Source organism: Pseudoxanthomonas sp. 68-E7 (genome assembly GCF_057773145.1).
On sequence record NZ_JBYMTI010000004.1, the window covers coordinates 356,347 to 438,906 of the forward strand.

Sequence of the window (82,560 nt, forward strand, 5' to 3'; positions counted from 1 at the left end):
CGTTGGGGCCGATGATGCCGACGATGGCGCCGGCCGGCACCAGGAAGCTCAGGTCGTCGATCAGCAGGCGGTCGCCGAACTTCTTGGAGACGTTCTTGAACTCGATGACGCTGTTGCCCAGGCGTTCGCCCGGCGGGATGAAGATTTCGTTGGTCTCGTTGCGCTTCTGGTAATCGACCGACTGCAGTTCCTCCAAGCGGGCCAGGCGCGCCTTGCCCTTGGAGCGGCCGCCCTTGGCGTTCTGGCGCGACCATTCCAGTTCCTTGGCGATCGCCTTCTGGCGCGCCTTTTCCTGGTTCTCTTCCTGCTTCAGGCGCTCTTCCTTCTGCACCAGCCAGTCGGTGTAGTTGCCCTTCCACGGAATGCCGCGGCCGCGGTCGAGTTCGAGAATCCATTCGGCGGCGTTGTCGAGGAAGTAGCGATCGTGGGTGACCGCCACCACGGTGCCGGTATAGCGGGCCAGGAACTGTTCCAGCCACTCCACCGATTCGGCGTCGAGGTGGTTGGTCGGTTCGTCGAGCAGCAGCATGTCCGGCTTCTGCAGCAGCAGGCGGCACAGCGCGACGCGGCGCTTCTCGCCGCCGGACAGCTTGCCGACGACGGCGTCCCACGGCGGCAGGCGCAGCGCGTCGGCGGCCACTTCCAGCTGCTGTTCCAGCATGTGCGCGTCACCGGCGGCCAGGATGGCCTCCAGGCGCTGCTGCTCGGCGGCCAGCTTGTCGAAGTCCGCGCCTTCCTCGGCGTAGGCGGCATACACCGCGTCCAGCGCGGCCTGGGCCTGCAGCACTTCGCCGACGCCTTCCTCGACCGCTTCGCGCACGGTCTTGTTCGGATCCAGCTCCGGCTCCTGCGCCAGGTAGCCGACCTTGATGCCCGGCTGCGGGCGCGCTTCGCCCTGGAAGTCGGTGTCCACGCCGGCCATGATCTTGAGCACGGTGGACTTGCCGGCGCCATTGAGGCCCAGCAGGCCGATCTTGGCGCCGGGGAAGAACGACAGCGAGATGTCCTTGATGATCTGGCGCTTGGGCGGGACGATCTTGCTTACACCGTTCATGGTGTAGATGTATTGCGACATGGGGCTCTCCGGAACCGGGACGCGCCGAGCCCGGCCGGATGGCCTGGGACAGGGCGGGAAGATGGGGATTATCCCGCAGGGTGGGGGCGCGTTGCCAGCGTGAAAGGGCCGGAACGGCCCATTCGCGTCCACCGTTCAGGCCGAACCCGGCCGGATCCGCGGCCGGCGCCCGGCCGGGCCCGCTCCGGCGCGGGGCCGGGGCTCAGATCCAGATGATCAGCGCCACCACCAGCGCCACGCCCAGATATTTGAGCGTGTAGTACAGCCCCTTGCTGCGTTCGCGCAGGGCCTTGCTCTTCAGGCGCAGGGCGTAGAAGTACTTGAACGCCCGGTTGAAACCGCCGGTCTTGTCGCCTTCCTGGTTCGGCGAGGCGCCGGCGGCGATCAGGTTGCGGGCGACGAAGCGGTTGAGCGCGGCCGCCCAGCGGTACTTCATCGGCCGTTCGATGTCGCAGAACAGGATGATCCGGTTCTGCTGGCTGTCGTTGCGTGCGCTGTGGATGTAGGTCTCGTCGAACATCGTCCACTGCCCGTCGCGCCAGCTGTAGCGCTGGCCGTCCACGGTGATGAAGCAGGCGTCGTCGTTGGGGGTTTCCAGGCCCAGGTGCAGGCGCAGCGAGCCGGCATAGGGGTCGCGGTGCGGCCGCAGCTCGCTGCCCGGCGGCAGTTCGGTGAACATGGCCGCCTTCACCCCCGGCAGCTCGCGCAGCAGCGCCGTGGTCGTGGGGCAGAGTTCGGCCGCGGAGGGGTGGGCGTCGTCGTACCACTTCAGGTAGAAGCGCTTCCAGCCACGGCGGAAGAACGAATTGAAACCGACATCGGTATAGCCGTCGGCGGCCTTGATCTGCTGCATTTCGCGCAGGTGCCGCGCCTCGGCGCGGATGTCCTGCCAGCGGGCCCGCAGTGGCGCCAGTTCGGGAAAATGCCGTTCCGGGTCCAGGAACGGGGTGGTCGGCACCCGCGAGCAGGCGTACATCAGCACGTTGATCGGCGCCATGAAGGTCGAGTGGTCCAGCAGCTGCCGGCCAATCCGGTGACGCACGCGTCCGCGGAAGTGCACGTAGACGGCACTGGCGACGAACAGGAAGACAAAAACCCATTTCACGGTAGGGGCATCCAGGTGGGGAGACCGGCCGGCCCGGGGGCTGGCGGGTCGGGCAAGCGGGTCAAACTGGCCCATTGTCGGGCAGAACGGGCCCGGAGGCACCTTTCGAGGTTGGCCGCCATACGCCCGTGGGCTAATATTTCAAGTCTTGTCCCGACCGCCTGAATGCCGGTCCGCCGGCGCCGCCGGGTCTCATCTTTTCTTCAGCTTCCCATCCGAGGCCGCGAATGTTCCCCAGCACCACCCGTATTGCCGGATTCGATGACGAACTCGCCCAGGCCATCGCCGCCGAGGCCCGCCGCCAGGAGGACCACGTCGAGCTGATTGCCAGCGAGAACTACGCCAGCCCGCGGGTGATGGAAGCCCAGGGCAGCGTGCTCACCAACAAGTACGCCGAAGGTTATCCGGGCAAGCGCTACTACGGCGGCTGCGAGTACGTCGACATCGCCGAGCAGCTGGCCATCGATCGGGTCAAGCAGCTGTTCGGCGCCGACTACGCCAACGTGCAGCCGCATTCGGGCTCGCAGGCCAACCAGGCGGTGTATTTCGCCCTGCTGCAGCCGGGCGACACCATCCTGGGCATGTCGCTGGCGCACGGCGGCCACCTGACCCACGGCGCCAAGGTCAACGCCTCGGGCAAGCTGTTCAACGCCGTGCAGTACGGCGTCAACGACCAGGGCCTGATCGACTACGACGAAGTCGAGAAGCTGGCGCTGGAGCACAAGCCGAAGATGGTCGTGGCCGGTTTCTCCGCCTATTCGCAGGTCATCGACTGGGCGCGCTTCCGCGCGATCGCCGACAAGATCGGCGCCTACCTGTTCGTGGACATGGCGCACGTGGCCGGCCTGGTTGCCGCCGGCGTATACCCGAATCCGCTGCCGCACGCCCACGTGGTCACCTCGACCACCCACAAGACCCTGCGCGGCCCGCGCGGCGGCATCATCCTGGCCAAGGGCGCCGGCGAGGAGATCGAAAAGAAGCTGCAGAGCATCGTGTTCCCGGGCATCCAGGGCGGCCCGCTGATGCACGTCATCGCCGCCAAGGCGGTGGCCTTCAAGGAAGCGCTGGAGCCGGAGTTCACCACCTACCAGCAACAGGTGGTGAAGAACGCGCAGGCGATGGCCGCGACCATCATCCAGCGCGGCTACAAGATCGTGTCCGGCGGCACCCAGAACCACCTGATGCTGGTCGACATGATCGGCAAGGGGATCACCGGCAAGGCGGCCGAGGAGGCGCTGGGCAAGGCCCACATCACGGTCAACAAGAACGCCGTGCCGAACGACCCGCAGAAGCCCTTCATCACCTCCGGCCTGCGCATCGGCACCCCCGCGGTGACCACCCGCGGCTACAAGGAAGCCGACTGCGTGGCCCTGGCCAACTGGATCTGCGACGTGCTGGACGCGCCCAACGACGACAAGGTCATCGCCGGCGTGCGCGAGAACGTCACCCTGCAGTGTCGCCAGTTCCCGGTCTACGGCTGACCGCCTGACCGGTCCGGAACCGCCGCCGTCGCGACGATGGCGGCGGTCCTCCCGGCGGCGCCGTTTTTCCGCGGTCCCGGCGGTTTCCCGTCGTTCCGCCGCGTCCGCCACCCTGATCACAGGCGGATCGTGACCGCAGGCGGCGCCGGCAGTACACTCAGGCGCTCGGACGGGGATTCCCGTCCATGCCCGCCGCGTCCTGCGGCGGAAAGCCCCAGAGCCGATGCACTGCCCCTTCTGCCAGCACACCGATACCCGCGTCATCGATTCACGCGTCTCCGAAGACGGCGCGACGATCCGTCGGCGGCGTGAGTGCGAGGCCTGCGGCGAGCGCTTCAGCACGCTGGAGAACATCGAAATCAAGCTGCCCGCGGTCATCAAGAGCGATGGGCGCCGGGATGCCTTCGACGCGCGCAAGCTGCGCGCCGGTTTCGATCGCGCCCTGCAGAAGCGCCCGGTCTCGGAAGAACAGATCGAGGCGGCGGTGCGCGCGGTGGTGCACAGCATCCGCATGAGCGGCGAGCGCGAAATCCCGTCGCGCCGGATCGGCGAGTTCGTGATGAACGAGCTGCGCAAGCTGGATCACGTCGGCTATGTCCGCTTCGCCTCGGTCTACCGCAGCTTCGAGGACGTGGCGGACTTCCGCGAGGAAATCGAGAAGCTGGAGCGCGATCTGCCCGCCGGCGCCGGCCAGCTGTCGCTGCTGGGCGGTGAAGTCGTGCCCTTCGACAAGAACCTCGACAAGCACAAGAAGCGCTGAGCCATGCGCATCGACTGGATCGGGCGCCACCCGCAGCACGTGGTCGCGCTGGCGCGCTGGCACCATGCCGAATGGGGTGAGTTGTATGACGACTGGACCCTGCCGGCGGCCACCGCCGAACTGGAGGACCACACGCGCCGCGACTCCCTGCCCACCACGCTGGTGCTGATGGACGGCGACACCCTGCTGGGTTCGGTCAGCCTGCTGCTGGAAGACGCGCCGGAATTGCAGGATCGCGGCGGCCCATGGCTGGCCAGCCTGTTCGTGTCGCCGGACGCGCGCGGACGCGGCGGCGGCAAGCACCTGGTGGAGGCGGCGGTGGCGCATGCGGCCGCGCAAGGGGTGGAACGGCTGCGTCTGTTCACCCTCTGGCACGAGGATTTCTATGCGACTCTGGGCTGGGAACTGGAGGAGCGCGCGGATCTGCACGGCGTGCCGATCAGCATCATGGGCATCGCGCCCGCCCATTGCGCCGCGGGAGCGTTGCCGACACCCCCCGCGACTCTCCTTCGAACGACGGAAAACCCGGCATGACCGATACCGCCACCTTCACCGCCACCGATCACGCGCTGATGGCGCAGGCCCTGCGCCTGGCCGAACGCGGCGCCTACACCACGCGCCCCAACCCGATGGTGGGTTGCGTCATCGCCCACGGCGATGAGGTGGTCGGGGAAGGCTGGCACCAGCGTGCCGGGGAGCCGCATGCCGAGGTGTTCGCCCTGCAGGCCGCCGGTAAGCGCGCCAAGGGGGCTACCGCCTACGTCACCCTGGAACCCTGCGCGCATAGCGGTCGCACCGGGCCTTGCGCCGATGCGCTGATCGCTGCGGGCGTGAGCCGGGTGGTCGCGGCGATGCGGGACCCGTTCCCGCAGGTCGACGGCGCAGGTTTCGACAGGCTGCGCGCCGCCGGCGTCACGGTGCAGTCCGGTCTGCTGGAAGCGCAGGCGCGCCAGCTCAATCGTGGTTTTCTTTCGCGCATCGAGCGGGGCCGGCCGTTCGTGCGGGTCAAGCTGGCGACCAGCCTGGACGGGCGCACGGCGATGGCCAACGGCGATTCCAAGTGGATCAGCGGCGATGCCTCGCGCCTGGACGTGCAGCGCTGGCGCGCCCGCGCCGGCGCGATCCTGACCGGCGCCGGCACCGTGCTGGCCGACGATCCCTCGCTCACCGTGCGGCTGGAGGACGACACGCCGTTCGTGCCGCCGCTGCGGGTGGTGCTGGATCCGGGACTGGCGACGATCGCGCGCGGCCGGGTCCGCGAAGGCGATGCGCCCACCCTGTACATCCATACCGCCGATGCCAAGCCGCCGCGCGAAATCGCCGCGCAGCGCGCGGTGGCGCCGGCCGACGGCAGCAACTTCGACCTGCGTGCGGTGCTGGAACTGCTGGGTGCGCGCGGCATCAACGAAGTCCAGGTGGAGGCGGGCGCCACCCTCGCCGGCGCCTTCATCGCCGCCGGCCTGGCCGATGAAGTCCTGCTCTACGTCGCCCCGGTGCTGCTGGGCGATCAGGCGCGACCGCTGTTTGCCGGGCTGGGCATCCACAGCATGGCCGAGCGCGCCCACCTGAAGATTGTCGATGCGCGCGCGATTGGCCAGGATCAGCGCATCCTCCTGCAACCCGCGCCCGCCGCCTGAGCCGGCTCCGATCATGGCTGCCTTCAAGGATCATTTCTCCGCGCTCGCCGACACCTACGCCCGTTCGCGCCCAACCTATCCGGACGCGTTGTACGACGCCATCGCGGCGGTGGTGCCGGCCGCCGCGCGGGTCTGGGAACCGGGCTGTGGCAGCGGCCAGGCGACCCGCGGCCTGGCCGGTCGCTTCGCCCACGTCCATGCCACCGATCCGAGCGCCGCGCAGATCGCGCGCCATTGGGCGCAGCGGGAACCCGTCGGCAACGTGACGGTGGCGGTGGAGCTGGCCGAGACCCCCTCACTGGCCGATGTCAGCGTCGAACTGATCGCGGTGGCGCAGGCGCTGCACTGGTTCGATCGGCGCGCCTTCTTCGCCAGTTGCGAGCGCGTGCTCGCCCCCGGCGGCGTGCTGGCCGCGTGGACCTACCAGGACATCGTCTTCTCCGACGATCTGTCCGATGTCGCCGAAGCCGTGCGCGATGACATCGACCCGTACTGGCCGCCGGAGCGCAACGACGTGGACGTCGGCTACACCGGCTACGACTGGCCGTTCGACGCCATGCCGGCGCCGGATGATCTGTGGCTGACCGCCGACTGGACCCTGCCGCAACTGCTGGGCTACTTCGCCAGCCTGTCCGCGACGGCGTGTTTCCTGGCCGCCACCGGCCGCGACGCCATTGAAATCCACGGCCCCGAACTGGCCGCCGCCTGGGGCGATCCCATGCGCGTGCGGCGGATGCGCTGGCCGCTGGTACTGCATCTGCGGCGCAAGCCGGCCTGACCGGGAGCATCCTGACCAGGAACATCCGGAAAGACCGCAGCTTCCGCGGTTGATCCGCGCCGCCGCGCGCGACGCTGTGTTCAGCCGGAGCCCGCGGAGCGGGGTGCTACAATGCGCGCGCCGGTTCGCCGGCAAACCAACGACGTCTTCAGGGCGGGGCGAAACTCCCCACCGGCGGTAGGTGCGCAAGCACGAGCCCGCGAGCGCCTCCGGCCACGCCGGAGGGTCAGCAGACCCGGTCCAATGCCGGGGCCGACGGTTACAGTCCGGATGAAAGAAGACGGCAAACGCGGGGCGTCGCGCGAGCGATGGCCTGCGCCTGCCTCATGCCTTGGGGCGTTTTTCGCTTTTCCATTTCCGCGAGAAACGTTTCATGTCCCGATATTCCGCTGCTTCCTCATGCGCCGTGCGTCCGTCCGCGCGCCGCGATTTCCTTTCCGCGCCTGTCCCGGGCCTGCGTCTGCCGGAGGTGCCCTGATGTTCACCGGCATCATCGAAGGCCTGGGCACACTGGCCACAACCGAAAGCCGGGGCGGCGACGTCCGCCTGAGCGTGCGGGTCGGCACGCTGCCGTTCGAACAGGTGCAATTGGGCGAAAGCATCGCGGTCAATGGCGTCTGCCTGACCGTGATCGATTTCGACGCCGGCTCGTTCCAGGCCGATGCTTCGAATGAAACCCTCGCCCTGACCACCCTGGGCGGACTGGCGCCGGGCGCGCCGGTCAACCTGGAGCGGGCGATGCGACCCACCGATCGCCTGGGCGGCCATCTGGTCAGCGGCCATGTCGATGGCCTGGGCCGGGTGCTGGACATCCGCGAGGACGCGCGCGCGCAGCGCTGGCGCTTCTCCGCGCCCGCCGCCCTGCTGCGCTACATCGCCAAGAAGGGCTCGATCTGCGTCGACGGCGTCAGCCTGACCGTCAACGAAGTGGATGATGTTGGCTTCGAGGTCGCGCTGATTCCACACACGGTCTCGCACACCGCGTTTGCGCAGACCCGCGTGGGCGATGCGGTGAACCTGGAAATCGATCTGGTCGCGCGCTATGTCGAGCGCCTGCTCGGCGCCCGCGACGCGGAGGTGTCGGCATGAGCTTCGCCACCATTCCAGAACTGCTGGAAGAAATCCGCAACGGCCGCATGGTCGTGATCGTCGATGACGAGGATCGCGAGAACGAGGGCGATCTGATCATGGCCGCCGAACTGGTCAAGCCGTCGGACATCAATTTCATGGTCACCCACGCGCGCGGCCTGGTCTGCCTGTCGCTGACCCGCGAACGCTGCCGCCAGCTCGGCCTGCCGCCGATGGTCCAGGACAACACCTCGCCGCACCACACCAACTTCACCGTCAGCATCGAGGCGGCCGAGGGCGTGACCACCGGCATCTCCGCCTACGATCGCGCGCACACCGTGCGCACCGCGGTCCGCCCGGACGCCAAGCCGCGGGATCTGGCCCAGCCGGGTCACATCTTCCCGCTCGCATCGCAGCCCGGCGGCGTGCTCAATCGCGCCGGCCACACCGAGGCGGCCAGCGATCTGGCGCTGATGGCCGGGCTGGAACCGGCCGGCGTGTTGGTGGAAGTGCTCAATGCGGACGGCAGCATGGCGCGGCGTCCGCAACTGGAAGCCTTCGCCCGCGAGCACGGCCTGAAGATGGGTTCGATCGAGGATCTGATCCGCTATCGCCTGAGCACCGAGCACACGGTCGAGCGGGTCGACGAGCGCGACATCCAGACCGAGCATGGCCCGTTCCGCCTGTTCACCTACCGCGACCGGCTCAGCCACGGCCTGCATTTCGCCCTCCTGCGCGGGACCGCCGACGCCGAAACACCCACCTTGGTGCGGGTGCACATGCAGAACCCGCTGGCCGACGCGCTGCATTGGCGCCGCGCCGATTTCGGGCCGGCCATCGGCGACGTGCTCCGCCGCATCGCCGCCGAGGAACGCGGCGCGCTGATACTGCTGGGTGACAGCGCCAGTCCGGACGCCCTGCTCGACCGCATCCGCGAGTGCCCCGAGCCGCCGGCCAGCCGGGCCGGCGTTCTGGCCGAATGGCGCCGCAACGGTGCCGGCAGCCAGATACTCGCGGATCTGGGCCTGGGCCGCCTGCGCGTGCTGGGCACGCCGCGTCGCCAGATCGGCCTGGCCGGCTTCGGCCTGGACGTGGTCGAGTACGTCGATCCCTGACGCCCGGCACCCGGCCGGCCCAGGTGTCCGGGGCCGGCCCTGTTAAACTTGCCACCCCCCAAGGAACCCTGCCCATGGCCCACTACGAAGGCGACCTGCGCGCCCCCGAAGGCGCCCGCTTCGCGATCATCGCCAGTCGCTGGAACGCCCGCATCACCGATGTGCTGGTGGCCGGCGCCCGCCAGAGCCTGGCCGGCAACGGGGTGGGCGAGGACGCCATCGACGTCATCCGCGTGCCCGGCGCATGGGAGATTCCGGTCGCCGCCGCGCGCGTGGCCGCGGGCAGCGCGCATGCCGGCATCATCGCGCTGGGCTGCGTCATCCGCGGCGACACCCGCCATTACGAACACGTCGCCGACCGCTGCGCGGAAGGCCTGATGCGGGTGCAGCTGGATTTCGGCGTGCCGGTGCTCAACGGCGTGCTGGCGGTCGAGCGCATCGAGGATGCCGAGGCGCGTGCTGGCGGCAGCCATGGCAACAAGGGCGAGGAGGTCGCGCTGGCGGCCGTCGAGATGGCGCAGTTGCTGGAACAGCTGCCGTAACCCAATTCAGGCTGGAGAACCCGTGAGCCGACAGTACCGAAAAGATGGCGTCGATCCCGTGACCCGCGCGCGTGCGCGGCGTCGCGCCCTGCAGGCGCTGTACGCGTGGCAGCTGTCGGGTGGCGAGGTCGGGCAGGTGATCGCCCAGTTCGCCCATGAGCAGGCGCACGAGATCGCCGATCTCGAATACTTCGAGGATCTGGTGCGCGGCGTGGTGAAGCACCGCGCGCAGCTGGACGAGGCGCTGGCGCCGTACCTGGACCGCACGGTGGAAGAAGTCGATCCCATCGAGCGCGCGGTACTGCGCATCGCCGCCTACGAACTGCTGCATCGCCTCGACGTGCCCTACCGGGTGGTGCTCAACGAAGCCATCGAAACCGCCAAGCGTTTCGGCGCCGAACACGGTCACACCTACGTCAATGGCGTGCTGGACCACGCCGCGGTGGCGTGGCGTCCGGCCGAAACCTCCGCCAAGGCGCGCTGAGAGCGGACGGTGCGCGTATCGCCGCTTCCACGAGGCGGCCTGCCGGTTTGATGGCCTGACGCGCGGGACGACATGAACACTGGCGAATTCGATCTGATTGCCCATATCCGCGCGCGGGTCGGCCTGCGCGACGACGTGATACTGGGCATCGGCGACGACGCCGCGCTGCTGCAGCCGCCCGCGGGTCGCCAATTGGTCGTCACCACCGACACGCTCAACGCCGGCGTGCATTTTCCGGAATCCACGACGGCCAGCGACATCGGCTGGAAGTCGCTGGCCGTCAACCTGTCCGACCTGGCGGCGATGGGTGCCGAACCCGCCTGGTGCACGCTGTCCCTGTCGCTGCCCGCCAGCGATCCGGGCTGGCTGGATGGCTTCCTCGACGGCTTCCTCGGGTTGGCGCGGGCGCACGGCGTCGCGCTGGTCGGTGGCGACACCACCCGTGGTCCACTGGCAATCGCGGTCACCGCGATCGGCCTCGTCGCGACCGGGCGCGCGCTGCGCCGTGAGGGTGCCCGGGTGGGCGATGACGTCTGGGTCAGCGGTACGCTGGGTGACGCGGCGGCGGCGCTGCACGCGTGGCCGGACCCGCCCTCGGCATTGCGCGCGCGCCTGGACCGGCCCACGCCGCGGGTGCAACTCGGCCAACGCCTCGCGGGCATCGCGCACGCCGCGCTGGATGTTTCCGATGGCCTGCTGGCCGATCTCGGCCATCTCTGCCGGGCCAGCGGCGTCGGCGCGGAGATCGAACTGGCGCGACTGCCGGTCTCGGATGCGCTGGGCGTTCATCCGCTGTCGGCGCGCATCGCCTGGCAAGCCAGTGGCGGCGATGATTACGAACTGTGCTTTACCGCGTCGCCGGATCATCGGGATGGGCTGGCGATGCTCGCCACCGAACTCGATCTGCCGCTGACCCGCATCGGCCGCATCGTCGATGGCGACGGCGAAGGCGTGCGCGCGCTGGATGAAGCGGGGCACCCCTGGCGTCCCGGGCGGACCGGATACACCCATTTCTAGCACCGCCGCTCCTGCATTTGAGGATTGGATGCAGGCGAAACGATGACCCTTCCCGCAGCGTGATCAGTGCGCCGGCTGGGCGGCTTCCAGCAGCGGCGGCAGTTCGCCCGCGCCCAAGGTGACCGGCCTGACCAGCGCGTTGAGCGCCTCGTTGCGCTCCAGCGGCAGGTTGTCGCCCATGCGGGTGCCCGGCGGCAACAGCGGAAAATCCAGGCGTAAATTTGCCGCCTTCGCCGACGCGCCGGTGATTTCCCGATACAGCACCGCCGCCACGATCAGCGACGCGGGCAGGGAAGGATGCAGGCTGTCATCGGTGAACAGCGACTTGGGCTTGCCGCCGGATGTTGCCTCGTAGGCACGCAGACGGGTGCCGGCCATCACCGGCGTCGCGCCGGTCTCGCGCGCGACCTGGCGCAGGCCGCGATCCAGGTTGTCCTGCCAGTTGGTGTCTGGTCCCCAGGTCCCCAGCAACAGCACGCGCGCGCCGCGCTGCTCCGCAAGCCCGGCGAAGCGGCGATGCGCACGCAGGCTGTTGCGGCAGGTGTCCTGCTCCTTCTGCGCGGGACTGGCGGCGCAGGCAAGCAGGCCGCCGCGTTCCTGCAGGATCACGAAGTCCCACTGCCCGCGCCCAAGCGCCTTCGCCGCCGTACCGCTCTTCCAATGCTGGGCCAGTTCCGCGCCCGGCATCACGTAGGTTTCGGTTTCGATCAGCGGGCCCGCGTCCTGCGCGCGCGCCAGGCTGCGCAGCAGACCGGGCAGATTGTTGGTATAGACCAGGCTGTTGCCGATCAGCAGGACCCGCAGGGTGGGGCGTCCCGTCGGCGCGTTTCCGGGAGATTGCGCGGCGGCGTGGGCGATGCATGCGCCCAGCAACAGGAGCAGCCATCCCAGCCGCTTCACGGCGGCAGGACCTTGCCCGGGTTGAGGATGCCATCGGGATCGAGCGCCTGCTTGATCGCGCGCATCGCCGCGAGCGTCGCCGGCGTGAACGCCTGCGGCATGAAATCGCGCTTGGCCACGCCGATGCCATGCTCGCCGGAAAGCGTTCCGCCGAGCGACAGCGTCAGTTCGAACAGGCGCGGCAATGCGGTCCGCGCGCGCGCTGTCTGATCGGCATCCTGTGGGTCATACAGGATGTTGACGTGCAGGTTGCCGTTGCCGGCGTGGCCGAACGCGACGATCGGTAGATCGAACCCGGCGGCCATCTTCTCGACCCCGCCGACCAGATCCGGGATGCGGCTGACCGGCACCACCACGTCCTCGTTGATCTTGCCGGCGGCGATCGTGCGCAGGGCCGGCGACAGCGATTTGCGTGCGGACCACAGGCGTTCGCGCGCGGCTTCGTCCGGCGCCTCGTCCAGCGCTATCAGGCCCTCGCCGGCGGCGGCCGCCGCCACCGCTTCCAGCGCATGCGGCAGGGTTTCGTGTTCGCCGTCGACCTCGATCATCAGCAGCGCGCCGGCGTCGGGAATGTCCGCGCCGCCCACCTCGCGCGCCAGCCGGATGCAGGCGCGGTCCATGAATTCCAGCATCGCCGGCGCCACCGGTTGCGCCATCACCCGCGACACCGCGGCGGCGGCCTGGGTGACGTCGCCGTACAGCGCGCGCAGGCTGGCGCGGCGCGGCGGCTTCGGCAGCAGGCGCAGGGTCGCTTCCACGATCAGGCCAAGCGTGCCCTCGCTGCCGATCAGCAGATGGGTGAGGTCGTAGCCGGTCGCGTCCTTGGTGGTGACACTGCCGCAGGCGATCAGATCGCCGGTGCCGGTGACCGCCTGCAGGCCCAGCACGTTGTCGCGGGTGGCGCCGTACTTCACCGCGTGTGGTCCACCGGCATTGCAGGCCAGGTTGCCGCCAATGGTGGCGACGTCGGCGCTGGCCGGATCCGGCGCCCAGAACAGGCCGTGCGCGGCGATCGCCGCCTGCAGCTCGCTGTTGAGCACGCCGGGCTCGACCACCGCGTAGCGATCGCCGGCTTCGATGCGCAGGATCCGGTTCATCCGCTCGAACGAGACCGCCACACCGCCCGCGTAGGGAATCGCCGCGCCGGTGCTGCTGGTGCCGCTGCCGCGGGCGACGATCGGCACCCGATGCTCCCGGCACAGGCGGACGATGGCCTGGACCTGTTCGCGGGTGCGGGGCAACGCCACCGCATCGGCGAGGGCGTAGCGGCGTGAATTGTCCTCGCCATAGCGTCGGCGGGCATCGGCGTCGGTGAGCCAGCCGTCGCCGAGCAGGTCGCTCAGCGCGGCATCGAGGGCGGTGGGCAAGGGCGTGGTCACCGCGCCATTCTAAGGGAGGCGCGGCGCCCGGACCCTACGCGTCGTCGGCGCGGAACGCGTCCGCAATCCAGTTCAGCCGCGGCGCTTTCGGGTCGCCCTGCGCGTCGACGACGTCGAAACGACAAGGCAGGTCGGCGTAGCGGGGATGGGCGGCCAGGAAGCGCAGCGCCGCCCCGATCAGGCGGCGCCGCTTGCCGGCGTCCACCGAGGCCGCACCGCCGCCGAAGGCATCCGAGCGGCGATGCCGGACCTCGACGAACACCAGCGTGGTTTCACCGGTGCGCTCGTCCCGCATCACCAGATCCAGTTCGCCGCCGCGGTAGTTCACGTTCGCGGCGACCGGACGAAGGCCGGCGCGGATCAGGAAATCACGCGCGGCCTGTTCCACCAACGCCCCCTGGGCGCGGCGATCAACCGCCATCGGCGATGGGCACCACCGCGCCGCTGCGGAAGGTCGACCAGGCCGGCGAACGCAGGATGTTGCCGAAACCATCCAGGCGCAGCACGCCGGTGGCACCGCGCAGGCCTTCGTTGGTGTCGGTCGCCAGCTTCTCCAGATAGGCGGTCAGCAGCCAGGCGTCGTAACCGAACGCGAACAGGCGCGCGGCGGGACCGCGCGCGGTCGCCAGGCGCTCGCCGGTCATGCCGGCCGGCGGCAGCCCGGGCACGCCGCGGGTGGTCCAGGCTTCGGTCGGGAACACGATGCCGTCCAGCGCCACGTCGTCCAGCGTCTTGCCGGTGCCGGACAGCAGTTGCGAGGTCGCCACCCGGCTCTTGCCGCCCAGCCCGGCCAGCGCCAGCTGCGGGGCGAGCACGCGCGCGGTCGCGCCCTTCACCGCCAGGAACACCGCATCGACGTTCGCCTGCGCGGCGGATGCCAGCGCGGCCGACAGATCGCCGGGCGTATCGCCGACGCTGAGGTTGGCCGCGACCTTGCCGCCGCGCTCGCTGAAGCGCTCGGCGAATGCCTGCGCCGCGCGCCGGCCGTTGTCGTCGGCGCCACCGATCACCAGCACGTTGCGGCGCTCGCGTTCGAGCAGGTATTCGGCGGCCATGATGCCGTCGTCTTCCGGGGTCAGCGAGAAGCCAGCCATGCCGGTCGGCGGCGGCACGTTGCCGCGGTTGAGCACCAGGGTGGGCACCTTCAGCGCCGGCTCGTGGAACAGCGCGCTGACCTCGTCGCGGCCCAGCGGGCCGATCACGAAATCGGCGCCGGCGGCGACCGCGCGGCCATAGGCGGCGATCGCGCCGCCGGCGGTGCCGCTGGTGTCGAAGAACTGCACTTCCGGCCGGCGCCGGCTTTCGCCGTAGTAGCCGGCCATCAGGCCGTCGCGGACCGGTTGCGCGGCGGTGGCCAGATCACCGGACAGCGGCAGCAGCACGGCCAGCTTCACCGGCGGCCGGTAGCCGTCGCGCTCGGCCGGCGGCCGGTTGCCGAACTGCCATTGATCGCGATCGAACGGCCGCGGCAGCGCCAGCCCGCGTCGCAGCAGCGCGCGGCCGGCGAACTTGTACAGCGGATCGCCGGCCGGCAGGGCGGCGGCGTCCTTCGACAGGGTGGCGTCGTCCAGCCCGGACAACAGGCGGTCGATCTCGCGGGCATTGTCGGCGCGGGCCTGTCCGGTGAGGACGGCATCCTGCCGCGCCAGTTCCGCCGCACGGGCGATCGCGGCGGACGCTTGGCCTTTCGGCGTGGCCGGACCGCTGACCTGGGTGGTGGCGCAACCGGCGAACAGCACGGCCAGCAGCAGCGGGGCGAGAATCCTTGCGAAGCGCATTTCCATAGGCATCGGCGACGGCGGGGCGGAGGAACCGGCTACGATTCTACCCCTGCCGAAGGATCCCCACTGAATGCCCGCCGGAACCCTGTTCATCGTCGCCACGCCCATCGGCAACCTCGCCGACCTATCGCCCCGGGCGCTGGACACCTTCCGCCAGGTCGCCGCCATCTGCGCCGAAGACACCCGCCGCAGCGGGCAGTTGCTGGCCCATTTCGGCATCGAGCGGCCCCTGATCGCCCTGCACGAGCACAACGAGGACGCGCTCGCGCAGCGCATCGTCGCGCGCCTGCAGGCGGGAGAGTCGCTGGCGCTGGTCAGCGACGCCGGCACGCCGTTGGTCAGCGATCCCGGCTACCGGGTGGTGCGGGCCGCGCGCGCGGCCGGCATCCCGGTCAGTCCGGTGCCGGGCGCCTGTGCCGCGATCGCCGCGCTGAGCGTGGCGGGTCTGCCCAGCGACCGGTTCGTGTTCGAGGGATTCCTGCCGGCCAAGGCCTCGGCGCGTCGCGATCAACTCGCCGCGCTGGCGGGCGAATCGCGCACGCTGGTCTTCTACGAGTCGTCTCATCGCATCGCCGAATCCCTGGCCGACATGCGTACCGCTTTCGGTGATGCGCGCCCGGCGGTGCTCGCGCGCGAACTGACCAAACTGTTCGAGACCGTGCTGGACGGCAACCTGGCCGATCTGCACCGGCGGGTGGAAACCGACGACAACCAGCGCAAGGGCGAGTTCGTGGTGATCGTGCAGGGCGCCGGCGAGGATGCCGATGCCCAGATCGCCGAAGGCCGTCGCGTCTACACGCTGCTCAACGCACACCTGCCGCCCTCGGCGGCCGCCAAGCTGGCGGCGGAGATCACCGGCGCGCCGCGCAAGGCGTTGTACGGACAGAAGGACTGAGGCGCACGTTCGACACCGCCTGGTTCAGCACCGTGCGCGCGCGCCGTGAGACAATGGCCGCGGCGGAGCCGGCCAGACAGTCGCGTCATGCGCAAGCATGCCGAGGAAAGTCCGGGCTCCACAGGGCACGGTGCCAGGTAACGCCTGGGCGGCGCGAGCCGACGGAAAGTGCAACAGAAAGATACCGCCGAACGGCTCTCCGGAGCGCGTGGCAAGGGTGAAATGGTGCGGTAAGAGCGCACCGCGAGTCCGGCAACGGACCGGCACGGCAAACCCCACCGGGAGCAAGACCAAATAGGGAGGCAATGCCGCGGCCCGCGGTGCTTCCGGGTAGGTTGCTTGAGCGTAGCGGTGACGCTGCGCCTAGAGGAATGACTGTCCACGACAGAACCCGGCTTATCGGCCGGCTCCGCCCTCATGTTTACTGGGCTTGTGCCCAGTAAACCCCAAAGTTCGCCGCGCGAACTTCGGGCCCCGATGCGCACTTCCATACCCCGTCATTCGCGCCGCTGGCGCGAATTCGCCCCCTGACTCAGGGGGCTTTGTGTTTCTGGATAGATCGCTCTGAGAGGCGCTGGGCCTTCCCGTCATTCGCGCCGTCGGCGCGAATTCGCTCCTTGACTCAGGGGACTTCGGGCAGAACCCGGCTCATCGTCCGGCAATCACTATCCCGTCCGCCGCCGCGCTGACGCTTGCATCAACAGAAGCCCCACGATGCATCCGCATCGCGGGCACCAGGCTCGTATCTCCGGACTCCCGTTCGCGCCGCTGGCGCGAATCCGCTCCCTGACTCAGTGGGCATTGGTGGAGTCTCGCCCATTGGCTGGCAATCCACGCATTGCATCGCTGAGGTCTGGATCAACCGCAGAAGGCCGGCGATGCGTTCGCATCGTGGTGAGGCCGGTTGCTACCTACGGAGGGAGCCGGTTGCTGAGGGTGGTTTCGCCCAGCACGGTGCCGTCGGGGGCGAAGCGGCGCTCGCTGATCCAGCCGTGGCCCTGGTGGTCGAGGGCGATGATGGTGCTGGCGCGGGTGCCGTAGACGGGATTGCGGATGAAGGCGGCCGAGAGCAGGCGTTCGCGTTCCAGGCCCACGCCGGTATCGGGCAGGTCGCCGTCGGCGGCCAAGTGCTCGTCGGCCAGGCCGCGCCAGAGCATGTCCACCTCGTCCTGGCGGCTGGACACCCAGTCGGACATGACCCGCATCAGCCGCAAGGTCTTCGGCCAGGGTTCGTCGAGGTCGCCGTTGGACAGGCCGTGGATGCCGTCGGCCAGCGGCATTCGGCGGGGATTCGGGTAATTGCTGACGTATTCGCAGACGTTGGTGTCCGCAACCAGCAGGTTGAAGGGAGCATAGGCCCCGGCTCCGGCTTCGACCGCGCCGGCGTAATCGCCCGCGGATTGGCCGCCGCCGAGGAAATCCGCGGCCAGCGCGCCGCGGGAGGGCGCCTGGGGCACGACGATGCGCGGGTCGCGGACATTGGTGACCACGGTCATGTGCCCGCAGGCATCGACGCCCGCCCAGGTGCCTCCCGAGCGCAGATCGCGGCCGGCCAGGACGCCGGGCCGATCGGGCCAGTGGGCCAGGGCGGCGGTGGGTCGCTCATGGGCCTCGTCGCGGTTGCCGGCCATGACCAGGCGCCAGCGGGGGTGGGTATTCCAGGCGACGGCGAGCAGGCACATGCGGACATTCTGGACCGGCCGGCCGTCCTTCGTCAGTCGTCGCAGGATTGCGTGAGATCAGGATCACGCCGCGCTCACCTCGGTGAATCCTCACCGAATCTCAAAATCTGAGACGAAACAGCAACTTGTGGATAAGGCTTGAACAAGTCTCTGAAGTTCGCTGCAAGCCCTTGATACATCAAGCGATTTTTTCTCGATCTGCCTGTTGACAACCTTGTGCGCGATGCTAATGTGGGCAGCAGAGGGAAAACCGGGTTTTTCGTGGTTTTTCGTGGTTCAATTACCGCCTTCGTGCGGACGGCAAGGGCAGGATCTGTGTTTCAGGGTGAGACCGCCATCACGGTTGACGACAAGGGACGGCTAGCGGTGCCCACCGCTTACCGCGACCAGGTCGCGCGTGAGTGCGGCAACCGGCTGGTCATCACCTACAACCCGTTCGAGGCGGGCAGCCTGTACCTGTACCCCGAAAAGGAATGGCAGCGGGTCCGGGACGAGGTCAGCAAGCTGCCGAGCACCCAGCGTGCCCATCGCAGCCTGCAGCTCAAGCTGATTGGCGCCGCCACGATGGTGGAACTGGACGGCAACGGTCGCATCAGCATCCCGGCCAGCCACCGCAGCGCGGTCGGCATCGAGAAGAAGGCCGTGCTGCTGGGCATGGGCGACAAGTTCGAACTGTGGAGCGAGCAGGCACACCACGCACAGATCCGCCAGACCATCGGCGACGAGGATCTCAGCGCGCACATGCTCGAGTTGCGCTTGTGAGGACCGGTGACGGCACGCGGCAGTCCGCGCAGGCCGGTCACCTTTCAGCGCTGCACTTGCCGGTGTTGTACACGCAGGTCATGGAAGGGCTGCAGGTGAAACGGGATGGGACGTATCTGGACGGCACGTTCGGGCGTGGAGGACACGCGCGCGGCGTGCTCGAACGACTGGGGCCGGGAGGTCGGCTGCTGCTGATGGACAAGGATCCCGAAGCGATCGCGCATGCCGAACGGACGTTCGCGGGCGATGCGCGCGTCGCGATCCGCCGCGGCAGCTTCGCCGGGATGGCGGAATGGGACGCCACCGCCCAAGGTCTCGACGGCGTGCTGCTGGACCTGGGCGTCTCCTCGCCGCAGTTGGACGTGGCCGAGCGTGGTTTCAGTTTCGGCAAGGACGGCCCGCTGGACATGCGCATGGATCCCGACGCTGGCGAGAGCGCCGCGCAGTGGCTGGCGCATGCCGACGAGCGCGACATCGCCGACGTGCTGTGGACCTATGGCGAAGAGCGCATGAGCCGCCGCATCGCCCGCGCGATCGTCGCGCGCCGCGCCGTGCAGCCGTTCGTGCGCACCGCCGACCTGGCCGACCTGATCGCCTCGGTGATGCCGCGCGGCAAGCACGACATCCACCCGGCCACGCGCAGCTTCCAGGCCATCCGCATCCACATCAACCGCGAACTGGCCGATCTGGAAGCCGGGCTCGACGCCGCGCTGGCGCGCCTGAAGACCGGCGGCAGGTTGGCGGTCATCAGCTTCCATTCGCTGGAAGATCGCATCGTCAAGCGGTTCATCGCCGCGCACGCCAAGGCGCCGCCGGCCAACCGCCGCCTGCCGGTGCAGGACGATTTCGTGCCGACCCTGCGGACCATCGGCGACGCCCAGAAGGGCACGTCCGAGGAAATCGCCGGCAATCCGCGCGCCCGCAGCGCGGTGCTGCGCGTGGCCGAGAAACTGGAGGCGGCGGCATGATGCGCTTCCTCGTCGCGGTGCTGCTGCTGGCGAACGTGGCTTCGGCCATCGGCGTCATCTACGCGCGCCACCGCCATCGCCAGCTGTTCGTCGAGCTGTCGCGGCTGGAGCGCTCGCGCGATGAACTGAACATCGAATTCGGCCGGCTCCAGCTGGAGCAGGCCACCGTGGCCGAGAGCAACCGCATCGATCAGATCGCGCGGGTGCGCCTGGGCATGAAGTTCCCGGAGACCAACGACGTGGTGGTGGTGCGCCCATGAACTCGCGCAGCACGCCGCCGCTGAAGAACCGCAACCGCGCCCGCTTCAACCTGCGTGGACGGCTGGCGCTGGTCATCGGCGCGCTCGGCCTGTGCTCGGTCAGCCTGATCGGCCGCGCCGCCTACGTACAGCTGATCAACCACGATTTCTACCAGCGCCAGGGCGACTCGCGCTTCCTGCGCGAAATCCCGATCCCGACCTCGCGGGGCATGATCACCGATCGCAACGGCGAACCGGTGGCGGTGTCCTCGCCGGTGGAATCCGTGTGGGCCAATCCGCGCGAACTGCTGAAGACGCCCGAACGCCTGCCCGAACTGGCGCAGGCGCTGGGCGTGCCGGTGGAGCACCTGACCAACCGCCTGTCGCAGCGCGCAGACAAGGAGTTCGTCTACCTCAAGCGCCGGATCAACCCGGACGAGGCGCACCGGATCCTCGCGCACAAGGTGCCGGGCGTGTTCTCGCAGCGCGAGTTCCGCCGCTTCTACCCGCAGGGCGAGGCGATGGCGCACGTGCTGGGCTTCACCAACATCGACGACCGCGGCCAGGAAGGCCTGGAACTGGCGTTCGACGAATGGCTGCGCGGCAAGGCCGGCGCCAAGAAGGTGATCCGCGACAACCGCGGCCGCATCGTCGAGAACGTCGATCTGGTGCGTTCGGCGCAGCCGGGCAAGGACCTGACCCTCAGCATCGATCGCCGCATCCAGTACCTGGCGTTCCGCGAATTGCGCAACGCGCTGATCGAACACCAGGCCAGCAGCGGCTCGATGGTGATCCTGGACGTGACGACCGGCGAAGTGATGGCGATGGTCAGCCTGCCGACCTACAACCCGAACGCGATCGGCCAGGTCGGCGCGGAGACCCGCCGCAACCGCGCGGTAACCGACGTGGTGGAGCCGGGTTCGACGATGAAGCCGATCACGGTGTCGGCTGCGCTCAAGGCCGGTGTGGTGACCCCGGCGACCCTGATCAACACCTCGCCGGGCTACATGTCGCTGGGCCGCTACACGATCCGCGACGTGCCCCGGAACAACGGCGTGCTGACCGTCACCGGCATCATCACCAAGAGTTCCAACATCGGTTCGGTGAAGCTGGCCGAGAAGCTGCCCAACGACTACTTCTATTCGGTGGTGCGCAGCTTCGGCTATGGCAGCGCGCCCGGCAGTGGTTTCCCGGGCGAGGCGGTCGGCATCCTGGCGCCGCCGGCGCGCTGGAACGGCCTGCAGAAGGCCACCATGTCCTACGGTTATGGCCTGTCGGTCACGCCGCTGCAGCTCGCGCGCGCCTATGCCGCGCTCGGCAACGGCGGACGGCTGGTGACGCCGACCTTCGTCAAGGGCGAGCATCACGACGCGCCGCAGGTGCTTGATCCGGCGATCGCCCGCGAAGTCGTCGGCATGATGGAAACGGTGGTCACCCAGGGCGGCGCCAAGCGCGCCGGCGTGCTGGGCTACCGCGTCGCCGGCAAGACCGGCACTGCGCGCATGGCATCCGGTGGCGGCTACGCGCGCGGGCGTTACGCGTCGCTGTTCGCCGGGCTGGTGCCGGCCAGCAATCCGCGCTTCGCCGCGGTGGTGGTGATCAGCGATTCGCAGGAAGGCGGCTACTACGGTGGCCTGGTCGCCGCGCCGGTGTTCCACAACGTCATGGACGGCGCGCTGCGCTTGATGGACGTGCCGCCGGACGATATCGAGACCTGGCTGGCCGTGCAGGCCAAGGCCGACGCCAAGCTGGCCGGCAACAAGCCGGCCGCGGCCGTGCAGGCGATGCCCGCGAGCCTGGACGATGCCGCCGACATCACCGATTCGCCGACCTTCGACGCGCCGCCGCCGGTGGCCGCGCAGGGCACGGGAGGCGTGCGATGAGGCGCATGATGGCCCTCGCCGAGCTGCTGCCCGACGTGGACGTGCCGCGCGACATCGTCGTGCGCGGACTGGTCCAGGACAGTCGCGCGATCGAGCCGGGCGACGCCTTCGTGGCGATCGCCGGTTTCGGCGCGCATGGCCTGAACTTCGTCGATCAGGCGAAGCAGAAGGGCGCCAGCGCGATCCTGTTCGAACCGCCGGCGCCCACGGGCATGGAAGTACCCCGCGACGCCATCGCGGTCCCCGGCCTGCGCGCGCGGATGGGCGCGATGGCCGACCGTTTCCACGCCTATCCTTCGCGCGACATGAAGGTCGTGGGTGTCACCGGCACCAACGGCAAGACCTCCACGGTGCAGTTGCTGGCGCAGGCCTGGCACATCCGCGGCACCCGCTGCGGCAGCGTCGGCACGCTGGGCGCGGGCATGTACGGCGAAGTCGTGCCGACCGGATTCACCACTCCGCTGGTCCTGCAGATGCATGCGCTGCTGGCGCAGCTGCGCGACGCCGGTGCCAAGGCGGTGGCGATGGAAGTCAGTTCGCACGCGCTGGATCAGGGCCGCGTGGATGGCGTCCATTTCGACGTCGGCGTGTTCACCAACCTCACCCGCGATCATCTCGACTACCACGGCGACATGGCCACCTACGGCGCCGCCAAGGCGCGCCTGTTCGCCTGGCCGGAACTGAAGTCCGCGGTGATCAACCTGGACGACGAGTACGGTCGCGTGCTGCATCCGCACCTGCCCGCCGCGGTGCAGGGCGTGGGCGTGAGTTCGCGCGGGCAGGAAGCGGCGACCCTGCGCGCGGAGGGACTGCGGCTGGACGCGGGTGGCATCGCTTTCGATCTGGCCACGGCCGAGGAGTCCCATCCGGTGCAGTCGCGCCTGCTGGGCCGCTTCAACGTCGACAACCTGTTGGCGGTGGCCGGCGTGCTGTACGCGCTGGGCGAAACGCCGCTGGAAATCTCGCGCACCCTGTCGCGCCTGCAGCCGATCCATGGGCGCATGAACCGGCTGGGCGGCAATGCCGACGAACAGGGGCGCCGGCTGCCGTTGATCGTGATCGACTACGCGCACACGCCCGACGCGCTGGAACAGGCACTGTCCAGCCTGCGCGACCACGTGGCCGGCAGGCTGATCTGCGTGTTCGGCTGCGGCGGCGAGCGCGACACCGGCAAGCGCCCGCAGATGGCCGCGGTCGCCGAGCGATTGGCCGACCGGGTCATCGTCACCGACGACAATCCGCGTGGCGAGGACGGCGATCGCATCGTCGCCGACATCATCGCCGGCTTCGCCAGGCCGGACGCCGCCACGGTGCTGCGTGACCGCCGCCAGGCGATCGAGCGCGCGGTGGGCGAGGCCGGCGAGGACGACATCGTCCTGATCGCCGGCAAGGGCCATGAGCCGTACCAGGAAATCAACGGCGTGAAGCATCCGTTCGACGACACCGCGGTGGCGCGCAACGCGCTGGAGGCACGCGCATGAAGCGTCTGCCGCTCTCGCTGCTCGCCCACTGGGCCGGAGGCGAACTCCAGGGCGACGACGCCGTGGTGGACGCGATGACCCAGGACACCCGCGCGCTGCAGCCGGGCAGCCTGTACGTGGCGCTGCGCGGCGAGCGCTTCGACGGCCACGACTTCGCCTACGACGCCGCCATGCGCGGCGCCAGCGCCGTGCTGGTCGAACATGCGGTGAAGGTCGAGTTGCCGCAGATCGTGGTCGCCGACAGCCAACTGGCACTGGCCCGGATCGCCGCCGGCATCCACCAGGACCAGGCGGGCAAGATGGTCGCCATCACCGGCAGCAACGGAAAGACCTCGGTGAAGACGCTGGTGGTGGCGATCCTGCAGCGCGCCGGCGTGACCTACTTCAATCCCGGCAACCGCAACAATGAAATCGGCCTGCCGCTGGCGGTCATCGATGCGCCGGACGACGCCGACTTCGCCGTCTACGAAATGGGCGCCGGCCAGCCGGGCGACATCGCCTACCTGACCGACATCGTGGCGCCGGACGTGGCGCTGGTGAACAACGTCGCCGCCGCCCATCTGGAGCGGATGGGTTCGCTGCTGGGCGTGGCCGAGACCAAGGGCGCGATCTATGACGCGCTGCCGGCGTCGGGCACGGCGGTCATCAATGCCGACGACGCCTTTGCCGAGTACTTCGCCGAGCGGGTCGCCGACCGCCGCATCCTGCGCTTCGGCCTGGAGGCCAGCGCCGATGTGACCGCGCGCGACATCCACGCCGGTGCCGGTGGTTCGAGCTTCGTGCTGGTGGCGCCGCAAGGCGAAGTGCGGGTCGAACTGCGCCTGCCGGGCCGCCACAACGTGCTCAACGCGCTGGCCGCGGCATCGTTGGCGCTGGCCTGCGACGTTTCGCTGGCGACGATCGCCGAAGGCCTGGCCGCGGCGCAGCCGGTGGCCGGCCGCCAGATCGCGTACGCGCTGGGCAACGGCGCGGTGTTGATCGACGACAGCTACAACGCCAATCCGGGCTCGCTGGCCGCGGCCATCGATGCCTTGGCCGGCGCGGGGGACGAAGCGTGGCTGGTGCTGGGCGACATGCGCGAACTCGGCGCCGACGCCGAAGCGCTGCATGCCGACGCCGGCCGCCGCGCCCGTACCGCCGGCATCCGCCGGCTCTACACGCTGGGCCCGCTCAGCCAGCACGCCGCGCAGGCGTTTGGCGACGGCGCCCGCCATTTCGACACACACAAGACCCTGGCCGAAGCGCTGCGCGCCGATCTGCATGCCGGCGTGCGCTGCCTGGTGAAGGGTTCGCGCGGCAGCGCCATGGACAAGATCGTCACGGCGCTGCTGGCCGAAGGGGAGGGGAAACCGCATGTTGCTTGAACTCGCGCGTTGGCTGCAGAGCCTGGAGAATTTCTTCGGGCTGTTCGGCTATCTGACCTTCCGCGGCATCCTGGCCGCGTTGACCGCGCTGTTCCTGTCGCTGTGGTGGGGACCGGCGGTGATTCGCCGGCTGGCCCAGTTCAAGGGAGGCCAGCCGATCCGCCAGGATGGCCCGCAGACCCATTTCTCCAAGGCCGGCACGCCGACCATGGGCGGTGGCCTGATCCTGATGACCGTGCTCGCCGCCGTGCTGCTGTGGGGCGACCTGCGCAACAAATACGTGTGGACCGTGGTGCTGGTGATGCTGGCCTTCGGCGCCATCGGCTGGTACGACGACTGGATCAAGATCGTCAAGCGTGATCCCAACGGCCTGAAGTCGCGCTGGAAGTACCTGCTGCAGTCGATCTTCGGCCTGGCCGCCGGCCTGTACCTGTACCTGTACGCGGACGTGCCCGCGGCGACGACGTTCTACGTGCCGTTCTTCAAGTCGATCGCGCTGCCGCTGGCGGGCATCGGCTTCGTCGCCATCGCCTACTTCTGGATCGTCGGCTTCTCCAACGCGGTCAACCTGACCGATGGCCTGGACGGCCTGGCGATCATGCCGACCGTGCTGGTCGCCTGCGCGCTGGGCATCTTCGCCTACGCCTCGGGCAACGCGGTGTTCTCCAACTACCTGCAGATCCCGCAGGTGCCGGGCGCGGGCGAACTGGTGATCATCTGCGCCGCCATCGCCGGCGCCGGACTGGGTTTCCTCTGGTTCAACACCTATCCGGCGATGGTGTTCATGGGCGACATCGGCGCGCTGGCGCTGGGCGCGGTGCTCGGCACCATCGCGGTGATCGTCCGCCAGGAACTGGTGCTGGTGATCATGGGCGGCATCTTCGTCATCGAGACGCTCTCGGTGATGATCCAGGTCGCCTCGTTCAAGCTGACCGGCAAGCGCGTGTTCCGGATGGCGCCGATCCACCACCACTTCGAACTGAAGGGGTGGCCGGAGCCGCGCGTGATCGTGCGCTTCTGGATCATCTCGGTGGTGCTGGTCCTGGTCGGACTGGCCACGTTGAAGGTGCGCTGATGAACGAGCGCGCGCGCCAGGCGACACGACTGGAGGCCATCGGCGGCCGCTTCGACCCGTGGCTGCTGGGCGCGGCGCTGGCGCTCGCCTCGCTGGGCGTGGTGATGGTGGCATCCAGTTCGATTTCGCAGACGGCCACGCCGTTCTATTACCTGATCCGCCACCTGATGTTCCTCGCCGGCGGCATGGGCCTGGCGATCTGGGCGATGCGCACCGAACTGAAGACGGTCGAGCACTACAACCAGCTGCTGCTGCTGGGCTGCGTCGGCCTGCTGCTGCTGGTGTTCGTGCCGGGCCTGGGCGTGAGCGTGAAGGGTGCGCACCGCTGGATCAACCTGGGCGTGTCCAACTTCCAGGTGGTCGAGGCGGTCAAGGTGTTCTTCATCGTCTGGCTGGCCAGCTACCTGGTGCGCTTTCGCGACGAGGTCAACGCGACCTGGATCGCCATGCTCAAGCCGCTGGGCGTGGTGGTGGTGCTGGTGGCGCTGCTGCTGATGCAACCCGACTTCGGCTCGTCCTCCCTCCTGCTGGCGATCACCGCCGGCATGCTGGTGCTGGGCGGCGTCAACATGCCGCGCATGTTCGGCCCGGTGCTGGTCGGCCTGCCGGTACTGGCGGTGATCGCCATCGCCGAGCCCTATCGCATGCGCCGCCTGACCTCGTTCGCCGATCCGTGGGCGGATCCGTTCGGCTCCGGCTACCAGCTGACCAACGCGCTGATGGCGATCGGTCGCGGTGAATGGGCCGGGATCGGCCTTGGTGGTTCGGTGCTCAAGCTCAACTACCTGCCGGAAGTGCATACCGACTTCATCTTCTCGGTGATTGGCGAGGAACTCGGCTTCGCCGGCATCTGCCTGGTCATCGGTCTGTACGCGCTGCTGGTCGGCCGCGCATTCTGGGTGGGCCTGCGCTGTGTGGAGATGCGTCGCCACTTCGCCGGTTACTGCGCCTTCGGCATCGCGCTGTGGATTGGCCTGCAGAGTTTCGTCTCGATGGGCGTGAACCTCGGTCTGCTGCCGACCAAGGGCCTGACCCTGCCGCTGATTTCCTCCGGTGGTTCCAGCGTGCTGATGACCTGCGCGGCGATGGGTCTGCTGCTGCGGGTGTCCTACGAACTGGAGCGCGCGCAGCGCCAGGTCGCGCTGCGCGGCGAACTGCAGGCCGGCGGGGAAGCGGCCGCGGTGCCGACGGACGTGGCCGCCGACATGCCGGCGCCTGCGGCAGCACCTTCCGTGGCGCCGGCTCCCGCCGCACCCGTGCGCGGCACCAGTCGCCTGCGGCAGCGGATCGAACCGATCTTCGGCGGGAGGACCGCATGAGCGCGGCGCAGCCCGTGATGATCCTGGCCGGCGGTACCGGTGGCCACATCTTCCCCGCGCTGGCGGTGGCCAAGGTGCTGCGCGCGCGCGGCGTGCCGGTGACCTGGCTGGGCGCGGATGGCGCGATGGAAACCCGCCTGGTGCCGCCGCACGGCATCCCGCTGGACACGCTGCCGATCGCGGCGCTGCGCGGCAAGGGCAAGCTGGCGCTGCTCGGCGCGCCGCTGCGGGTCGGCCGCGCCATCGCCGGCGCGATGGGGCTGTTGCGCGCCCGGCGTCCGCGCGCGGTGGTCAGCTTCGGCGGTTTCGCGGCCGGTCCCGGCGGCATGGCCGCCCGCCTGCTGGGCAAGCCGTTGCTGGTGCACGAGCAGAATCGCGCGCCGGGTTTCACCAATCGCGTGCTGGCGCGTTTCGCTCGCCGCATCCTGAGCGGCTTCCCAGGCAGCTTCGCCTCCGGCGAGGAGTACGTCGGCAATCCGGTGCGCGAGGAAATCGCCGCGGTCGCGCCACCGGTCCAACGCATGGCGGGCCGTGAAGGTCCGCTGCACGTGCTGGTGCTCGGCGGCAGCCAGGGCGCGCGCGCGCTCAACCAGGCCGTGCCGCGGGCGGTGTCGATGCTGGGTTCGGAGATGCCGGTGTCCATCCGCCACCAGTGCGGCGAAAAGATGCGCGAGGAAGCGGTGAAGGCGTACGCCGAAACCGGCGTTCCCGCCAGCGTGGAAGCCTTCATCACCGACATGGCCGGCGCTTACGCCTGGGCCGATCTGGTGGTCTGCCGCGCGGGTGCCTCCACCCTGGCCGAGCTTTGCGCGGTGGGCATCGGCAGCGTGCTGGTGCCTTTCCCGCAGGCGGTGGACGACCACCAGACCCGCAACGCCGAATTCCTGGTCGAACGCGAGGCCGCCGTCCTGCTGAAGCAGGACGACTACCTGGCCGAACGCCTGCATGGCGTGCTGAGCGATCTCGCCCAGCATCCGGACAAACGACTGGCCATGGCCGAAGCCGCGCGCGGCCTGGCCAGGACCGATGCGGCCGACCGCATCGCCGACATCATTCTGGAGGAAAGCCGTGATTCGTGATTGGAGATTGGAGATTCGCAATAGCAACGCCACCGGCGAAGGCCGGAGGCGCGCGCACGCACGCACGAATCCCCAATCCCGATTCCCGACTCCCGGCACCGGAGGTGCCGCATGATGATGGCCGCCGCCCGTGAACGCCGCCTGCAGCACACGGGCAACCTGGCGCGCGAATTCCGTCGTGTCCACTTCGTGGGCATCGGCGGATCCGGCATGAGCGGCATCGCCGAAGTGCTGTGCACGCTGGGCTATGAAGTATCCGGTTCGGACAACGCCGACAACGCGGCGACCCGCCGGCTGGCCTCGCTGGGTGCGCGGGTGATGCGCGGCCACAATGCCTCCAACGTGCTGGGCACCGACTGCGTGGTCGTCTCCAGCGCGATCAAGCACGACAACCCGGAACTGATGGAAGCGCGCTCGCAGCGCATCCCGATCGTCCCGCGCGCGGCGATGCTGGCCGAGCTGATGCGCTTCCGCCGCGGCATCGCGGTGGCGGGCACGCATGGCAAGACCACCACCACCAGCCTGACCGCGGCGGTGCTGAGCGAGGGCGGCCTGGATCCGACCTTCGTGATCGGCGGCCAGCTGCTCGCCGCCGGCGCCAACGCCAAGCTCGGCGATGGCCAGTGGCTGGTGGCCGAAGCCGATGAAAGCGACGGCAGTTTCCTGCGCCTGAATCCGCTGATCTCGATCGTCACCAACATCGACGCGGATCACCTGGAGAACTACGGCAACGATTTCGAGCGGGTCAAGGCGGCATTTGCCGAGTTCCTGCAGCGCCTGCCGTTCTACGGCCTGGCGGTGCTGTGCATCGATGATCCCGAAGTCGCCGCGCTGGCAACGGAAACCCCGCGCCACGTGATGACCTATGGCATCGCCGACAACGCCGACGTGCGCGCCGAGGACGTGGTGCAGGAAGCCGGCCGGATGCGTTTCACCCTGCGGCTGCCGGAGGACGCCAGCATCCCGGTGACGCTGGCGCTGCCCGGTCGCCACAACGTGCTGAACGCGCTGGCCGCCGCCGCGGTGGGTTGGCAGCTCGGCGTTTCGCCGGAGAACATCGCCGCGGCGCTGGAGAAGTTCGCCGGCATCGGTCGCCGTTTCAACGACCTGGGCGAAGTCGCCACCGCCAGCGGTGCGCGGGTGCGCCTGGTCGACGACTACGGCCATCACCCGAAGGAGCTGGCCGCGGTGTTCGCGGCCGCGCGCGGCGGCTGGCCGGACAAGCGCCTGGTGGTGGCGTTCCAGCCGCACCGCTACAGCCGCACGCGGGATCAGTTCGATGCATTCGCCGCGGTGCTCTCGGAAGCCGACGCGCTGGTGCTGAGCGAGGTGTATCCCGCCGGCGAAGCGCCCATCGCGGGTGCGGACGCCCGCTCGCTGGCGCGCGCCATCCGCGCGCGCGGCCGCAACGAGCCGGTGGTGGTCAGCCAGGTCGCCGAACTGGTCGAGGTGCTGCCGGACGTGCTGCGTGACGGCGACCTGCTGCTGCTGATGGGAGCTGGCGACATCGGCCACATCGCCCAGCAGATCGCGGCGCACGGTTTCGTGGATCCCAACGGCGCGAAGGCGCAACAACACTCATGAGCAAGTTCCCGTTCCCGTCGCCACGCGTCACCGATCCGGCCCGTTTCGGCCGTGTCGCCGTGCTGCTGGGCGGCACCTCCAGCGAAGCCGAGGTTTCCCGTGATTCCGGCCGCAACGTGCTGGATGCGCTGCGCTCGCGCGGCATCGACGCCACCGCCGTCGACGGCATCCCGGCGTTGGCCGAGGCGCTGGTGCAGCGCCGCTTCGACCGCGTCTTCAACATCCTGCACGGCCACAAGGGTGGCGGCGAGGATGGCGTGGTGCAGGGGCTGATGGAAGCCTTCGGCATGCCGTACACCGGTTCGCCGGTGCTGGGCTCGGCGCTGAGCATGGACAAGGTGCGCACCAAGCAGGTCTGGTTGTCGCTGGGCCTGCCCACGCCGCGCTACGTGCGCCTGCTGAAGGGCGACGACGTGCATGCGGGCGCCCGCGAGCTGGGCCTGCCGGTGATCGTCAAGCCGGCCAACGAAGGTTCCAGCGTTGGCGTGACCCGGGTGTTCCAGGACAGCGATCTCGACAACGCGGTGGAACTGGCCGCCCGCTACGACGGCGAGTTGCTGATGGAACAGCTGATCGAAGGCGACGAGCTGACGGTGGGCGTCCTGGGCGACGTCGCATTGCCGTCGATCCGGATCGTGCCCAAGGGGCAGTGGTACGACTACCACGCCAAGTACGTGGCCGAGGACACCCAGTACCTGTGTCCCGGCCTGGAAGGCGACGACGAAGCCGAGATCCGGCGCATCGCGCTGGCCGCGTTCCGCGCCGCCGGATGCCGGGGCTGGGGCCGCGTCGACGTCATGCGCGATCGCGCGAGCGGACGTTTCTACCTGCTGGAAGTGAACACCGCGCCGGGCATGACCAGCCATTCGCTGGTGCCGAAGGCCGCGGGCCAGGCCGGCCTGGATTTCGCCGAGCTGTGCTGGCGCATCCTGGAACAGACGCTGCCGGAGGTGGACGGCTGATGAACGCCGTGCTGCGCATCCTCGCCTGGCTGCTGGCCGTCGCGCTTGTCGCGCTGCCGGTGGTGGCGGTGGTCAACGGCTGGATCGGCGCCGATCGCTGGCCGCTGACCCGGCTGCGCGTGCATGGCGAATTCGAGCGCGTGGATCCGGCGCAGCTGCGCGCGGTCGTGCTGCCCTATGCGCAGCGCGGCTTCTTCGCGGTCCGCCTGCAGGATGCGCAGGACGCGGTGGAAAAGCTGCCCTGGGTCGAACGCGCCGAAGTGCGCAAGCGCTGGCCCGACGTGATGGAGATCAGCATCGTCGAGCACCGGCCGTTCGCCCGCTGGGGCAAGGACCGCCTGCTTTCCGAACACGGTCGCCTGTTCCCGACCCCCAAGGCGCTGCAGGCGCTGAAGCTGCCGCAGCTGGGCGGTCCGGATTCGCAGGTGCAGGAAGTGATCGCGCTCTATAACGAGGCGCGCCAGCTGTTCGCGCCGCTCGGCCTGAGCGTGGAAGCACTGGTAATGGATCGCCGCGGCAGCTGGACGCTGATGCTGGGCAATGGCACCGAGGTGGTGATCGGCCGCGCCGATGCGCGTCCGCGCCTGAGCCGCTTCGTGCGCATGCTCCCGCAGATCCTCGCCCGCCAGGGACAGCCGCTGCTGCGCGCCGACCTGCGCTACACCAACGGCTTCGCGCTCAGTTGGGGCGCGGTGAAGCCGGGAGTGGAGATTGGTGATTCGGGATCACGCGTAGCCAATCCACCCTTGGCGGTGCATCGACGCGCCGAACCGCTCCCCGCTTTCCCCAATCCCCAATCCCCAATATCAAATCTCGGTTTTCCAACATGAATCGCAAGGGCGACAAATCGCTGATCGTCGGTCTCGACATCGGCACCTCCAAGGTCACCGCACTGGTGGGCGAATACGCCCCCGGCAATCCGATCGAGGTGATCGGCATCGGCTCGCATGAATCGCGCGGGCTGAAGCGGGGCGTGGTGGTCGACATCGAATCGACCGTGCAGTCGATCCAGCGCGCGGTCGAGGAAGCCGAGCTGATGGCCGGCTGCGAAATCCGTTCGGTCTACGCCTCGATCTCCGGCAACCACGTGCAGTGCCGCAACTCGCCCGGCATCGTGCCGATCCGGGACGGCGAAGTGACCTGGGGCGACCTGGACCGCGTGCTGGAGGCGGCCAAGGCCGTGGCCATTCCCGCCGACCAGAAAATCCTCCACGCCATTCCGCGCGAGTACAAGCTCGACAACTCGCAGGAAGGCATCCGCAACCCGGTCGGCATGACCGGCGTGCGCCTGGAAGTGGACGCGCACCTGGTGTTCTGCGCCCAGTCGGCCGCCGCCAACATCAGCAAGTGCGTGCAGCGCTGCGGCCTGCAGATCGATGACCTGATCTTCTCCTCGCTGGCGTCCAGCGTCGCGGTGCTGACCAGCGACGAGCGCGAACTCGGCGTGGTCCTGGTCGACTTGGGCGCGGGCACCACCGACCTGGCAGTGTTCATGCAGGGCGCGATCTGCCACACCGCCTCGCTGCCGATCGCCGGTGACCAGGTCACCAACGACATCGCGCACATGCTGCGCACGCCGACCCCGGAAGCCGAGCAGATCAAGGTGCGCTACGCCTGCGCGCTGGCCCAGCTGGCCACCGCCGAGGAAAGCATCCAGGTACCGAGCGTGGGCGATCGTCCGCCGCGCCGCCTGCCGCGCCATTCGCTCGCGCAGGCGGTGCAGCAGCGCTACGAGGAAATCTTCGAGATGGTCCAGGCCGAACTGCGTCGCTCCGGTTTCGAGGAGCGGGTGCGTGCGGGCATGGTCCTGACCGGTGGCGCTTCCAAGATGGAAGGCGTCGTCGAACTGGCCGAGGAAATGCTGCAGATGCCGGTGCGCGTGGGCATCCCGCAGCACGTCACCGGCCTGGGCGAAGTGGTCGGCAACCCGGTCCACGCCACCGGCGTGGGCCTGCTGCTGATGGGTAGCCAGATCGAACACCCGCGGCGGCCTTCACTGCCGACGGGCAAGGCCGGCAGCTGGTTCAAGAAGATCCAGAACTGGTATCGCGGGGAATTCTGAAGACCGGGATTCCGGAATAGGGATTCGGGATTCGCAAAAGCGACCAAGAGCAAAGAGCGGAGAGGCGGAAAGAAAGCGGCAGGTGCGGACGGTTTGCAGTAGCGATACGAACAAGCGCAAGGGCGCAAGTGTTCGCGGGTCTGGGCAGGGCGAAGGGAAACGGAAGGCACGCTTTTCCGAATCCCCAATCCCGAATCCCCAATCCCGGCAACAAGCGGCAGGTAGAGACGAATTGCAGTAGTGCGGCACGCAACAACCACTAAAACACAACAACTCGCTGGCAGAGGGCGAGGGCTGGAGGAACCGGAAGGCAGTTTTTCCGAATCCCCCATCCCGAATCCCCAATCCCGGCTCAAAGAGGACAACGGACATGGCACATTTTGAACTGGTTGAAAAGATGGCTCCGAATGCGGTGATCAAGGTCATCGGCGTGGGCGGCGGCGGCGGCAACGCCGTGGCGCACATGGTCAATGGCAGCGTGGATGGCGTTGAGTTCATCACCGCCAACACCGATTCGCAGGCCATCAAGAACTGCGGCGCCAAGCTGCAGCTGCAACTCGGCGGCAACGTCACCAAGGGCCTGGGCGCGGGCGCGAATCCGGAAGTCGGCCGCCAGGCCGCGCTGGAGGATCGCGAGCGCATCATCGAGGCGCTGGACGGCGCCGACATGGTGTTCATCACCGCCGGCATGGGCGGTGGCACCGGTACCGGCGCCGCGCCGGTGGTGGCGCAGCTGGCCAAGGAGATGGGCATCCTGACCGTGGCCGTGGTCACCAAGCCGTTCCCGTTCGAAGGCCGTCGCCGCATGCAGGTCGCGCTGAAGGGCATCGAGGAACTGAGCCATCACTGCGACTCGCTGATCACTATCCCGAACGAGAAGCTGATCACCGTGCTGGGCCGCAACGCGACCATGATCCAGGCCTTCCGCGCCGCCAACGACGTGCTGCTGGGCGCCGTGCAGGGCATCGCCGATCTGATCGTGCGTCCGGGCCTGATCAACGTCGACTTCGCCGACGTGCGCACCGTGATGAGCGAGATGGGCCTGGCGATGATGGGCACCGGCCACGCACGTGGTGACGATCGCGCGCAGGCCGCCGCCGAGAGCGCCATCCAGAACCCGCTGCTGGACGACGTCAACCTGTCCGGCGCCAATGGCATCCTGGTCAACATCACCGCCGGCCCGGATTTCACCATGGCCGAGTTCGACGAAGTGGGCCGCACCATCGAGGGCTTCGCCTCCGAGGACGCGACCGTGGTCGTCGGTACCGTGCTGGATCCGGATATGCAAGACGAAGTGCGCGTGACCGTGGTCGCCACCGGCCTGAACCGCGCCGTTGCCCGCCAGCCGGTGGGCCGTGGCCTGGACCGCGAGCCGGTGCGTGCGCCGATCAAGCTGGTCCGCGACGCGACCACCGGCCTGCCGGCTTTCGACGCCATGGCCAATGTCGATCCGGTGGCCGATGCCGTCGGCGGCCTGGGCCTGCGTCGTGGCTCGGCGGCTCCGGCCACCGCGTCGGCGCCGTCCTCGGCACCCGCCGCGGCCGACCTGCCGGCGGACTACCTGGACATCCCGGCGTTCCTGCGCCGCCAGGCGGACTGACCTCCGCCGTCTGAACACCCCTCCCGCCGGTCCGGGGGAGGGCGCGGTACCGCCATGTCCCTTTGCTGCCGGGCCCGCCCGGCCCGGCAGCCCTTTCCGTCCCCGCCGGGGGAACCGGACAGGCTCGCGCGGCATTGTTTCAGCCGTGGGACAAAGCAATTCTTCCGTTAAGATTCAGCTAATTGCGTGCTATTCTCGCCGCTCTTGGTCAGCACCTTCACCTCGGTCCCCCTCCGATGGCCCAGCAACGCACCCTCAAGAACGTGATCCGCGCCACCGGCGTGGGCCTGCACAGCGGCGAAAAGGTCTATATGACGCTGCGTCCGGCCCCGGTGGACACCGGCGTCGTGTTCCGGCGCGTGGATCTGGATCCGGTGGTGGAAATGCCGGCCAGCGCCGAACTGGTCACCGAGACCACGCTGTGCACCGGCCTGAGCTGCGATGGCGCCAAGGTGCAGACGGTCGAACACCTGATGTCCGCGCTGGCGGGGCTCGGCGTGGACAACGTCTATGTGGAGCTGTCCTCGGCCGAACTGCCGATCATGGATGGTTCCGCCGGTCCCTTCGTGTTCCTGCTGCAGTCCGCCGGCATCGCCGAGCAGGGCGCCCCCAAGCGCTTCATCCGCATCAAGTCGCCGGTGGAAGTCACCGAAGGCGACAAGGTCGCGCGGTTCGAGCCCCATGACGGTTTCCGGGTCGGCTTCACCGTGAAGTTCGACCATCCGATGATTCCGGCCTCGCAGTCGCGGGCCGAAGTGGAGTTCTCCACCGGCGCCTACATCAAGGAAGTGTCCCGCGCCCGCACCTTCGGTTTCATGCGCGATCTGGAATACATGCGCGAACGCAACCTGGGCCTCGGCGGTTCGATGGACAACGCCATCGTCCTGGACGAGTTCCGCGTCCTCAACGACGACGGCCTGCGCTACGCGGACGAATTCGTCCGCCACAAGATCCTCGACGCCATCGGCGATCTGTATCTCGCCGGGCGGCCGATCCTGGGCGCCTACGAAGGCTACAAGTCCGGCCACGCCCTCAACAACAAGCTCGTGCGGGCCCTGCTGGCCCAGCCGGAAGCCTGGGAAGAAGTGACGTTCGAGGACGCCGGCCATCCCGCGCCGGTGCTCTACGGCGCTCCCTCGATCGCCGCGGCCTGACCGCTGGCCCTTCCCATCGGAATGCTTTCTCCTGAAACCGTATCCCCCGGATGCGGCGGGCGCGCATTGTCCAATATGTGATTCAGGTCTTGTTTCGACCCTGAATTTAACTTCTTATTAACTTTTGTCTAACGACCCGGGCTGCCACGCCCGGTACCATGCCTTGCCTTCGCGTCGCGGGACCTAGCGCTTTCGCCCGCCGCGCCGGTTGTCAGGAGCAGTACCTCCTCCGGCGGAGTCCGGAGATTCCAAGGATGCCAGGACAGCCGCCAGCGCCTTGCGCGAGGCTTCCGAAACAGGTGGTGCCGTCGTTTCCGCCCGGGAATTCGGGTGGAGCGGGGCGGTTGTTGTTTTGATGGCCACTTCGGTGACCGTCAGCCCGACGGATCGGGCGGCATCAAGCAGTTCGGCGGAGGCGAGCCTGAGTTTGGCCCGCCACACGGGGGAGTCGACGATAAAAACGAGCCGTTCGCCGGCCACGTTTGCCAGACGGCAATGCGGGGCCAGGGCGGGCGGGAGACAGGGGCGAAGTTGCTGTTCCAGGGTGTCGAGCCAGAGGGCACGGCGAACCGGGTCGGCGGCAGCATCCGTCAGCGCGGCCTGCAGGGCCGGTTGTGGAGTGCTTGCGCCACGCGGCTTGGACTTCGAATCAGACATCGGTATCTATGGCTTTTCAAAACATCGTAAACAATTCGCGCGCCTGGTTGGTCCAGCATCTGGCCGGCCCCGCCTACAAGGCGCGCATCCTGGTCCATGCAAGGCCGCTCACCGTCGCTTCCTGTCTGCTCGCCGTCGGCCTGATCGCCGGCCTGGCCGGGCGCAGCGCCATGGGCATGGCCCAGGTCTCGCTGCTGCAGGCCAAGACCGAACGCCAGGACGCCGAGCTCGAGCAGGTGCGCCGCGGCGCACAGCAGGAAATCAACGCGATGGCAGCGCGCCTGGGTGAACTGCAGGCCCAGGCCAACCGCCTCAATGCGCTCGGCGACCGCCTGACCCGGATGGGCCAGCTGCAGGACGGCGAGTTCGACTTCGAGGAGCCGGTGGGCGTCGGTGGCAACGACGCCGTCTATGACATGTCGCCGGCCGAACTGGATCAGGGCGTGGCCCAGCTGGAGCGCCAGTTTGCCGCTTCCGGCCAGCAACTGTCGGTGCTGGAAGCACTGCTGTTCAACCGCGAGCTGGACAAGAACGCCACGCCCTCGCGCATGCCGATCGCCAACAGCTACATCACCTCCGGCTTCGGCGGCCGTGCCGATCCGTTCGGTGGCGGTGGCCAGTACCATAAGGGCATCGATTTCAAGGCCAGCGTCGGCGACCCGGTGCTGGCGGTGGCCGACGGCGTGGTCAGCTTCGCCGGCATCAAGGGCGGCTACGGCAACGTGGTCGACGTGGACCACGGCAACGGCTACGTCACCCGCTACGCGCACAATTCGCGCCTGGTGGTGAAGTCCGGCGACCTGGTGCGGGTCGGCCAGGAAGTGGCCAAGGCCGGTTCGACCGGTCGCTCGACCGGTGCCCACGTGCACTTCGAGGTGTGGGAAAACGGCCGGGTGGTCAACCCGCGCAAGTTCCTGGGCGATGGTCCGACCCCGGTCGGCAAGATCAAGCGCGGCTGAGCGCCGGCGCGGGACCTCCGGCAGGGTTGATTCCCCCGGGGGCGCCCCAAGCTACAATACGGTGTTGCCAGACGGGGCGCATAGCGCCCTGTTTCGTTTTGGGGTTCCCGCCAGGGTGATTGACGACGGCCCCCGACGCTCATTTCCAACCGGTTCCCTACATGATCAACAACTTGCTCACCCGTGTCTTCGGCAGTCGCAACGAACGCCTGCTGAAGCAGCTCCAACGCAGCGTCGGCAAAATCAATGCCCTGGAACCGGAGATGCAGAAACTCTCCGACGACGAACTCAAGGCCAAGACCCCGGAGTTCCAGAAGCGCATCGCCGATGGCGAGTCGGTGGACAAGATCCTGCCGGAAGCGTTCGCAGTCTGCCGTGAAGCCAGCCGCCGCGTGCTCGGCATGCGCCACTACGACGTCCAGCTGATCGGCGGCATGGTGCTGCACCTGGGCAAGATCGCGGAAATGCGCACCGGCGAAGGCAAGACCCTGGTCGCGACCCTGCCGGTCTACCTCAACGCCCTGGAAGGCAAGGGCGTGCACGTGGTCACCGTCAACGACTACCTGGCCCGCCGCGACTCGGCCTGGATGGGCCGCCTGTACAACTGGCTGGGCCTGTCGGTCGGCGTGGTCTACCCGGGCATGCCGCACAGCGACAAGCATTCGGCCTATGCCGCCGACATCACCTACGGCACCAACAACGAATTCGGTTTCGACTACCTGCGCGACAACATGGCGATGGCCAAGGAGGACCGCTTCCAGCGCGGCCTGCATTACGCCATCGTCGACGAGGTCGACTCCATCCTGATCGACGAAGCGCGCACGCCGCTGATCATCTCCGGCCCGGCCGACGAATCCCCCGAGCTGTACCTGCGGGTCAACCAGATCGTGCCGAAGCTCATCAAGCAGGAGAGCGAGGAAGGCGAGGGTGACTTCTGGGTCGACGAGAAGGGCAAGCAGGTCCATCTGTCCGAAGCGGGCATGGAGCATGCCGAGGCGCTGCTGCTGCAGGCCGGCATCCTGAAGGACGAGGAAGACAGCCTCTACGGCGCCAACAACCTCACCGTGGTGCATCACCTCAACGCGGCGATGCGCGCGCACGCGATCTACCAGCGTGACGTGGACTACATCGTGCGCGACGGCGAAGTGGTGATCGTCGACGAGTTCACCGGCCGCACCCTGCCGGGCCGCCGCTGGTCCGACGGCCTGCACCAGGCGGTGGAAGCGAAGGAAGGCGTGCCGGTCCAGCGCGAGAACCAGACGCTGGCCAGCATCACCTTCCAGAACCTGTTCCGCATGTACAAGAAGCTGTCCGGCATGACCGGCACGGCGGATACGGAAGCCTACGAGTTCCAGAGCATCTACGGCCTGGAAGTGATCGTCATCCCGACCCATCGCCCGACCGTGCGCAAGGATTCGCCGGACCAGGTGTTCCTCAACCGCAAGGGCAAGTTCAACGCGGTGCTGGCGGACATCCAGGACTGCTACCAGCGCGGCCAGCCGGTGCTGGTCGGCACGACCTCGATCGAAACCTCCGAGATGCTGTCGGACTTCCTCAACAAGTCCGGCGTCCCGCACGAAGTGCTCAATGCCAAGCAGCACGAGCGCGAAGCGCACATCGTCGCCCAGGCCGGCCGTTCCGGCGCGGTCACCATCGCCACCAACATGGCCGGCCGCGGCACCGACATCGTGCTGGGCGGTTCGCTGGAAGTGGAACTGGAGCAATTGCCGGAAGGCGCCTCCGACGCCGACCGCGAGCGCGTCAAGGCCGAATGGCAGCAGCGCCACGAAGCGGTCAAGGCCGCCGGCGGCCTGCACATCATCGGCACCGAACGGCATGAATCGCGCCGCATCGACAACCAGCTGCGCGGTCGTTCCGGCCGCCAGGGCGATCCGGGTTCGTCCCGTTTCTACCTGTCGCTGGAAGACAACCTGATGCGCATCTTCGCCTCGGACTGGGTCCAGAAGGCGATGAAGCTGATTGGCATGAAGGAAGACGACGTGATCGAGGATCGCCTCGTCAGCCGCCAGATCGAAAAGGCCCAGCGCAAGGTCGAGGCGCACAACTTCGATATCCGCAAGAACCTGCTGGACTTCGACGACGTCAACAATGATCAGCGCAAGGTCATCTATTCGCAGCGCGACGAACTGCTGGAAGCCGACTCGGTCAAGGACAACATCGACGGCATCCGTGGCGACGTCGTCGCCGAAAGCGTGGCGCGTTTCGTGCCGCCGAACTCGGTCGACGACCAGTGGGACCTGGGTGGGCTGGAGCGTGAACTGGCCGAGGAAATGGCCCTGTCGCTGCCGGTGACCGCCTGGCCGAAGGAAGCCGAGGAGCTGGACGCCGAAGCCATCGAGCGGCGCGTCCAGGAGGCGATGGACGCCCATTTCGAGGACAAGGAAAAGGTCATCGGCGGCGAGACCATGCGCGCGCTGGAAAAGCACATCATGCTGACCGTGCTGGACAAGAACTGGAAGGAACATCTGGCGCGCATGGACTACCTGCGCCAGGGCATCCACCTGCGCGGCTACGCGCAGAAGCAGCCCAAGCAGGAATACAAGAAGGAAGCTTTCGAGCTGTTCTCCGAGATGCTGGAGCGGGTCAAGCGCGAGGTCGTCACCATGCTGGCGCGCGTGCGCATCCGCACCGAGGAGGAAGTGGCCGAACTGGAAGCGCAGGAGCGCGCGATGGCCGAGGCGCAGGCGCGGCAGATGCAGTTCCAGCACGCCGATGCCGGTGGCTACGGCGCCGACGAGGAAGCCGAACAGGCCCAGGCCGCGATGGCCGGTCGACCGGTGGCGATGCCGGCCGATGCCGGTCCCAAGGTCGGCCGCAACGATCCCTGCCCGTGTGGCAGCGGCAAGAAGTTCAAGCACTGCCACGGCCAGCTGGCTTGATACCCGGCAGTTGAGTAAAAAAACAGGCGCCCGCGGGGCGCCTGTTTTTTTTGGGGGGCTGGTTCGCCGTCCCGCCCATCCCCTGTCCCTTCCCCGCCCGTGGGGGAAGGTGCCGAAGGCGGATGGGGACAACCCAGCCCAGGCAAGCCGCAAGCGACCCAACCCCGCATACCCCGAACTCTCCCTTCCCCCGCCCGCGGGGGAAGGTGCCGAAGGCGGATGGGGGCAACCCGGCCAGGGCAAGCCGCAAGCAAACCAACCCGGCACACTCCGAACCCTCCCTTCCCCCGCCCGCGGGGGAAGGTGCCGAAGGCGGATGGGGGCCAGCCCCGAACCGTGACCCGCCGCATTTGCATTCGTGCGGAAATTACCGGCAAGCTTCGGCCATGTCCTCCGAACCCCTGCGATCCATCCACGTCGTTGCCGGTGTCATCAGCGATGCTCGCGGCCGCATCCTGCTCGCCCGCCGGACCGAGGGCCGGGACCTGGCGGGCCGCTGGGAGTTCCCCGGCGGCAAGCGCGAGCAAGGCGAAACCGAGGCCGAGGCGCTGATCCGGGAACTGCAGGAAGAACTGGGCATCACCGCCGAGATCGGCGAACCCATCATCAATGTCCCGCAGCAGTATCCCGACAAGCGTTTGCGCCTGGATGTGCGACGGGTGGTGTCATGGAAGGGCAGTCCGCGCGGACATGAAGGCCAGGCGCTGGCCTGGGTGGCGCCGGAAAAACTGCCCCGCTACGCGATGCCGCCGGCCGATCGCCCGGTGGTCGCCGCACTGCTGCACCCGGATCGCTATCTGGTCACGCCGTCGCCGGCGGATGTTGCCGACGACACCTGGCTGGCGGCGCTGGAACGCGCGCTGGAAGCGGGTGTGCGCCGCTTGCAACTGCGAATGCCGGGCGTGGACGACGCCCGCCGCCGCCGCTTGGCCAGCGTCGCGGTCGAGGCCAGCCGGCATGCCGGCGTCGAGGTCCTGGTCAATGGGGACATCGGCCTGGCCCGCGACCTGGGCACGGGCGTGCACCTGCGCGCGGCTCAGCTGCCGGAACTGTCGGTGCGGCCGCTGCCGGACGGGCAAGCGGTGGCCGCTTCCTGCCATACCGGCGAGGAACTTCGTCGCGCCGAGGATCTGGGCTGCGACTTCGTGGCACTGGGCAGCGTGCGGGAAACCGCCACCCATCCAGGCGGCAGCGTGCTGGGCTGGGAGGGCTTCGCCCGCCTGCGTGAAGCGGTATCGCTGCCCATCTACGCCATTGGCGGCCTGCAGCCGGATCACATCCTGGAAGCCCGCCAGCACGGCGCACAGGGCATCGCGGCGATTCGCGGTCTCTGGGGCGGATAACCGCCGGGTTTGCCCGGGTGCGCTTTGCCTGGCCGGGTGCCCCCATCCGCCTTCGGCACCTTCCCCGCGGGCGGGGGAAGAGACGGTTCGGGGTGTGCCGGGTTGGGTTGCTTGCGGCTGCCCTGGCTGGGTTGCCCCCATCCGCCTTCGGCACCTTCCCCCGCGGGCGGGGGAAGGGAGGGTTCGGGGTGTGCGGTGTGCCGGGTTGGTTTGCTTGCGGCTTGCCCTGGCTGGGTTGTCCCCATCCGCCTTCGGCGCTTTCCCCCGCGGGCGGGGGAAGGGAGGGTTCGGGGTATGCGGGGTTGGGGCGCTTGCGGCTTGCCTGGACTGGGTTGCCCCCATCCGCCTTTGGCACCTTCCCCCGCGGGCGGGGGAAGGGAGGGTTCGGGGTGTGCCGGGTTGGGTCGCTTGCGGCTTGCCTGGGCTGGGTTGCCCCCATCCGCCTTCGGCACCTTCCCCCGCGGGCGGGGGAAGGGAACGCGCGCGTTATCGGGCGGATTTGTCCATGGCGGCCGCGAGGCGGCGGTAGCGCGCGTCGAGTTCGCTGACCGCGTGTTCCAGGTGGGTGATGTGGCCGTCGTTGACCACGATGTCGTCGGCCAGCGCCAAGCGTTCATGCCGGCTGGCCTGGGCGTCCAGCATGCGTTCGGCAAGTTCGGCATCGATGCCGTCACGCTGCATCAGCCGCTCTTTCTGCACGGCTCGCGGCACATCGACCACCAGGATGCGGGCCAGCCAGGGGTAAGCCTCCCGGCCACCGCCCTCGGTCAGCAGGGGAATGGTGGCGATGGCATACGGGCTGTCCGCATCACGGCAAAGCGCCTGCATGCGCAGGCGGATGCGGGGATGAAGGATGTCCTCCAGCGCACGGCGCTCGGTTTCGTTGCCGAACACCCGGGCGCGCAGCGCCGCCCGATCCAGTCGGCCATCGGCCTGCAGCACGCCCTGTCCGAACCGCGCCACGACCTCCGCCAATGCCGCTTCACCGGGCTCGACGATCTCGCGCGCGACCCGATCGGCGTCGGCAATGCCAACACCGCGTGCGGCGAAGGCCCGTTCCAGTGCGCTCTTGCCGGAGGCGATGCCGCCGGTCAGTCCAATGACGTATCCGCTCATCCGCCCATTATTGGCCGGAACCGTGCCGTTGTAGAACGAAGCGCAGCTTGAAGCATCCCTTCCCCCCGCCCGCGGGGGAAGGTGCCGAAGGCGGATGGGGGCAACCCCGCCAGGCAAACAGTCAGCCAAGCCAACCCGCACACCCCGAACCGTCCCTTCCCCCGCCTGCGGGGGGGGGGGGCAACCCCGCCAGGCAAACCGTCAGCCAAGCCAACCCGCATACCCCGAACCGTCCCTTCCCCCGCCTGCGGGGGAAGGTGCCGAAGGCGGATGGGGGCAGCCCGGCCAGGCAAACCACCAGCCAAGCATCCGGCGCTATTTAAGTCCGGCGAAGCGAAGGTAGGCGTCGATCAGATCCTCGCCCCAGAAGAACACCACCCAGCCGGCGACGGCCAGGTAGGGGCCGAACGGAATGGGCGTAGCCCGATCGCGGCCCTTCGCGGCCAGCCAGATCGAACCGATGATCGCGCCTACCAGCGACGACAGCAGGATGGTCGGCAGCACGCCCTTCAGGCCGACCCAAGCGCCGATGGCCGCCAGCAACTTGAAATCGCCGTGGCCCATGCCTTCCTTGCCGGTCAGCTGCTTGAACAGCCACCACACCGACCACAGCGACACGTAGCCGGCAATCGCGCCCAGCACGGCGGCCTTGGGCACCATGTAGAGGTTTTCCAGGCTGGCGATCAGGCCCAGCCACATCAGCGGCAGGGTCAACTGGTCCGGCAGCAGGCGGGTACGCAGATCAATACCTGACAGCGCCACCAGGAAGCAGCTCAGCAATGACGCGCCGAATCCCTGCCAGCCGAAGCCGAAGCGCCAGACCGAGGCGACCACCAGCAGCGCGGTCAGCAGCTCCACCAACGGGTACTGCGCCGAGATCGGCGTCTTGCAATAGCGACACTTGCCGCGCAGGGCCAGCCAGCTGACCAGCGGGATGTTCTCGAACCAGGCCAGCTTGTGCTTGCAGTGCGGGCAGTGCGAACTCTCGACCACGATGCCGGGTGGCGGCGGGTCGTAAATCTCCGGTTCTTCCAGGATTTCGCGGGCATCGCGCCGCCACTGCCAGTCCAGCTTGCGCGGCAGGCGCAGGATGACCACGTTGAGGAAGCTGCCCACCAGCAGGCCCAGGCCGGCCGCAACCGGAAAGCCCAGGCCGGGGTGTTGATCGAGAAATGCCATCGGGCGAGTTTAAACCGTTGCAGCGAGCTTGAAGATGGGCAGGTACATGCCGATGACCATGCCGCCGACCAGGATGCCGATGACCACCATGATGAAGGGCTCGATCAGGCTGGACAGCGCATCCACGGCGTTGTTGACCTCCTGCTCGAAGTACTCCGCCACCTTGAACAGCATGGTGTCCAGGGCACCGGCTTCCTCGCCGATGGCGGTCATCTGGATCACCATGTGCGGGAACAGGTTGACCTGCTTCATCGACATGTTGAGCGGATAACCGACGGCCACATCGTCGCGGATGCGATGGATGGCCTTCTCGTAGACGGTGTTGCCGGTTGCTCCGGCCACCGTGTCCAGGGCTTCGACCAGCGGTACACCGGCCTTGAAGGTCACCGCGGTGGTCCGGGCAAACCGGGCGACCGCGGACTGGTGCATGATCTGCCCCACCACGGGCACCTTCAGGATCGCGCGGTCCAGGAAGTGCTGAAACGCTGGCGAGCGCTTGAACATGAAGATCGAGAGGAAAATCGAGCCCACCACTATGAGCAGAATGAGCCACCACCAGCTGACCATGAAGCGCGACATGGCGACGATCATCTGGGTGAACGCCGGCAATTCACCACCAAAGCTCTTGAAGGTCTCCTCGAACTGCGGCACCACGAAAATCAGCAGGATGGCGCTGACGATAATCGCCACCGCGATCACCATGGCCGGGTAGAACAGCGCCTTCTTGATCTTGCCCTTCAGGGCCTCGATGTTTTCCTTGTAGCTGGCGATGGTATCCAGCACCGTTTCCAGCACGCCCGCGCTTTCACCGGCGCGGACCAGGTTGCGGTAGAGCTCGTCGAACTGCACGGGATGCTTGCTGATTGCCTCGGTCATCGACGAACCGCCTTCGATGTCGGTCCGGATCTGGCCAACCATCTTCTTCATGCGCGGGTTCTTCTGGCCGCCCTCGATGATTTCCAGCGAGCTGACGATCGGCACGCCCGATTTCATCATGGTCGCCATCTGGCGACTGAAAAAGGCGATTTCCTTGGGCGTGATGGTACGGCCGCTAGAGCCAAATAGCGGCTTGGGCTTGACCTTGACGACGTTGGGGGTGATGCCCTGCTTGCGCAGTTCGGCGCGGAGCATGTTGGCATTCTTGGACGTCTGCTCGCCCTTCATCTTGACGCCGCGCTTGTCGACGCCTTCCCAGACGAAGGTACTCATCGGATTGTCTCGAGCCGGGTTGGCAGCGGTCTTCTTGGCGGCAGAACGGCTAATGGCCATCAGGGTATCCCCGTCCGGCTTCCCCGACCGGACTTCATTCCGCATGGTAGCGGTTTACGGCGTGAAGGGAACTCCCCCGGCCTGTGACGCGGGGCAGGATTTGGCAACCTGCCCCGTCCCTGGGGGGAAAGAAGCGAAGCCGGGAGTCGATTCGGGGCAACTCAATCCTTGGTGACGCGGTTGATCTCGGCCAGGCTGGTGACACCGTTCCGGACCTTCATCAAGGCCGACTGACGCAGATCCCGGACGCCGGCCCTCTGCGCGGCCTCGGCGATCTGGATAGCGTTGCCACCCTCCAGCACGATGGTCGCAATCTCCTCGCTCATCGGCATGACCTGGTAGATGCCGGTACGGCCCTTGTAGCCTTCGGTGCATTCGTCGCAGCCCACGGCGTCGTACAGGGTGAAGCCGGCGCTGATTTCGTCCTCGGTGAATCCTTCTGCCACCAGGGCGTGATGGGGCAGTTCCACCGGCTGCTTGCACTTGGTGCACAGGCGCCGGGCCAGACGCTGGGCGATGACCAGGGTCACCGAACTGGTGATGTTGTAGGGTGCGATGCCCATGTTCATCAGGCGGGCGATGGTCTGCGGGGCATCGTTGGTATGCAGGGTGGACAGCACCATATGGCCGGTCTGGGCGGCCTTGATGGCGATCTCGGCGGTCTCCAGATCACGGATTTCGCCGACCATGATGATGTCCGGATCCTGGCGCAGGAAGCTGCGCAGGGCCGCGGCGAAGGTCATGCCGCGCTTGGTGTTCTGCTGCACCTGGTTGACGCCGGGAAGGCGGATTTCCACCGGATCCTCGACCGTGGAGATGTTGCGGATCTCGTCGTTGAGGATGCCCAGCGCGGTATACAGCGACACCGTCTTGCCCGAACCGGTCGGACCGGTGACCAGCACCATGCCGTAGGGCTTGTGGATGGCGTCCTCGAACAGCTTCTGCTGATCCTTCTCGTAGCCCAGCTTGTCGATGCCCAGCTTGGCCGCGCTGCCGTCCAGGATACGCAGCACGACCTTCTCGCCGAACAGGGTCGGCAGGGTGCTCACGCGGAAGTCGACCTGCTTGCTCTTGCTGAGGTTCAGCTTGATGCGGCCGTCCTGGGGAACCCGCTTCTCGGCGATGTCCAGCTGCGCCATCACCTTCAGGCGGGCCGCGATGCGCTGGTTGAGCTTGGTCGGCGCCTTGGCGACCTGCTTGAGGATGCCGTCGATGCGCAGGCGCACCCGGTAGTCGTTCTCGTAGGGCTCGAAGTGGATGTCCGAGGCGCCTCGCTTGATTGCGTCGATAAGCACCTTGTTGACGAACTTGACCACCGGAGTGTCGTCGCCCTTGGCGTCGACACCGGACTCGTTGGCAGCCTCGTCGTCGTTGCCTACCTCCAGGTTCTCCAGCCCTTCCTCGTCGTCACCACCAAAGGTGCTGCCGAGGTTGCTGCTGGCATTGATCCACTGATCAAGTGCCCGCCGCAGGGAATCGTCGTCGACCAGGATAGGTTCCACCACCAGGTTGGTATGGAACTTGATCTCATCCAGTGCCTGCATCTTGTTGGTCGGGTCCGAGACGCCGACGAACAGCTTGTTGCCGCGCTTGTAGATGGGCAGAACCTGGTGTTTCTGCAGCAGCTCCTCGCTGACCAGCTTGACCGCATTGTGGGCGACGTCGAAGGAAGCGACATCCAGCAGCGGCATGCCGAACTCGACCGCGTTGGCGGCGGCCATCTGAGAAGGGGAGGCGAGCTTCTTTTCCGCGATCCACTGAGCAAGCGGGACCTTGGCTGCCTGCGCATCGGCCATCGCGCCGCGGGCGGCGGTTTCGTCGAGCGCCCCGTCCATGACCAGACGGCGTGCGATACCGGTGATGCCAACCAGATTGGCGGTGGGGACGGCACTCATGCGCGTTCTCCTGAAATTCGGCTAGATACTAGCCAGACGGGGGATTCCGGAGCAAGCCAACCGCGGCGACCGGCTCATGGTTAGGCGATGCCGCGGATGATCCGGGCATAGTGAGCGGTACAGGCTTGCCAAGACCATTGGCTTGCCAAGCTGTGGGCGGCACATCGCAGGGCGCGGAGCCGGTCGGGATCGGCGATGGCCGAGGCGAGCAGGGCGCGCAATTCCTGCGCCTGGTTGGCCCGGTGCTCATCGTGGACGAACACGCCATCCAAGCCGCCCTCCGCGAAACTGCTTGCAACTTCCGAGCTAACCAGCACCGGCAGCCCGCAGGCCAGCGCTTCCTGGACTACCAGTGGAAAACCCTCGCCCACGCTGGGAAGTACCATCAGGTCCGCGGCCCGGTACAAATCCGCCAATTGTGCCGGCGCAAGGTCTTTCAGCAAGTTGATGTTGTCCCGCGGGATATCCCAGGACGCCGGACCCAGAGGTCCCTTGCCGACGAAGGTCCATTCGGTGCCGGGAAGGTCCACGCAGCCGCGCAACAAATGGACACCTTTCTTTTCGACGAAACGTCCGACAAACAGCATCTTGAGCTTTCCGTCTCGCGACCGCTCCGGAATGGCCGGATGAAAGATCTCGTGATCCACGCCATTGAAAACCACCTCGGGGCGGTTCCTGAACTTCACGAACGCCGAGAAGTAGGCATGCACCGTCGGCGAAACAAAGGTCACCGCGTCCGAGGATGCCAACATTCCCCGGGAGATCGTCCGGTTGGCCAATCCATGCAGGAAACGGAGCAAGCCGGACCGGAAAGGAATCGTGCCGATGTGCTGGGTAATCAGGATTTTCTTGCGCTGCCGTTTGGCGAAAGCAAAGGCTGCGAGCGACGACAGGTACAGACAGTCGTGGATATGGACCACTTCCGCCTTGCCGATGGCGCGATTTAGCTGGCGCATGCTGGAAAGGCCCCACAACGGGGCCGGCAGACCGACTGCTTTCTCGAGGAAGTCGACGGACTCGGCACGGGTGATGTGCAAGGTGGTGGTAGAAGCCGCCGGCATTTCCTCCGGCGGTCCACCCGCAAACCAGTGCAGCGGGAAGCCCGCCCGGTTCAATTGTTCCGACAGGTGGCCTGCAACGCGCTCGATGCCCCCGCCGTGCCGGGGAAAAAAAGCGCTGACAACCACCACGGCGGGAAACTTCGGCGATGCCATCAGTCGGCCCGCAGACCCGAAGCGACGATGACGTACACGGCCGAATTCGATTCCCGGATGGAGGCCGGGGTCAGCCAATCCTCCAGTTTCATGCGCAGATGCATGAAACCGCAGATGATGGCCGATGCCCACTGGCCCGGCATGCCGAACCGGGACAGCACGGTGTGATAGCCGATCGCCCTGAACTGGGTCGTCCAGGCCAGCGGACCCACCAGTGCCTGGATGCTCTCGGGCTCGAACCCGCGTTCGGCCAGTTCCCTGACCAGCCCATCCCGGGTCCAGCGCCGGTAATCGGTTGGGTGGGGATGGTAAAGCCAGGTTCCGTGAGTACTCAGCACCAGGCGCCCGCCGGGCTTGAGCACCCGCCTGCATTCGCGCAGGTAGCTGTCGATGTCCCAGACGTGTTCCAGCACCTGGACGGACAGAACGCAATCCACGGCGCCGTCATCGAAAGGCAGGCGCTGGTCCGAAGCCAGAACCACGTCCACCCCTTCGCCAGGCACGATGTCGCAGGCGACGTAACGATCGAACATCGGCGCGACGATCTCACGATACGGAGCAGTCCCGGAGCCGTAGTCGACCACGACGCCCGAAGGGCGGGATGCCCGCCGGCAGCCCGTCATGAGGGCTGCCCTCAACAGATTGAGCGTGTAGGCGTCGTGCTTCCAGAATGGAGGCTTCAGTCTGCTATCGTCGTGCATCGCCAACCACCTCGCCGAGCCCGCCAGCCCCATGGTTCCCCGCAGATCCGCGCCCAGATTCCTCATCGTAGGCGGCTTCTGCTATGCCCTGAATTTCCTGATTCTTCTCGTAGCCACCCAAGCGGTGCATCTCCACTATCTGCCTTCGATGGTGATATCCATCCTGGTGGTCAACGTGGTGGGATGGTGGCTCAACAGAACCTGGACCTTCGACGCCGGGGCAACTGGCCTGGCTACAAGTTTCATTCGCTACACCACCGCGTCGATGGCGAGCATGTTGTCCGCGTTGGGCGCCATGGTCGTATTGGTCTCGCTGCTGGGTATTCATCCGCTGCTTGCCAATGTCCTGGTGGCGGTCGCGATGGTGGTGGTCAACTTTTTCCTGCACCGGAATTGGTCCTTCAGGAAGCGTGTGGATTCCGGCAGAACAGGGAAACATACTGGAGGCGGTTGGTAAGCGCCCCCAATAGCCCTTGATGGCATCGCGCCGGCCAGATGCGCCGAACTTCCAGCCATCCCATATCCTCGAGGACCGATTTCCACTCCCATTTCCGCTGATAGTTGTGGGGGGACGGGATCCCGAAACGCCGATTGCCCAGTTCATCGAGAATCGCAAGCGCGTACTCGCCGAGCCGCGTCTGGTAGGTATGGTCCTTGATGAGGATATACCTGTCGGAGACCCGTGCCAGTTCCCTGAGGCTGTCATGCGGTGATGGGCAATGGTGGAGGACATCGATGGCATAGGCGATGTCGAACGAGCGGTCAGCGTAGGGAAGCGGCGAATCGCCGTCATACAGGGTCGGGGTGAAGTACACGACATCACGTAGCTTCACGTCGATCGCCTCAATTCGATCGAAGCGCTGTCGCTTTGCCAACTGGGCGGCATACCAACCGTCACCTGAGCCGAAATCCAAGGCATTGCCAGCACCTTCCGCCATGGCCAGCACGGACTCGAACTCCCGCAACGTCCTTTCCTTGTAGCCGCTCATGACAGCAATTTCCTGCGCGCGGGAAGCCGGATTGCCTCGAGGAGGAACGCGGTAATGAAAAGTTCGCTGCCAAGTGAAAGGAAGGTGGTCGACGGCACCACAAGGCGCATGGTTTCCCTAGGGTCCAAGGCACCAAACCCGGATCGTGCCCAGTCGACGAATGCGGAGGCGGTAATGCCCAGGCCGGCGAGCAGCAACAAGAGGGAGCAGGCAATGAGGAACTCGAGCGACGGTTGGGTCATCGCGCGGTTGCTGGCTGGAGGCAGCCAGCCATTCCGGATGCCGATGGAAGTGGAAAGGAACGAAAACATGATCATCTGGAAACCTACCACGAGCATGACGCCCGCATAGGCCATGGTATGGATGTCCAAGCCGATATGGCCGATCACCACCAGGTTCGAATAGATGATCAGCATCAAGACCGCCCCCAGCGCGCTCAGCACGATGCCGGGAAACAGGAACAGCCATCGCGGACTGTGCAGGAACAGGAACTTGAGGTGGCGCCAGCCATCCCGCCAGGTGCGCAGGTGGGGAGGGCGGCTGCGACCATCCTTGCGCAGGGTAGTGGGAACTTCTGCAATCCTGAGGCCGTGCATGGAACTCTTGACAACCATTTCACTGGCGAACTCCATGCCATCGGAGTTCAGGGCAAGTTCCAGGATCGCATCACGACGGAAGCCGCGCAGGCCGCAATGAAAATCACCGATGTCGTTTCGATAGAAGAGCCGCCCGATCGCGCTCAATACCGGATTTCCAAGGTACTTGTGCAGGAACGGCATGGCGCCCGGACTGATGCCTCCCTTGAAACGGTTGCCCATCACCAGTTCGTTGCCGGCCCGTAGTGCCTGGAGCATCAGCTCAAGTCGAGAGAAATCGTAACTCTGGTCGCCGTCTCCCATGATGACGTATCGACCGCGCGCATGTTCAATGCCTGATTGAAGTGCGGCGCCGTATCCACGCCGGTCTGCCGTGATGACTCGGGCCCCTGCATCCAATGCCAGTTGTTGGGAGCCATCTGAGGAGCCATTGTCCGAAACCAGGACTTCGCCTGAGACGTCCAGCCTCCTGAGAAAGGAGGCAGCTTCCTGCACGCAGGCAGAAATCGTCTCTGCCTCGTTGAGGCAGGGAATAAGGATGGTCAGCTCCAGTGGGAGCGGAGTTCGTTCCAGAACCATTTCATCATTTCCGTTCATAGCGTCGCATCTCCGCTTCGAAGCCTGCGAAACCCCGCTTTCCTTCATAGGGAAGCTTGCACTCGAACTTGCCCACATCCTGCCACCACGTATTTGGGGTGCCTACAAGAATCGGCTGGAACTGGCCTGTGAAGGCGTACGAAATGTAATTATTTTCGTAAGAAAGGATAAGAACTGCGCTGTCGTACTTGGGATAAATTCTCACCCACATATCGTTCACCTTCTCTATTTGAGGGGCGAGAGGGTGGAAAATTTCCGGACAAGCATGCTCGAATGCGTCAAATATGCGTTCCGCGTTTTTACGTTCCGCCACATAGCGTGAAGGAGATGCCGCTGCATCGCAAATGACCAGTTCTTCCGGCAAGGCTTCTTCGAGATGGCGATTGAGCGCGATGTCCAATGCAGGAGCCGCGTTGATATTCGCTTCCTGGCATGTTCCATCCACGATGCGAAGATCAAGGCGATCCAGATAGTCATTGCCCCGGTTGACGAGGGCCGCATCCGGAAGGCGTGCGTCGATAAGCGCGGGCCTCTGCAGCACGATTTTGATATGCCCGGCATGCTTGTGGATGAGCCGGAACAATCCTTTCGACGCTGGGCCTTGGCTGGGCAGGGAGTTTTGTCCATTTACCAGGACGACAAACGCGGAATCCGGGTGCACCCGCGTGACCAGTTCAGTGTGGGACTTCTGGGCGAGCGAGATGAAAAGATAGGGTTGTTCGGTGAGATTGGCTGGCAGGTCAATGGATACCCAATCTTTGGACCACTGTTGGGAATTCCATCGTTTAATGCCAGCGTCGAAGGTCACGAAAATCTGCAGCAATAACAGGAGCCAGCCTACGAGTATTGCGTACCTGCGTGGCAGGAAAGTGCCAAGCAGCAAGGTGGCGGCGGGGCCGAGCGCCATGAACAAAGGAATGGCATAGCGTGAGTTGCCGGAGGTCATCAGCCAAAGCACGTAGGATGCCAGAACGAAAATGGCGTACTTCCAGGCATCCGGATATCCGATAGGCGAAACCATTACCCAGTTCCGGCGTACGACTAGGGACAGGGCGGAAAAAGCAGCGGCCAGCAAGAGTGCGAGAGGCAGGATGTTGGGAGCGGATACTTCGAGGTGAGACCAGGAATTGTATTTCGCCAACTCCAATGGGGTGAGCATTGCTTCGCCAAAGGACGCTGGAACGAAACGCCCCACAACGGCCGCATCGGTGGCATACAAGGGCGATTCAAACAGAGAGTTGAAAAAGGGAAATAGAGGATTTCCGGTGTACTTGTAAAGCAGAAAGCTCCAATAGCCCTGGAACGATGCCAATCCTCCGAGCATACCCAGCGCAAGTGCGAAGTTCCGGTTAAACCATTGCCTGGCGGCCTCCTCTCTGAGCGGAAACGTCGCGCACGCGATGAGGGCAATGGCGAATACCAGATTGGTGAGTTTTACGGCTATGGCCGCACCAATAAGTACTCCTGCAACTGCATGCGCAGCAGGGGTTTTTTTTGTCAGGATGAGCCAAAACGCACCCAGTACCAATGCCGAACCTACTGGGTCCGTGAAAGTGGAGCCAATATGGGCTAGCAGGATGGGGCAGATGAGCCCGGCCAGGATGCCCGGTACCACAAGTGGGAGCCGCTCTGGCCGACTACGTATCAGGTCGCGGCTGATTAGCAGAAGGAAGATGCCATTGAGGCTATGGACGGCTGCCAGGATGATGCCGGTAGCCAGACTGGTGAGGTGCGCTTTCTGGGCAAGTGCGAATGGCAGGAATCCAATGGGATTCAGGAATCCCTGCATGCCTGCGCCGAAGTAGTCCTGGTCGAACCGATGTCCGAACAATGTCTGAGCCGCATACGCGTGGTATGCGAAGTAATCCCAAGGGGTGTCGCGACCGAGGTATATAGAGATGCCTACGAGCGACAACGAGATCAGGAGCGCCAGAGTCGGCACTTTGAAGACGAGCGTAATAAGGCGTGTCATGTCCGTCGCGCTGGTATTTCTTGAAGGTATCGCATCCCCGAACGCTTAAGTATCTCGCATGGGCCGCGCAAGAAAAAAGCCCCGCGTTGCGGGGCTTTTTCGAAAATCAGGAAGCTTGAATCACGGGCCTTGGCAAGTGCCGGGACGGTACTGGGCGGGGATGCTGCCGCCGCAGGTCCAGGTGACCTGCTGGGTGGCGGAGTTCATCGTCGCGACCAGCGTGATGTTGCCGGTGACGTTCGGGATAGCACGCGAGGTCGCGGTGATGGTACGGGTACCCGCATCCCAGGTAATGCCGCTGACATAGGTGGAGGACTGCTGTTCCGGCGTCCAGCTGGCGTTCGGCAGGCTGCCGGTGCCGGCGGCATACTCGGAGACTGCAGTGCGCGCGGCGGAGGCGGCCAGGATCACTTCGGAGACCTTGGCCTTCTTGGTGTAGTCCGAATAAGCCGGCAGCGCGATGGCGGCCAGGATGGCGATGATGGCGACCACGATCATCAGTTCGATGAGGGTGAAACCCTGCATGTTCTTCTTCATGAACTTTCCCCTTTCAGGATTGGCTTGGATGGTTAAGGACACACCGGCCCCGTGTCCCTAAGCGGTGGACCGTGGGCGCCGTGCAAGACGACGCACGTGCTTTAAGTCACGTGCAGGATGTGTGCCAACTGTAAGCGCCTCTTTCCCGGTTCCTTGACGGCTTGCGGGAAAGACCCCAGACACCTAAGTCGAGATAACTATGACATCAATCTCGTTGAAGCGGTATCGGGAAAAGGGGGGATCAACCGCGGGGATGATCACAATCTGACAATTTGGCCATGCGCTCACGAACCGCCAGCAGGGAAGTCTGTCAGTGAAAATATACGGCACAAAGTGACAATTTGCGTCACTTTTCGAGTCGGAAGATTGACGGGTTGTCGATTGGTGAGGGGACGGGATAGCAGGGGCCGAGGACGAACTACCTGCACTGATTGTCAAACCGCCGTCACGGCGAACCCGGCGAGGAGGAGTGGGGTTCGCCATTGCCCGTCCCTGGGAAAGGGCACCTGGCGAGTTTGGCTGTGGCTACCCTGACCCGGGCATCAGGGAACACGTCGTCCACGCATGACGTGGGATAACGAGAATGACTGCTGCGACCGGGGGCGTTGTGCGGGACGATCCCATGGATTCCATCTCACGATGGTGCCAAGGGCACTGCCGCCTCCGGCCTGAGCATGCCCGGACCGAAACCCTGTTTACCAACCGGGTCCATGGCAAACCTGCAAGGGTTCAGGCCACCGCAGCATGGCGGCAAGCAGGCCGTGCTCTCTCAAGCGACCGGCAAGCTGCGATGCCGCTATGCCTGCGGCAGCATTTGTGACCGCTTCCTATTTCGCTCACCCATCCATTCTTGTCGCAGGGCCAGCGGCTCACTTGCATCCACTCGCCGTTGGAATTCCAGTTGCCATTATGTGTGTCCGCGCAAGTAATGGCGTATCGGTTGTCGTCAACCTCGCTACAGAACTTGATAGTGGTCGGGATGCCGATGAACCCCGCCTTGTCTGGATCAGTGCCCGGTTAGGCCATGAATACGAGATCCTTCCAGGCCGGTCCATCCGAGTTTGAGTTCTGCAAAGAAAGAGGGCGGCTGGCTGTACAACGGTTGACATGGTCTTGATACTGCGAAATCACCCTTGCTGGCCAGGATGGCGATCCGCCTTTCGTCTTCCGGCAAGTCGAGCGCGGGGGTTGTTTCCGATAGATTCATGGCAGTTCTTTGGCCTGAATTTCGGCGCCAAGTCGGTCCAACACTCCCAAGGCCCATGTTCGCCTATCCATCCATTCTCATCGTAGGGCCAGCGGCCCAATTGCATGTACTTGCCATTGAAATTCGAGGTGCCATTGTGCGTTTTGCTGCAAGTAATGGCGTATCGGTTGACGTTAATCTCGCTGCAGAACCTGGTAGTGGCCGGGATGCCGATGAACCCCACCTTGTTTGGGTCGGTGCCTGGTTCGATTTGATGAATTCGAGCCTCTTCCAGGCCGGTCCATCCGGATCGGAGTTCTGCAAGCAGGGCCGCCGCCTGGGCACGGGTAGCGTAGTCTTGATACTGCGGAATCGCGATGGCGGCCAACAGGGAAATGATGGCGACGGCGATCATCAGTTCTATCAGTGAAAACCCGATTTGCATGCTCTTTCTCATGTGAATTTCCCTTCTGTGCAAATGGATGCGGGCTCTCCTGTTGGACTCTCCTGACAGGGCTGCGGACATCCAGCAGAAGATTGAGTGCGAGAAAAACAAACCCCGCGTATGCGGGGTTTGTTTAGCGGCTCCTGACAGGGGCGTTTATTCCATGCAGGTTGCGCGCACTTGAACGGGCCGGAGGTCAGGCCCCCGGGCACCCCTTTGGTGCGAACCTCTTCGCCACCGTGGTGCTGCAAGACCAAGCACCAGTGGTTGCATCGCGAGCCAGGGTCATCTTCAGGCCGTTGAAATCCGCGTTGCCATTCTGGGTGGCCGAGCATTCGATACTGGTGGTGCCCGTGACGGTGATCGTTTTGCAATAGGTAGTAGCGGATCGGATGCCGATGAATCCCTCCTTGTCAGTGTCTGTCGTCGGGGCTGCTCCATCAGCGAGTGCTTGTTCGAAGCCGATCTTGCCCGGGGTGAGCTCTGCCAGCAGTGCGGCGGCCTGCGAACGAGTGGCGTAGGCCTGGTAGTTCGGCAGCGCGATGGCCGCCAGGATGGCGATGATCGCGACGACGATCATCAATTCGATCAGGGAGAAACCCTGGGCGTTCTTGTTCATGTGTGACTTCCCCGTGTTGCTTTGCTTGGTAAGTGAAGGCATGCCCGCGATCCATCCTGAAGCGATGCCGGTGACGCGGCATCGAGACATTCACTTCTTCGGAAGCGCAGGGCATCTGCCTGGTTCGGCGCCTTCATCCGCATCCAAGAAGATCCACAGTTCGGAATACGAACATCCGGCGCGGCGGGGAAGATATCGGCGGTGCAGAGGGGCTTAATGGTGGAAGGTCACACTCTTCATCAGAGTGATAGAACTCGCGCACCTGAGGACAAAAATCGTCAATCCCTGTTAGTAATAGGGTGATTTTTCTGAATGTGATTCCTGCATATGGTTGCGGACAGCGTGGCGTGCACGAAAGGATTCTCTCCTTCGAAGTGAAGATGAGGTTTCCGAGGGCATGTACGCCGGTTATCCGGAAGCCGTTTAGGGGGACGGCTATTACGGCGACTGAGGGGAAGCTATGGGTCCCCAAATGCAGCCCTTCGGCCGGAATTTTGGCGCCAACGAAGTCCGACAACCTAACCAGCTCTCAATCGGAGGCGCATTTCCCGTTTGTCGAGAAATCCACATGCTGTTGCCATTGAAACTATCAGTGCCGCCCTGGGTAAGGTCACACTGAATTCCGGCATATCCCCGATTCGGTGGATCGAAGCCGTTGTGCGTGATTGAAACGCTCTTGCAGTAGCGGGTGGACTTCCCGATGCCGACAAAGCCCGGATCTTCAGGGTTGACGGATGGCGCCACTCCACTGTTAAGGGCCAGCTCAAAGCCCGTCTTTCCTGCGGCCAATTCTGCCCGTAGTGCCGCCGCCTGCGCGCGGGTCACATAGTCCTGATAGAGCGGTAGCGCGATGGCTGCCAGAATGGCGATGATCGCCACCACGATCATCAGTTCCACCAGGGTAAACCCCCGCGTTTTTCTCTTGACGCTTCGTTGTGTGGTACTGGACTTCATGCTTTTCTTTCTTGATGTGCGCCGGTCGGACGGCGGCCAGGGAGGAGCGAGGCGATGAGAAGTGGCGTATGTCGCATGCAAGCAACGGCAGCGGTTCCGATGGACAGTTGAACCGTGCCCATCGCCCACGGCTTGGGATTTTCCGGGCGCGATTCAACGATGAGCCGAAACAAATGGCGCGCGCGATGATACTGGCGGCCTGGTGACCGAGGGATGGTGGGGATCACGCTTTCTTTCAGAGTGAAAGCGTTTGGGCTTGTGACGACAAGAATCGTCAATTAGCGAGGGGAGCCGTGCATCGCGTGGATGCGGAGATGTGAGTTCTTTGATCTGGGGGCTGTGACTGGCACGAGCGCGTGGTTGCTCTTTTTCTGATGTGCGCTCGCGGAAGATGCGCGGCCAAGAGCAAGTCCCCCTCGGTCCCCCTTTTTCAAAGGGGGAGGAGCCCGAGTTCAATACGAGGGGCACTTTTGGGGGTTGGGGCGATTGCCAGGCTGCTGGTGCCTGACGGATGGAGTGCCCTGGGTGCCTGCCTTCAGACGCGGGTCAAGCGGCGTGCGGTCATGCAGGCCGCTATTCCATCCCGAGTTTCTTCAGCTTGTAGCGCAGCGCGCGGAAGGTGATGCCGAGTTGGGCGGCGGCGCGGGTCTTGTTCCAGCGGTTTTCTTCCAACGCCTTCTGGATGGCCGCGCGTTCCAGTTGCTCGATGTAGTTGGGCAGCGGGCCGCCGGCGGGATCGATGTCGATCGGGGGTGCGCCGGGAACGATGCCGGGCGTGGCAGCGGCGACCGGCACATCGGCAACGCCCACGCGCGGCGTGGCGGCGGGTTGCGGCAGGTAGAGATCGCTGACCTCGATGCTGTGGCCGTCGGCCATCGCCAGCGCGCGTTCCAGGATGTTCTCCAGTTCGCGGACGTTGCCGGGGAAGGGATAGCGGCGCAGTTCGGCCATCGCGTCGGGCGATACCGAAGGGGCGTTGCGGCCGTGCTGATCGGCGAGCCGATCGAGGATGGCGCTGGTGAGCTGCGGCAGGTCGCTGGCGCGCTCGCGCAACGGCGGCACCCGCAGTTCGATGACGTTGATGCGGTAGTAAAGATCGTGGCGGAAGCGACCATCGCTGGCCAGTTCGCCGATGTCCTTGTGGGTGGCCGAGAGGATGCGCACGTCGACCTGCACTTCCTGCGCGGCGCCGACCGGGCGCACCGCCTTTTCCTGGATGGCGCGCAGCAGCTTGACCTGCATCGGCAAGGGCAGCTCGGCGACTTCGTCCAGGAACAGGGTGCCGCCGTTCGCCGCCTGGAACAGGCCGGCCTTGTCGGCATGGGCGCCGGTGAAGCTGCCCTTCTTGTGGCCGAAGAACTCGCTTTCCATCAGTTCGGCCGGGATCGCGCCGCAGTTGACCGGCACGAACGGGCCGCTGGCGCGGGCACCCTGCTCGTGGATGGTGCGGGCCACCAGTTCCTTGCCCACGCCGGATTCGCCACGGATGTAGACCGGCGCCTGGCTGCGGGCCACCTTGCCGATGGTGTCGCGCAGGGTGGCCATCGCGGGCGAGCTGCCCAGCAGCCGGCTGGCCTGCTCGGGCGGCGGCGCCGGTGCCGGTGCGCGCTCGGCGTTGTTGAGTTCCAGCGCGTGCTTGACCAGTCCGCGCAGGACGGTGAGATCCACCGGCTTGCTGACGAAATCGAAGGCACCGGCCTTCAGGGCCTCGACCGCCAGTTCGATATTGCCGAAGGCGGTGATCATGGCGACCGGGGTGCGCGGGTAGTTGCGGGAAATCTCGCCGACCAGCTCGATGCCGTTGCCGTCGGGCAGGCGCATGTCGGTGAAGCAGAGGTCGTAGCTGTTGCGCGACAGGAGCTCGCGCGCCTCGCCGAGGTTGGCCGCGGTGTCGATGCGCAGGCCCATGCGGCCCAGCGTCAATACCAGTAGTTCGCGGATGTCACGTTCGTCGTCGACGATCAGGGCGCTTCGGTTTTCGCTCATGGATCCCCCTTCAGCCCCTGTCCGTTCAGTGTACCGGCTGAACAGGACTGCCGGCTAGTGTGACTACATTGATATGAAGGTGGTGGCAGTGCGGGGGCGGTACGCCCCTGGCTTGTGATGGCCGACACTGTTGGCACCGGTCGTTGCGGTGGAGCTTCCGGGATGGATGTCGTTGAATTGATTGGCAGCATCGCTCTGGATGCGTGTCCCCCTTTGGGGCTTTCAGCAGTCGACCAGCGGGTCGAAGGGGATTGGGATCTCTTCCGGGACCGCGTGCAAATCCCCCGTCGCCCGCTGGCGCGGGCGCCCGCCCCCTTTTGCAAAGGGGGCTAGCAGGGGCTGGCAATGCTGGGGGCCCAGGATGCAGTTCTTCCTTCTTCAAAGGGGGCTGGCAGGTGGACCGGCAAGCCCGCGGACAGGGGATGGCCTCTCCCTTTTTCAAAGGGGGAGCGAGAGGGATTTGCTCCTTCCGGGACCGCGTGCAAATCCCCCGTCGCCCGCTGGCGCGGGCGCCCGCCCCCTTTTGCAAAGGGGGCTAGCAGGGGCTGGCAATGCTGGGGGCCCAGGATGCAGTTCTTCCTTCTTCAAAGGGGGTTAGCAGGTGGATCGGCAAGCCTGCGGACAAGGGACTCCCTTTTTCAAAGGAGGACCGAGGGGGATTTGCTCCTTCCGGCACCGCGCGTGGATCCTCGGTCGCCCGCTGGCGCGTGAGTAGCCAATGCAGGTTCCGGCTCAGGCCGGCAGCAGTGCGTGCGGGCCGGGGAGGGTAATGCGGAAGCAACTGCCGCCGCCGGGCACCGGGACGTATTCCAAGGTCGCCTGGTTGGCCCGGCACAGCTCGCGGGCGATGTAGAGGCCCAGACCGGTGCCGTGCTCGGAGGTGGTGAAGAAGGGGCGGAACAATTGCGCGGCCACCGCTTCGGGAATCCCGGGGCCACGGTCCATCACGTCGATCATGGGCCGGTGGTCGGCCTGGAACACCCGTACCCGTACCCGCGCAGACTCGCCGGGCAGGCGCCCGTAGTTCATCGCGTTCTGCACCAGCACGGTCACCACCTGCTGCAGATGGCGCAGGTCGACCAGCGCCGGCACCGGACGGGGGCCGATGACGGCCTCCAGGGTGTCGGTCTCGATCGACAGCGATTGCTGGTATTCGTCGATGAAACGGCGGACGAAGGTGTTGAGATCCACGTGTTCCGGACTGGCGCGCTCACGCCGGGCCAGGCCGAGCACGCTTTCGACGATGCCATTGGTGCGCTGGCACTGCTGGTGGATGATCTGCAGCAGGCGGCGGTCGCCGTCGATGATCTGGTGGGATTCCTCCAGCAACTGGACCGCGTAGTTGATGGCGGCCAGCGGGTTGCGGATCTCGTGGGCCAGGCTGGCGGAGAATCGGCCCAGCGCGGCCAGGGTGAGCGATTCGGCCCGGCGCGAGACCACGGTGGCGTCATCCAGGAAGATCAGCGAGGTCTCGCTGTCGGCCAGCAGGCGGGCGAACCGGGGCTGCACCTCGGGCTGGTCGGGCGACAGCTGCATCGGGGTGTCATCGGCCTGCCAGCCGTTGCGCCAGCGCTGCAGGCGGCGCGCCAGTTCCGGCGCGGTATGGGTCAGCAGGACGCCGAGGCCATCGCTGGCACCTTCGCCGCCATCGCCCAGCAGCAGGCTGGCGGCCTCGTTGGCCAGTTTGATGTGGTTGTCCGCGTCCACCACCAGCACGCCGGTGCGCATGCGGCGGATGATCAGTTCGTTGATCTCCACCAGGTTGGCGACTTCGGCGCCACGCTGGGTGGCCAGGGCCTCGCTGTGGCGGGCCCGCTGGCCGGCCTGGTGGGACAAGTAGCCGACCGCGATGTAGCTGATGGCGAACATCATCACTTCGGCCACCGACCGTTCCGTGCCACCGTCGTGGAACACGGTCCAGCCGTACTCGACGAACAGCGAGGCCACGGTCAGCCCGATCATCGCCACCGCCCAGCGCCAGGATGGCATCAGCAGCGAGCCGGCGGCGATATTGAACAGCAGCATCATCGCCACCCCGGCCGTGGCCGCGGGCAGGGCATGGGTGATGAGGGCGGCGGCGGCGATGTCCACCGCCAGCCCTACCACCACGGTCAGGGTCATCCAGCGGGGGCTGCGGATCAGCAGCAGCACCACGGAGGCGGCCAGGTAGGCGATGGTGACCACCAGCCCGAGCATGGGGTGGCGCTGGGAGCCGAGCAGGTCGGACAGGGGGCTGAACACCAGCCCGGCCAGCACCGCCGCTTCCAGGGTCCGGTACAGGGCGAAGAAATACAGATCGCGCCGCGGAGCGGATTCGATGCGTCCCAGAATCGAATGGCTTTGCGGCAAGCGCGGACTCCCCCCGTCGGCGGTGACACCAGTATAGGCAGGCCGGGCCCGATCCCGCCGGTTTTGCGCCGTCCGGCCCGGTGGGCGACAATAGGGGGCTGGCTGGCGCCCGCCGGGCGGCCTGTGCACGTCCAAACGCGGTTTTCCGGGACGTCCGGCCTCGCTTACCTGTTCCCTACCCACGGTGACGCATGAATTTCCACGAATACCAGGCAAAACAACTGTTTGCCGAATATGGCATTGCAGTTCCGGCCGGGCGCGTCGCGCGCACGCCGGAAGAAGCGGTTGAAGCCGCGAAGTCCATCCCGGGCGACCTCTGGGTCGTGAAGGCCCAGATCCACGCCGGTGGCCGCGGCAAGGCCGGCGGCGTCAAGCTGGCCAAGACCCTGGACGAAGTGAAGCAGTACGCCGCCGCGATGCTGGGCACCCGCATGGCGACCTACCAGTCGGCCGGCGTGGCCCTGCCGATTGACGCGGTGCTGATTTCCGAAGGCACCGACATTGCCAAGGAACTGTACCTGTCCGTGCTGGTGGACCGTGCCACCAAGGCCGTCACCTTCATCACCTCCAGCGAAGGCGGTGTGGAGATTGAAAAGGTCGCCGCGGAAACCCCCGAACTGATCCACCAGCTGGACGTGAATTTCGTCCAGGGCCTGCAGCCGTACCAGTGCCGTGACATCGGCTTCAAGCTGGGCCTGAACGCCAAGCAGGTCAACCAGCTGACCAAGATCATGATGGGCCTGTACAAGCTGTTCAACGAGAAGGACCTGGCGCTGGTCGAACTGAACCCGCTGGCCATCCTCACTAACGGCGACCTGGCCGTGCTGGACGGCAAGGTCAACTCCGACGACAACGCCTCGTTCCGTCATCCGGACCTGGTCGCCATGCGCGACAAGGCGCAGGAAGACGAGACCGAAGTGCTGGCCTCCGAGCACGATCTGAACTACGTGACCATGGACGGCAACATCGGCTGCATGGTCAACGGCGCCGGCCTGGCGATGGCCACCATGGACGTCATCAAGCTCAACGGCGGCGAGCCGGCGAACTTCCTGGACGTCGGCGGCGGCGCCACCAAGGAGCGCGTGACCACCGCGTTCAAGCTGATCCTGTCCAGCGACAAGGTCAAGGCGATCTTCGTCAACATCTTCGGCGGCATCGTCCGCTGCGACATGATTGCCGAAGGCATCATCGCCGCGGTCAAGGACGTGGGCGTCAAGGTGCCGGTGATCGTGCGCCTGGAAGGCACCAACGTGGAAGCCGGCAAGGCGCTGCTGCGCGACTCCGGCCTGGCCATCATCCCGGCCGACGACATCAACGACGGTGCCAAGAAGGCCGTCGCTGCGGTCAAGGCCGCCTGACCCCACGACGAGACTAGGAATATTTCATGAGCGTTTTGGTCAACAAGAACACCAAGGTCCTCGTCCAGGGCTTCACCGGCCAGCAGGGCACCTTCCACGCGACCCAGATGGTCGAGTACGGCACCCAGGTTGTCGGCGGCGTGACTCCCGGCAAGGGCGGCACCACCCACATCGACCTGCCGGTCTACAACACCATGCGTGACGCGGTGCAGGACACCGGCGCCGACGCCTCGGTCATCTACGTGCCGCCGCCGTTCGCGGCCGACGCGATCCTGGAAGCGGCCGACGCCGGCATCAAGGTGATCGTGGCGATCACCGAAGGCATCCCGGTGCTGGACATGCTGCGGGTGAAGAACACCCTGAAGGGCTATCCGGGCGTCACCCTGATCGGCCCCAACTGCCCCGGCATCATCACCCCGGGCGAGTGCAAGATCGGCATCATGCCGGGCCACATCCACCAGCCGGGCAAGATCGGCATCGTCTCGCGTTCAGGCACGCTGACCTATGAAGCGGTCAAGCAGACCACCGACGTGGGCCTGGGCCAGAGCACCTGCATCGGCATCGGCGGCGACCCGATCAACGGCCTGAATTTCGTCGAGGCGCTGACCCTGTTCAACAACGATCCGCAGACCGAAGGCATCATCATGGTCGGCGAAATCGGTGGTTCGGCCGAGGAAGAAGGCGCCGAGTACATCGCCAAGCACGTCAAGAAGCCGGTCGTCGGCTTCATCGCCGGCGCCTCGGCCCCGGCCGGCAAGCGCATGGGCCACGCGGGCGCCATCGCCTCCGGCGGCAAGGGCACGGCGGAAGGCAAGTTCGCGGCGATGGAAGCCGCGGGCGTCACCACCGTCCGCTCGCCGGGCGACCTGGGTGCGGCGATTGCGGCGCGCCTGAAGTAAGACATCGCTTCCGCATTCGCGGAACGGACGAGAAGCCGCCTTCGGGCGGCTTTTTGTTTGGCAGTGGGTTGGCCGGTTTCGGCGGGCCCCCACCCCAGCCCTCCCCCGCAGGCGGGGGAGGGGGCTTGTGTCGCTTGGGGGAGATCGTTTCGATGTTCGTGGAATGGATGGGAAGCTGTCTTCGGGCGGTTTTTGTTTGGCTGTGGGTTGGCCGGCTTCGGCGGGCCCCCACCCCAGCCCTCCCCCGCAGGCGGGGGAGGGGGCTTGTGTCGCTTGGGGGAGATCGTTTCGGTGTTGGTGGAATGGATGGGAAGCTGTCTTCGGGCGGTTTTTGTTTGGCTGTTGGGTTGGCCGGCTTCGGCGGGCCCCCACCCCAGCCCTCCCCCGCAGGCGGGGGAGGGGGTATTTTTGGGAAGCGGGCTATTTGTCCTGATTTGTCGAATTACCAGCGGGCAGGGCTTCTTGCCCCTTCCCCCGCTTGCGGGGGAAGGCTGGGATGGGGGCAAGATGCCTACCCAACCGAGCACAGGACGTGCGCATGCGAAAGGGACAGAAACGCGATCGGGCGCGCGAACTGCGCAAGGACATGACGCCAGCGGAGCGCCGCCTGTGGACCATCCTGCAGGGTCGCCAGCTCGAGGGTTACCGCTTTCGGCGGCAATGCCCGGTGGGCCCGTACATCGCCGACTTCGCCTGCCTGGAGGCGAACCTGTTGCTTGAAGTGGACGGCGGCCAGCACATGGACGCCGTCGTGGATGTACGGCGGGATACCTTCCTGCGGCGTGAAGGCTTCCATGTCCTGCGCTTCTGGAATAATGAGGTGATGACGAACCTCGAGGGTGTTCGCGCGCTGATCGTCTCGCGGCTGGCGGACTCCCATCCCTGTCCCGCCTTTGCCGCGCGCCGGTGAAGGGCAGAACCCGAAGACCGACATGCCCCAGACCCTGCGCATTGCCCTGGCCCAGTTCGATTTCCCCGTCGGCGACGTCGCCCGCAACGCCGAGCGCGTCGCCGCGCTGATCGCCGAGGCGCGCGACGAATACGGTGCGGACGTGGTGCTGTTCCCGGAGCTGGCGATCAGCGGCTATCCGCCGGAAGACCTGCTGCTGCGGCCACGCTTCCTCGCGGACTGCGAGACCGCGCTGCGCCAACTGGCGGCCACCACCCACGGCATCGTCGCGGTGGTGGGCTGGCCAGAATCGGCCGGCAGCGTGGTCTACAACTCGGCCAGCGTGCTGCGCGATGGCCATCTGGAAGCGACCTATCGCAAGCGCGAACTGCCGAACTACGCGGTGTTCGACGAACGCCGCTACTTCGATGTGGACCCGAACGGCGAGGCCTGCGTGTTCGAGGTCAAGGGCGTGCCGGTGGGCCTGATCATCTGCGAGGACTTGTGGTTTCCCGAGCCGCTGGCCGCCACCGCCCGCCTCGGCGCACAGCTGGCGCTGGTACCCAACGCCTCGCCGTACGATCGCGACAAGCATGCGCAGCGCGACGCGTTGCTGGCCGAACGCACCCGCGATACGGGCCTCGCGCTGGCCTATCTGAACGTGGTGGGCGGGCAGGATGCGCTGGTGTTCGATGGCGCCTCGGTGGTCGCCGACGGCGACGGCACCGTGCATCCGGCCGCGGCCGCGTTCACCGATCAATGGCTGGTGGTGGACTACGACCCCGAGGGCCGCCGCTTCAGTCCGGTGCAATGGATGGACGATGGCGACGAGAGCCGGGACGCGCTGGCATGGCGTGCAATCGTGCGCGGCCTGCGCGACTACTGCGGCAAGAACGGCTTCCAGAAGGTCTGGCTGGGCCTGTCCGGCGGCATCGATTCGGCGCTGGTGCTGGCGCTGGCAGTGGATGCGTTGGGCGCGGAGAACGTCACCGCCGTGCGCCTGCCTTCCCGCTACACCGCGGGCCTGTCCAACGATCTGGCGGCCGAGCAGTGCGAAGCGCTGGGCGTGAAACTGGAGACCATTCCGATCGAAGCGCCCTTCAAGGGATTCCTGGAGGCCCTAGGGCCGCTGTTCGCCGATCTACCGGCCGACACCACCGAGGAAAACCTGCAGTCGCGCAGCCGCGGGGTGATCATGATGGCGCTGAGCAACAAGTTCGGCGGCCTGCTGCTGACCACCGGCAACAAGAGCGAATACGCGGTCGGTTACGCGACCATCTACGGCGACATGTGCGGCGGCTATGCGCCGATCAAGGATCTGTACAAGACCGAGGTATTCGCGCTGGCGCGCTGGCGCAACACGGTCGGTGGCGCGCCGGTGATCCCGCCGGCGGTCATCAGCCGCCCGCCCTCGGCCGAGCTGCGCGACAACCAGACCGATCAGGATTCGCTGCCGCCGTACGACGTGCTGGACGCGATCCTGTTCCGTTACGTCGATCTGGAGCAGTCACGCGACGAGATCGTCGCCGCCGGTTTCGACGCGGCGACGGTGGACCGGATGCTGCGCCTGGTCCGGATCAACGAATGGAAGCGCCACCAGGCCGCGCCCGGGCCGAAGATTTCGCGGCGCGCGTTCGGCCGCGAACGGCGGTATCCGATTACCAACAAGTACGGGAGCTGAGCCGCGCCGGAGCCGGCTTGGGAAGCTTCCGGTTGGGCGGGGGCAGTGCCACCACGCTGGCTTCGGAGAATTCCCGTAGGCCGAACCGGACTGGCTTCGATTGCCCCCACCCCAGCCCTCCCCCGCAGGCGGGGGAGGGGGCATGCTTTTTGCTCCTTTCCGCAGGCAGGGAGGGGGGCATGCTTTTTGCTCCTTTCGCAGGCGGGGAGGGGGCAGGCTTTTTGCTCTTTTCCGCAGGCGGGGAGGGGGCATGCTTTTTGCTCTTTTCCGCAGGCGGGGAGGGGGGCATGCTCTTTCCTCCTTTCCGTAGGCGGGGAGGGGGTATGCTCTTTGCTTCTTTCCGCAGGCTGGGGAGGGCGGTGTTCCGCTTTTGCCCCTTCCCCCGCTTGCGGGGGAAGGTTGGGATGGGGGCGCTCTTGGCGAGTGAACCGCCCACAAAAAAAGGGCCTCGCGGCCCTTTTTTCATCACGGCATCCGGCAGCAAACGCGTCGTCAATCCTTGTCCTTCTTGTGGACAGCGGCGCCGCTGGCCGGCGACTTCTCGCCCGCGAACGGGTTGAGCTTGCGGATGGCCCACGGATACTTGGGCCAGTCGCCGGTCAGCCAGGGATGCTTCGGATCATTCAATTGCAGGACGCGGCGGGCGTCGTCGGCCAGGGTCTTGTTGCCCAGGTGGGTATAGGCCTCGCCGAGGACGGCGACGGCGTCGTTCTGGTACTCGCTCTGCGGATAGGTTTCCAGCAGGTAGCGGGCGCGGGTGGCAGCGGAAATCCAGGCATCGCGGCGCACGTAGTACAGCGCCGTGTCCATCTCGTGGCGGGCGAACTGGTTGCGCAGGTAGACCATTCGCTGGCGCGCGTCGGCGGCGTAGCGGCTGTTGGGATAGCGTTCGGCGACGATGCTGAAATCGTTGTAGCCCTGCATCGGCGTGGACAGGTCGCGGCGGCTGGAGTCGAGCTTCCACACGCGCTGCAGGAACACCGCGTCGCGGCTCGAGTTGGCCAGGCCGCGCAGGTAGTACATGTACGGCACGTTGCGGTGGGTCGGGTAGGTGCGCAGGAACTTGTCGATCGAGGACACCGCGTCGTCCAGCTTGCCGGCCTTGTACTGGGCATAGGCCGATTCCATCAGCGCCTGCTCGGTGTACGGGCCGTACGGGTACTGGGCGACCAGCGCGCGGAAATTGGTCTGGGCGCGTTCCCAGTTGCCGTTCTTCATGGCCTGGTGGGCGGTTTCGAACATCTGCTCGACCGGCTGGGCTTCCACGGGGCCCTTCTTGCGCTTGAACATGCCGCAGCCGGTGCCGGTGGCGACGATGACGAGCAACAGCAGGCCGATGCGGGCGACGGCGGTGAAACGGGTGGAAGCACGCTGGGTCATGGGCTGGCGGCAACGCCGCGGCAGGGAAACAGGCTGTCGATGATAGCCTAGGCGGTGCCCAAGCCATGAACAATCGGCGAACATCCCCGGTTTCGCCGCCCCGCACCCGATGACCGATACCCTTCCCGCCGACGCGCCGCGCACCGTGCGCGTGCCCGAATCCGCCGCCGGCCGCCGCTTTGATGCCGTGCTGGCCGAGCTTTTCCCCGAATTTTCCCGCTCCCGCCTGGCCGAGTGGATCAAGTCCGGCGACGCCCGCCTGGACGGGCAGGCGGTCAAGCCGCGCGACCCGGTCCGCGGCGGCGAAGTGGCCAGCCTGGCCGTGGTGCTGGAGACCCAGACCCACGCCGAACCCGAGGACATCCCGCTGGACGTGCTGTACGAGGACGAGCACGTGTTCGTCCTGGACAAGCCGGCCGGACTGGTGGTGCATCCCGGGGCCGGCAACCCGACCGGCACCCTGGTCAACGCGCTGCTGCACCGGGACGCCTCGCTGAACACGCTGCCGCGCGCCGGCATCGTCCACCGGCTGGACAAGGACACCTCCGGGGTCATGGTGGTGGCGCGCACGCTGCCGGCCCAGACCGCGCTGGTGGAGCAACTGTCCTCGCGCGAAGTGCACCGCCAGTACCTGGCGGTGGTGGTGGGCGCGATGGTCTCGGGCGGCACCGCCAATGCCCCCATCGACCGTCATCCCCGCGACCGCCTGAAGATGGCGGTGCGCGACGATGGCCGCGACGCGGTCACCCACTACCGCCTGCGCGAGCGCTTCCGCGCCCACACCGCGCTGGAATGCCGGCTGGAAACCGGACGCACCCACCAGATCCGCGTGCACATGGCGCACATCCGTTATCCCATCGTCGGCGACCCGCTGTACGGCGGCCCGCTGAAGCTGCCCAAGGGCGCGAGCGAGGAACTGGTGGCGGTGCTGCGCGGATTCCGCCGCCAGGCGCTGCATGCCGAGACGCTGGAGTTCCGCCATCCGATCAGCGGCGAACCGATCCGGGTCTCGGCGCCGGTGCCGGCGGACATGCTGGAACTGATGGCCGCGTTGCGTGCCGACGCCCAGGCGCAGCGCGGATGAGCGCAATCCTCCCGGCCGACTGGCCGGCGCCGGGCAATGTCCATGCCTTTACCACGCTGCGCCATGGCGCGGGTCGTTCGCAGGCGCCCTTCGACAGCTTCAACCTGGGCACCCGTTATGGGCAGTACCGGGATGATCCCGCCGTGGTCGAGGCCAACCGCGCGGAACTGGTCGAACGTTTCGGGCTGCCGTCGTCGCCGCGCTGGCTGCACCAGGTCCATGGCACCGGGGTGGTGCGTTTCGCCCGCGACACGGCGCAGGACGAGCCCGACGGCGATGCCGCCGTCACCGCCGAGCCCGGCGTGGTCCTGGCCATCCTCACCGCCGACTGCCTGCCGGTGGTGTTCGCCAGCGACGATGGCCGGGTGATCGGCGCAGCCCACGCCGGCTGGCGTGGCCTGGCCGGCGGCGTGCTGGAAAGGACGGTGGAAGCCATGCAGGTGGATCCGGGCCGGGTGCTGGCCTGGTTGGGACCGGCGGCCGGGCCGCAGGCGTATGAAATCGGCGCCGAGGTGCGCGATGCGTTCGTGGGCGGCGACGCACGCGCGGCCTCGGCGTTCGTGGCGACCCGGCCGGATCACTGGCGGGTGGATCTCTATGCGCTGGCGCGGCTGCGCCTGGCTGACGCCGGGATACGCGAAGTGGCGGGCGGCGGCCTGTGCACGATCACCGATGCGCGGCGGTTCTACTCGCACCGTCGCGATGCGCAGACCGGGCGGATGGCGACGCTGGCATGGATGGATCCGTTGTAAACGGGGCCGCCGCGGCGACGCCGATCTTCGCGCGTCTGCTGGGACAGGACTTCGAAACGCTGCCGTCGGTCGTACGGCGCCTGCACCTGTGTACCGGACCCGTTCGTCACCACGGCGAAGTGGAGGTGCTGCGTGGGGGCGGTTGGCTGTCGCGCCTGTGCGCCGCGGCCACCCGCTTGCCGCCGGCGGGAGCCGGGCCGATCGCAGTCGACATCGACATCCGGCCGGAAAGCGAGCGCTGGATCCGCCATGTGCGCGGGCATGCCATGTCCTCGCGGCTGTGGGAACGGGATGGCCTGCTGTGCGAACGGCTGGGGCTGGTGAGGTTCGGATTCCGGTTGGGCGTCCGCGACGACGGCATCGAGTGGACGGTCGAGCGCGTGCATGCGCTGGGGATTCCGCTGCCGGCGCGCTGGTTCGGTGGCGTGCGGGCGCGGGAATCGGCGCGGGGCGACCGCTACGCCTTCGACGTGCGGGCCGCGCTGCCGGGCATCGGTCTGCTCGTGCATTACCGGGGATGGCTGGATGTCGGATGAGGCGGCGGTCGCGGCCGGTCAAGCCGTCATCGTGTTCGACGGCACCTGCGTGCTGTGCAATGGCTGGGTGGATTTCCTGCTCCGGCACGATCGTCGCCAGCGCTATCGTTTCGCCGCGATGCAGGGCAGGGCGGGACGCGCGCTGCTGGCGCGACACGGGCTGGATCCGGACGACCCGGCGTCATTCCTGTTGCTGGAGCAAGCGCGGGCCTGGACCGACACCGACGCCATAAGCCGCGTGCTGGGCGGATTGGGCGGCGCCTGGATGCTCGCGCGCCTGATCGTGCTGGTGCCGCGATCGGCACGCGATGCGCTTTACCGATGGCTGGCACGTAACCGCTATCGCTGGTTCGGCACCACGGCGTGCCGGGTGCCCGATGACAGCGAGCGCGCGCGTTTTCTGGATTGAGCGCTTGTTCTGTTGTCGTCATTCCAGCGAGGGCTGGAATCCATCGGGATGTTGAAGCGTTGGTGCGGCACGCGAGAAGCAAAATGGGTCCCAGCTTTCGCTGGGATGACGGGATCGATTGAGCTATGGGTACGTGCGCTCCATCGCCGTCTGCTGGGGAGCCGGGTTCCTGCGCCAGTGGACCCTCCCATCGTCATTCCAGCGAAAGCTGGAATCCATTGGGATTTCGGGGAGTAGATGCAGCCCGCAAAGCAAGTGGGTCCTGGCCTTCGCCCGGATGACGGGAATCCATCGCCAAGGCCGGAGATGGAGAAGGTCTGATCGGACGGGCGCCCCGCCCGTGACTCTGGCCAGCCAGCTTTCGTCGAGGGCGTGCGGTTGCCGCGCGGTCCCGTTCCGCGGCGCCCGCCCGATCAGTAGGGTGTGCCTCCCGCGCGTGGCGCGGGAGGCCGGCGACTTCAGAAGCTGTAACGCACGCGGGTGTAGTAGTACGCGCCGTTGCTGCCGATCGGGGACAGCACGTCGTAGGGCAGGTTGCCGAAGTAGTAAATGTCCTGGTTCGACAGATCCGGATACTCGTCGGTCAGGTTCAGGCCGCCCAGCGCCACGCTCCATTTCGGGCTGAAGCGGTATTCGACTTCCGCGTCCAGCTGCCACTTGGCCGAGTAGGTCTGCTCCGGTTCGAAACCGTCGCCGAAATTGAAGATGCGCTTGGCGCTGCCGTGGCGGGTGGCCCGGCCCAGCAGCGACCACCTGTCGTTGCTCCAGTTGGCGCTGAGCACGCTGCGGGTGCGCGGCGCGGCGTCGGTGAGGGTGTTGCTCTCCTCGATGCCGAACAGGACGTAGGACGGATCGATCGCCAGCAGTTCCGCCGGGGTGGCGGTGATGCGCTTGATTTCGGTCTTGGCGTAGCTCCAGGTGCCGGTCAGCAGCAGCTGCCCGCCGCCCAGTCCCTGCCGCCAGTTGGCGACCAGTTCGCCACCCTCGGTGCGGGTGTCGGCGGCGTTGATGAAGAAGTTGACGCTCTGCACGCCGGGCACGCCGAAGTTGTCCTGCACGAACTCGGTGAGGGCATCGCCGCTGATGCGCTCGGTCAGGGCCACGCGGTCATCGATGTCGATGCGGAACACGTCGAACGACAGGTCGAAATGCTCGCCGATGCGGCTGGTGAAACCCAGGCTCAGATTGACCGACTTTTCCGGCTGCAGGTCGCGGGCGCCGAGCGCGCGGGCGATCGGGTTGTTGACCGACAGCAGGCGGCCCTGCAGCAGCTGGCCGGAGGCGTCGTAGCCGGTGGAGGTGGATTCGAAACCAATCTGGCTCAGCGACGGGGCGCGGAAATTGTTCGAGATCGAGCCGCGCAGCGCGAAGGCGGGCGCGAACGCGTAGCGCGCGGCCAGCTTGCCGGTCAGCTCGCCGCCGAAATCGTCATAGTGCTCGTAGCGCGCCGACACGTCGGTGAAGAACTTCTCGCCGAACTGGCTGCTCAGGCTGGCGTAAACGCTGCCCACCTCGCGACTCAGATCCGCGGTGTCCTGCGGGGTCAGGCCGCCGCCGGCCTGCGAGCCGGTCGGGCGGTCGGTGTAGGGACCGGCGGCGTAGGACGCCGGGTCGCCGGCGCCGGTCTCGTAGTCCTCGCGGCGGAACTCCACGCCAGTGGCGAAGGTGTGCGCGCCGAACACGCGGCTGACGTCGAAGTTGAACAAGGTCTGCTGGAACTCGTAGTCACCGGTGCGGAAGCGGGTCGGACTGGTCGGGCCGAGCGAGGCGTTGAGCGAGTTCTTAAGGCGGTAGGTGAACGCGTTGCGGCCATGGTTCACGCTGGCGTCGTAGTCCCACTCCCCCCATTGCCCGCGCAGGCCGGCGACCACGGCGGTGTCGCGGTTCTCGCCCAGCGACAGCGGGCGGTAGCCGTTCGGATACACCTCTTTCCAGTTGGCCACGCCATCGGGATAGCGGAAGTAATTGGCGCCCTGGGTGTCGCTCTGGTGGAACGTGCCGAAGGCATAGAGCTCGGCGCTGTCGCCCACCGGCAGTTCGGCGTTGAACCAGCCGTTGATGTCCTTGGACTCGCCGTCGCCCAGCCAGTAGTTGCGCTTGCCGGCCAGGGCCAGGTTGTCGGGGGTCTGCTCCTCGAAGAACGGGATCTGATCGAAGCCGGCGCGGTTGGTGCCGTTGCGCTGCTTATACTCCAGGCCCACACGCAGGAAGCCGCCTTCGTTGCCCAGCGCGGTGCCGACCTGGCCACTGAAGAAGCCGGCCTGGCCATCGGTGACGGTGCGGCGGATCGGTTCGACGTCGGTGTGGTGCGCGCCATAGCTCAGCTCCAGCGCGCCGCCCTCGGGGGCGTCGTTGAGGATCACGTTGATGACGCCGGCCACCGCGTCGGAGCCGTACTGCGCGCCGGCGCCGTCGCGCAGCACCTCGATGCGCTTGATCGCGCTGACCGGGATGGCGTTGAAATCGACCGGCGTGTTGCCCTTGCCGATCTTGCTGTCGGTGTTGACCAGCGCGCTGGTGTGGCGGCGCTTGCCGTTGATCAGCACCAATACCTGGTTGGGGCTGAGCCCGCGCAGCTGCGCGGCGCGCACGTGATCGGCGCCGCCGGAGTTGGACTGGCGTGGAAAGTTGAAGGAAGGCAGCAGGGCCTGCAGGGCGCTGCCGAGTTCGCCATTGAGCACGCCGGCCTTGCGGATGTCCTCGGCGGTCAGCACGTCGACCGGCGCGGTGGATTCCAGCACCGTGCGATCCCGGGCGCGGGTGCCGGTGACGATGACGGTGTCCAGATCGGTGGTGCCGGCGCCGGCATCCTGGGCGAAGGCGGGAGCGGAGAGGGCGAGTGCGATGGCGACGCCGAGCGGCGCCACGAGGGGACGGGACATGGAAACTCCTGGAGCGATACGGGAAATCGGGTGGGGAATCGCGCCCGGCGCGGCATCGTGCCGGCGGCGCGGGTCAACGGCGGCGGCCGTCAACAGGAACTGCGGAAGGGCTGGCGGTGCATGGGAAAGGCCTGTGGGGGAGGCGGGACAGTCTAGATCTAACTATCCATCCGGATAAAGCGATATATTAACGCCCCGGCCGGGACCTGGCCGCGTTGCGGTCATGGCCGCTGCCCATCTGCTCATGCCGACGGGTTATTTCGACGCGCGGGTTTCCCGGCCGACAGTACCGTTCCCCCACGGAGTCGTTCCATGCGCCTGCGCGTCACGTTGTTGTTGTCCCTGGTCCTGGCGCTTGGCGCCTGCGCTACCACCCCCACCCCCACCCCCACAGGTACCGCGCCCTCCGCCGCGTCCCAACCGGTCACCGCGACCTTCGAGGGCGATGCCACCCGCCCGGCCCAGGCCCAGGGCTGGGTCCGCAGCGAGCTGTACTTCGGCGTGGGCACGGAAGGCGATGCCGCCAGCAACATCAGCGAGGCGCAATGGCGCGCGTTCCTGGACAAGGAAGTGACCCCGCGTTTCCCGGATGGCCTGACCGTATTCGACGCCTACGGCCAGTGGCTGTTCCGCGGCAAGGACGGACCGGAGCGCCTGAATTCGAAAGTGCTGGTGATCCTGCACGAGGACAGCCCGCAGCGCCGCGCCGACATCGAGGCCATCCGGCTGGCGTGGAAGCAGGCGACGCACCACCAGTCGGTGCTGTGGTCGCGCCAACCCGCGGAAGTGTCGTTCTGAGGCATCGCTGGTCCTTTCCCTCCTAGGAGCGACGCAAGTCGCGACCCGGGATGACGGGACATCCACGCAGCCATGCGCCCGAACATTCCGCGTTGGTTTGTTCCAGGATTGTGGTGCGCTTTTTCTTTTCTTGCCCCAAGAAGATCTCCCGGCGGAACCGATGCTTGCGATATATCGAAATCCTTGTCGCGACTCATGTCGCTCCTACAGGGGCGGACCGCGCGGGCGACACCTCGACAACCGGTTCTGACACTATGACGTCCTCCTCCGGCTCCCTTTCCCCATGACCGCTCACACCCGTCCGCGCTGGTTCGTTCCCGGCGATCTCAATGGTTTCTTCGGCCTGGTGGTGGACAACCTGTCCATCCTCGGTTTCATTTCGGCCGCGCTGATCGGCATCTTCCAGTTCCCCGCCGAAGTGGTGTTCACCCGGATGTTCCCGGGCACCGCGCTGGGCGTGCTGGTGGGCAACCTCATCTACACCTGGATGGCGCACCGGCTGGCCGCGCGCACCGGGCGCGACGACGTCACCGCGATGCCGCTGGGCCTGGATGCACCCACCAGCATCGGCATGGCGCTGCTGGTGCTCGGGCCTTCGTTCGTGGCGTTCAAGCAGCAGGGCCTGGATCCGCAGGCGGCTGCCATCGCGACCTGGCAACTGGGCATGGCCTCGCTGGTGGTGATGGGCGTGTTGAAACTGGTGCTCTCGTTCTGCGGCGACGCCATCACCCGCGCGGTGCCGCGCGCAGCGCTGCTGGGATCCATCGGTGGCGCGGCGTTGACCTTGCTGGGTTTCCTGCCGTTGATCGAAACCCTGCGCTCGCCGGTGGTGGGTTTCGTCACCTTCGGCCTGCTGCTGTACGTGCTGATCGCCAAGGGCAAGCTGCCGGTGAAGATTCCGGGCGTGCTGCTGGCCTTCATCGTCGGCACCGCGCTGTACTACGGATTGGGCCTGTCCGGACTGGGCACGCCGGGGTTCAGGCTGCCCGACGCGGTGCCGTTGAGCTTCACCCTGCCGCTGCCGACGCTGGGTTTCCTAGAAGGCCTGCCGCATACCGTGCCCTACCTGCCGCTGCTGCTGCCGTTCGGCCTGCTGATGGTGGTGGGCGGCATCAACGTCAGCGAAAGCGCGCGCGCGGCCGGCGACGACTACCGCACCCGCGACGTCCTGCTGGCCGAGGCGATTTCCACGCTGGTGGCAGGTTTCTGCGGCGGCGTGGCCCAGACCACGCCATACATCGGCCAGCCGGCCTACAAGCACATGGGCGCGCGATTGGGCTACACGCTGCTGACCGGATTGTTCGTCGGTCTGGGCGGCATCCTCGGCTACGTGTCCGGCCTGGTGCAGTGGCTGCCGATCGCGGTGCTGGCGCCGATCATCGTCTACGTCGGCCTGGACATCACCGTGCAGGCTTTCCACGAGAGTCCGCGCCAGCACGCGCCGGCGGTGGCGCTGGCATTCCTGCCGTCGATTGCCTACCTGCTGGTGATCAAGGTCGGCAATCCGGCCTGGATCGCGCCGGAAAACTTCGCCGCGCTCTACAACGGCGTGGATGGCCATGGTCTGCCGGACCTGGCCGCGATAGTGACGCTGGGCAACGGCTTCATCATCACCGCGATGATCTGGTCGACCGCGCTGGTGGCGATGATCGATCAGAGCTTCCGTCGCGCGGCGGTGGTGTTGCTGATCGGCGCCGTGCTGACCCTGTTCGGCTTCATCCACTCGGTGGACCCGCGCGGCAGCATCTACCTGCCGTGGGACGTGCAGGGCCTGCCGAAGGCGATCCTGTGGCAGTTCTTCGGCGCCTATGTCGCGCTGGCGACATTGCTGGGCCTGCTGTCGTTGCAGAAGCGATAGGGCGGCGGGGTTCGATCCCGTCTAGGACATCAGCCAGGCCAGCTTGCGCGCCTTGGGCAGCCGCTTGATCTCCCACTCCGCGCGCGAGGCGCTGGCGCGATCCGGATAGGCGCGGCTGCCGAGAATCCGTTCGGGCGGGTGCGCGCGGGTATAGCGCGCTCCCTTGCCGGCCAGATGAGCCTGGAAGCGGGCCTCCAGATCCGTGGTGATGCCGGCGTAGAAGCTGCCGTCCCGGCACAGCAGCAGGTACAGGTGCCAGGAAGGGGACGGGTCGGCCATGGCCGGGATTATGGCGGCTGAACTTCCGTCTCAACAGACCTTGAAACAGTTCCCGTCAACCGCATCTGGGTACCATTGCCGGTGCTCGCCGGCCTCTCTTCCCGAGGTATTCCCGATGCGGATGGACAAGCTCACCTCGCGTTTCCAGCAGGCGCTGGCGGACGCGCAGTCGTTGGCCGTGGGCCGCGACAACACCATGATCGAACCGGTCCACGTGCTGACCGCGCTGCTCGACCAGAACGGCGGCAGCACCCGGCCGCTGCTGGCCCAGGCCGGCGCCAACATTCCCCTGCTGCGCGAGCGGCTGGGCGAAGCGCTGGACAAGCTGCCCAAGGTCAGCGGCCAGCCCGGCAATCTTTCGATCGGCAACGATCTGGGCCGCCTGTTGAACGTCACCGACAAGCTGGCGCAGGAGAACGGCGATCAATACATCGCCAGTGAATGGTTCCTGCTGGCGGTGCTGGACGATACCGGCGCGGCCGGGCAGGAGCTGAAGTCCGCCGGCGCCAACAAGCAGAAGCTGCGCGCGGCCATCGACAAACTGCGTGGAGGCGAGAAGGTGCAGTCGGAGAACGCCGAGGACCAGCGCCAGGCGCTGGAGAAGTACACCATCGATCTGACCGAGCGCGCCGAGAGTGGCAAGCTGGATCCGGTAATCGGCCGCGACGAGGAAATCCGCCGCACCATCCAGGTCCTGCAGCGCCGTACCAAGAACAATCCGGTGCTGATCGGCGAGCCGGGCGTGGGCAAGACCGCGATCGTCGAGGGCCTGGCCCAACGCATCGTCAACGGCGAAGTGCCCGAGGGCCTGCGTGGCAAGCGCGTGCTGTCGCTGGACATGGGCGCGCTGATCGCCGGCGCCAAGTTCCGCGGCGAGTTCGAGGAACGCCTGAAGGCGGTGCTCAACGACCTGGCCAAGAACGAAGGCCAGATCATCCTGTTCATCGACGAACTGCACACCATGGTCGGTGCCGGCAAGGCCGAGGGCGCGATGGATGCGGGCAACATGCTCAAGCCGGCGCTGGCGCGCGGCGAGCTGCACTGCATCGGCGCGACCACCCTCGATGAATACCGCAAGTACGTGGAGAAGGACGCCGCGCTGGAGCGCCGCTTCCAGAAGGTGTTCGTGGGCGAGCCCAGCGTCGAGGACACCATCGCCATCCTGCGCGGGCTGAAGGAAAAGTACGCGGTCCACCATGGCGTGGAGATCACCGACCCGGCGATCGTCGCCGCCGCCACGCTGTCGCACCGCTACATCGCCGACCGCCAGCTGCCTGACAAGGCCATCGACCTGATGGACGAGGCGGCCAGCCGCATCCGCATGGAAATCGACTCCAAGCCGGAAGAGATGGACCGGATGGAGCGCCGCCTGATCCAGCTGAAGATCCAGCGCGAGGCGCTGAAGAAGGAGAAGGACGCGCAGTCCAGGCAGCGCCTGGCCGACCTGGAAAGCGAGATCGACAGCCTGCAGAAGGAATTCAGCGATCTGGAGGAAATCTGGAAGGCCGAGAAGGCCACGCTGACCGGCGCCACCAAAATCAAGGAGCAGATCGAGCGGGCCAAGCTGGATCTGGAAGCCGCCCAGCGCCGCCAGGACTACGCGCGCATGAGCGAAATCCAGTACGGCCAGTTGCCGTCGCTGGAGAAGCAGCTCACCGCCGCGCAGGAGGCCGAGCAGAAAGGCTTCAAGCTGCTGCAGGACAAGGTCACCGACGAGGAGATCGCCGAGGTGGTGTCGCGCTGGACCGGCATCCCGGTCAGCAAGATGCTGGAGGGCGAGCGCGAGAAGCTGCTGAAGATGGAGGACGTCCTGCGCCATCGCGTGATCGGCCAGGAGGAGGCGATCAAGGTGGTGTCCGACGCGGTGCGCCGTTCGCGCGCCGGCCTGTCCGACCCCAATCGTCCCTCAGGCAGCTTCCTGTTCCTGGGCCCGACCGGCGTGGGCAAGACCGAGCTGTGCAAGGCGCTGGCCGAGTTCCTGTTCGACTCTTCCGACGCGATGGTCCGCATCGACATGAGCGAGTTCATGGAGAAGCACGCGGTCAGCCGGCTGATCGGCGCGCCTCCGGGCTACGTGGGCTATGAGGAAGGCGGCTACCTGACCGAGGCGGTGCGCCGCCGCCCGTACAGCGTGATCCTGCTGGACGAGGTGGAGAAGGCGCATCCGGACGTGTTCAACATCCTGCTGCAGGTGCTAGACGATGGCCGCCTGACCGATGGCCAGGGTCGCACGGTCGATTTCCGCAACACCGTGATCGTGATGACCTCGAACCTGGGGTCGAACCTGATCCAGGACATGTCCGACAGCGGCGACAGCCCGGAAAGCTACACCCAGATGAAGGCCGCGGTGATGGGCGTGGTGCAGACGCATTTCCGTCCGGAGTTCATCAACCGGCTGGACGACATCGTCGTGTTCCATCCGCTGGACAAGGCGCAGATCCGCGAGATCGCGCGCATCCAGACCCGCTATCTGGCCAAGCGCCTGGCGGAACGCCAGATCACCCTGGAGATCGACGATTCGGCGCTGATGCTGCTGGGCAACGTCGGCTTCGATCCGGTGTACGGCGCGCGGCCGCTCAAGCGCGCCATCCAGACCCAACTGGAGAATCCGCTGGCGCAGAAGATCCTGTCCGGCGAGTTCGGCCCCGGAGACGCGGTGCGTATTGCCGCCGAGGGTGGCCACCTGGTGTTCCATAAGCACTGAGGCTGGAACAGCACGGCTACGGGGCGCATCCCGTGGTCGTGCGGTCGTGTCCGGTTCCGGGGCCCGATTGCGTTCCCGAGGTAGTGGACGTGCCCGATGTGCGTCCCTCCACCAGGGAAGCCAGTGAGCCCACAGCCAGCGACAGGATGGTGGCGAAGCCGGACCGGCAAGATCCTCCTGTGGGGGCTGCTGTGCGTGCTCGCCCAGCAGGTGGCCATCGGTTACCGCATCGACTTCTTCGGCGGCACCGCCGAGGCGTCGCTGATCCATCTGCATGCCGGCCTGCTGCTGGCGCTGGCGCTGCTGGAACCGGATCGCCGGGTGGTGCTCGCCACCCTGGGCATCACCGCGCTGGGCTGGGCGGCGCGGCAATGGTCGATGGAACCGGGACAGATCGCCCCGCTGGTGTGGGGCGCGTTGATGTGGGTGCTGCTGGCCGCCTGGACCCTGGCGTGCGCGCGCTGGGCCGGTGGGCCGGAGTCGCACGGGCGCCTGGACCGGCATGGCCTGAGTCGCCTGGCGCTGTATGGGTTGCTGGTCTATCCCGCCGGCTGCGCGCTGCTGGGCGGCACCATGGCGGTGATCGCGCCACCTTCCGAAGCGCTGAGCGCGGCGTTCCAGATGTTCTTCGCCAAGCAGTTCGGGGTGGCGGTGATCACGCTGCCGCTGGTGGTGGCCTGGCGCGAAGGCCGGCAATCGTTCCGCCGCGGGCGTGCCGCGGGCTGGGCGTGGCCGCTGGCGCTGATCGCCGGCCTGGGCCTGAGCCTGTGGGCCTCGCAGGTGGTGCGCGGCGGCCTGGCGGATCGGCCGGCGGTGGTGTTGATGGATTACCGCTTCGCCCTGTTCGTGGTGCTGGCCTGGTTCGTGCTGCGACTGCCGCCGCGGCGTTCCATGCTGGCGCTGTCGGCGGCGCTGTTCTGCCTGGTGCTGGCGGTGTCCGAGAGCGCGGCCTACGGCAATACCGTGCTGGGCCTGTTCAACCTGCTGCACCTGGCCGCGGAAGTGAACATCCTGCTGCTGGCGATGCTGTATCTGTGGGTGATCAGCCGGGACAGGCGCGAGCTTTCGCGCCGGCTGGCCGAGGAGATCCAGCGCGACACCCTCACCGGTCTGCCCAACCTGCGCGCGCTGCGCCGGCGGATGGCGGTGGCTCCTCCGGGCCGGCGCGAGCTGGGGTTCCTGCTGCTGGACAAGAGCGACTCGCTGGTGACCGGTTATGGCCTGGACATGCAGGCCGCGGTGGTCGGCAGCATGGCCGCGCGCCTGTCGGATCTGGCCGACGTGTACGTGCTGGGCACCGGCCAGTTCGCGCTGATTCCGGCGAAAGATGCCGACGATGACGTGTGGGAACGGCTGATCGTCCGGGTGGAACATGCCGAGTTCGTCGCCGACGGCCAGCCGGTGCGGTTGCTGCCGTACCTGGGGGTGGCTTCGTTGCCGGAAGCCGGTAGCGAACCCCTCGCCGACGTGGTGGACACCGCCCTGCTGAATGCTTCGCACCTGGCCTTCGATGCGCGCCAGCACGGCGAAGTGCGCCCGCGCTACAGCGATATCGACGATGGCCGCCTGCGCCACGCGCACCGCCAGCAGTTGCAGGATGCGGCGACCGCGCTGGCCTGCCTGCGCAACGAGCGGCTGGTGCTGCACTTCCAAGCCATCCGCCGGCTGGAACACGCGGCCGAGCCGGCGCTGACGATTTCCGGCGAAGTCCTGTGCCGGCTGCGCGACGAGGACGGCCGGCTGATTCCGCCCGCGCGCTTCATGCGTCCAATCGAGGCGGCCGGCCGCGGCGCGGAACTGGACCTGGCGGTGATCAAGGCGCTGTTCCGGCTGCTGCGGAAGTATCCGGAAGCGCTGCCGTACTGCGAGCGCATCGCCATCAACCTCACCGGCCAGAGCCTGGCGTCGATGAGTTTCCAGGTGGAACTGAGGACCCTGCTGGCGGACTCGCCGCTGCCGCTGACGGCGCTGTGCTTCGAGGTCACCGAGTCCGCCGCCATCTCCAGCACTTCGGCCGCGAGCCGGCTGCTGCGCGACCTGCGCGCGCGCGGCTGCCAGATCGCCATCGACGACTTCGGCACCGGCATGCAGAGCTTCGCGCGGCTGAAGGAACTTCCGGCCGACGTGATCAAGATCGACGGCTCGTTCATACGCAACGTCGCCCAGCGCGGCAGCGATCACGCCCTGGTGCAGGCGACGGTGGCGGTGGCCGGCGTGTTCGGCGCCGAGACGGTGGCCGAATTCGTCGAAGACGACATCACCGCCGACTGCCTGCGGGAACTGCACGTGGACTGGGTACAGGGCGACCTGTACGCGCCGCCCCGGCCGTTGTCCGAAATACTCGCCGAGGCGCTGCCCCGCGAACTGCAGTACGCGCCCTGAGCCGGCTCAGCCGGTCGTCGCGCGCAGCGCGCGGTAGGGCGGCGTGGCCATCACCATTTCCGCCAGCGAGAAGGCCAGTTCGCGTTCGGCCAGCACCGCGCCGTCGGCGCCGTGTTCCAGCAGGTGGCGCACTTCGGCGTCGCTGTGCGCGCGCGCCAGCAGGGTCAGGCCCGGATTGATCGCGCGCAGCTTGGCGATGGCCTCGCCGGCCTCCAGCGGTTGCGGGATGGCCAGCACCGCGATCTTGGCTTTCTCCGGATGCGCCTCCGCCAGCACCTTGTCGGCGGCGGCGCTGCCACGGATGGCGGGGATGCCCGCCGCGTGCGCGCGCTCGACGTGCTCGCCGTTGTCGTCGATGACGATCAGCGGCACGCCACGCTCGTGCAGCACGTGCGCCAGCGAACTGCCCACCCGGCCGTAGCCGATGATGATGGCGTGGTCCTGCACGTCCAGGGACGGACCCGGTGGTGGTTCCGGTTCGACTTCCTTCGGCGCGGCGGCATCCTGGCGCGCCTGCCAGCGATCCAGCAGGCCGAAGATCAGCGGATTGAGCATGATCGAGATCAGCGCGCCGGCCAGCACCAGATCATGGCCTTCCTTGGGCAGGATCTTCAGGTCCATGCCGAGGCCGGCGATGATGAAGGCGAACTCGCCAATTTGGGCCAGGCTGGCTGAAATGGTCAGCGCGGTGGCATTGGGATGGCCGAACGCGCGCACGATCAGGTAGGCGGCGGCCGACTTGCCGAACAGGATGATGAAAGCGGTGCCCAGCACCTCGAACGGATGCTCGACCAGGATGTTCGGGTCGAACAGCATGCCGACCGAGACGAAGAACAGCACCGCGAAGGCATCGCGCAGCGGCAGCGAATCGTTGGCCGCCTTGTGGCTCAGTTCGGATTCGTTGAGCAGCATGCCAGCGAAGAACGCACCCAGCGCGTAGGACACGCCGAACAGGGTCGCCGAGCCGAACGCCACGCCCAGCGCGATGGCCAGCACCGACAGGGTGAACAGTTCGCGCGAACCGGTGCTGGCGGTACGTTCCAGGATCCACGGGATGACCCGCCGCCCCACCACCAGCATCACGGTGACGAACAGCGCCAGTTTCAGCAGGGTCCAGCCCAGGCTGGCGATGATCGCGCCGGCGCTGAGGCCGCCGGTCTCGCCCTGCTGGCCTGCCAGGCCGCCGATCACCGGCATCATCACCAGGGCCAGGACGCAGGCCAGGTCCTCGACGATCAGCCAGCCGACCGCGATGCGCCCGCGCGAGGTGTCCAGCAGGCGCCGTTCCTCCATCGCCCGCAGCAGCACCACGGTGCTGGCGGTCGCCAGCGAGAACCCGAAGACGATGCCGTACAGCGTGGGCCATCCCATCAATGCCGCCAGGCCCCAACCGAGCAGGGTGGCGGCGCTGATCTGCACCAGCGCGCCGGGGATGGCGATCCACTTGACCTCCATGAGGTCCTTCAGCGAGAAGTGCAGGCCGACCCCGAACATCAGCAGCATCACGCCGATTTCGGCGAGCTGCTTGGCCAGTTCCTGGTCGCCCACGAAGCCCGGGCTGAAAGGCCCGACGCAGATGCCCGCCACCAGATACCCGACCAACGGAGACAGCCGCAACCGATTGGCCACCGCGCCGAGGACGAAGGCGAGGGCGAGGCCAATGGCGACGATGTTGATCAGGTCGGTGTCATGATGCATCGAGGCTCGCGTTTTCCAGGGGAAAGGAGGTCGAGTTTCGCCGATGCGGCGCCGCTGCGGCAAACGGAAAACTGAGCGGCGCGTTCATCCTACACCGGGGTGCCGCCCGGGCGAGCCGGTGCCGACGGACGGGCGGCGGAAAGCAAATCCCCCGTCGTCTTCGGCGTCCGCCCCCTTTTGCAAAGGGGGCTACGAGCGTTCGGTGCCTTTCGTGATCCAGAGACCTGCTTCTTCCTCCCCCTTTGAAAAAGGGGGACCGAGGGGGATTTGCTTTCCG

At 66.8% G+C, this 82,560-nt stretch carries 67 protein-coding genes, 1 other RNA gene, 2 pseudogenes and 1 riboswitch (1 of these 71 only partly in view); of the genes and pseudogenes, 43 read left to right on the plus strand and 27 right to left on the minus strand.

The window, feature by feature from the left end; all coding sequences use genetic code 11:
* Positions 1–1,075: the 5' portion of an energy-dependent translational throttle protein EttA gene (gene ettA, locus AC3DE2_RS12505; protein ID WP_440471273.1), read on the minus strand. It extends 590 nt beyond the left edge of the window; only the first 1,075 of its 1,665 coding nucleotides appear in the window; it begins with the start codon at positions 1,073–1,075; the stop codon falls past the left edge of the window.
* A 202-nt stretch (positions 1,076–1,277) separates the two neighbouring features.
* Positions 1,278–2,180, minus strand: coding sequence for a lipid A hydroxylase LpxO (gene lpxO / locus AC3DE2_RS12510; RefSeq protein ID WP_295381778.1), 903 nt, complete (start codon positions 2,178–2,180; stop codon positions 1,278–1,280).
* Between the two features lie 227 nt (positions 2,181–2,407).
* Between lpxO and glyA the strand changes: the two genes are divergently transcribed.
* From glyA to thiL, 10 genes are all read left to right on the plus strand, one after another.
* Positions 2,408–3,661, plus strand: coding sequence for a serine hydroxymethyltransferase (glyA, locus tag AC3DE2_RS12515; protein WP_488426443.1), 1,254 nt, complete (start codon positions 2,408–2,410; stop codon positions 3,659–3,661).
* Positions 3,662–3,884: 223 nt separating this feature from the next.
* Positions 3,885–4,421, plus strand: a complete 537-nt coding sequence (gene nrdR / locus AC3DE2_RS12520) for a transcriptional regulator NrdR (RefSeq protein ID WP_183639066.1) — start codon at positions 3,885–3,887, stop codon at positions 4,419–4,421.
* Between the two features lie 3 nt (positions 4,422–4,424).
* Positions 4,425–4,955 carry a GNAT family N-acetyltransferase gene (locus AC3DE2_RS12525; protein WP_295381766.1) on the plus strand — a complete coding sequence of 177 codons (531 nt, stop codon included), beginning with the start codon at positions 4,425–4,427 and terminating at the stop codon, positions 4,953–4,955.
* A complete protein-coding gene (gene ribD, locus AC3DE2_RS12530) occupies positions 4,952–6,058 on the plus strand; it encodes a bifunctional diaminohydroxyphosphoribosylaminopyrimidine deaminase/5-amino-6-(5-phosphoribosylamino)uracil reductase RibD (RefSeq protein ID WP_488426444.1) in 1,107 nt (368 codons plus the stop codon). The genes AC3DE2_RS12525 and ribD overlap by 4 nt, the downstream gene beginning before the upstream one ends.
* A 13-nt stretch (positions 6,059–6,071) precedes the next feature.
* A complete protein-coding gene (locus tag AC3DE2_RS12535; protein WP_295381750.1) occupies positions 6,072–6,836 on the plus strand; it encodes a class I SAM-dependent methyltransferase in 765 nt (254 codons plus the stop codon).
* A 140-nt stretch (positions 6,837–6,976) separates the two neighbouring features.
* A riboswitch (FMN riboswitch) is annotated at positions 6,977–7,122 on the plus strand.
* A 191-nt stretch (positions 7,123–7,313) separates the two neighbouring features.
* Complete coding sequence (locus AC3DE2_RS12540) at positions 7,314–7,925, plus strand: riboflavin synthase (protein WP_295381738.1); 612 nt, start codon at positions 7,314–7,316, stop codon at positions 7,923–7,925.
* Positions 7,922–9,019: a 3,4-dihydroxy-2-butanone-4-phosphate synthase gene (gene ribB / locus AC3DE2_RS12545; protein ID WP_295381726.1), complete on the plus strand. Its 1,098-nt coding sequence runs from the start codon at positions 7,922–7,924 to the stop codon at positions 9,017–9,019. The genes AC3DE2_RS12540 and ribB overlap by 4 nt, the downstream gene beginning before the upstream one ends.
* 74 nt (positions 9,020–9,093) lie before the next feature.
* The gene (ribH, locus tag AC3DE2_RS12550; RefSeq protein WP_295381719.1) at positions 9,094–9,561 is read left to right on the plus strand and encodes a 6,7-dimethyl-8-ribityllumazine synthase; all 468 of its coding nucleotides are present in this window, start codon (positions 9,094–9,096) and stop codon (positions 9,559–9,561) included.
* 22 nt (positions 9,562–9,583) lie between these two features.
* Positions 9,584–10,045, plus strand: a complete 462-nt coding sequence (gene nusB, locus AC3DE2_RS12555; protein WP_249888679.1) for a transcription antitermination factor NusB — start codon at positions 9,584–9,586, stop codon at positions 10,043–10,045.
* A gap of 72 nt (positions 10,046–10,117) precedes the next feature.
* Entirely contained in the window at positions 10,118–11,062 is a 945-nt protein-coding gene (gene thiL, locus AC3DE2_RS12560; RefSeq protein WP_295381713.1) for a thiamine-phosphate kinase, read from the plus strand.
* Positions 11,063–11,125: 63 nt separating this feature from the next.
* Here the strand turns inward: thiL and AC3DE2_RS12565 are convergent, their stop codons facing one another.
* From AC3DE2_RS12565 to AC3DE2_RS12580, 4 genes and pseudogenes are all read right to left on the minus strand, one after another.
* Positions 11,126–11,962, minus strand: a complete 837-nt coding sequence (locus AC3DE2_RS12565) for a hypothetical protein (RefSeq protein ID WP_295381711.1) — start codon at positions 11,960–11,962, stop codon at positions 11,126–11,128.
* Positions 11,959–13,341 (minus strand): FAD-binding oxidoreductase, encoded by a 1,383-nt coding sequence (locus AC3DE2_RS12570; protein WP_295381708.1) that lies wholly within the window; start codon positions 13,339–13,341, stop codon positions 11,959–11,961. The genes AC3DE2_RS12565 and AC3DE2_RS12570 overlap by 4 nt, the downstream gene beginning before the upstream one ends.
* Positions 13,342–13,375: 34 nt before the next feature.
* Positions 13,376–13,762 (minus strand): YraN family protein, encoded by a 387-nt coding sequence (locus tag AC3DE2_RS12575; RefSeq protein ID WP_295381706.1) that lies wholly within the window; start codon positions 13,760–13,762, stop codon positions 13,376–13,378.
* A pseudogene (locus AC3DE2_RS12580) lies at positions 13,752–14,999 on the minus strand (penicillin-binding protein activator); the annotation flags it as partial. The pseudogene AC3DE2_RS12580 and the gene AC3DE2_RS12575, both read right to left, overlap by 11 nt.
* 193 nt (positions 15,000–15,192) lie before the next feature.
* On the opposite strand from AC3DE2_RS12580, the gene rsmI reads away from it, so the two are divergent.
* Together rsmI and rnpB are read left to right on the plus strand one after the other, a co-directional pair.
* Complete coding sequence (rsmI, locus tag AC3DE2_RS12585; RefSeq protein ID WP_488426446.1) at positions 15,193–16,017, plus strand: 16S rRNA (cytidine(1402)-2'-O)-methyltransferase; 825 nt, start codon at positions 15,193–15,195, stop codon at positions 16,015–16,017.
* A 64-nt stretch (positions 16,018–16,081) separates the two neighbouring features.
* Positions 16,082–16,432, plus strand: an RNA gene (gene rnpB, locus AC3DE2_RS12590) — RNase P RNA component class A.
* Between the two features lie 496 nt (positions 16,433–16,928).
* On the opposite strand, the gene AC3DE2_RS12595 is transcribed toward rnpB, so the two are convergent.
* The gene (locus AC3DE2_RS12595; RefSeq protein WP_295379909.1) at positions 16,929–17,699 is read right to left on the minus strand and encodes an NRDE family protein; all 771 of its coding nucleotides are present in this window, start codon (positions 17,697–17,699) and stop codon (positions 16,929–16,931) included.
* Between the two features lie 315 nt (positions 17,700–18,014).
* Between AC3DE2_RS12595 and mraZ the strand changes: the two genes are divergently transcribed.
* The 15 genes from mraZ (at position 18,015) to lpxC (ending at position 35,231) form a co-directional block, all read left to right on the plus strand.
* Positions 18,015–18,461 carry a division/cell wall cluster transcriptional repressor MraZ gene (gene mraZ, locus AC3DE2_RS12600; protein ID WP_295379906.1) on the plus strand — a complete coding sequence of 149 codons (447 nt, stop codon included), beginning with the start codon at positions 18,015–18,017 and terminating at the stop codon, positions 18,459–18,461.
* Positions 18,458–19,429, plus strand: coding sequence for a 16S rRNA (cytosine(1402)-N(4))-methyltransferase RsmH (gene rsmH / locus AC3DE2_RS12605; protein ID WP_488426447.1), 972 nt, complete (start codon positions 18,458–18,460; stop codon positions 19,427–19,429). The genes mraZ and rsmH overlap by 4 nt, the downstream gene beginning before the upstream one ends.
* Entirely contained in the window at positions 19,426–19,689 is a 264-nt protein-coding gene (gene ftsL / locus AC3DE2_RS12610) for a cell division protein FtsL (RefSeq protein WP_295379901.1), read from the plus strand. Before rsmH ends, ftsL begins: the two co-directional genes overlap by 4 nt.
* Positions 19,686–21,551, plus strand: a complete 1,866-nt coding sequence (locus AC3DE2_RS12615; protein WP_295379898.1) for a peptidoglycan D,D-transpeptidase FtsI family protein — start codon at positions 19,686–19,688, stop codon at positions 21,549–21,551. The genes ftsL and AC3DE2_RS12615 overlap by 4 nt, the downstream gene beginning before the upstream one ends.
* Before the next feature lie 8 nt (positions 21,552–21,559).
* Positions 21,560–23,032, plus strand: coding sequence for a UDP-N-acetylmuramoyl-L-alanyl-D-glutamate--2,6-diaminopimelate ligase (locus AC3DE2_RS12620; RefSeq protein ID WP_488426449.1), 1,473 nt, complete (start codon positions 21,560–21,562; stop codon positions 23,030–23,032).
* The gene (locus AC3DE2_RS12625; RefSeq protein WP_488426450.1) at positions 23,029–24,396 is read left to right on the plus strand and encodes a UDP-N-acetylmuramoyl-tripeptide--D-alanyl-D-alanine ligase; all 1,368 of its coding nucleotides are present in this window, start codon (positions 23,029–23,031) and stop codon (positions 24,394–24,396) included. Before AC3DE2_RS12620 ends, AC3DE2_RS12625 begins: the two co-directional genes overlap by 4 nt.
* Positions 24,386–25,471, plus strand: coding sequence for a phospho-N-acetylmuramoyl-pentapeptide-transferase (gene mraY / locus AC3DE2_RS12630; protein ID WP_141455685.1), 1,086 nt, complete (start codon positions 24,386–24,388; stop codon positions 25,469–25,471). Before AC3DE2_RS12625 ends, mraY begins: the two co-directional genes overlap by 11 nt.
* Positions 25,471–26,790 carry a putative lipid II flippase FtsW gene (ftsW, locus tag AC3DE2_RS12635; protein ID WP_488426451.1) on the plus strand — a complete coding sequence of 440 codons (1,320 nt, stop codon included), beginning with the start codon at positions 25,471–25,473 and terminating at the stop codon, positions 26,788–26,790. Before mraY ends, ftsW begins: the two co-directional genes overlap by 1 nt.
* Positions 26,787–27,869: an undecaprenyldiphospho-muramoylpentapeptide beta-N-acetylglucosaminyltransferase gene (gene murG, locus AC3DE2_RS12640; RefSeq protein WP_488426452.1), complete on the plus strand. Its 1,083-nt coding sequence runs from the start codon at positions 26,787–26,789 to the stop codon at positions 27,867–27,869. Before ftsW ends, murG begins: the two co-directional genes overlap by 4 nt.
* Positions 27,870–27,983: 114 nt before the next feature.
* Complete coding sequence (murC, locus tag AC3DE2_RS12645) at positions 27,984–29,453, plus strand: UDP-N-acetylmuramate--L-alanine ligase (RefSeq protein ID WP_295379913.1); 1,470 nt, start codon at positions 27,984–27,986, stop codon at positions 29,451–29,453.
* Positions 29,450–30,415 carry a D-alanine--D-alanine ligase gene (locus AC3DE2_RS12650; RefSeq protein ID WP_295379881.1) on the plus strand — a complete coding sequence of 322 codons (966 nt, stop codon included), beginning with the start codon at positions 29,450–29,452 and terminating at the stop codon, positions 30,413–30,415. Before murC ends, AC3DE2_RS12650 begins: the two co-directional genes overlap by 4 nt.
* On the plus strand, positions 30,415–31,245 hold the full coding sequence (locus tag AC3DE2_RS12655) for a cell division protein FtsQ/DivIB (protein ID WP_488426453.1): 831 nt from the start codon (positions 30,415–30,417) through the stop codon (positions 31,243–31,245). The genes AC3DE2_RS12650 and AC3DE2_RS12655 overlap by 1 nt, the downstream gene beginning before the upstream one ends.
* Positions 31,242–32,477, plus strand: coding sequence for a cell division protein FtsA (gene ftsA / locus AC3DE2_RS12660; RefSeq protein WP_141455691.1), 1,236 nt, complete (start codon positions 31,242–31,244; stop codon positions 32,475–32,477). Before AC3DE2_RS12655 ends, ftsA begins: the two co-directional genes overlap by 4 nt.
* A 370-nt stretch (positions 32,478–32,847) precedes the next feature.
* Positions 32,848–34,077: a cell division protein FtsZ gene (gene ftsZ, locus AC3DE2_RS12665; RefSeq protein WP_295379874.1), complete on the plus strand. Its 1,230-nt coding sequence runs from the start codon at positions 32,848–32,850 to the stop codon at positions 34,075–34,077.
* A 236-nt stretch (positions 34,078–34,313) separates the two neighbouring features.
* Positions 34,314–35,231 carry a UDP-3-O-acyl-N-acetylglucosamine deacetylase gene (gene lpxC / locus AC3DE2_RS12670; RefSeq protein WP_488426455.1) on the plus strand — a complete coding sequence of 306 codons (918 nt, stop codon included), beginning with the start codon at positions 34,314–34,316 and terminating at the stop codon, positions 35,229–35,231.
* 183 nt (positions 35,232–35,414) lie between these two features.
* On the opposite strand, the gene AC3DE2_RS12675 is transcribed toward lpxC, so the two are convergent.
* The gene (locus AC3DE2_RS12675; RefSeq protein ID WP_295379871.1) at positions 35,415–35,888 is read right to left on the minus strand and encodes a DciA family protein; all 474 of its coding nucleotides are present in this window, start codon (positions 35,886–35,888) and stop codon (positions 35,415–35,417) included.
* 8 nt (positions 35,889–35,896) lie between these two features.
* Between AC3DE2_RS12675 and AC3DE2_RS12680 the strand changes: the two genes are divergently transcribed.
* From AC3DE2_RS12680 to AC3DE2_RS12690, 3 genes are all read left to right on the plus strand, one after another.
* On the plus strand, positions 35,897–36,847 hold the full coding sequence (locus AC3DE2_RS12680; RefSeq protein WP_295379869.1) for a M23 family metallopeptidase: 951 nt from the start codon (positions 35,897–35,899) through the stop codon (positions 36,845–36,847).
* Between the two features lie 161 nt (positions 36,848–37,008).
* Positions 37,009–39,747, plus strand: coding sequence for a preprotein translocase subunit SecA (secA, locus tag AC3DE2_RS12685; protein ID WP_295379867.1), 2,739 nt, complete (start codon positions 37,009–37,011; stop codon positions 39,745–39,747).
* Positions 39,748–40,133: 386 nt separating this feature from the next.
* Positions 40,134–41,090, plus strand: a complete 957-nt coding sequence (locus AC3DE2_RS12690) for a Nudix family hydrolase (protein ID WP_488426458.1) — start codon at positions 40,134–40,136, stop codon at positions 41,088–41,090.
* 486 nt (positions 41,091–41,576) lie between these two features.
* On the opposite strand, the gene coaE is transcribed toward AC3DE2_RS12690, so the two are convergent.
* The 6 genes from coaE to AC3DE2_RS12720 all read right to left on the minus strand — a co-directional run bounded on the left by coaE (position 41,577) and on the right by AC3DE2_RS12720 (position 48,464).
* Positions 41,577–42,206 (minus strand): dephospho-CoA kinase, encoded by a 630-nt coding sequence (gene coaE / locus AC3DE2_RS12695; RefSeq protein WP_488426460.1) that lies wholly within the window; start codon positions 42,204–42,206, stop codon positions 41,577–41,579.
* A 315-nt stretch (positions 42,207–42,521) separates the two neighbouring features.
* The gene (locus tag AC3DE2_RS12700) at positions 42,522–43,385 is read right to left on the minus strand and encodes a prepilin peptidase (protein WP_295382657.1); all 864 of its coding nucleotides are present in this window, start codon (positions 43,383–43,385) and stop codon (positions 42,522–42,524) included.
* Positions 43,386–43,394: 9 nt separating this feature from the next.
* Positions 43,395–44,654 carry a type II secretion system F family protein gene (locus AC3DE2_RS12705; RefSeq protein ID WP_488426462.1) on the minus strand — a complete coding sequence of 420 codons (1,260 nt, stop codon included), beginning with the start codon at positions 44,652–44,654 and terminating at the stop codon, positions 43,395–43,397.
* 161 nt (positions 44,655–44,815) lie between these two features.
* Positions 44,816–46,549 carry a type IV-A pilus assembly ATPase PilB gene (gene pilB / locus AC3DE2_RS12710; protein WP_488426464.1) on the minus strand — a complete coding sequence of 578 codons (1,734 nt, stop codon included), beginning with the start codon at positions 46,547–46,549 and terminating at the stop codon, positions 44,816–44,818.
* An 80-nt stretch (positions 46,550–46,629) separates the two neighbouring features.
* Positions 46,630–47,763: a glycosyltransferase family 4 protein gene (locus tag AC3DE2_RS12715; protein ID WP_488426466.1), complete on the minus strand. Its 1,134-nt coding sequence runs from the start codon at positions 47,761–47,763 to the stop codon at positions 46,630–46,632.
* A complete protein-coding gene (locus AC3DE2_RS12720; protein ID WP_488426468.1) occupies positions 47,763–48,464 on the minus strand; it encodes a class I SAM-dependent methyltransferase in 702 nt (233 codons plus the stop codon). Before AC3DE2_RS12720 ends, AC3DE2_RS12715 begins: the two co-directional genes overlap by 1 nt.
* Positions 48,465–48,495: 31 nt before the next feature.
* Between AC3DE2_RS12720 and AC3DE2_RS12725 the strand changes: the two genes are divergently transcribed.
* Positions 48,496–48,921: a GtrA family protein gene (locus AC3DE2_RS12725; RefSeq protein WP_488426470.1), complete on the plus strand. Its 426-nt coding sequence runs from the start codon at positions 48,496–48,498 to the stop codon at positions 48,919–48,921.
* Here AC3DE2_RS12725 and AC3DE2_RS12730 read toward each other — a convergent pair.
* The 9 genes and pseudogenes from AC3DE2_RS12730 to AC3DE2_RS12770 all read right to left on the minus strand — a co-directional run bounded on the left by AC3DE2_RS12730 (position 48,866) and on the right by AC3DE2_RS12770 (position 60,694).
* A complete protein-coding gene (locus AC3DE2_RS12730) occupies positions 48,866–49,453 on the minus strand; it encodes a class I SAM-dependent methyltransferase (RefSeq protein WP_488426472.1) in 588 nt (195 codons plus the stop codon). The genes AC3DE2_RS12725 and AC3DE2_RS12730 overlap by 56 nt on opposite strands.
* Positions 49,450–50,646: a glycosyltransferase family 2 protein gene (locus AC3DE2_RS12735; protein ID WP_488426474.1), complete on the minus strand. Its 1,197-nt coding sequence runs from the start codon at positions 50,644–50,646 to the stop codon at positions 49,450–49,452. The genes AC3DE2_RS12730 and AC3DE2_RS12735 overlap by 4 nt, the downstream gene beginning before the upstream one ends.
* Positions 50,633–52,618: a glycosyltransferase family 87 protein gene (locus tag AC3DE2_RS12740; RefSeq protein ID WP_488426475.1), complete on the minus strand. Its 1,986-nt coding sequence runs from the start codon at positions 52,616–52,618 to the stop codon at positions 50,633–50,635. Before AC3DE2_RS12740 ends, AC3DE2_RS12735 begins: the two co-directional genes overlap by 14 nt.
* Before the next feature lie 120 nt (positions 52,619–52,738).
* Complete coding sequence (locus AC3DE2_RS12745; protein WP_488426477.1) at positions 52,739–53,155, minus strand: pilin; 417 nt, start codon at positions 53,153–53,155, stop codon at positions 52,739–52,741.
* Positions 53,156–54,423: 1,268 nt separating this feature from the next.
* Positions 54,424–54,798 (minus strand): annotated as a pseudogene (locus AC3DE2_RS12750) (pilin); the annotation flags it as partial.
* 184 nt (positions 54,799–54,982) lie between these two features.
* On the minus strand, positions 54,983–55,405 hold the full coding sequence (locus AC3DE2_RS12755) for a pilin (RefSeq protein ID WP_488426479.1): 423 nt from the start codon (positions 55,403–55,405) through the stop codon (positions 54,983–54,985).
* Between the two features lie 438 nt (positions 55,406–55,843).
* Positions 55,844–56,359 (minus strand): pilin, encoded by a 516-nt coding sequence (locus AC3DE2_RS12760; RefSeq protein ID WP_488426481.1) that lies wholly within the window; start codon positions 56,357–56,359, stop codon positions 55,844–55,846.
* A gap of 573 nt (positions 56,360–56,932) precedes the next feature.
* Positions 56,933–58,345 carry a sigma-54-dependent transcriptional regulator gene (locus AC3DE2_RS12765; protein WP_295382667.1) on the minus strand — a complete coding sequence of 471 codons (1,413 nt, stop codon included), beginning with the start codon at positions 58,343–58,345 and terminating at the stop codon, positions 56,933–56,935.
* A gap of 732 nt (positions 58,346–59,077) precedes the next feature.
* Entirely contained in the window at positions 59,078–60,694 is a 1,617-nt protein-coding gene (locus tag AC3DE2_RS12770; RefSeq protein ID WP_295382668.1) for an ATP-binding protein, read from the minus strand.
* Between the two features lie 191 nt (positions 60,695–60,885).
* Between AC3DE2_RS12770 and sucC the strand changes: the two genes are divergently transcribed.
* From sucC to AC3DE2_RS12790, 4 genes are all read left to right on the plus strand, one after another.
* On the plus strand, positions 60,886–62,052 hold the full coding sequence (gene sucC, locus AC3DE2_RS12775; RefSeq protein WP_141455713.1) for an ADP-forming succinate--CoA ligase subunit beta: 1,167 nt from the start codon (positions 60,886–60,888) through the stop codon (positions 62,050–62,052).
* A gap of 26 nt (positions 62,053–62,078) precedes the next feature.
* Positions 62,079–62,951, plus strand: coding sequence for a succinate--CoA ligase subunit alpha (gene sucD, locus AC3DE2_RS12780; protein WP_141455714.1), 873 nt, complete (start codon positions 62,079–62,081; stop codon positions 62,949–62,951).
* A 538-nt stretch (positions 62,952–63,489) separates the two neighbouring features.
* Entirely contained in the window at positions 63,490–63,861 is a 372-nt protein-coding gene (locus AC3DE2_RS12785) for an endonuclease domain-containing protein (protein ID WP_295380592.1), read from the plus strand.
* Between the two features lie 22 nt (positions 63,862–63,883).
* Complete coding sequence (locus AC3DE2_RS12790; RefSeq protein WP_295380595.1) at positions 63,884–65,521, plus strand: NAD+ synthase; 1,638 nt, start codon at positions 63,884–63,886, stop codon at positions 65,519–65,521.
* Positions 65,522–66,013: 492 nt separating this feature from the next.
* Here the strand turns inward: AC3DE2_RS12790 and AC3DE2_RS12795 are convergent, their stop codons facing one another.
* A complete protein-coding gene (locus AC3DE2_RS12795; RefSeq protein ID WP_295380603.1) occupies positions 66,014–66,901 on the minus strand; it encodes an outer membrane protein assembly factor BamD in 888 nt (295 codons plus the stop codon).
* A gap of 109 nt (positions 66,902–67,010) precedes the next feature.
* Between AC3DE2_RS12795 and rluD the strand changes: the two genes are divergently transcribed.
* Genes rluD through AC3DE2_RS12815 form a run of 4 tightly spaced genes read left to right on the plus strand, consistent with a single transcriptional unit; the run spans position 67,011 to position 69,682 of the window.
* On the plus strand, positions 67,011–67,985 hold the full coding sequence (gene rluD / locus AC3DE2_RS12800; protein WP_488426484.1) for a 23S rRNA pseudouridine(1911/1915/1917) synthase RluD: 975 nt from the start codon (positions 67,011–67,013) through the stop codon (positions 67,983–67,985).
* Complete coding sequence (gene pgeF / locus AC3DE2_RS12805; protein ID WP_295380608.1) at positions 67,982–68,737, plus strand: peptidoglycan editing factor PgeF; 756 nt, start codon at positions 67,982–67,984, stop codon at positions 68,735–68,737. Before rluD ends, pgeF begins: the two co-directional genes overlap by 4 nt.
* Positions 68,719–69,273, plus strand: a complete 555-nt coding sequence (locus AC3DE2_RS12810) for a DUF4166 domain-containing protein (protein ID WP_295380613.1) — start codon at positions 68,719–68,721, stop codon at positions 69,271–69,273. The genes pgeF and AC3DE2_RS12810 overlap by 19 nt, the downstream gene beginning before the upstream one ends.
* Positions 69,263–69,682 (plus strand): thiol-disulfide oxidoreductase DCC family protein, encoded by a 420-nt coding sequence (locus tag AC3DE2_RS12815; RefSeq protein ID WP_295380615.1) that lies wholly within the window; start codon positions 69,263–69,265, stop codon positions 69,680–69,682. The genes AC3DE2_RS12810 and AC3DE2_RS12815 overlap by 11 nt, the downstream gene beginning before the upstream one ends.
* 458 nt (positions 69,683–70,140) lie before the next feature.
* On the opposite strand, the gene AC3DE2_RS12820 is transcribed toward AC3DE2_RS12815, so the two are convergent.
* On the minus strand, positions 70,141–72,564 hold the full coding sequence (locus tag AC3DE2_RS12820) for a TonB-dependent receptor plug domain-containing protein (protein WP_295380616.1): 2,424 nt from the start codon (positions 72,562–72,564) through the stop codon (positions 70,141–70,143).
* A 312-nt stretch (positions 72,565–72,876) separates the two neighbouring features.
* Here AC3DE2_RS12820 and AC3DE2_RS12825 point away from each other — a divergent pair, with 312 nt between their 5' ends.
* Together AC3DE2_RS12825 and AC3DE2_RS12830 are read left to right on the plus strand one after the other, a co-directional pair.
* On the plus strand, positions 72,877–73,362 hold the full coding sequence (locus AC3DE2_RS12825) for a DUF3574 domain-containing protein (RefSeq protein ID WP_488426486.1): 486 nt from the start codon (positions 72,877–72,879) through the stop codon (positions 73,360–73,362).
* Positions 73,363–73,645: 283 nt separating this feature from the next.
* The gene (locus AC3DE2_RS12830) at positions 73,646–75,220 is read left to right on the plus strand and encodes a SulP family inorganic anion transporter (RefSeq protein WP_488426488.1); all 1,575 of its coding nucleotides are present in this window, start codon (positions 73,646–73,648) and stop codon (positions 75,218–75,220) included.
* Positions 75,221–75,241: 21 nt separating this feature from the next.
* Here the strand turns inward: AC3DE2_RS12830 and AC3DE2_RS12835 are convergent, their stop codons facing one another.
* Positions 75,242–75,499, minus strand: coding sequence for a GIY-YIG nuclease family protein (locus tag AC3DE2_RS12835; protein WP_488426490.1), 258 nt, complete (start codon positions 75,497–75,499; stop codon positions 75,242–75,244).
* 115 nt (positions 75,500–75,614) lie between these two features.
* On the opposite strand from AC3DE2_RS12835, the gene clpB reads away from it, so the two are divergent.
* Positions 75,615–78,203, plus strand: coding sequence for an ATP-dependent chaperone ClpB (clpB, locus tag AC3DE2_RS12840; RefSeq protein WP_488426492.1), 2,589 nt, complete (start codon positions 75,615–75,617; stop codon positions 78,201–78,203).
* 123 nt (positions 78,204–78,326) lie between these two features.
* Positions 78,327–80,585, plus strand: coding sequence for an EAL domain-containing protein (locus tag AC3DE2_RS12845; protein ID WP_488426494.1), 2,259 nt, complete (start codon positions 78,327–78,329; stop codon positions 80,583–80,585).
* Positions 80,586–80,591: 6 nt separating this feature from the next.
* Here the strand turns inward: AC3DE2_RS12845 and ybaL are convergent, their stop codons facing one another.
* Entirely contained in the window at positions 80,592–82,283 is a 1,692-nt protein-coding gene (gene ybaL / locus AC3DE2_RS12850; protein WP_488426496.1) for a YbaL family putative K(+) efflux transporter, read from the minus strand.
* Between the last annotated feature and the right edge of the window lie 277 nt (positions 82,284–82,560).

Excerpts from the sequence above, each read along its gene's own strand:
- AC3DE2_RS12675 (WP_295379871.1), bottom strand. The coding sequence starts at position 35,888 with ATGTCTGATTCGAAGTCCAAGCCGCGTGGCGCAAGCACTCCACAACCG.
- AC3DE2_RS12575 (WP_295381706.1), bottom strand. The coding sequence starts at position 13,762 with ATGGCGGTTGATCGCCGCGCCCAGGGGGCGTTGGTGGAACAGGCCGCG.
- lpxC (WP_488426455.1), top strand. The coding sequence starts at position 34,314 with ATGGCCCAGCAACGCACCCTCAAGAACGTGATCCGCGCCACCGGCGTG.
- murG (WP_488426452.1), top strand. The coding sequence starts at position 26,787 with ATGAGCGCGGCGCAGCCCGTGATGATCCTGGCCGGCGGTACCGGTGGC.
- ftsL (WP_295379901.1), top strand. The coding sequence starts at position 19,426 with ATGATGCGCTTCCTCGTCGCGGTGCTGCTGCTGGCGAACGTGGCTTCG.
- rsmI (WP_488426446.1), top strand. The coding sequence starts at position 15,193 with ATGCCCGCCGGAACCCTGTTCATCGTCGCCACGCCCATCGGCAACCTC.
- AC3DE2_RS12830 (WP_488426488.1), top strand. The coding sequence starts at position 73,646 with ATGACCGCTCACACCCGTCCGCGCTGGTTCGTTCCCGGCGATCTCAAT.
- AC3DE2_RS12795 (WP_295380603.1), bottom strand. The coding sequence starts at position 66,901 with ATGACCCAGCGTGCTTCCACCCGTTTCACCGCCGTCGCCCGCATCGGC.
- AC3DE2_RS12765 (WP_295382667.1), bottom strand. The coding sequence starts at position 58,345 with ATGAGCGAAAACCGAAGCGCCCTGATCGTCGACGACGAACGTGACATC.
- ftsA (WP_141455691.1), top strand. The coding sequence starts at position 31,242 with ATGAATCGCAAGGGCGACAAATCGCTGATCGTCGGTCTCGACATCGGC.
- AC3DE2_RS12755 (WP_488426479.1), bottom strand. The coding sequence starts at position 55,405 with ATGAACAAGAACGCCCAGGGTTTCTCCCTGATCGAATTGATGATCGTC.
- ftsW (WP_488426451.1), top strand. The coding sequence starts at position 25,471 with ATGAACGAGCGCGCGCGCCAGGCGACACGACTGGAGGCCATCGGCGGC.
- ribH (WP_295381719.1), top strand. The coding sequence starts at position 9,094 with ATGGCCCACTACGAAGGCGACCTGCGCGCCCCCGAAGGCGCCCGCTTC.
- AC3DE2_RS12525 (WP_295381766.1), top strand. The coding sequence starts at position 4,425 with ATGCGCATCGACTGGATCGGGCGCCACCCGCAGCACGTGGTCGCGCTG.
- AC3DE2_RS12825 (WP_488426486.1), top strand. The coding sequence starts at position 72,877 with ATGCGCCTGCGCGTCACGTTGTTGTTGTCCCTGGTCCTGGCGCTTGGC.
- AC3DE2_RS12835 (WP_488426490.1), bottom strand. The coding sequence starts at position 75,499 with ATGGCCGACCCGTCCCCTTCCTGGCACCTGTACCTGCTGCTGTGCCGG.
- AC3DE2_RS12815 (WP_295380615.1), top strand. The coding sequence starts at position 69,263 with ATGTCGGATGAGGCGGCGGTCGCGGCCGGTCAAGCCGTCATCGTGTTC.
- AC3DE2_RS12540 (WP_295381738.1), top strand. The coding sequence starts at position 7,314 with ATGTTCACCGGCATCATCGAAGGCCTGGGCACACTGGCCACAACCGAA.
- AC3DE2_RS12790 (WP_295380595.1), top strand. The coding sequence starts at position 63,884 with ATGCCCCAGACCCTGCGCATTGCCCTGGCCCAGTTCGATTTCCCCGTC.
- AC3DE2_RS12620 (WP_488426449.1), top strand. The coding sequence starts at position 21,560 with ATGGCCCTCGCCGAGCTGCTGCCCGACGTGGACGTGCCGCGCGACATC.
- clpB (WP_488426492.1), top strand. The coding sequence starts at position 75,615 with ATGCGGATGGACAAGCTCACCTCGCGTTTCCAGCAGGCGCTGGCGGAC.
- murC (WP_295379913.1), top strand. The coding sequence starts at position 27,984 with ATGATGGCCGCCGCCCGTGAACGCCGCCTGCAGCACACGGGCAACCTG.
- AC3DE2_RS12535 (WP_295381750.1), top strand. The coding sequence starts at position 6,072 with ATGGCTGCCTTCAAGGATCATTTCTCCGCGCTCGCCGACACCTACGCC.
- thiL (WP_295381713.1), top strand. The coding sequence starts at position 10,118 with ATGAACACTGGCGAATTCGATCTGATTGCCCATATCCGCGCGCGGGTC.
- AC3DE2_RS12715 (WP_488426466.1), bottom strand. The coding sequence starts at position 47,763 with ATGGCATCGCCGAAGTTTCCCGCCGTGGTGGTTGTCAGCGCTTTTTTT.
- coaE (WP_488426460.1), bottom strand. The coding sequence starts at position 42,206 with ATGAGCGGATACGTCATTGGACTGACCGGCGGCATCGCCTCCGGCAAG.
- rluD (WP_488426484.1), top strand. The coding sequence starts at position 67,011 with ATGACCGATACCCTTCCCGCCGACGCGCCGCGCACCGTGCGCGTGCCC.
- AC3DE2_RS12720 (WP_488426468.1), bottom strand. The coding sequence starts at position 48,464 with ATGCACGACGATAGCAGACTGAAGCCTCCATTCTGGAAGCACGACGCC.
- ribB (WP_295381726.1), top strand. The coding sequence starts at position 7,922 with ATGAGCTTCGCCACCATTCCAGAACTGCTGGAAGAAATCCGCAACGGC.
- AC3DE2_RS12740 (WP_488426475.1), bottom strand. The coding sequence starts at position 52,618 with ATGACACGCCTTATTACGCTCGTCTTCAAAGTGCCGACTCTGGCGCTC.
- AC3DE2_RS12735 (WP_488426474.1), bottom strand. The coding sequence starts at position 50,646 with ATGAACGGAAATGATGAAATGGTTCTGGAACGAACTCCGCTCCCACTG.
- AC3DE2_RS12625 (WP_488426450.1), top strand. The coding sequence starts at position 23,029 with ATGAAGCGTCTGCCGCTCTCGCTGCTCGCCCACTGGGCCGGAGGCGAA.
- AC3DE2_RS12705 (WP_488426462.1), bottom strand. The coding sequence starts at position 44,654 with ATGGCCATTAGCCGTTCTGCCGCCAAGAAGACCGCTGCCAACCCGGCT.
- AC3DE2_RS12595 (WP_295379909.1), bottom strand. The coding sequence starts at position 17,699 with ATGTGCCTGCTCGCCGTCGCCTGGAATACCCACCCCCGCTGGCGCCTG.
- AC3DE2_RS12690 (WP_488426458.1), top strand. The coding sequence starts at position 40,134 with ATGTCCTCCGAACCCCTGCGATCCATCCACGTCGTTGCCGGTGTCATC.
- AC3DE2_RS12785 (WP_295380592.1), top strand. The coding sequence starts at position 63,490 with ATGCGAAAGGGACAGAAACGCGATCGGGCGCGCGAACTGCGCAAGGAC.
- pilB (WP_488426464.1), bottom strand. The coding sequence starts at position 46,549 with ATGAGTGCCGTCCCCACCGCCAATCTGGTTGGCATCACCGGTATCGCA.
- AC3DE2_RS12760 (WP_488426481.1), bottom strand. The coding sequence starts at position 56,359 with ATGAAGTCCAGTACCACACAACGAAGCGTCAAGAGAAAAACGCGGGGG.
- sucC (WP_141455713.1), top strand. The coding sequence starts at position 60,886 with ATGAATTTCCACGAATACCAGGCAAAACAACTGTTTGCCGAATATGGC.
- secA (WP_295379867.1), top strand. The coding sequence starts at position 37,009 with ATGATCAACAACTTGCTCACCCGTGTCTTCGGCAGTCGCAACGAACGC.
- sucD (WP_141455714.1), top strand. The coding sequence starts at position 62,079 with ATGAGCGTTTTGGTCAACAAGAACACCAAGGTCCTCGTCCAGGGCTTC.
- ftsZ (WP_295379874.1), top strand. The coding sequence starts at position 32,848 with ATGGCACATTTTGAACTGGTTGAAAAGATGGCTCCGAATGCGGTGATC.
- ybaL (WP_488426496.1), bottom strand. The coding sequence starts at position 82,283 with ATGCATCATGACACCGACCTGATCAACATCGTCGCCATTGGCCTCGCC.
- pgeF (WP_295380608.1), top strand. The coding sequence starts at position 67,982 with ATGAGCGCAATCCTCCCGGCCGACTGGCCGGCGCCGGGCAATGTCCAT.
- AC3DE2_RS12730 (WP_488426472.1), bottom strand. The coding sequence starts at position 49,453 with ATGAGCGGCTACAAGGAAAGGACGTTGCGGGAGTTCGAGTCCGTGCTG.
- AC3DE2_RS12650 (WP_295379881.1), top strand. The coding sequence starts at position 29,450 with ATGAGCAAGTTCCCGTTCCCGTCGCCACGCGTCACCGATCCGGCCCGT.
- AC3DE2_RS12655 (WP_488426453.1), top strand. The coding sequence starts at position 30,415 with ATGAACGCCGTGCTGCGCATCCTCGCCTGGCTGCTGGCCGTCGCGCTT.
- AC3DE2_RS12700 (WP_295382657.1), bottom strand. The coding sequence starts at position 43,385 with ATGGCATTTCTCGATCAACACCCCGGCCTGGGCTTTCCGGTTGCGGCC.
- AC3DE2_RS12820 (WP_295380616.1), bottom strand. The coding sequence starts at position 72,564 with ATGTCCCGTCCCCTCGTGGCGCCGCTCGGCGTCGCCATCGCACTCGCC.
- mraY (WP_141455685.1), top strand. The coding sequence starts at position 24,386 with ATGTTGCTTGAACTCGCGCGTTGGCTGCAGAGCCTGGAGAATTTCTTC.
- AC3DE2_RS12615 (WP_295379898.1), top strand. The coding sequence starts at position 19,686 with ATGAACTCGCGCAGCACGCCGCCGCTGAAGAACCGCAACCGCGCCCGC.
- AC3DE2_RS12810 (WP_295380613.1), top strand. The coding sequence starts at position 68,719 with ATGGATGGATCCGTTGTAAACGGGGCCGCCGCGGCGACGCCGATCTTC.
- AC3DE2_RS12725 (WP_488426470.1), top strand. The coding sequence starts at position 48,496 with ATGGTTCCCCGCAGATCCGCGCCCAGATTCCTCATCGTAGGCGGCTTC.
- AC3DE2_RS12745 (WP_488426477.1), bottom strand. The coding sequence starts at position 53,155 with ATGAAGAAGAACATGCAGGGTTTCACCCTCATCGAACTGATGATCGTG.
- glyA (WP_488426443.1), top strand. The coding sequence starts at position 2,408 with ATGTTCCCCAGCACCACCCGTATTGCCGGATTCGATGACGAACTCGCC.
- ribD (WP_488426444.1), top strand. The coding sequence starts at position 4,952 with ATGACCGATACCGCCACCTTCACCGCCACCGATCACGCGCTGATGGCG.
- nrdR (WP_183639066.1), top strand. The coding sequence starts at position 3,885 with ATGCACTGCCCCTTCTGCCAGCACACCGATACCCGCGTCATCGATTCA.
- AC3DE2_RS12680 (WP_295379869.1), top strand. The coding sequence starts at position 35,897 with ATGGCTTTTCAAAACATCGTAAACAATTCGCGCGCCTGGTTGGTCCAG.